Origin of the sequence: Micromonospora noduli (genome assembly GCF_003264365.1) — a bacterium.
Classification (GTDB): Bacteria; Actinomycetota; Actinomycetes; order Mycobacteriales; family Micromonosporaceae; genus Micromonospora; species Micromonospora noduli.
Map to the genome: position 1 here is coordinate 1 of NZ_PYAK01000016.1, position 115,343 is coordinate 115,343.

Below are 115,343 nucleotides of genomic sequence, written 5' to 3' on the forward strand. Positions count from 1 at the left end.
GGCGGCGAAGCGCGCGGCGCCGGCCAAGAGCGCGGCGGCCAAGCGCACGACGGCGAAGCGCGCGACGCCGGCCAAGAGCGCGCCGGCCAAGCGCACGACGGCGAAGCGCGCGACGCCGGCCAAGAGCGCGCCGGCGAAGCGCACCACAGCGAAGCGCACGGCACCGGCCAAGAGCGCGGCGGCCAAGCGCACGTTGACGCCGTCGACCGGTGGCGGGACGGCGGCCGGCGGGATCCGGACCGGACGGGGTACGGGTCGGTCGGTCCGCAGTTCGCAGGTGATCTCGTCGATCGCGGATCGGCCGGAGCGGCCGGGGCGGAGTTTGATCACGGCGAACCATGAGGTGATCCAGCGCTGGGCCCAGGAGCGCGGGGCGAAGCCGGCGACCATCGCGGGCACCGAGCGGGATGGCCGGGCGGGTGTGTTGACCTTCAACATTCCCGGATACCGGGAAAGCAGCCGGATTCGCGAGATCACCTGGGATGAGTGGTTCTACACCTTTGACCTGCGGCGGCTGAACCTGATTTATCAGGAACAGTTGCGGGACGGCCGGCAGAGCAACTTCTTCCGGACCGAGTCACCTGATCGGGAAGACGGTTGAGGTGTTTGCGGGAATGGCCGACGGGTACCCGGCTGTTGCCAACGGACGAGGCCGGAGCAGCGGATACTCGCCAGTTGTGACCGGCGAGACAGCCGTTCTGGGTTGAATCCAGAATCCGGGCGAACTAGCTTTATTGCACCGCGCCACGTTTGGAAACGTTCGGGGGAGCGGCGGATCGATCAGATCCGCGCACCAGACGAGGCGCGAGGGGACGGGTGGAATAACCGTTGGGGGACGGTTCCCACCTGTTTGGACCGGCGGCGTGAGCGGGCGATGCTTACGGGGGTGAGTGTTGCCCGCCGCCGCCGGCCCCGCCGGCGGGCGCCCACCACGACCTCAGGGACGTGGTGGGCGCTTTGCGTCGGTTATCCGGTCGGTACGCGGTCTGCGGGGGTTGCCGGCTCCGGGTCGACAGCCCGGCGCAGCGCGGCGACGTGCCGCTCCCGGGATGGTCCGGCGAGCAGGTGCCCGAGCGCGGCCAGCAGACCCAGCCCGCCCACGATCAGCCAGTGCCGGTCGCCGAGGTGCTGGAGACTCACCCCGCCGAGGGTGGGTGCGACGAACGCCGCGGCTGGGAACGTCAGGTAGAAGACCGACTGGTAACGCGCTCGTAGCTGCGGTGGCGCCAGGTCCGCGTTGATCTGCGCGTTGGGCGGGGCGGCGAGCATCGAGCCGACCGTCCAGACCACTGCGGCACCCAGGTAGATGGCCAGTTCGTCGGCGATAGCGAGCGCCCCGAAACCGAGCGCGAGCAGCGCCGTGGAGGCGGCCAGCACGACGTCCTTGCGGTGCCGGTCGATCAGCCGGGGCACGAACAACTGCCCGACCACGATCAGCGCGCCGCCGAGCGCCACCACCAGCCCGTACGCCGATGGGCCCAGGCCGTCCGCGCGCATGGCCAGCGGCATGATGGTCGACGTCTGCATGGTGAGTACGGCCAGCACGAAGGTGAGCCCGACGAACACCAGGAAGGTGCGGTCGGTGAGCGCGGTGTGCAGTCCCGGCCGACGGGTCCGGATGGATTTCGGTGCCGCTGTGGCGGGCGGTGGGTCGGCCGCTGGCCGGGCCAGCCGCAGGGTTTCGGGCACCTTCCAGGCGATCACGGCTGCGGCGGTCAGGGTGGCGCCCGCGTCGACCAGGAACAGTGCGGTGAAGCTCGCCTCGGCCAGGACTCCGGCGAGCAGAGAGGCGACCGCCATGCCCAGGTTGAACGCCCAGAACTGAAGGTTGAACGCCCGCGAGCGACGCTCGGCGGGCACCACGTCGACGATCGCCGCCACGAACGCCGGACTGGGCATCGAGTGGACCACGCCGATCAGCGCGGAGAGCACCGCGATCAGCAGCAGGGGTCGGGTGAAGGCGAGCGCCACCATCAGGCCGACAGTGGCCAGGTGCGCGGCGAGCAGGGTCGCCCGGCGTCCCCACCGGTCGGCGAGCACCCCGCCGAGCAGCACGCCGGCCGCCCCACCGGCCCCGTACGCGCCGACCACGGTGCCGGCCAGCCCTTCGCTCGCGCCGCGTACGTCGGTGAGGTAGAGCGAGAGGAACAGCATGGCGAACGCGCCGGCCCGGTTGATCAGCAGGCCGGCCCAGAGGTACCAGAAGGTGGCGGGTAGTCCGCCTGCGGTGTCGTGCCACCAGCGCCGCAGGGCGTGCACCCGACCTCCCGACAGTTCAGGTTGTTAACTGTTTCCACTGCACAGTAGGAACTCCGGCACGGCCGCGCCACTCATTACGCCTCGGCGGGCTGTGGGGCACGGGACGTGGTGGCCGGTGCCAGTGCGTCACCGGAGCGCCGCAGCGCGGCCGCACGCCGTTCCCGGGCCGGCCCCGACACCAGGTGGGCCACCGCGGTCAGGAGGCCGAGCGCGGCGCAGCCGTACCAGAGGGTGTCGTTGCCCGCGTGCTCGCGCACCAGGCCACCGAGGATCGGCGCGCTGGCCCCGGCGATCTGCCACGAGAGGGAGAACACGCCCTGGTAGCGACCGCGCAGCTCGGCAGGGGAGAGCTCGGCGATCAGCGTGGAGTTGGAGGGCGAGTTCAGCATCTCGCCGACCGTCCAGATCAGCACTGTCAGCCCGTAGAACCAGGGGGTGCCGGCGAACGCGGTCAGCCCGAACCCCACGCCCATCACCACGGACGCCAGCGCGAGCACGTGCGAGCGGCTCCGACCCCGGATCAGTCGGGGCACGAAGAGCTGGCCGACCACGATGAGGATGCCGTTGAGCGCGATCACCGAGCCGTAGGTGGCGGGGCTCAGACCGTCGTCGCCCATCGCGATCGGCAGCATCGAGATGTGCTGGAGGAACACCAGCGCGGCGAACAGGTTGAGTGCCACGAAGCCGAGGTAGACCCGGTCGGTGAGGATCGTGCGCAGCGCGCCGCGCGGAGCCGCTGCCGCCGTGGCGGCGGTGGCGGGGCCTGTCTGTCGGGTCTCCGGCACCTTGCTGAAGATGATCAGCGCGGTGATCAGCATGGTGGCCGCGTCGACCACGAACAGCAGCAGGTAGTCGGCCTGGGCGGCCAGGCCGGCGAGGACGGCCGCGCAGGCGAAGCCCAGGTTGATCGCCCAGTAGTTGAGCGAGAAGGCGCGCAGCCGGTCCTTGGCCGGCACCACGTCGATCATCATCGCCCCGAACGCGGGCCGGGCCGCCTCGGCGAACATGCCGAGCAGCAGCGCGCCCAGCGCCACCGCCCAGAGATCCCGGGCCAGCCCGAGACCGAGCATCATGGCCGCCGCGCCCACGTGGGCGGTGAGCAGCGTCGGCCGGCGGCCCCACCGGTCGGCCAGAGTGCCGCCGGCGGTCGTGCCGAACGCCCCGCCGACACCCCAGAGGCCGATCACCAGGCCGGCCTGCGAGGCCGAGAAGCCACGTTCCTGGGTCAGGTAGATGGCGAGGAAGACGAGGACGAACGAGCCGAGTCGGTTGATCAGGGTGCCGGACCACAGGTACCAGAAGGTGGTCGGTAGGCCGCCGGTGGTGTCCCGGAACCAACTCCGCATCGTCCGCATATGGCGCCCCGCTTGCAAGTAATGACCGATGTGACTGGCGTGCCTTACAACCCTAGTGGCGGCCGGATCTGCTGGTCATCAGCTTTTTCACGTGGTGGTCGTCACGACGGCTGCCCGCGTGTCCGTCGGGCGGTTGAGGCAGGATGATCCGCATGACTGCGAGCGAAGGGCCCACCGTCGGGACGCTGGTCCTGCTGCGACACGGTGAGAGCGACTGGAATGCCAAGAACCTCTTCACCGGCTGGGTGGACGTCGACCTGACGGAGAAGGGCGAGGGCGAGGCGCGGCGCGGCGGCGAGTTGATGCGCGAGCACAGCCTGCTGCCGGACGTCGTGCACACCAGCGTGATGCGCCGTGCGATCCGCACCGCCGAGCTGGCGCTCAACGCCGCCGACCGGCACTGGATCGCTGTGCGCCGGTCGTGGCGGCTCAACGAGCGTCACTACGGCGCCCTGCAGGGCAAGAACAAGAAGCAGACCCTCGACGAGTACGGCGAGGAGCAGTTCATGCTCTGGCGCCGGTCGTACGACACGCCACCGCCGCCCATCGACGACAACGACGAGTGGTCGCAGGTGGGTGACCCGCGCTACGCGCTGCTGCCGACCGAGCTGATGCCCCGCACCGAGTGCCTCAAGGACGTCGTCGACCGGATGCTGCCCTACTGGTACGACTCGATCGTGCCGGACATCCTGGCCGGCCGGACGGTGCTGGTGGCCGCGCACGGCAACTCGCTGCGCGCCCTCGTCAAGCACCTCGACCAGATCTCCGACGAGGCGATCGCCAAGCTGAACATCCCGACGGGCATCCCGCTGCGCTACGACCTCGACCCGCAACTGCGCCCGCTCACTCTGGGCGGCACCTACCTCGACCCGACCGCTGCGAAGGCAGCCGCCGCGGCGGTGGCCAACCAGGGGCGCTGAGCCACCAGAAGAGGGGCCCCTCGTCATCGCGAAGAGCGATGGCGAGGGGCCCCTTCCGTGTCGGTCAGTTACTGCTGGGCGCGCTCTCCCCGGTGATCAGGTAGATCACGTGCTCGCCGGCGTTGACCGCGTGGTCGGCGAAGCGCTCGTAGAAGCGGCCCAGCAGGGTGGCGTCGATCGCCGTCTCCACCCCGTACGGCCAGTCGTCGCCGAGCAGCACGGCGAACAGGTTCTTGTGCAGCTCGTCCATGGCGTCGTCGTCGCGGTCCAGTTCGCCGGCGAGGTCGGCGTCGGGCTTCGCCAGCACCGAACCGATCTTCACGGCCATCCGGTCGGCGATCTCGGACATCTCGGTGAAGACAGTCCGCAGCTCGGCCGGGACGGCGGGGGAGGGGTGCCGGCGCAGGGCGGTCTTCGCCACGTGCTCGGCGAGGTCGCCCATCCGCTCCAGATCAGCGGCCACGTGCAGCGCGGTGATCATCGCCCGGAGGTCGGAGGCGACCGGCGCCTGTCGGGCGAGCAGGTCACAGACCCGCTCCTCGACGTGCCGGTAGAGGTCGTCGATCTCGGCGTCCCGCTCGATGACCGTCTCGGCGGCCTGCCGGTCGGCGGTGAGCAGGGCCCGGGTGGCCTGGCGCATGGCGGCGCGGACGCCCTCCGCCATGTCCACCAGCAGTTGGCTGACGATCTGGAGGTCGGCCCGGAACTCGTCGCGCATCATCACGTCCTGTGGTCGGTCGCCGCCGACGGGTGCCGGCGCAGGGGGTTGAGCAGGTGCGACGCCAACGGTAGGGCGCGTGGACGGATCCCGGATGAACCACGGTGAACGACGCCAGACGTGGGGGTGAACACTTCCGTAAGTGAGGGTAGTTCGTCCCGTTCTGTGTGGTAGCCAGGTTAACAATGACCCTACGATCGCCGGGTGGAGTGGGCGGTGGCGGTCGTGGTGGCTCTGGCGTTGGTGGCCGGGATGGCCGCCGGTCTGCTGCTGCCCCGGTTCCTGCCGAGGCGGGACGGTCACTCCACGTCGACGGGGAGCGTCAGCTTCCGCTGGAGCAGGGGGAGGCCCGCGATAGCCGACGAGCAGCAGGCCGGGCTCGGCCGCCGGACGATCGACTCACTCCGGGCCGGTGTCGTGGTTCTGGACAACGACGACGTCCCCGTGTTGATCAACCCGGCCGCCCGCGCGATGGGGCTGCTGCGTACCGGCAGCACTCCGGGCTCAATCGCCGCGCACCCGCTGATCCGTACCCTCGCCGGCCAGGTGCGACGCACCGGCGTGCGACGCGAGATCGAGCTGGACCTGCCCCGAGGTCGCGACAGCGCGGGGGAGAACCCGCTCGGCGTGCACCTGCGGGCGATGGGTCTGGGCAACGGCTTCGTCGCGGTCGAGGCGGTCGACGTGACCGAGTCGCACCGGCTGACCCGGGTACGACGAGACTTCGTGGCCAACGTGAGCCACGAGCTGAAGACCCCGATCGGTGCCCTGCAACTGCTCGCCGAGGCGTTGCTGGACGCGACCGAGCCGGCCGACGCCGCGGTACCCGACCTCTCCGAGGACCTGGTGGCCGCCCGCCGGTTCGCCGAACGGATCCAGCACGAGTCGACCCGGCTGGGTCGACTGGTGCAGGAGTTGCTGGAGCTGACCCGCCTGCAGGGGGCTGAGCCGCAACCGCCACCGGAGCCGGTAGCGCTGGACTGGGTGATCGCCGAGGTGGTCGACCGGACCCGCACCACGGCCTCCGCCCGGGGTGTCGCGGTGACCGTGGACGGGGCGCGTGGTCTCACCGCTTACGGCAGCGACTCCCAACTCGCCACGGCGGTGGCGAATCTGGTGGAGAACGCCATCAACTACTCGGGCGAGGACACCACGGTGCGGGTGACCCTCCGCGGCGACGACGAGCACGTCGAGGTCGCCGTCGCTGACCAGGGCATCGGTATCGCCCCCACCGACGTCGACCGGATCTTCGAGCGGTTCTACCGGGCCGACCAGGCCCGCTCGCGTGCCACCGGCGGCACCGGGCTCGGTCTGGCGATCGTGAAACACATTGCGAGCAACCATGGCGGACGGGTCGAGGTGTCGAGCACTCTTGGTGGTGGATCGACGTTCACCCTCCGGCTGCCCGCCAGTCCACCGGATGACCTCCTGGCGACACTGCCGCCGGTTGGGATCGAGTCCGGTCCGACTGGGCTACGGCAGGTCTGACAGCAAATGGAAAGGAAATCCCCGTTGAGCCGCGTTCTCGTGGTCGAGGACGAGGAGTCGTTCTCCGACGCCTTGTCGTACATGCTCCGTAAGGAGGGCTTTGAGGTTTCGGTCGCCGCGACCGGCACCGACGCCCTCACCGAGTTCGACCGGACCGGCGCCGACATCGTGCTGCTCGACCTGATGTTGCCCGAGATGTCGGGGACCGAGGTCTGCCGGCAGTTGCGGCAGCGCTCCGCCGTACCGATCATCATGGTCACCGCCCGGGACAGCGAGATCGACAAGGTGGTCGGGTTGGAGATCGGCGCCGACGACTACGTCACGAAGCCGTACTCGCCGCGGGAACTGGTCGCCCGGATCCGGGCGGTGCTGCGCCGGCAGAGCCCGGAGGTGGCCGAGGCGGGTGCGCCGACGCTGGCCGCCGGGCCGGTGCGGATGGACATCGAGCGGCACGTGGTGACCGTCGACGGCGGGGCCGTACAGCTGCCGCTGAAGGAATTCGAGCTGCTGGAGCTGCTGCTGCGCAACGCGGGCCGGGTGCTCACCCGCGGCCAGCTCATCGACCGGGTCTGGGGCGCCGACTACGTCGGTGACACCAAGACGCTGGACGTGCACGTCAAGCGGCTGCGCTCCAAGATCGAGCCGGAGCCGTCCGCGCCGCGCTTCATCGTGACCGTGCGGGGTCTGGGCTACAAGTTCGAGCCGTGATCGGCGTACCCGAAGGGGGTCTGCGCTCGACGCAGGCCCCCTTCGGCCTGTCGGCCCTTGAGCGGCGGGCCAGCTCCGAGAGCTGAGCCGTCTGTGCGGCGGGGGCGAGTCCGTTGATGCGGCCCCTTTGGAGCTGATGTCACAGACGAGTCATCCGCCGACGTCGTGGAGCCGACGTCGTGGAGCCGGTGTCGTGGAGCCGGTGCCGGTGCCGATGTCGTAAACGAGTCAGCTCCAAAGGCGTTTCACCCGACGCACCGGCTCCTTGTCCGCGGCTAGACCTCGTCGGCCGGGTGCGGGGCGATCATGCCCTGCTTCGTCCTGGTCGCGCACAGCTCGGCCAGCCGCTCGTAGGCGGCAGCGCCGATCAGCGCGGTCAGCTCCGGGGAGTACGACAGGTACATCGGCTCGGTGCCGACGTGCGCGTCCGTCGAGGAGGTGCACCACCAGTCCAGGTCGTGCCCGCCGGCTCCCCAGCCCCGCCGGTCGAACTCGGACAGGGTGGAGACCAGCACCTTGCTGTTGTCCGGTCGCTTCACCCAGTCCTGATCGCGGCGGATCGGCAGCTGCCAACAGACGTCCGGCTTGTATTCCAACGGGTGCACCCCGTCGCGTAGCGCCTGGGCGTGCAGGGCGCAACCGCCCCCGCCGGCGAAGTCGGCGTCGTTGAGGAACACGCACGGACCGTCGGCCCCCTGGGTGGCGGTGCGGCGGGCCGGGTTCTTGCCGTCGATGGTGTCCTCGTCGGTCCAGTTCTTGAACCCGCGCCGGAAATGCTGCCAGGTCGACGGGGTGAGTCGCCGGACGGCGTTGCGAACCCGCTTCTCGTCGTCCGAGTCGGTGAAGAACGCCCCGTGCGAGCAGCAACCGTCGGCGGCCCGGCCGGCGATGATGCCGTGGCAGCCCTTGCCGAAGATGCAGGTCCAGCGGGAGAGCAACCAGGTCAGGTCGGCCCGGATCACGTGCGTCTCGTCGGCTGGGTCGGTGAACTCGATCCACTCCCGAGGGAAGTCCAGGGGCACCTCGCGACTGCGCGGGTCACCCGGGTCGTCCACCAGCACACGGAGCTCCATCGTCACTCGGCCCAGCGTACGCGCGGTCACGTCCGCAGGCCGGTGAGCCGCGCAAACGTGTTGCGCCTAGGGTCTTCACCATGCGACTGGGTGTCCTCGACGTCGGATCCAACACGGTGCATCTCCTTGTGGTGGACGCGCACCACGGCGCGCACCCGTGGCCGGCGCACTCCGAGAAGGTGGTGCTCCGGCTGGCCGAGCAGATCGGCCCAGACGGCGCTCTGACCGAGGCGGGCGCGGACGGCCTGGTCAAGGCGGTGGGCATGGCCAAGGCGGCGGCCACCGGGTTGGCGGCCGACGACCTGATCGCTTTCGCCACGTCCGCGGTGCGCGACGCCACCAACGCCGCCGAGGTGCTGGCCCGGGTCCGGGACGAGACCGGCGTACGCCTGGCGGTGCTCTCCGGGGCGGACGAGGCGCGGATGACGTTCCTGGCGGTACGGCGGTGGTTCGGCTGGTCGGCGGGCCGCCTGCTGGTGCTTGACATCGGTGGCGGCTCGTTGGAGATCGCCGCCGGCATCGACGAGGACCCGGACGTCGCGGTCTCCCTGCCACTCGGGGCCGGTCGGCTGACCCGCGAGCGTCTGCGGGTCGATCCGGCCAGTGCGGCCCCGCCTTCGGCGGAGGCCGTCGACAAGCTCCGCGAGTACGTGGACGGCCGGCTGGACAAGGTCGTCGACCAGATGACGGAGGTGGGCTGGGGCCGCGCGGTGGCCACCTCGAAGACGTTCCGCACCCTGGCCCGACTGGCCGGGGCGGCCCCGTCCGGTTCCGGGCTGTGGGTGCGACGCAGCCTGACCCGGGCCGGCTTGCGGCAGGTCATCGGTTTCATCCGGCACATCCCACCGGCGCAGTTGATGGAGCTGGAGGGGGTCAGCGCGGGTCGGGCCCACCAGTTGCTGGCCGGTGCCGTGGTCGCCGAGGCGGTGATGCGCCGCCTGGATCTGGACTCGCTGGACATCTGCCCGTGGGCGCTGCGGGAGGGTGTCATCCTCCGCCGCCTCGATCAACTGGAGCCGATCTGATCCGGCGGCCGTTTTCGGTCGATTTGCCGGCGCTCGTCACGATGCCCCCGGCGCTGCCGGGCTACGCTGGCTGATGTGACTTCCCGCGTTCCAGTGCTCCTGTCCAGCTCGTCGGTCTTTCCCGAGCCGACCGCGGCGGCGTTCCAACTGGCCGCGGCGCTCGGCTACGACGGCGTCGAGGTGATGGTCTGGACCGACGTGGTCAGCCAGGACGCGGGCGCTCTGCGCGGCCTCTCCACGCACTACGACGTGCCGGTGCTCTCGGTGCACGCGCCCTGCCTGCTGGTTACCCAGCGCGTGTGGAGCCCGGACCCGTGGGAGCGCCTGCGCAAGGCCGCCGAGCTGGCCGAGACGCTGGGCGCGCCGACTGTCGTGGTGCACCCACCGTTCACCTGGCAGCGCGACTACGCGCGCAACTTCGCCGAGGGTCTGGCCACCGTCGCGGACCGGTTCAGCGGGCTGCGCTTCGCTGTGGAGAACATGTACCCGGTGCGGATGGCGGGCCGGCAGTTCGTCCCGTATGTGCCCGGCTGGGATCCGACCGACGCCGGCTACCCGTCGTACACCCTGGATCTGTCGCACTGCGCGGCGTCGCACAGCGACCCCCTGGAGATGGCCGACCGGATGGGCGCCGGGCTGGCGCACGTACACCTCGGCGACGGCACGGGCGAGGGCCGCGACGAGCACCTGGTGCCCGGGCGCGGCACCCAGCCCTGCGGGGAGCTGCTCTCCTCGCTGGCCGGCCGGGGTTTCACCGGGGCGGTGGCGGTGGAGGTCGCCACCCGGGGCGCGAAGAGCCGCGCGGTGCGCGAGGCGGACCTGCGCGCCGCGCTGGAGTTCGCCCGCCAGCACCTGACCGCGTCGTCACCGGTCGACGCCTGACCCGTCCGCCCACGATCGGGCGGCAACGGTGTCAGCTGACCGGTGAGAGGGAATCGGCGGCGGAGGTCGGCTGCGGGGCGACAGTGACCTGCTCGCCGACCGCCGCCCGCTTGCGGGCCCGGTGCGCGGCGACGTGCGAGCGGGTGGCGCAGCGCTCCGAGCAGAACCGCCGGCAGCAGTTGGACGACGTGTCCAGGTAGACGTTGCCGCACCGCTCGTCGGCGCAGACCCCGAACCGGGCGCTGCCGTACTCGCAGAGCCAGACCGACAGCCCCCAGACCGCGCCGGCCAGATATTCGGCACTGACCGAGGCGCCCCGACTGGTCACGTGCATGTGCCAGTCGCTGGAGTCGTGCCCGGAGATGCGCGGCTGCACCGGGAACGCCTCGAGCAGCGCGTTCAGCTCGGTGACCGCCTGGGCGTCCCGCCCCGAGGTGCCGTACTCGAAGACGTCGCGCAACCGTTTCTGCGCCCGGCGGAAAATCGCCACGTCCCGGTCCGCGACCTCGTCGCGCATCCAGGCGTTCTCGTCGGGGAAGAGGGCCCGCAGGTCGTCGAGGTCGTCCAGGCGGGCGTTGACCAGGTCAACGCCGGTCCGGGCGTACGCGTCGAAGTTCACGCCCCCAACGGTAGACGACTCAGCGGGTGCGCGGCGCGTCGATGTAGTGCGGCAGGAAGCGCGCGTAGCCGTCGGTGATCAGACTCGCGCTCTCCCGCACACCCACGCCGGCCGATTCGCCGTCGACGATCCAGCTGCCCAGCACCATCCGGTTGCCGGCGAACTGCGGCAACGCCCGGAACTCCTGGTAGCACCAGCCCTCGTCGCCGTAGATCCCCGGGTTGGTGATCTCCTCATCGGCGGTGACGATGCGCACCGATCCGCCCTCGCGGCCGAGCAGCGGCTTGGCGACGTACTCCCGCATGCCGCGCGGCGAGTCGAGGTACGCCGGGAGCAGGTACTCGTGGCCGGGGTACAGCTCCCAGAGGACCGCGAGCAGCGCCTTGTTGGAGAGCAGCAGCTTCCAGGCCGGCTCGATCCAGGTGGTCGGGGTGCCCGGGGCCAGGGCCGCCGGCCCGTACGGCTCGGCCAGCATCCACTCCCACGGGTAGAGCTTGAAGCAGGTGGTCACCGGGTTGTCGTCGGCGTCGACGAAGCGTCGGCCGTCCCAGCCGATCTCCTGGATGGGTTGGAGTTCGACGCTCAGGCCGGCCTGTCGGGCGGTCTCGGCGAGGTACCCGGCGGTCATGTGGTCCTCGCCGGACTCCTCCTCGTTCGACCAGAGCACGTGCACCCGGGGGTCGTGCAGCCCCGCCCCGATCTTGGCCCAGGCGCCGACCAGCCGCTCGTGCAGGCTGTTCCACTGGTCCAGCTCCGGCCGGGTCTGCTCCAGCCAGTACCACTGGATGATGCTCGCCTCGACCAACGCGGTGGGGGTGTCCGCGTTGTACTCCAACATCTTCGGAGGCCAGGTGCCGTCGTACGCGAGGTCGAAGCGCCCGTACAGGGTCGGTGGGGCCTCCCGCAGCGACCGGGCCACCGCCTCGGCCGCCCACTCCGGGATGCCGAACTCGGCGTACCGGCGCTGCGCCACCACGTGCTCGGCGGCGGCCACCGACATCCGATGCAGCTCCTCGGTGGCCTCCTCCAGCCGCAGCACCTCGTCCAGGTCGAAGGCGTACGCGGCGGTCTCGTCCCAGTACGACATGATCCCGCCGTCGGGCAGCTCGGTGTCGACGTAGACCAGCCCCTGCGACCGGATGGTGGCGTCCCAGTCGGGGCGCGGCGTGACCGTCTCGCGGCGCACGTCAGCCGCCGCAGGCGGCGAGGTGGGTGCCGAATCCACCGCGTTCGGGCAGGGCGGCGGTGGTCGGCTCCGGGGCGGTGCGACCGGCGGCCGGGTCGGTGACGCGCATCGCGAGCGCGACGGTGTCGCCGCCGCCGACCGGCCCGAGGGCGCAGTCGTCGTCATCGTCGTCGTCCGAGGTCATGTTGCAGCCGGAGAGGGCGAGCGCGAGAGCGGTGAGCGCGCCGAGCTGCACGGAGGCCGAGCGGAGTCGGCGGCGGGGGCGTTGGTCCACGGCATCGTTGTAGCCGATCGACGCCACCGCCGCCGCCCCGCCCCCGGGCCGAGGTGCCCCGGCCGCCCCTCGGCGGGGCCCCTGGCAGGGGCGTTACGCTCGGCTCATGCTCCGTTCCGTCATCCTCGCCGCCTCCCGGTCATCCCAGGTCGAGCGGCTCGTCGCGACTGCCCCGTACACCCGGGACGTCGTCCGCCGGTTCGTCGCCGGCGCCGCCACCGACGACGCGTTGCGCGCGACCCGCGGGCTCGTCGACGACGGCCTCGCGGTCACCCTCGACCACCTTGGTGAGGACACCGTCCGCCCCGAGCAGGCCACCGCCACCCGGGACGAATACCTGAAACTGCTGAAGATGCTCGGCGCCGCTGGGCTCACCCCGGCCGCCGAGGTGAGCGTGAAGCTCTCCGCCCTCGGCCAGATGTTCGACGAGCAGTTGGCGTACGACAACGCACGGGCGATCTGCGCGGCGGCCGACGCGGCGGGCACCACCGTCACCCTGGACATGGAGGACCACACCACCACCGACTCGACGTTGGAGGTGCTGAGCCGGCTGCGCAAGGACTTCCCGTCGACCGGCGCGGTGCTCCAGGCGTACCTGCGGCGGACCGAGTCGGACTGCCGGGAGCTCTCCTCGGCCGGGTCGCGGGTGCGGCTGTGCAAGGGCGCCTACAAGGAGCCGGAGTCGGTGGCGTACCAGTCGGCCCGTGAGGTGGACAAGTCGTACGTGCGCTGCATGAACATCCTGATGTCCGGCGACGGTTACCCGATGCTGGCCACCCACGACCCGCGGATGATCGCCATCGGTGAGGACCGGGCCCGGTGGTTCGACAGGGGTCCCGAGCGTTTCGAGTTCCAGATGCTCTACGGCATCCGCCCCGAGGAGCAGGCCCGGTTGGCCGGGGACGGCTACACCGTGCGCACCTACGTCCCGTACGGCGACGAGTGGTACGGCTACCTGATGCGCCGGCTCGCCGAGCGCCCCGCCAACCTGGTCTTCTTCGGCCGTGCCCTGATCTCCAAGAAGTAGTTCCTCCGGTTCGGCGAAACGGGCCGGCGGCGACCCCTCGGGTCACCGCCGGCCCGTTTCCGGTATCCGGCTTGCCAACGTTGGCTAAGTGGCTTAGCTTTAAGGCTATGACAACTAGCCAGGTGCGGCGGGACGGCGGACACATCGCGTACGAGGTGCAGGGCGAGGGGCCGTTGGTGGTCCTCGCGCACGGCATGGGCGAGAACAGGGCGAGCTTCCGGCACCTCGTGCCGCTACTGGTGGCCGCCGGTCACCGGGTCGCCTCGGTCGACGTCCGGGGCCACGGCGAGTCCAGCGCCGGCTGGTCCACGTACGCCCCGGCGGAGGTCGGCGCGGACCTGTTGGCCGTGGTCCGCGACCTCGATGCCGGCCCGGCCGTGCTGGTCGGCAGCTCGTCCGCCGCTGCGGCGGTGGTCTTCGCCGCCACCGACGTGCCCGAGCTGGTCACCGGCATCGTGCAGATCGGCGCGTTCGTCGGTCAGCCGAAGCTCAACCCGCTGCTGCGGATGGCGATGTGGTCAGTGCTGCACAGCCCTCGACTGTTCGGGATGTTCCACAACACACTGTTCCCGGTGCACCGACCCGCCGACGACGCCGCGTACCGCCGCTCGATGGTCGCCAACCTGCGCGAGCCCGGTCGGATGGCCGCGACGCGCGGCGTGATCGCACCGGCCGAGCCGCACTGGACCGCCCGCGCCCCGCAGGTGCGGCAACCGGTGCTGGTGCTGATGGGGTCCAAGGACCCGGACTTCCCCGACCCGGGAGCCGAGGCGCGGGCCGCCCGGCGGCTCTTCGGCACCGCCGAGGCCCGGATGATCGAGGAGTCCGGCCACTACCCGCACGCCGACCGGCCGCAGCGCACCGCCGAGGAACTGCTCGGCTTCCTGGCGGTGTGCGCCGGTGCCTAGGGTCGGCCTGAACCAGCAGACCGTCGTACGGGAGGCGGCCCGGCTGGCCGACGAGGTCGGCTTCCAGCAGCTCACCCTCGCCGCGCTCGCCAGCCGGCTCGGGGTGGCGCTGCCCAGCCTCTACAAGCACGTGCGCGGGGCGGACGCGTTGGCCCAGAAACTGGCCGTCCTGGCCACCGCTGAGCTGGCCACCGAGATGACCACCGCCGCCGTCGGCCGCTCCGGTGGCGACGCGCTCCGGGCCCTGGCGGACGCCTACCGTGACTACGCCCTCCGGCACCCCGGCCGCTACCCGGCGACGCAGCGGGTGCCCGACCCGGCCGACCCGGAACACGTCGAGGCGGGCGAACGCGCCGTGGGTGCCATCTTCGCGGTGCTGCGCGGGTACGGGCTGACCGGTGACGACGCGGTGGACGCGACCCGGGCGCTGCGCAGCGCCCTGCACGGCTTCGTGACCCTGGAGGCCGCGGGTGGCTTCGGTCTGCCCCGCGATATCGACCGCTCGTACCACCAGTTGGTCGCGAGCATGGACATCTCGTTCCGCTCCTGGCCGCGCACCGGCGGGTGAGCGAGCGGCCGGGCCGATCGGCCCGGGGCGGCCTCGTCGCATCCAGGTAGTGGTCGTACCCTTCGGCGGGTGATTGACGAGGTGCAGCAGCCAGCACCACGGCGGCTCTGGCCGCTGTGGACGGTGCTCGTGGTGGTCCTCCTGCTGCTGGGCTGCGGCCTGCCGGCGGCGCTCGTCGTCGGAGTGATCCGGGAGACAGGCTCGCGCCCCACTGTCAGCCGGGTCGGCTCCTCGGCGGCCGACGACCCGGCCACCGCCGTGGCCCGCGGGCTGTCCGACCGGATCACCGCCCAGCTCCACCGGCAGTCCGCGGCACTCCTCGGCGGCGACCGCGCCGGCTTCCTCGCCGTCGCCGATCCCGCCGCCCACAACGATCTGCGCCGACGCTTCGCCGCGTTACGCGAGCTCAAGGTGACCGGCTGGCGGGCCGAGCCGAGTGGCCTGCCCGTGCCGATCATCGGCAAGCCCGGCGAGTGGCGGCTGCTGGTGCGCTTCCAGTACTGCTTCGTCACGCCGAACTGCCGGCCCAGCCCGGTGCTGATCGGCACCCGGTGGCGGGAGAACGGCGACCAGCCCCGGATGGTCGCCATGGAGGAATCCAAGTCGGTGGAGACCGGCACGCGACCGTGGGAGATCAGCGACCTGGCGGTCGCCATCGGCGCGCGGACCATCGTCGCCACCACCCCGGCGCTGCGCGGCAAGCTGCCCGGCCTGCTCGCCCAGGCCGAGGCGGCGGCGAAGGTCGCTGACGGGTACGCGGTGACCGGCTCCCCGCCGGACCGATACCGGGTCTTCTACGCCGGGCGCACCGAGTGGCAGCGTTGGTACGGCGGGGAGCGCCCGGAATGGACCGGCGGTTACGCGGTCACAGTGGGTGGCGGCCACCACGAGGTGGTGCTCAACGCCGAAGGGCTCTCCAACAGCGGCACCGACGACCTGCTGCGGCACGAGCTGACCCACGCGGCGTCGTTGCCGGAGCGCGGCTACCCGGGCAAGCTCACCTGGTGGTTGGTCGAGGGCCTGGCCGAGTTCGCCGGTGCCGGCGGCCAGGCGGTCGACCGGTACGAGGGGATCGCCGACGTGCGCAAGATGGTCCGGGGCGGCTGGGACGGCAAGTTGGAGGGCGTCAACCCCGCCGACGATGCCTCCGCCGAACGGGTGGCCGCCAGCTACGGCATCGGCTACCTGGCCGTCCGGCACCTCGTCGACCGGTACGGGCCGCTGCGGCTGCTCACCTTCTTCAAGACCGTGGTGCACGACGGCAGGACCATCGACGCGGCCTCCGAGAAGGCGTTCGGTGAGCAGTGGTCGACGCTGCACGACGAGTGCGTGGCGTACGTCCGCGCCACCGCCGCCTGACGCAGCTCCGAGGCGGTGCGGCGGTGCGCCGTACCATCGATGGGTGCGCCGTCCTCAGTCGTCACGGCCCGCCAGCACCATGCGGCCCCGCCTGCTCATCGCCCTGACCGCCGTCGTCGTCCTCACCGCCACCACCGCCGCCTCCTGCGGCGACGAAGGGCCCGATCTCGCGCTGGCGTCGGCCGCCCGCAACCCGGTCACCGAGGTGATCGACGCACCCGCCACGGTGACCGCCCGCGCCGCCGCCACCCTCACCGCTCCCGCCGACGGCACCCTGTCCGGCCTGCGCGTCCAACCCGGACAACGGGTCAAGCGCGGTCAGGTGCTGGCGGTGGTCGACTCACCGAGCGCGCAACAGCGTCTCCGCCAGGCCAAGGAGGCGCTGGCCGCCGCGAAGCGCGCCGGCCGGGGCGTCGGAGCGGGCAGCCTGACCAGCAGCCGGCGTGGCACCGACAAGGCCGCCGACGAGGCGTTCGACGCGGCCCGGAAGGCCGCCGAGAAGATCGCCGACCCGCAACTGCGCGACGCGCTACTCACCCAGGTGACGTCCGCGCAACGCCAGTACGCGGCCGCCGCGCGCAGCGCCGACCAGGCGGTCCGCGCGGTGCAGCGGGGGATCAACGGCTTGAGTTCCGCCGTCGGCGCGCTCTCCGCGGCGCAGCGGCTCCAGGCCCAGCAGGCGTACGACCTGGCGAAGGCGACAGTCGACGCGCTGACCCTGCGTGCCCCGATCGCCGGGGTGGTGCAGCCCGGCGGCACCCGGGCCGGCGGAGGCGCGAATGCCGGTCTGGCCGGGCTGCTGGAGCAGGCCGGTGGCGCGCAGGCGGCCGGGCTCGACCCGTCCGTGCTGGCCCCCAGCCAGGGTGGGCCGCCGGCCGGCGTGGACGACGCGGTCGCGGTCGGTGGTCAGGTCACCGCCGGTACACCGGTGCTGACCGTGGTGGACACCGGGCAGTTGGGTCTGCTCGCCGAGGTGGACGAGACCGACGTGCTGCTGGTCAAGGCCGGCGTGCCGGCCACTGTCGAGTTGGACGCCGTTACCGGCGCCAGCTATGACGCCACCGTCCGCTCGGTCGACGTGCTGCCCACCAGCTCCGCGCAGGGCGGGGTCACCTACCGGGTCCGCCTCGCGCTGGGCGCCGGGAAGCTGGCCGAGGACGAGCCGGCCCCGACGCCCCGCCCCGGCATGAACGCGATCGTGCACCTGCGGGTACGTGAGGCCGTCGACGCGGTGACCGTCCCCGCGTCGGCGGTGTTCTCCGCCGACGGCCGGGACGCGGTCTGGGTGGTCCGTGACGGCAAGGCGGGCCGGGCGCCGGTGACCGTGGGCGTCCAGGGGTCCGACCTCGTGCAGATCCTCAACGGCGTGCAGCCCGGCGACCGGATCGTGGTGCGCGGTGCCGACCAGGTCCGCGACGGCCAGGAAGTCCAGTGACCGAACCCGCCGTCGCAGATCGGCCGGCAGGGGAGCGAATTCCGGCCATCGAGGCGGTGGACGTGTCCCGGACGTACCAGCTCGACGGGGTGTCGGTGGAGGCGCTGCGCGGGGTGTCGCTCACCGTGCAGCCGGGGGACTACGTGGCCCTGGTCGGTCCGTCCGGCTCGGGCAAGTCCACCCTCATGCACCTCCTCGGCGGGCTGGACCGGCCCACCGGTGGCCGCCTGGTGATCGGCGGGCGGGACGTCAACGCCCTCGCCCCACCGGAGATGGCGACCCTGCGCAACGAGACGATCGGCTTCGTCTTCCAGGCGTTCCACCTGTTGCCGCGTACCTCGGCGGTGGAGAACGTTGCGTTGCCCCTGGTCTACCGGGGGGTGTCGGCCCGGCAGCGGCGGGAGCGGGCGGCGGCGATGCTGGGCCGGGTCGGCCTCGGGCACCGGCTGGATCACCGGCCCAACCAGATGTCCGGCGGTGAGCAGCAGCGGGTGGCGATCGCCCGCGCGCTGGTCACCGAGCCGACGGTGCTGCTGGCCGACGAACCCACCGGCAACCTGGACAGCGTCACCGGCGCCGCCGTGCTGGAGCTGTTGGAGCAACTCAACGCGGAGTCGGGGGTGGCGCTGGTGATGGTCACCCACGACCAGGAGGTGGCGGCCCGCGCTCACCGCCGGATCACCATGCGCGACGGGGTGGTCGTGGCGGACAGCGCCGACCCGCGCTCCGCTCATGATCGACCGCCGTCCGTTGATCACGGTCGACCTGCGACACTGGTCCCCGCTCCCAGCGCGGAGCCCCGGTCCGCGTCCGGAAGCGGTCCGGGGCACCCGTCCGGTGGCTCCGGTGGCGCCGCCGGAGCCACCGGGCGCCTTCCGCGCGAGGTCGAGCGGCCCGGAGGTACGGGGTGAGAGTCGCCGAGGCGTGGCGGGTGGCGCTGGACGCCCTGCGGGCCAACCGGCTGCGTAGCGCGCTGACCATGCTCGGGGTGATCATCGGGGTGGCCTCGGTGGTGCTGCTGGTGGCCATCGGCACCGGCACCAAACAGAAGGTCGAGCAGCAGGTCGAGGGCCTCGGCTCCAACCTGCTGCTGGTCGTCCCCGGCCGGATCGAGGTGGGCAACGCGCCGGTCGTCTCGCCGCTGACCCTCAAGGACGTGGACGCCGTCACCCGGGTGGTCGGCGACCCCGACCGGGTGGCGGTCACCGTCGCCTCCGGGGCTACCGCGCGGGCCGGTGCCCGTTCCGACTTCACCACAGTGCAGGGCGTCCTGGAGACGACCCCGGCGGTGTTCACGCGCTCGCTGGCGCGGGGACGCTACCTCACCGGCACGGACGTGGACACCAGCCGACGGGTGGCGGTGCTCGGTGACTCGGTCGCCCGTGCGCTCTTCCCCGACCGGGACCCGCTCGGTCAGCAGGTGGCGCTGGCCGGGGTGCGGTTCCGGGTGATCGGAGTCTTCGCGCCCCTCGGCCAGAGCCTCGGCGTCGACCGGGACGACGAGGTGCACGTGCCGGTGACCGCCGCGCAACGACTCTGGGGCACCCAGCGGGTCGACGGCATCGCGGTGAAGGCGCCGGACCGGGAGCGGATCGACGAGCTGGGCGAACGGATCGTCGCCGAGCTGAACCGCCGCCACCCGGACACCGAGTTCAGCGCGGTCACCCAGCAGCAGATCCTCGGCGTGCTCGGCGACATCCTCGGTGTCCTCACCGGCGTGCTGGCGGCCATCGCCGGCATCTCGCTGCTCGTCGGCGGCGTCGGCGTCTCCAACATCATGCTGGTCAGCGTCCGGGAGCGGACCCGGGAGATCGGGCTGCGCAAGGCCGTCGGCGCGCGTCCCCGCGACATCGGCGTGCAGTTCCTGCTGGAGGCGGTGCTGCTCACCACGATCGGCGGGCTCACCGGGATGGCGCTGGGCGTGGGAACCGCACTGCTGGTCGACGCGCTGTCGCCAATTCCGGCGGCGATCACCTGGTGGTCGTTGGCGCTCGCCTTCGGCGTTTCGGCGGTGGTGGGCATCGTCTTCGGGGTGGTCCCCGCGCAGCGCGCCGGCCGCCTCGACCCGGTGGTCGCGCTGCGCACCGAATGAGCACCCGGACCAACCGGACGACGGACGCGCACGGGCGGATACCAGGAGCACGGATCGGGTGAACAGGCCACCGAAGCATGATCAGTTGCAGGAAGGGATCGCGCCGGTCACAACCGCCCCGCTACCGTACTGGTAACACGCGCGTCGTCGGCCCGGCCCGGAGCATCCGTCGGGTTGGCACGCGCCGGGCATGGGATGGGTCGGTGAGCCATGGCCGGGTCACAGTCCGACGGACGGCTGTCGGAGGTCAAGTTCCTGACCGTCGCGGAGGTGGCGACGGTCATGCGGGTGTCAAAGATGACTGTCTATCGCCTGGTGCACAGCGGTGAGCTCACCGCCGTCCGGGTCGGCCGGTCATTCCGGGTGCCCGAGCATGCGGTGCACGAATATCTCCGGGGTGCCTTTCAGGAGACCGCCTGAGCCACCGCCCCGCCCTCCGATCGCCAGTTGACCGGCATCGGTGGGCGTAAGGAGTGAGCTTGCGGGCCGCGCTGTCGCGAACCAGAGGCGGCCGCGACGGGGGCGCGTTGGTCCGGCTGACGCCCTCCGGCTACCCTGGAGCCCGACCGAGACCCCACCGGTGCGCCCCGCCGCCCAGACTGGTCCGGTCCGTTGTCCGCAAGCGGTCGCCGTCGCCACCTGCGTGGTGTCATCCGGTCCGCCCCGCACGTTGTATCGAAAGGCTGTCGTATGGGCTCGGTGGTCAAGAAGCGCCGTAAGCGCATGGCTAAGAAGAAGCACCGCAAGCTGCTGCGCAAGACCCGCGTCCAGCGTCGCCGTCTCGGCAAGTGATCGCCGCCGGGCTGTCGGCCCGGCGTTCGGCGTCACTTGCCAAACTGTCGACCTCCGGAGGCTCAGGTGATCAGGCCGTGGTCGTCCCGGCTCGGTCCATCCTGCCGGCGTAGGTGCGTCAGATGACCCCCGGTGGCACCTCAGGTGCTCCGGGGGTCGTCGTCGTCACCGGAGTGGGCCGTTACCTGGGCGCCCACGTGGCGGCCCGACTGGCCGCCGACCCGCGCATCGAGCGGGTCATCGGGGTCGACGCACCGGACTCCGGCACCGAGTTCACCGACCTGCTGGACCGGGTCGAACGCATCCGCGTCGACAGCGGCTCCCTCGGTGGCCTCCTCGCCGACCTGGACGTCGACGCGGTGGTGCACCTCGCGCTGGTCACCTCACCCGATCCGGCGCATGGCGGCCGGTCCGCGATGAAGGACCAGAACGTCATCGGCAGCATGCAGATGCTCGCCGCCTGCCAGCGGGCACCTCGACTGCGCAAGCTCGTGGTCCGCTCGTCGACCGCCGCGTACGGGGTGTCGTTCCGGGATCCGGCGGTCTTCACCGAGGAGACCGAACCCCGCGAGGTGCCGCGCGGCGGTTTCGGCCGCGACATCCTCGACCTTGAGGGGTACGTGCGCGGCTTCCGCCGCCGCCGACCCGACGTCACCGCCACGGTGCTGCGCTTCGCCCCGTTCATCGGCTCGACCGCCGACACCACGTTGACCCGCTACTTCTCGCAGCCCTTCGTGCCGACCGTCTTCGGCCGTGACCCCCGCCTGCAGTTCCTGCACTTCGACGACGCGTTGGAGGTGCTGCACCGGTCGATCGTGGAGGACCATCCCGGCACGTACAACGTCGCCGGCCCCGGGGTGCTGTCGCTGTCCCAGGCGATCCGACGTGCCGGGCGGGTCGCCGTCCCGGTGCTGGAGCCGGGTCTGTCCGGGGCCGCCGCGCTGGCCCGCACCATGGGCTTCGGCCGCTACGGCCTGGACCAGGTCGACCTCTTCGTGCACGGCCGGGTGGTCGACACCAGCCGGCTTGAGCAGGAGTACGGCTTCACGCCCCGGTCGACCGCCGAGGCGTTCGAGGACTTCATCCGGGCCCATCACGGTGGGGTGGTGGTCACCCGGGGTCAGCTGGCCGCCGCCGAGCAACTCGTCCTGGACGGCATCCGGCAGGTCCGTTCAGCGGTCCGGGAGCGGTCATCGTGAGCGCGAGGAGTGAGCCGGTCTTGCGAGCCCCGCAGTCGCGAACCGAGGCGGCATCATGAGTGGGCCGGAGGAGGGGCGCGACCCGCAGTCGGTCGGGCGTTTCGACGTACCGCAGCAGGTGCCCGCGCCGGACGCGGAGCCGGCGCGGCGCAACGGACATCGACCGGCCGCGCAGGCCGCGCCGATCCCGACGGAACCGCCGGCCTCGACCACGCCGCCGGCCTCAGCCCCGACCCCGACCTCAGCCCCGACCTCGACCTCGACCCCTTCCGACGAGGTCGACGCCGGGTTGACCGGCGGCACCGAGCCTGCGGTGTCGGACCGGCCCGGGGACCACTGGGACCGCAAGGTCGCGAACGGGTTGGCGTTCCTGCGCCGGCGGCTCTCCGGTGACTACGAGGTCGACGAGTTCGGTTTCGACTCGGAGTTGACCGACGCGGTCTTCCACCCGCTGCTGCGGCTGCTCTACCGGGACTGGTTCCGCACCGAGGTCAGTGGGGTGGAGCACGTCCCCGTGGACGGGCCCGCCCTGGTGGTCGGCAACCACTCCGGGACTGTGGCACTGGACGCCCTGATCCTCTCGGCGGCGCTGCACGACAAGCACCCCGCCCACCGCTACCTGCGGCTGCTCGGCGCCGACCTGGTCTTCCGGATGCCGGTGGTCTCCGAGTTGGCCCGCAAGACCGGCGGCACTGTGGCCTGCAACCCGGACGCCGAGCGGCTGCTCGGCGGCGGCGACCTGGTCGGTGTGTTCCCCGAGGGCTTCAAGGGCATCGGCAAGCTCTACGCCGACCGTTACAAACTGCAACGCTTCGGGCGGGGCGGGTTCGTCTCGGCGGCGCTGCGCACCGGCACCCCGATCGTGCCCGTCGCCATCGTCGGCGGCGAGGAGATCTACCCGATGCTCGCCGACATCAAGCCCCTGGCGCGGCTGCTGAAGCTGCCCTACTTCCCGGTCACGCCGACGTTCCCGCTGCTCGGCCCGCTGGGCATGGTGCCGCTGCCCAGCAAGTGGCTGATCGAGTTCTGCCCGCCGATCCCCACCGCCCACCTGACCGACTCGGCGGACGACCCGCTGGTGGTCTTCAACCTCGCCGACCAGGTGCGGGAGACCATCCAACAGACCCTGCACACCCTGCTGGAACGACGGCCCGACCCGTTCGGCCCCTAGGGTCTCTCAGCTGGCGCGGCGGCGGCGCTGTAGGGCCAGGCCGGCGGTGACCGCGCCCGCGACCAGCCCGGCGGCCGCGGTCGACGGTACGGCGATCTTGACCGCTCGGCGGCCGGTGCGGAAGTCCCGCACCTCCCAGCCGTGCTGGCGGGCCTGCCGCAGCAGGGCGCCGTCCGGGTTGACCGCCACCGCCCGGCCCACCGCGCAGAGCAGCGGCAGGTCGTTCGCCGAATCGCTGTAAGCCGCGCAGCGGAACAGGTCGAGCCCTTCCACGGCGGCGAGCTGGGTGACCGCCTCAGCCTTGGCCGGCCCGTGCATCAGGTCACCCACCAACCGCCCGGTGTACGCCCCGTCCAGCACCTCGGCCACCGTGCCGATGGCACCGGTCAGGCCGAGCCGGGCGGCGATCACCCGGCCGATCTCGACGGGGGCGGCGCTGACCAGCCAGACCCGCTGACCGGCGTCCAGGTGACGCTGAGCGAGCTGGTGGGTGCCGGCCCAGATCCGGGGGGCCATCATCTCGTCGAAGATCTCCTCGGCGAGGTGTTCGACCTCGTTGACCCGCCAGCCCTGAACGAAGGCCAGCGCCGCCTCCTTGGCCACTGACATGTCACCGGCGTGCTCCCGGGCCAGCAGCCGGAAGCGGAGCTGTTGCCAGGCGAATCGGGCCAGGTCGACGGTTGTCACGTAGTTTCGGGAGGCGAGACCACGGGCGAACCAGTAGATCGACGCGCCCTGCATCATCGTGTTGTCCACGTCGAAGAACGCCGCGGCGGTCGGGTCGGGTGCGCTGACCGGGGCCAGGTCGGTCTCCGCCCAGGCTGCGGTGTGCCCCTCGGCGTCGGTGCTGACCGTCACCTTACGGCTACGCGCCACGCGAATCCCTTCCTCACCGGTACGACGGATGCTCCCCCGCGAGGGTATCCGCCGCAGACGGGTGACCGGCCGGGCACACAGCGAACTGTGGCGCGGCCGGTCGGACGTGCGGTATGGGGACGCGGGTCAGCGGGCCCCGGGGCAGGTGCTCGGGTTCGGCCCGAGGGCGTCGCTGACGGTCGGTGCGGGCAGGCCGCAGGCGATCGCCGCGCGCAGGTCGTCCGAGCGTTCCCGGATGCTGTCCAGCAGAACCAGCGACCGCTGGGTCCGTTCCCGGTCGACCCGGGTGCTCCCGTCGAGCAGACCGCGTACGGCCCGGCGCTGGCTCGACACGAAGGTGTTGAGAGTGTCCAGGCTGCCCGGCTCGGCCCGCTGCACAGCGGCCGAGGTCAGCAGGCGTACGCCCTGCCGACTGTCGGCGTCCATGTCGTCGAGGACCGCGCTGTAGCCGATCCGGTCACCGCGCAGCTTCGCGGCTTCGCCGACTCTGGTCCGGGCGAAGTCCAGGAAGAGCTGGCCCCTGCTGATGTCGGAGCTGGCCAGAGCGAGCTGTGCCCGTTCGGTGGAGCGCTTCATGCCGTACAGCGCGTCACCGGGCACCGCGTTCTCGCTGGCGGCGGAGATCCCGGAGACGGCGATGGCCCCGGCGGCGATGCCGACCAGGATCGCGCCCCGGGCTCGGGCCCGCCGTGCGGTGACCGCCGGCAGTAGCCGCCCGCGGGTGGTCGTGGCGGCCGGTTCGCTGACCGCCGCTGGTGCGCTGCCCAGCCCTTCCCGCTCGGCGGTTGCGAGCAGCATCGCCCGCAGGCCGGTACGGAAGTCCTGGTCCACCTCGACAGCCGGGGGGTCGACGCTGAGCCGCTGACCCACTGCGACGAGCGGCGCCAGTTGGCCGTCCACCCGGGATCGCACGTGGTGTCGTCGAGCGCCGTTGGCCTCGTCGAGAAGCTGCGCGAAACGCTCCGCGCGCCGGCGGGAGAAGAGGGTGTTGTCCACCGCAGGCACCTCCTCTCGCTGGTCACGGCCGGTCGGCCGCCGTCGTTGCCAGCGACCGGGCGGCAGTGTGACACCACGGAGGTGAGGTGCCGCCGGCATGCCGGTCGGACCTCGGTGACCCGGGCCTGCCGGGACATCCACCGGTCGCACCCGGAGAAACGCGGCGGACCGGGCACGGGTTACGGGCCTGGCGGGCCGGAAATTACAGAAAGTGATGGTCATCACCGGGCGGGACCGACTTTGAGCTGCGCGGACGTTGATCGACGCCCGTCGGTCCCGCCGTAACAAACTACGGCTGGAAGCCGTCGGGCAGCAGCCGGGCCAGGGCGCGGACGGCGCGGTACTGGAGGGCCTTGATGGCTCCCTCGTTCTTGCCCATCGCGCGGGCCGTCTCGGCGACCGAGAAGCCCTGGAGGAAGCGGAGCACGATGCACTCCTGCTGCTCCGGGTTGAGCTGCTTCACAGCGGTGAGGAGCGCGACGTTGGTGATGTGCTCCACCACCGCCGCCTCCGGGCTGCCCTCCGGGCCCCGGTCCTCCCGGTCGGCGTCGAGCACGTCGCCGGTGGTGACCTCCAGCCGGTACCGGCCCGACTTGAAGTGGTCCGCGACGAGGTTGCGGGCGATCGTCACCAGCCAGGCGCCGAGGTCGCGGCCCTGCCAGGTGAAGCTGCCGATCCGCTTGAGCGCGCGCAGGAAGGTGTCCGAGGTGAGATCCTCGGCGAGTTGCCGGTTGCCGACCCGGAAGTAGACGAACCGGAAGACGGTGTCCACGTAGCGGTCGTAGATCAGGCCGAACGCCTCGGACTCGCCGGCCTGGGCCCGCTCGATCAGCGTCCAGACCTCGGTTGCCGGGTCGGACGGGTCCGGGCGGCTCGGGAAACCGGTCGGGGTGGTCGCGGTGGTCGCGGTGGTGGCCGGCACCGCCGGGATCACCGCTGTCTCACCCGCCGCCGGGTCGGTGGTGACCGCCGGTGTGTCGCTTACCCGACGACCCTGCACAGGCATTGTGGGTCGGGACGGTACGGCGACCCGGCCGCCGGCCGGCTTCGCGTTTCCACCGGGCACCGCGGGTCGCGGGGGTGGCTCGTTGTGGTGTGGCCGGCTGCGGATCCGCTGCGCCGCGCCGTCACCCCGCACGACGCCGCCGTGCTGTTCGTCCGATGGGGCACGGGCCGCTGGCCGCTCGTTGACGTGGGAGCGGGCGGGTTGACCGGTCAGGCCGACCGGGCGTTCCGCGTAACCGAAGGTGGTCACCGCGTTGCCCCCGTCCCGTCGGTCGCCGGGCGGGCCGGTCTAGCTCTCGTCGGGGCGAACCGACCGGGTGACCGGTCGGGCAGGACGGTCACGGGAGTTGCCGACGGGCGGCAATTCCCCTGGAGGTGCTGGTCCAATGCGCTCACAGGCACGGGGGCCTCCTCGGGCTGAGGGGTGTCGACTCACGGCAAATGGGGTGAGCCGACCCGAGTGATGATAGGGCCAACGTCACCCGCGCGTGGCAAGTCCGTTACACAAGGCGGAAGTATTTCCCGCTCCGTCGCACCGGTGGCGGACCGGTTGTCCGTCGTGTGCGATTGACTTTCCGTCGACCGGGTGTTCCAGGATGGATCCCCAGGTCGGAGGTGCGGGCCCGTTCGGCTGACAGGCCGCGCCGGCCGGCCGGACGGGGGCGGCCGAACTGCCGGTGGCCACCGTCGTGCGTCCCATCGACAGGACCTGATCGGATCGCCGGTGGCACACCGGACAGTCCCGTACATGGGACTGTCGCGGTGTCGTCCGCCGGGCGTGGCCCCAACCATCGGGCGTGGCCCGTCGCCGTCCGCTGTGCCAGACTCGATCACCGTGCAGGTCGCCTCGGAAAGCCCCGCGCCGAACCTCGCCGACCGGGTCCGCCGGGCGGCTCTCGACCGCGCCGACCGGCCCGCGCTGCACTGGCGTGAGCGCACGGTGAGCTGGTCCGAACTGGCCGCCGCGGTGGACGCCGCCGCCCGCGGCCTGGCCGCCGCCGCGCCACCCACCGACCCCGGCGGTACGCCACCACGCGTCGCGATCGCGCTGCCCAACACCCCGGACTTCGTGATCGCCTGGCTCGGTGCCCTCCGCGCCGGCCTGGTCACCGTGCCGGTCAACCCCGGCCTCACCGCCCCGGAGCTACGGCACGTGCTGGCCGACTCCGGCGCGTCGGTGCTCATCGCCACCGACCACGTCCGAGCTCTGGTCGCCGCCGTGGCCGCCGAGCTGCCCGCGCTCGCCTCGGTGCACGGCACGCCACCGACCGCCGAGGCGCCCGGACCGGCACCCCGCCCCCGACGCGGCGGCGCCGACCTGGCTGTACTGCTCTATACCTCCGGCACCGAGGGGCGACCCAAGGGAGCGATGCTCTCGCACCAGGCGCTGCTCGCCAACCAGGACCAGGTCGCGGGGATCGAGCCGCCGGTGGTCGGGCCGACCGACACTGTTCTCCTGGCGTTGCCGCTGTTCCACGCGTACGGGCTCAACTCGGGGCTCGGCGCGGTCGTGCACCACGGCGCGACCGGGGTGCTGCTCGACGAGCCGGGCCCGACGGCGGGGCTGGACGAGATCGCGCGGCACCGGGTCAGCGTGCTGGTCGGCGTACCGTCGATGTTCCTGACCTGGGCCGGTGCGGCCACGGCCCGCGCGGCGACCGCGTCGGTGCGGGTGGCGGTCTGCGGCGCGGCACCGCTCGAACCCGCTGTCGCGGCGGGCTTCACTGAGGTCACCGGGCATCAGGTGCACATCGGGTACGGCCTCACCGAGACCGCGCCGGTGCTCACCTCCACCCTGGTCGGCGGCGTGGCCAAGCCGGGTTCGATCGGCCGGCAGCTGCCCGGGGTGCGGCTACGCCTGGTCGGCGCCGACGGGGTGGACCTGTGGCGCGACGGGCTGGCCGTCCCCGACGACGACCCGGACGAGCTGGACATCTCCGACGTGGCGCCGGGCACCGACCCGGGGCAGATCGTGGTGTCCGGTCCGAACCTCTTCACCGGCTACTGGCCCGACGGTCGGGGCGGCCCGGACGCCGAGGGTTGGTGGGGCACCGGTGACATCGCGTACGCCGACGAGGACGGGGACCTCTTCCTGGTCGACCGGCTCGGCGAGTTGATCCTGGTCAACGGGTTCAACGTCTATCCGCACGAGGTCGAGCTGGTGCTCGCCGGGCACCCCGGGGTGGTCGAGTCGGCGGTACTGGGTGTGCCGCACCCGCGGACCGGCGAGACTGTGCGGGCGTACGTGGTGCCGGTGCAGGGCCGACCGGTGACCAGCGAGGAGTTGCTCGCCCACTGCGCACGGAACCTGGCCCGGTTCAAGTGCCCGACCGCTGTCGAGTTCGTCGACGCCCTGCCGCACTCGGCGATCGGCAAGGTACGCAAGACCCAACTCCGGTCGGCGACGCCGACCGACCGCACGGAGGTAACCGATGGCCAGTGACGCCCGACTCGCCCTGATCACCCGACCCGGCTGCCACCTGTGCGACGACGCCAAGGCGGCGCTCGACCGGGTGGTCGCGGTCACCGGCGACAAGTGGGTCGAGTGGGACGTCACCGGCGACGAGGGGCTGGAGCGGGAGTACGGGGACCGGCTGCCGGTGGTGATGCTCGACGGCAAGGAGCACGGCTACTGGCGGGTCGAGGAGGACCGGCTGCTGCGGGACCTGACCACGCCGCAGCTCTGACGGGTGCCTATGGTGCTCTGATGACCTCTGCGCCCCCGCACCTCGTCTGGGACTGGAACGGCACCCTGCTCAACGACCTCAGCCTGGTGGTGTCCGCCACCAACGTCGTGTTCGCGAGCCTTGGCGGGCCGACGGTCACCCCGGACGAGCACCGGGTGCGGTTCCGCAGGCCGATCGCCGAGTACTACGCCGAGGTGCTCGGGCAGGCGGTGGACGACGACGAGTTCGGCCGACTGGACAAGATCTTCCACGACGCGTACCGCACCGGGCTGACCACCTGCGAGCTGGCCGCCGACGCGCGCGCCGCCATGGCCGCCTGGCCGGGCAGCCAGAGCCTGCTCTCCATGTGGTTCCACGAGGAGCTGGTCCCGACCGTGCACACGTACGGGTTGACCGGCCACTTCACCCGCGTCGACGGGCTGCGGGCCACTGTCGGCGGCGGCCACAAGGCCGAGTCGCTCCAGCAGCACCTGGCCGAACTGGGCGTGGACGGCACCTCGGTGGTGCTGATCGGCGACTCCATCGACGACGCGGACGCGGCGCTCGCGGTGGGTGGCCGTGCAGTGCTCTACACCGGCGGCTTCACCGACCCGGCCCGGCTGCGCGCCTCCGGTCACCCGGTGGCGGACACCCTCACCGACGCGGTGGTCCTGGCCCGGGAGGTCAGTTCCGCAGATAGGTGAGGACGGCCAGCACCCGCCGGTGCTGTTCGGTGTCCGGCGGCAGGGTGAGCTTGGTGAAGATGTTGCGCACGTGCTTCTCCACCGCGCCGTCGCTGACCACCAGGGCGCGCGCGATGGCGGTGTTCGAACGCCCCTCGGCCATCAGGGCGAGCACCTCGCGCTCGCGGGGGGTCAGCTCGCGCAGCGGGTCGTCCCGGCGACGCCGCGCGAAGAGCTGACCGACCACCTCCGGGTCGAGCACCGTGCCGCCGCCCGCCACCCGCCGCAGCGCGTCCAGGAACTCGTCGATCGCGGCCACCCGGTCCTTGAGCAGGTAGCCGATCCCGCCGCCGGCGCCGCCGGTGGTGGCGAGCAGATCATCGGCGTACGACACCTCGACGTACTGGGAGAGCACCAGGATCGGGGTACGCGGCACCAGCCGGCGGGCCTCCACCGCAGCCCGCAACCCCTCGTCGGTGTGCGACGGCGGCATCCGGACGTCGACGATCGACACGTCGGGCCGGTGCTCGACCACCGCCTCGACCAGGGCGTCACCGTCCCCGACGGCGGCCACCACCTGGTGCCCGCTCTCGGTCAGCAGCCGGACCAGCCCTTCCCGGAGCAGGACGGCGTCGTCGGCGATCACGATGCGCATGGCTGTGTTGTCTACCACGTCCGGCCCGTCGTACGGGCTCGGCGCGGTGCGGGACCGCTCACAGCGGCAGCTCGGCGCGGATCTCGGTGGGGCCGCCGGTCGGGCTGACCACCACCAGTTCGCCACCGGCGGCCCGGACCCGGTCGGCGATGCCGGCGAGCCCGTGCCCCTTGGCCAGGTGCGCGCCGCCCTGCCCGTCGTCGCCCACCCGCACCCGCAGGTGGGTGCCCTTGCGGGCCACGGCCACTGTGGCCTCGGTGGCCCGGCTGTGCTTGGCGACGTTTGTCAGCGCCTCGGACACCACGAAGTACGCGGTGTTCTCCACCGCCGGGTCGAGCCGTCCGGCCGGGGTGCCGAGCTGCGGGTCCACCTGGAGCTCGATCGGGATCAGCCCGCGGCCGGCGATCGCGGCCAGCGCGCTGGGCAGGCCCCGGTCGACCAGGATCGGCGGCGCGATGCCCCGGGACAGCGCCCGCAGCTCAGCCAGCGTGTCGCGGGTCTGGGTGACCGCCTCGTCGATGGTGCGGCCGGCCGCCTCCGGGTCCGAGGCGAGCTGCATCCGGGCCCGGCTGAGGTCCATTGCCAGCCGGACCAGGCGCTGCTGGGGGCCGTCGTGGATGTCACGTTCCAACCGGCGTAGCGCGGAGGCCTCGGCGGACACGGCGGCCCGCTTCTGCTCCTCCAGCACCGTGATCCGGTCGCGCATCTCAGCCACCCCGGTCAGCATCGCCTTGGCGAAGCTGGCCTGGAGCAGCGCGCAGCCCCGCACCACGATCGGCAGGGTGATCAGGAAGAACACCCCGAGCGCGGTGTACAGGCCGATCCGGGCGGTGGTCGAGTCGCCCAGGCCGAGCAGCTGCGCCAGGTCCTGATCACCTTCGCCATCGGCCCGGGGCAGGGCCCAGTCGTACGCCCAGTAGAGCGAGCCGGCGATCGCCGCGGCCCACCAGGACACCGTCACCACGAAGGTGCCCACCGCCGCGATCAGCCGCAGGATGCCGTGCGCCAGGTCGAGCCAGGACTGGGCGTCCCGCATCGGCACGAAGATCCGCCGCCAGGCGTTCGCGCCCGCCTCGGGCAGCCGGTAGTGCGGACGGATCCGGGGCTGGTGGAGCACCGCGGGCAGCCGCAGCCGCTCGACGTCGGCCAGCCCACGGGCGGTGTACAGGGTGCCGCTGAGGATCGGCAGGCCGATCACAGTGACCACCAGGCCGATGCCGACCGCGAGGCCGACGATGAGGACGACGAAGCTGGCCAGCGCCAGGGGCAGGCCGAGCAGCACGTACCCGGAGTCGACGAAGAGCTGGCGGGGGATGCTCGGTGCCAGCGTCGGTCGGTCGCTGGTGGCGGCAACGGCGGTCATGCTCAAAGGCTAGGCATCTGGGCTCGGCGTCCCCATCCCGAAACCCCGCCTCTCCTCCGTAGTGCTGTCCCTACCAACGCCGGCACCGCCTCTACCACTGCCGTGACGACCCCGGCGCGGGATTGGTCAGAGAAGTCGGGATTGAGCAATAATCGCCCTGGCGGTGAGCGGACCAGGCCGTTCAATCGATCTTGTGGAATGGAGGGGCTGGTGAGGTCGCGCCACGCAGCGACAAGATCGCGATTTGTGCACGTCTTCACAAGCGCCTACGCTGTGACTCCGACGCGCCCTGCTAGCACAGCCGGCAACCTCGGTCGCCAGCGGGAGTCCACAAACGGCCGACCAGCGGAGTTGGCCGAGGATCGCACCGCACGGAGTCTCATGAGTCAGCACCGTCACCCAGGCGCGCCCGGCCGCGCCGGTGCCGTACCGGCGCTCCCGGATCTGCCCGAGGCGACCGTCGCTCGGCTCCCGGAGTACCTGCGCGCGCTGCACAATCTCGCCGACGCCGGGCACGAGACGGTCTCCAGCGAGGGCCTCTCCGCCGCCGCCGGGGTCAACTCCGCCAAGCTCCGCAAGGACCTCTCCCACCTCGGCTCGTACGGCACCAGGGGCGTCGGCTACGACGTCGCGCTGCTGATCGAGCAGATCGAGTATGTGCTCGGGCTCACCCAACGCCGGGCGGTTGCCCTGGTCGGCGTGGGTAATCTCGGTCACGCTCTGGCCGGCTACGACGGCTTCGCCAGCCGGGGCTTCCGGATCGCCGCACTGCTCGACGCCGATCCCTCCCGGGTCGGTGAGGAGATCAACGGCCTGGTAGTCCGGCATGTTGACGACCTGCCGACGGTCGCCGCGGAGGAATCCCTCGCGATCGGCGTGATCGCCACCCCGGCCGGCGCCGCCCAGCAGGTCGCCGACCAACTGGTCGCCGTCGGCGTGACGAGCATCCTCAACTTCGCGCCGTGCGTACTCTCGGTTCCGGAGGGGGTCGACGTGCGCAAGGTCGACCTCGCCATCGAGCTGCAGATTTTGTCCTTCCACGAGCACCGCAAGGCGTCGCTGACCGCGCTGCCCGCCACCGGCGGGACCGCTCTCACCGCCCTGCCGGGCGGGTTCGCGGCCACCGACACCCAGGAGGCGATAGGCACGTGAAACTGCTCGTCGTCGGCGCGTCCTACCGGACCGCCCCGGTCGCCACGCTGGAGCAGCTGGCAGTGCCCCCCGCCGACCTGACCCGAACACTGGACCGCCTGGTCGCCCAGCCGTACGTTTCCGAGGCGGTGATCGTCTCCACCTGCAACCGGGTGGAGGTCTACGCCGCCGTGTCCGGTTTCCACGGTGGGCTCGGCGACGTCTGCGCCGTGCTGGCCGAGCAGGCCGGCAGCTCGCCGACCGCGCTCGCCAGCCACCTGTACGTGCACTACGACACCGCGGCCGTCGATCACGTCTTCCGGGTCGCCACCGGTCTGGACTCGATGGTGGTGGGCGAGGCGCAGATCCTCGGCCAGTTGCGTGACGCGTACCACTGGGCCACCGGCGCCGACTCGGCCGGTCGGCTGCTGCACGAGCTGATGCAGCAGGCGCTGCGGGTCGGCAAGCGCGCCCACGCCGAGACCGGCATCGACCGGGCCGGCCAGAGCGTCGTCACCGCCGCCCTGGAGTTGGCCGCCGGGCACCTCGACGGCGACCTCGTCGGCCACCCGGCCCTGGTGGTCGGCGCCGGTGCGATGGGTTCGCTCGGGGTGGCCACGCTGTCCCGGCTGGGCGCCGGGCCCCTCACCGTCAGCAACCGGGGCGCCGACCGGGCCGTCCGGCTCGCCGAGTCGTACGGGGCGACTGCCGCGCCGATGACCGAGCTGGCCGACACCCTCTCCACAGTGGACATCGTAGTGGCCGCCACCGCGTCCACCGAACCGGTCCTCACCCGGGCGGTGGTCACCGCAGCGCTGGCCGAGCGCGACCCGTCCCGGGGCCCGCTGGTCCTGCTCGACCTGGCCGTACCGCGCGACGTCGAGGAGGGCGTCGCCGAGCTGCCCGGCGTCGAGGTGATCGACATCGACCGGATGGCGGCGCTGCTCGCCGACGGTCCGGCGGCTGCCGACGCCGCGGCCGTCGAACGCATCGTGCTCGGCGAGGTGGAGGGCTTCCTCACCTGGCTGCGCGGCGCAGACGTGGCACCCACAGTGGCCGCGCTGCGCGGCCGGGCCGACGACGTGGTCACCGCCGAGCTGCGCCGACTGGCCCAGCGTCGCCCCGACCTCGGCGACGACCTGCGGGCCGAGGTGGCCCGCACTGTGCACCGGGTCGTGCAGCGGCTGCTGCACCAGCCCACCGTCAAGGTCCGCCAGTTGGCCGCGGAGCCCGGCGGCGACCAGTACGCGGCACTGCTGCGCGAGCTGTTCGACCTTGAGGTGCCGCAGACCTCGCCGGTGGACACCGTCCCGGACGTGCTGACCCCCGACCTCGGCATGGCGCTCCCCGGCACCGACCCGGTGTCCGGAGCCGACGCCGCCGAGCCCACCCCACCCACCGGAGGTGCGCGATGACCGCCCCCCTGCGCCTCGGCACCCGGGGCAGCGCCCTGGCGATGGCCCAGTCCGGCCAGGTCGCCGAGGCGGTGACCGCCGCCACCGGCCGCCCCGTCGAGCTGGTCGAGGTGGTCACCGCGGGCGACCGCTCCAACGCGCCGGTGCACCGGCTGGGCGTCGGGGTGTTCGTCTCCGCCCTGCGTGACGCGCTGACCGCCGGGACGATCGACTTCGCGGTGCACTCGTACAAGGATCTGCCCACGGCCGCCGCCGGTGGGCTGCACATCGCGGCGGTACCGGCCCGGCAGGACCCGCGCGACGCGTTGGTGGCCCGCGACGGCCGGACGCTCGCCGAGCTGCCGCCCGGGGCCACCGTGGGCACCGGAGCGCTGCGTCGGATCGCCCAGTTGCACGCCCTCGGCCTGCAACTGGAGGTCACCCCGATCCGCGGCAACGTCGACACCCGCCTGGGGCGGGTGCTCGGTCCCGAGGCCGACCTCGACGCCGTCGTCCTGGCCCGGGCCGGTCTGGCCCGACTCGGCCGGCTCGACGTGATCACCGAGTCGCTGGACCCGATGCTCATGCTGCCCGCTCCCGCTCAGGGCGCGTTGGCAGTGGAGTGCCGGGTCGACGACCAGGACCTGGTCGAGCTGCTCGCCGTGCTCGACCACGCACCGTCGCGTGCCGCGGTCACCGCGGAACGTGCGTTTCTGGCAACCCTGGAGGCCGGGTGCAGCGCACCCGTCGCCGCCTATGCCGAACTCGCCGAAGGCGAGACCGGCGATGAGATCTACCTGCGCGGGGCGGTGATCAGCCCGGACGGCACTCGTGACCTCCGGCTGTCCCGCACCGGAACGCCCGCCGACGCGGCGGAGATCGGTAAGGCACTCGCCGCCGAACTCCTCGACCTCGGCGCCGACTCGATCCTCGGCCACGAAGGACACACCGGCCCGGGGACCCAGCAATTTGGGAGCACAGAATGACCCGCACCCGTAAGCCCGTCGGCCGTATCGCGTTCGTCGGGGCTGGCCCCGGTGACCCGGGCCTGCTGACCCGTCGGGCCCACGACGCCCTGGTCGACGCCGACCAGGTGATCTACGACCGGGGAGTCCCGGAGTCGTTGCTCACCGTCGTTCGCGCCGAGGCCAGGGACGATGCCGAGTTCACCCCGGCCGAGGGCGCGCCGGGGGACGTGGCGAAGGTGCTGATCTCCGCGGCCCGCTCCGGGCTCAACGCGGTGCACCTCGTCGCCGGCGACCCGTTCGGGCACGACTCGGTGGTCAAGGAGGTGCAGGCGGTGGCCCGCACCGCCGCCCACTTCGAGGTGGTGCCGGGCGTCGGCCAGGCCGAGGGTGTGGCCACCTACGCCGGGGTCCCGCTGCCGGGTGTCCGTACGGCCGCCGACGTCGAGGACGTCAGCGCGCTGGACTTCGAGGCGTTGGCCACGGCTGTCGGCCGGGGTTCGCTCGCGCTCGCCGTGGACGCCGGTGACCTCGCCGCCGTCCGCGACGGGCTGCTCGCCGCCGGGGTCGACGGCACCACCGGCGTCGGGGTGACCGGCGACGGCACCGGCGAGACCCAGTACACGACCACGTCGACAGTGGACAGCTTCGTGGCCGCCGCGCTCGGCTTCACCGGCCGGGTGGTGCTCACCGTCGGTGTCGGCGTGGGGCAGCGCGACAAGCTGAGCTGGTGGGAGAACCGCCCGCTGTACGGCTGGAAGGTGCTCGTACCTCGCACCAAGGAGCAGGCCGGCGCGATGAGCGCCCGGCTGCGCGCGTACGGGGCGATCCCCTGCGAGGTGCCGACCATCGCGGTCGAGCCGCCGCGTACCCCGGCGCAGATGGAGCGGGCCGTCAAGGGCCTGGTCGACGGCCGGTACGCCTGGGTGATCTTCACGTCGGTGAACGCGGTCCGCGCGGTCTGGGAGAAGTTCGCCGAGCACGGCCTCGACGCCCGGCACTTCGGCGGCGTCAAGATCGCCTGCATCGGTGAGGCCACCGCGGACGCGGTCCGCGCGTTCGGCATCCAGCCGGAGCTGATCCCCGCCGGGGAGCAGTCCTCGGAGGGCCTGCTGGCCGAGTTCTCGCCGCACGACGAGATCCTCGACCCGGTGGGCCGGGTGCTGCTGCCGCGCGCCGACATCGCCACCGAGACGCTCGCCGCCGGGCTCACCGAGCGCGGCTGGGAGGTCGACGACGTGACCGCGTACCGGACGGTGCGGGCCGCTCCGCCGCCCGCCGAGATCCGCGACGCGATCAAGTCGGGCGGGTTCGACGCGGTGCTCTTCACCTCGTCCTCCACCGTGCGCAACCTGGTCGGCATCGCCGGGAAGCCGCACGCCCGGACGGTTGTTGCCGTCATTGGGCCCAAGACGGCGGAGACCGCGACGGAGTTCGGCCTGCGCGTCGACGTCCAGCCGCCGCACGCCTCGGTGCCCGACCTGGTGGAGGCGCTCGCCGCCTACGCCGTCGAGCTGCGGGAGAAGCTGGCCGCCATGCCGGCAAAGCAGCGCCGTGGCTCGAAGGTGCAGGGCCCGACCGCTCTGCGCTTCCGGTAGTCGTTCGAGGAGGGCCTGCCATGTCGTACCCCGAGATCCGGCCCCGCCGGCTGCGCCGCAACCCGGCGGTCCGCCGGCTGGTGTCCGAGACCCGGGTCGACCCGGCCGAGCTGGTCGTGCCGATGTTCGTCAAGGAGGGGCTGACCGAGCCCCGCGCCATCGGGTCGCTCCCGGGGGTGCTCCAGCACTCCCGGGACTCGCTGCGCAAGGCGGCGGCCGAGGCGGTCCAGGCCGGTGTCGGTGGGATCATGCTCTTCGGCGTGCCGGAGCAGCGGGACCCGACCGCCTCCGGCGGCATCGACCCGAACGGCATCCTCAACGTCGCCATCCGCGACGTGGTGGCCGAGGTGGGCGACGCCACTGTGGTGATGAGCGACCTGTGCCTCGACGAGTTCACCTCGCACGGGCACTGTGGGCTGCTCACCCCCGACGGTGAGGTCGACAACGACTCCACCCTGGCCGCGTACGCCGAGATGGCGGTGGCCCAGGCCGCCGCCGGGGTCGGCATGGTCGGGCCGTCCGGGATGATGGACGGCCAGGTCGGCGTGGTACGCCGGGCCCTCGACGCTGCCGGCTACCAGGACGTCTCCGTGCTGGCGTACGCAGTGAAGTACGCCTCCGCCTTCTACGGCCCGTTCCGGGAGGCGGTGGAGTCGGCGCTGGAGGGCGACCGGCGCACCTACCAGCAGGACCCGGCCAATCTGCGTGAGTCGCTGCGCGAGGTCGCGTTGGACGTCGCCGAGGGCGCCGATCTGGTGATGGTCAAGCCGGCGCTGCCCTACCTCGACGTGGTGTCGGCGGTGCGGGCCGCGGTCGACGTCCCGGTCGCCGCCTACCAGGTCTCCGGGGAGTACGCGATGGTCGAGGCGGCCGCCGCGAACGGCTGGATCGACCGCGAGCGGGTGATGCTGGAGACGCTCACCTCGATCAAGCGGGCCGGTGCGCAGGTCATCCTCACCTACTGGGCCGTCGAGGCCGCCAACCTGCTCCGTCAGCGCTACTGAGCGGCCCCACCCGCACGCGGGCCCGACGATTCGATCGCGCTGAAACAAGGAAATAGTGGCCTCGTCCTCAGGGGAGGCCACTATTTCCAGGATCGAGCGCGATCATCGCCGGGCCCTGACGATCAGGGCAGTTGCCCCGGGCGGTCGACGACCGCCATCTGGGTGATGGCAGTGCTCGTGTACGGCGACTCCTTGCCATCCCGCACGATAAGACGGCGGGTGCCGAGGTAGGCGTGGGTCTCCCGGTCGAAGATCAGGTCGATGTGTGCACCGAACACGCCCGGCGTCCGCAGTGCCACCCCCCGCCGGCCGGCCGCGTCCCGAATTTCGCCGGGCAACACTGTGGCCCCGGGCACCTGGGCCATGGCCTGGAACAGTGCACCGAGCGACTGCGGCGGCACGTACCCCTCAAGCATCCACATTCCGTCGCCGAAGATCGTCGCAGGGTCGTTGCGGATGGCCTCCAGGTCCGCACCGGCGGGCAGATCCACTGGGATCGGGTGATCCCGCAGGTACTGCGCCATCTGCTCCGGCTCGGTGGGCAGGCCCTGGAAGTAGCCGGGCGGCGGCGCCAGGTGCGAGACGTTGTCGGTCCGCCACTCGTCGGGGCGGCTCTCCAGCCTCCGCCGCTGCTGCCAGGTGGGGTCGTCGCCGACCGGCACCCAGCGCTGGAGCCGCTCCTGGGTGTACGGGCCGGCATCCGGCCGATCCCGCGAGGTGAGTCGCAGTTCGATGAAGAGGAACTGGCCGGGGCGGGCCACCAGGTCGGGCTGCTGCCGGGCCGTATCCGCGGCCTCGGTCAGGATCTCGGCCGCGCTCGCCGTCGGTGGCGCGTCGTCCACCGTCTGCACCACCAACCCGCCGATGGTCAGCAGGGCGGCCAGCCCACCGACCCCGGCCAGGCGCCAGCCCGGCGTCCGCCACCGTGGGCCTCGGCGGGCTGCACGAACGGGAGGCGCGGTCGGCGCCGGGTCGGAGGTCTGGTTCGTGACGTGGTCCCGCAACTCGCCGAGGAGTCGTTCCTCGAAGTTGCCCAGTGGGGTGTGGGTCATGGTGATCATCCCTCCGATCAGACGAGTGCGGATTCGGACTGTGCGAGCGCGAGGCGTACCGCGCGGCGTGCCCGGTGCACGCGGACCCGGGCTGCGACCGGGGAGATGCCGAGCGCGTCGGCGGCGTCCGCCACGGACAGGCCGTCGACGGCGACGAGTTCCAACAGGGTGCGGGTGCGCTCCGGTAGGCCGCGCAGCGCCTGGTAGGTGCGGCGGGCCAGCGCCTCGGCGTCGATGCGTTCCTCGATCCGGGCGATGTCGTCGGCATCGAGCAGCCGTCGTCCCGCTATGCGACCGCTGGCCCGCAGGAGTCGGGTCGCGCGCCGATGTTCGGCCGCGATGACGTTGCGAGCCACGCCGAAGAGCCAGCCCAACTCGCTGCCCCGCTCCGGCCGGTAACTGGCCGCACTGTCAATCACCGCGAGGAACACCTCGGCCGTGAGATCGGCGGCAGTGTGGGGGTCGTCAACACGACGGGCGACGAACCGGCTGATCGTCTCGACGTGCCGCCGGTAGAACCGCTCGAACGCCTCGGGGTCCGCGCCGATGGCCGCCAGGCCGTCCCCGCCTGGTCTCGGGATAGTCACAGGCCGTCCTCTCGTTGGCCGTCCTTACACCCCTTCATTGGCTCGGCGGCGGCACTGTGTTACGTCCCAGGGCAAGGTCATGCCGAAACGCGGATGTAGTGGCCTCCTGGTCCGCGGAGGCCACTACATCCTGGATCGAGCGCGATCACGCGCGGCTGAGCGGAAACCCTCAGTCGTCGTTGGTGATCGTTCCGGTCGCGAGTGGATCAGCCAGCCGCAGGCCGGGCACGCCGGCCACCAGCAGCGTCAACTTCTCGTCCGCCTCCCGCTTGCGGTCACCGCGCACCGACACCGGGAACGCCACCGACGTCTGCCCGGCGGCCAACACCTTGCAGCCGGCGTACGGGTCGAAGTCCGAGCCCGCCTGCGCCGTGAGGCCGACGGTGGCGGCGCAGAGCAGCACCGACTGGGACAGCGGCCGGGACACGGTGGCGGTGAAGGTGAGCTGCCGGGTGCCCTGGTTGCCCTCGGCCACCGCCGTGTCGGCCACTGTCAACGACGCTCGGGACCGGAACCGGGCCACCTGCGGGTCGTGGTCACTGGAACCGCGCGACCCGTCACCGGCGAACTCCGCCGGCCAGTCGGCGTTGATGTGCGCTGCCCGCACCTGCACCAGGTCGCCGTAGAACGCGTCGTTGACGAACAGGTGGTCGAGTGTCTGCGCCTGCCCCTCGAAGCTGTACGAGTAGGCCGAGGCCGGCACGTCCGCGACGAGGTTGTCCCACAGGTTGTGCAGGCCCGCCTCGTAGAGCGGGGCGAGCTGGTCCGACGGCGTGGGCTGCTCGCCGGTGGCGATGGGATCGTCCGGGCGGGGGAACACGTTCAGGTCCCCGCCGTAGACCACCCGGGCGGTCTGGTCGGCCGCCTCGATCGCGGTCACGATCGCCGCGCCGTAACGCGCCTGCTCCCGCCGCTGCCCGACCCGGCTGTCCGGGCCGGAGGAGTAGTGGTTGCTGAGCGCGTACAGGGTGAACCGCTCGGTCGAGCCGGGCGCCGCGGCCACGCTGAACTTGCCCAACTGCGGGGCACGGGTGAAGACGTTGCTCCCGTCCCGACCGGTCGAGGTGTCCACATCCGCCGGCAACACCGCGTTGAGGGCCTTCGGGTTCTGCACGTCGGCGTTGGCCGGCAACCCCGCAGCCCGGTACTGAACGGTCGGTGCCGACCCCAGCAGGGGGTCCGCCGCCGTCGCGGCCGCCAGCGACACCCGGTCCGTGCGGTACAGGAAGGCCGCTGTGATACCGCGGGCGTCCGCGCCGGTCCGGTCATAGGCGGCGGCGTACGTGGGCCCACCGGCCGCCGCGACCGTCAGCGCCAACTCCTGGATGCTGTCCGGAGCACCATCGGCGTTGTTGGTGTCGCCGCAGCTCAGCGCCGCACCGGAGACCGTGCAGATGTCCTGGTCCTCGGCCTCCTGCACCAGGATCAGGTCCGGTGCGTGCAGGTCGGTGACGATCTGGTCGGCGAGCGCGGCCAGTTGCTCGCGGTACTCCGCCTCGCTGCCCGGGACGTAGTCGAACGGCGGGTCGACGCCCACGCAGCCGGCGTTACCGGCGAAGTCGCAGCCGTCGAACGGGTCGTCGCGGTAGTCGTACAGGTTCTCCACGTTGTAGGTGGCCACGGCCACCTCCTGCGACCGGTCGGCCGGCTTGGGCGGGTTGTTCTTCGACGGGTCGGCCCCGGCGGCGAACTCCGCCCGCTCGACCTGGACGCCGTACTTCTCGAACGAGTAGTAGACCCCGCCCACCGCGTCCGCCCGCAGCGTGTCGAAAGTGTGCGCCGGCGGGAGCAGCGCGGCGCTGTCCCCGGCGGTGGCCTTCACGCCCATGCTGCCGAGCAGCGTCCGCTGGCCGTTGCCGTCGTCGAAGCGGCGGGTCGGGTCGTTGTCCAGTGGGTGCGAATCACGGAAGACCCGCCGGGAGTACGCGTCGGCGCGGTCCAGCAGCGGGTCGTCGCGGTCGACCACCCACAGCTCCGCGTCGGCAGTGGAGGAGAAGACGTCCCGGCCGCTCACCGCGCCGCTGCCCGCGCGTACCCGGATCCGGGAACCCTCGTGCCGCTCCCAGAAGCGCTGCGCGTCGGTCAGCACGGCCGGCGGCACCGCGTCGGCCACCGCGACCGCGCTGTCCACGACCAGCCCACCGCCGACCCGGCGGACCAGCGACGCGCCGGAGAGCTGGGTGAAGTTGTAGTACTCAGACACCCGGGCCCGCAGCACCACCTCGTCGCCGACCGTCGGCACGTAACCGCCGATCAGCGAGGTGAACGTGCCCATGAACACGAAGATGCCGTCGGAGCTGGTCGGGTCGCCGTCGGTGTCACCAACGCGGCTCTGCAGGAAGAAGCCGTGCTGCTCCGCCCCGGCCGAGGTGCGGGCCAGGGTCAACTGGGTGATCACGCCGCGTACGTCGTACAGCGTGCTGCTCGTGCCGTTGCCGCTCGCCGGTGCGAGCGGTGACCGGTCGCTCGGACCGGACTCGGTGTCGGTGGTCGGACCCTGCACCTCGCCGACGGTCAGCTCCCGGGTCACCTGCACGGCCAGCGCGCAGCTCGCGGTGCCACCGCCCGCGTCGGTCGCGGTGAGGGTGACTGTGTACGCCCCGGCGGCGAGGTCGGCGCTCACGCCGACCGTGGCGCGGGCGGTGCCGCCCACCCCGTCGGTGGGGGTGAACGCGGTACGGGTGATCGAGCCGGAGGTCGGGCTCGGGCTGATCGCGGTCACCGCCAGGTCGACGATCGTGTCGTCGGGGTCGGCGGCGGTCACCTCGCGGCTCGCGGCCGTGCCGGCGGCGGTGACCAGCGGCCCGCCACAGGTCAGCGTGGCCGGCACGTCGACCGGGCCACCGCCGTCCACGGTGTGCGCGCCCAGCCCGTCGAACGTGTCGACGGGGAAACCGGCCCACTGCGTGGCGGGGTCGAACGCGTCCGACGGGTCGGTGTCACCGGCGGCCACGTTCGGCAGTCGACGCACTGTGTTGTCAGCGGTGCTGGTGACGCCGGCGCCCCACTCGGTGCCCGGGTCGACGCCCACCTGGCCGATCGAGTCGAGCACTGTGGTGCCCCGGCGCAGCACGATCGCGTCGTCACCGTTGAAGAGGCTCGCCCCGGTGGTCTGGTCGGCCTGGGCGAGGATGGCGGCCCCGGCCGAGGCGCTGGCGAACACGAACGCGTCTCCGGCCGCCACGCTGCCGGTCAGGGCGATCGTGGTGGCCGTGGTGGAGCCGTTGAAGTAGAGCTGCAACTGGTAGCCACCGGCCGCCAGGTCGACGGCGGCGCCCGTGCCGTTGAACAGCTCGATCGCCTTGTTGTTCGACGAACCCTCGACGTACTCCGAAATGAACAGGTCGGTGGGCGCGGCGCTGGCCGCGGTGGGTGCGACGCCGAGCGCCGTGACGGTCACGGCGGCGGTGGCGGTCGCGAGCGCGGCGATTGAGCGGCGCGGGCGCATAGGGCCTCCACGATGGGTGGATGGGGGTCAACGCACGTTAAGGTGCGCGACTGTCCACCGTCCATCCCCTAATGGACAGTTTCGTGAATTTCTCAGCGCGGCGGATCGAGGCGGTGCACCAGCTCAGCGACGTCGACGCTGTATTCGCACCAGTCCCGGTCGGGGCGGTAGCCCAGCTCCGCGTTGACCTTCAACATCGCCTCGTTGGCCTGCGCGTTCCAGGTCTGCACCTCGATCAGCTCCGGCTCGGCGGAGCGCAACTCCAGCAGCATCCGGGCCTTGATCGCCCGATCGATGCCGTAACCCCGGTGATCCTGCGCGACGATCGTGTCGTACTGGTCGGCGCGGGTCGGGTGCTGCGCCGGCACCACCACCTCGGTCAGGCCGGCCACCTCGCCGCTCTGCTCGTGCCGGGCGAGCACGATGTACGGCTTCATGCCCCGCCGGTGCAGCGTGTCGAGGCTGTCCCGCAGCCGCTCCGGGTCGTAGGAGCTGGGGCGCAGCTCACCGTCGTCGACGTCGCGCACCTCGGCCTTGGCCCGCGCGTACGCCTCGATCAGGTCGTCCGGCGGCCCGCCCGGAAAGAACTGCAGCTGGTAGCCCGCGCTGATGCCGGTGGCCATCTCGGCAAGCTCGGCCCAGTCCACCGCGGTCAGGTCGAGCACGCTGCGCGTCTCCACGTACTCCCGGTTGAAGCCGAGCGACTCGTAGAACCCGACCGCCGGCGTGTCGCCGACGACCTCGACCCCGATCGACCGGAAGCCCTCCTGATAGACCCGGCGTGCGGCGCGCAGCACCAGGTCACGGCCGAGGCCGGTGCGCCGGGCGGACGGGTGCACCAGCACCTCGAGCACGCCGATGTCACCCAGAAGGAGTACGTGCACCTGGCCGATCACCTCGCCCGTGTCGCCCGGGGCGGTCGGCTCGGCCTGGGCGATCCAGGAAATCCGCCGCTCGCCGGGCATCACCTCGGCGAGGTACTCCCGCAGCGAAGCCTCCCGCCAGGGCGGATCCTGCGGCAGATCGGCCGCCAGAACCGCGTTCAGCGTGGCCAACAGCGACGCGATCTCGGCGGACGACGCGGTCCTGGGGTCCCACTCGCGCACCATCACCCGTCTAGCTTGCCGCTAACAGAGGCCCGGGGGAAGTGTCCAGTTCTCCAACGTATCGAGACGATCACTTCACGACCGACTGGCCCGTCCGTACCGGTTCGCGGTGTCGTAGACGTCCTGGGCGTACCGCCGGACGTCGTTGTAGGAGAGGATCGCGTTCCACCAGTCGCCCGCGATGCTCAGGTTTCGACCACCCTTGCAGAGGTAATTGCCCGCTGCCAGGGCGGCGTCGTCCAGGTCGTGCGGGTCCTTGCGGCCGTCGTTGTCCGCGTCCGCGCCGATCTCCTGCCAGGTGGTCGGGATGAACTGCATCGGGCCGATGGCGCGGTCGAGGGTCGCGTCCCCGTCGAGCGCCCCACGGTCGGTGTCGATGATCCGCATCCGACCCTCCTTCCCGTCCAGCGGCAGCCCGAAGATGTTGGGCACCGCCTTGCCGTCCTGCCCCAACCGCGCCCCGTTGGTCGAGCCGTGATCCGATTCGACCTTTCCGATCGCGGCCAGCGTGGTCCAGCTCAGCGCACAGCTGCGGTTGGACTGGGCGAGCACCAGCTCGGCGTAGCCGTACGCCTGCATGGCGACCGCCGGGACGCCGACCTTGGCACCGACCTGCTGCGCCCAGCCGGCCAGGGCGTCCGACGGTCGGCCACCGATCACCGACCCGGTCGGCAGCCCGTTGCCGGGCAACCCGCCGGTGGGCAGCGGCAGGGTCGGCAGCGGCCCGGTGGGCAGCGGGCTGGCGGGCAGGCCGGACGGCATTCCCGGCGCCGCTACCCCGCTCGGCGTGGCCGAGGCGTCGACAGCGACCGGGCGGGGTGAGCGGATCGCGGCCGGTACGAGCAGCGCTCCCGCCGCGCCGGTCGCGGCCACCAGCGCCAGCAGGAAGACGCCGGGCAGGGTCAGCCGACCACTCGGCCGGCGTGCCCAGGCGCGGGTCGCCTGTGCCGCGGCGGCCGCTGCCCGGCGTGGCGGCAGACGTACCGCGTGGGCGAACTGCACCCGCCGCCGACGGGCCGGGTCGGACGCCGGCACGACCGGGACCTCATCCACAGTGGTCTTCGCCGGGTCCGCGGCACCGGTCTTCGCGTCATCGGCTGACGTGTCGGCGCTCGACGCGCCGGCCGCCTTCGACGCGGACGAGCCGCTGGCGCTGCCGTCCGCCTTCGAGGCGTCGGCTTTCGCATCCTCGGCTTTCGGGGCGTCGGCCTTGGGGGCGTCGGCCTTCGCGTCCTCGGCCCTGAGGGTGTCGGTCTTCTGGTCCTCGGGTTTTGCAGCGTCGGCCTTGAGGTCCTCGGCTTTACCAATCTCGGCCTTCGCGGCCTCGGCCTTGGGTGCCGCGGCCTGGGGGGCGGCTGCTGGGCTTGCGACCGCCGGGACGGGTTCGGCCGGAACCTTCGTGCCGGTGGCGCTCGCGTCCGGTTCGGACCCGGCGGAGTCGGACGCGGTGGGCTTGGCCACTGGCGGAGCCGGCGTGGTGGCCGGCGGCGTGGTCGGCGCGGACGCGGAACGCCCGCTCAGCCAGGGGCGGCGGGGGCGGGGCACCTTGCGCACCGGGTCGGGCGCGGCCCCTGAGCCTTCGAGCGGCCCGTCCAGCGGCGCGGCCGGTCGTAACGGTTGCACATGCGTGTCGTCCTCGCCGTCCACCACCTGTCGAGTATCACCCATGCTCCGCGAACCGCCAGATCCACGTACCCTGGGTGCCATGCCCCGGTACGAGTTCCGCTGCCGCGCCTGCGGCGACACCTTCGAGGTCAACCGTTCGATGGCGGCGGCCGGTGAGCCGGCCAGCTGCCCACAGGGACACGCCGACACGGTCAAGCTTCTTTCCGCGGTCGCGGTCACCGGCCGCAGTGGTGCCCCGGCACCCGCTGGTGGTGGCTGCTGCGGCGGCGCCTGCGGCTGCTGATCGGGCCAATTCGGCGCCGCCTGGTGGGCCGGCCTTGCCGGGAGCGGGTCCGAGTGGCACGTTGAGGCGGCACTTGCCCGGCCGTTCTCACGATGTGTGATCGTTCGGATTCAGGCAGCATGAACCCGACGTCACGGGCGGAGGTTCCTCGCATGTCGCCACGGATCCAGCTCCCGAGCGGTTGGGTGACCTTCGTATTTACCGATATCGAGGGCTCGACCCGGCTGGCTCAGCTGCTCGGCCCGGACTACCGCCCGGTGCTCGCCGAGCATCGACGGCTGCTGCGCCGCACGCTGGCCAGCACGGGTGGCGCGGAGCTGCTGACCGAGGGCGACTCGTTCTTCCTGGCCTTCGAGGAAGCGACCGCGGCGATGACCGCGTGCCTGACCGCCCAGCGGGCACTGTCCAGCCACGACTGGCCCACCTCCGAGGCCGCGCCCCGGGTGCGGATGGGCCTGCACACCGGCTATGCCGAGCCACGCGACGGCGAGTACGCCAGCCCCGAGGTGCACCGGGCTGCCCGGGTGGCGGCCGCCGCGCACGGCGGGCAGGTGCTCTGCACCGCGTCCACCGCACGGCGGGCCGAGCCGATGCCGCCGGGTGCGACCCTGCTCGACCTGGGCCTGCACCGACTGCGCGGCTTCGACGACCGGGAACGACTGTTCCAACTGGTCGCCCCGGGTCTGGAGCGGCAGTTCCCCCGGCCCCGCACCGCCGACGCGGTGGCGCACAACCTGCCCACCCAGGTGACCTCGTTCGTCGGCCGGCAGGCCGAGCGCATCGAGTTGGGCCTGCTGGTGCGTCAACACCGCCTGGTCACCGTGCTGGGCGCCGGCGGCGCGGGCAAGACCCGGCTCGCGGTGGAGCTGGCCAGCGGAGTTGTCGAGGCGTACCCGGACGGGGTCTGGTTCGTCGACATCGCCTCGGTGACCGACCCGGGGCTGGTGGCGTTCGCCATCGCCGCCGTGCTCGGCCTGCGTCCCGAGCCGGGCCGGCCGATGCTGGACACCCTCGTCGAGTACGCGGCCGGCCGCCGGATGCTTGTCGTACTGGACACCTGCGACACCCAACCGGCCGCCTGCGCAGAGGTGATCGCGCGTCTGCTGTCCGGCGGGGGCGGCGTACGGGTGCTGGCCACCAGTCGTGAGTCGTTCAGCCTGCCCGGCGAGGTGGTGTGGCGGATTCCGCCGCTCTCGGTCGACCCGCGCGCGGACGGTGCGGAGAGCGACGCGGTGGCGCTGCTGCTGGACCGTACGGCGGCGGCGCGCGGTGGTCGGCAGCCCGACCCGGCCGAGTCCGCCGACCTGCGCCGGGTCGTGCAGCGGTTGGACGGTCTGCCTCTCGCCATCGAGTTGGCCGCCGCCCGGCTGCGGGTGCTCTCCGTCGGCCAGCTCGCCGAGCGGCTGGACGACGTCCTCGGCACCCTGGACGCCGGCCGGGAGGACCCGGATCCGCCGCCGGTGGAGCGGGGCTGGTCCGGCAACCAGCAGGACACCGTGGACCTGGTCGCGGCGGCGGCCGGGGCGTCACCGCCCACGCCGGCGAGCCGAGCGGTGCAGCGCTCGGCCACCGAACGACATATGACCATGCAGGCCACCGTCACCTGGTCCTACCGGACGCTGGGGCCCCGGGCCGCCCGCCTGCTGCGGTGGCTGGCGGTCTTCGCCGGCCCGGTGGATCTGGCGACTGTGGAGTGGTTGCTGGGTGACGATCCGCTGGATCCGCTCTCGGTCCTGGTCGACAAGTCGATGGTGCTGGCCGAGCCGCGTGCCGCCGGCAGCACCTACCGGATGCTCGACCCCATCCGGGCGTACGCGGCGCGGCGGTTGGCCGAGGCGGGTGAGGAGCAGGCCGCTCGGGACCGGCACGTGGCCTGGTCGGCGCACGCGTTGGACCGGGCCCATCTGGGCCAGGACGGCCGACCGGTGACGCTGTCGTTGTATGCCCTCGATCCACTGGCCGGGGAGTTGCGCGCCGCGCTGCGGTGGTGCGCCACCGGCGGGAGCGCGCGTGCCGGTCTCGGTCTGGCGGGTGGGCTGGACCAGTGGTGGCTGGAGCGGGGCCTGGCCCGCGAGGGGCGGCTGTGGCTGTTCCGGCTGTACGGACGAATTGCGGAGACGGGGGAGCGGATCCCGGAGGCGGAGATGGCGGCGGCCTACCACATGCATTCGCTGCATGCCAGCGCCGACGGCGAGTTCGCCGAGGAGCTGCGCTACTCCCAGCGGGCGGAGGCGGCGGCGCGGCAGGCCGGCGACGCCGGGTTGCTGGCCCGGGTGCTCGCCGGCAGGGCCGCGCCCCTGGTCGACATGGGGCAGTTCGTCGAGGCCGAGCGGGTGTGCCGGGAGGTCATCGACTGGGCGCACGGGCAGGACGTGGTCGGCGAGGCGCTGTTCGCGGTCTTCAGCCTGGCCGAGCTGCTCTGGCGGCGGGGCGCCCTGGAGGAGGCGGCGGAACTGCTGGGCGCGGTCCGTCCGGTGGAGGCGGCCCGGCCCGTGGAGCGGGGCAGGCGTTCGGTGGACATGCTGCTCGGCATGGTCGCGCTGGCCCGCGGCGACGTGATCGCCGCACACGAGCATCTGCTGGTGGCGTTGCGCTCCCGGATGGGCCACGGCTACCACGGGCGGGCGTGCGACACCTTGAACGCGGTCGCGGTGCGCTGCGCGATCGGCGGGGAGCGGTTGACCGCCGCCCGCCTGTTCGGGGCCGCGCAGGCCACCCGGGCGAGCATGCGTGCCACCCCCGGCATCTTCGGCGGTTACTGGGCCGAGCAGCAGGGGGAGTTGCGCGCGGTGCTGGGCGACGCGGCCTTCGACGACGCGTACGGCGAGGGTGCGGAGCTGGGGCTGGACGAGGCCGCGGCGCTGGCACTCGACGTGGAACACCCGGACCTGGCGGCGGACTCGACCCGCTTCAGCACCGGCCTGTCCCAACCAACCCCCCGCCGTCCCGCCGACCCCGACCGCCATCCAGCCACCCGAACCGAACGCGCCTAACCCACCCCACCCTGCCCTCCCCACCCTGCCCTCCCCACCCCCACCCTTGTTGATCAAGAGGTTTGCGTCAGGAAACGCGCTCCCGATGACCGAAACCTCTTGATCAACGCGGGCGGTGGGGGGTGGGGGGGGTGGGGGGGAGGGTGGAGTTAGTGGGGTGGGGTTAGTGGGTTGCTGCGGCTTTGGCTTCGGCTTGGGCCTTCATTCGGGCTGCGCGGTCGATGTCGGCCTGCTGGACGGCCGCTACCGAACCGAAGATGCTGACCGCCTGGTAGTAGGTCCAGGCCAGGCTGTAGCAGGCCGGCCGTACGACCGAGTTGTACGTGGTGCAGACGCGCTTCAGGTCCTCGTAGAAGGCGCTGTCGAGGCGGGACTTGTTGGCGGAGAACTGGCCGACCGCCTTGTAGTTGCGGTAGCCGAAGTCGTGCCGGTAGCAGCCCAGGTTGAAGGTGAAGCCGAGCGGGTTGTCCGGGCTGGACGAGCAGTAGTCGGTGGACCAGTTGAAGTTGTACTCGGCCCAGGGTGCCCGGTTGACCCGGGCGCTGTTCCACGAGTTGTAGCTGGACGCGCTGGTCTGGGTCCAGCTGGACAGCACGGAGAGCCGTTGGGCGGGGGTGACGGCGGCGGCGGGGGAGGCGATGGCGAGGGTGGCGAGCAGCGCTAACGCGCCCGAGGCGATCAGGGTGGCGAGACGTCGGGGCACGGGTTACCTCCGCGGGGGTGAGCGGGTGGGACGGAAGTTACCGGCGGGTTACCGGATGTCGATGAGTGTCGATCAGCTGATCAACTGGGCGGTATGCGCGTCGTCAACTATTGGTGACATACGTTGAAACAGACGAATGCCGGCGGGCTGGCGGGGCTCTCGTTGGCGGACCGGTCCAGGGCGGTCAGCTGGTAGGTGTAGCGCCGACCGGGCTCGGCCGAGGTGTCCACCCAGGACTGGGTGCCACCGGGCGTGGCCCGGACGGTGGCGACCAGGTGCGCGGCGTCGGTAGTGGCGCACCGGCCGGGCAGCGTGGTGCCGTCGAAGCGGTAGATCGCGTACGAAGTGGCGGTGCCGAGCGGGCCGACGCCGTCGGCGGGCTGGCGCCAGGTGAGCCGGACCCCGTCGGCCTGCCGGGTCGCCTTGCTGACCACCGGGAAGAGCAGCGGCCGGGCCGGCAGGTGGGGCATGGCCGGCACCAGCGCCGGGCGGGAGTAGTGCTCGCCCGCGTAGATGTCGGTGGCGCCGAGGCGGTTGGCCCGCACCTGCACCGCGGAGAAGTGCACGTTGCCCTGCACCTCCGGGTACGACCGGTTGAGCGTCAGGTGGTCGGAGAGCTCACGCGGGTTCTGCCAGTACGGCCCGTACGCCGGATCGCCGCTCTTGTAGTCGGCCTGGCCGATGTAGAGCTGCACGCGGGTGCCGCGCACCGTCTCGGCCCACCACGGCACGAGGCGCGCGTAGTCGGCGGCCGGGTACTGGCCGATGTACCAGTAGAGCTGCGGCACCACGTAGTCGATCCACTCCTGCTTGATCCACTTGCGGGTGTCGGCGGAGATGATGTCGTACGACTGGCTGCCGGTGGTGTCCGAACCGAGCGGGTCGGCGGTCTTGTTGCGCCAGATGCCGAACGGGCTGACGCCGAACTTCACCCACGGCTTCGCCGCTTTGATCTTGCCGTTCATCTCCTGGATCAGCAGGTTGATGTTGTCCCGCCGCCAGTCGGCCCGGTCGGTGAAGCCCCGGTTGTGGGTCGCGAAGGCCGCGTCGTCCGGCACCTGGTGGGTGCCGCTGGGGTAGGGGTAGAAGTAGTCGTCGAAGTGGACGCCGTCGATGTCGTACCGCTTGACGGCGTCCATCATGGCGGTCTGGACGAACTCGCGGACCTCGGGAATTCCGGGGTTGTAGTAGAGCCGGCTACCGGCCACGCCGGCCGGCGGGTAGGCGAAGGTCCAGTCGGGGTGCTGCTGGGCCGGGTGGCCGGGGGCGAGCTGGGCGAGGTCGGCGCCGGCGCCGCCGGGGGCCGGCATGGAGACGCGGTACGGGTTGAACCAGGCGTGGAACTCCAGGTTCCGCTTGTGCGACTCGTCGACCAGGAAGGCCAGTGGGTCCCAGCCCGGATCCTGGCCGCGTACCCCGGTCAGATATTCCGACCAGGGCTCGTACGGCGAGGGCCAGAGCGCGTCGGCGGTGGGCCGGACCTGCACCACGACGGCGTTGTGGTGCAGTCGCCCGGCGAGGTCGAGCAGCTCGCGGTACTCGGCCTGCTGGGCCGCGATCCGATCCGGGCTGGTCTGGGATGCCTTGCTGGGCCAGTCGATGTTGACCACCGAGGAGATCCACATGGCCCGGAACTGCCGTTTCGGGGTGGCGGGGTCGGTGGCGCAGGTGGCGGTGGTGGTGTCGGCCGCGCTGGGTGCGGCGCTCGCGGGGGTGGCGCTGACGAACGTGCCGAGCAGGGCTGCGACCAGCCCGGCGACTCCGATTCGGGTGGCTTTCATGCGGTGTGTCCCTTCGTTGGGGCTCCCGGATGCTTCGCGCGGTGCGCGGCAAGATTCGCCGTCGATGTCCGCGTTGCTGGTAGGAAATTTTCACAATCTGGCCATCGCCGCAAGAGTTCGTGGTTGACCAATCGCGCCGGTGGGTAGCAACGGCGGTCACCGGCCGCCACGAAGGTGGTCGCACGGTGGGAGGGGTGACCGGGTGTCCGTGCTGCGCACAAAACCAATCAAGGACGTGATAGCCCAGGGTGAGGCGGACGGCAGCGACGGCCAGCTGGGGCTGAAGAGGCGGCTCGGCGCGGTCGACCTCACCGGCTTCGGCATCGGCATCGTGATCGGCACCGGCATCTTCACTCTCACCGGGATCGAGGCCCGGGACAGCGCCGGGCCGGGCGTGGTGATCTCCTTCGCCATCGCCGGCGTGGTGGCCCTGCTCGCCGCCCTCTGTTACGCCGAGCTGGCCTCCAGCGTGCCGACCGCCGGCAGCGCCTACACCTACGCGTACGCCACGATGGGCGAGATCGTCGCCTGGATCATCGGCTGGGACCTGCTGCTGGAGTTCGCGCTCGGCGCCGCCGTTGTGGCCCGAGGCTGGTCCGGCTACCTCGCCGAACTGCTCGACCTGCCGACCCGCTGGTTTGGTGAGGAGGGCAGCACTGTCAACGTGGGCGCCATCGCCATCGTGCTGATCCTCGGCATCGTGGCGATCGTCGGCATCCGGGAATCCGCCCGGATCACCAACCTGCTGGTGCTGGTCAAGGTGGCCATCTGCGTCTTCGTGGTGGTAGCCGGGCTGTTCTTCGTCAAGGCCGCCAACCTCACCCCGTTCATCCCGCCGGCCGAGCCCGCAGGGAGCGGCGACGACGGCATCAAGCAGCCGGTCACGCAGGCGCTCTTCGGGCTGGAGCCGTCGGTCTTCGGCTTCGTCGGGGTGCTCAGCGCCGCCGCCGTGGTCTTCTTCGCTTACACCGGCTTCGAGGCCGTGGCCAACCTGGGCGAGGAGACCCGGAAGCCCAAGCGGGACCTCACCCTGGGTCTGCTCGGCACGCTGCTGATCTCCACAGTGCTCTACATCGGCGTCTCGCTGGTGGTGGTCGGGATGGTGCCGTACACCGAGATCGACCGGGGCGCCCCGATCGCGTCGGCGTTCGAGTCGGTCGGCGCGGGCTGGGCGGCCGTGCTGGTCTCCATCGCCGCGGTCGCCGGCCTGACCAGTGTCATCCTGGTCGACCTGGTGGCGATGGGCCGGATCGGCTTCGCCATCGCCCGGGACGGGTTGATCCCGCCCTCGATCGCGAAGGTGCACCCGCGCTGGGGCACCCCGTACCGGATCTCGGCGATCATGACGGTGGCCGTCGCGCTGCTGGCCGGCTTCCTGCCGCTGTCCGCGCTGGCCGACCTGGTCAGCATCGGCGCGCTCTGCGCGTTCGTCCTCGTGTCGGTGGCGGTGCCGATCCTGCGCCGCAAGCGGCCGGACCTGGAGCGGCCGTTCCGGGTGCCGTTCTCACCGGTGCTGCCGATCGTCTCGGCGCTGGCCTGCTTCTACCTGATGCTCAACCTGTCGGTGGAGACCTGGCTGCGGTTCCTGGCCTGGATGCTGCTCGGCGCGGTGATCTACTTCGGCTACGGCCACCGCCGCAACCGGCTGGCCCAGCACGAGCCGGCGGTTGCCCCGGCCCCTCGCGAGCCGACCGCCTGACCGAGGCATGCGGGAGGGCACCAGCTTCGGGGCCCTCCCGCACGACAGCTCAGGGCCGCGGCTGCGGCGTGGCCGTCGGACCCTTGACGACGGGCTTGCCGTCGACCCAGGTCACCTCGTCGAGCCACACCTGCCGACCCGGGTCGGTGCTGCCCTCCTGGCCCGGCGGCCAGGCGTGGTACAGCAGCCAGGTCCGCCCGTCCTTGACCACCATCGACGCGTGGCCGGGGCCCGAGGCGGCCTCGTTGCCCTTCAGGATCGGGTTCTCGACGGCCTTCACACACGGGCCGGTCGGGCTCTCGCAGACCGCGTAGCCCTCGGCGTACTCCGCCCGGTCGTACGCGTTGGCGGCGAAGAAGAGCAGCAGCCGACCGTCCTGACGGTGGAAGAACGGCCCCTCGATCAGGGTGCCCTCCCACGGCTCGGTCTGCTTGAGCAGCTTGGTCGGCTCGCCGATGAGGGTCAGGCCGTCGTCGGCGAGGCGCTGTGACCAGAGCCAGGTGTCCACCCCGATCGCGTTGCCGTCGTTCTTCCACAGCAGCCACAGGCTGCCGTCGGTGTCCCGGTACGGGCTGGCGTCGATCGCCCCGCCCAGGTCGGCTTGACAGATCAGCGGGCCGGCCGCGTCGTCGGAGTACGGCCCCTGCGGCGCGCTGGCCACCGCACGCCCGACGCACTGCCGCCCCGACTCCCGGCCGGCGACCGTGTAGTAGAGCAGGAACCTGTCCGGGGCGAGCTGGATCGCCTCCGGCGCCCAGGTCTTGCCGGCGTCCGCCCAGTCCGGCAGCGTCGGCAGGGCGTCCCCGGCCTCGGCCCAGTCGACCAGATCGGTCGAGGTGAGCACGGGGACGTTGCGGCCGCCGGAGTTGGTGTGGAACAGGTACCAGGTGGCGCCCACCTGGATCGCCTGCGGGTCTGGGGCGTCGGTCTTCACGACCGGGTTGATGAACACGCTGGGGTCGCTCCCGCTGCTCGTGGTAGGGGTGGGTTCGGTGCCGTCGGAGCAGCCCGCAACGAGCAACGCGGCGGCGAGAATGATCGCCGCCGCGCCACGTCGCCGGGCGGTCGTACGCGTCATCCCTTCAGACCGCTGCGGGAGACACCCTGAATGATGTGCCGCTGGGCCAGCACGAAGAGGATCAGCACCGGCAGGCTGGCCAGCACCGCGCCCGCCATGATCACCGGGTAGTCGGTGACGTACGAGCCCTGGAGCAGGCCCAGGCCCGGCGGCAGGGTGAGCTTCTCCGGGCTGAACAGCACGAAGATCGGCCAGAGGAAATCGTTCCAATTGGTGAGGAACGACAGCACGGCCAGGGTGGCCAGCGCCGGCCTGGACAGCGGCAGCACCACCTTGTAGAAGATCTGCCACTGGTTGGCGCCGTCCAGCGTGGCGGCCTCCTCCAGCTCGTTCGGCAGGGACAGGAAGAACTGCCGCAGGAAGAACACCCCGAACGCGCTGGCCGCGCCCGGCACCACGACCACAGCGAGGGTGTCGATCCAGTTGAGCTGGTCGACGATCAGGAAGTTCGGGATGATCAGCGAGGTCGGCGGGATGAACAGCGTCCCGACGATCAGTGCGAAGGTCACCCCGCGACCGCGGAACTTCAGCCGGGCCAGGGAGTACGCGGCCATCGAGGCGGTCACGAGCACCAGCGCCGAGTGCAGCGTGGCGGCCAGCATGCTGTTGAGGAACCAGCGCAGCACCGGGTTCGCCGAGTTGTTGAGGATCTGCTCGTAGCCGTAACCGGCGAGCGGGTTCGGCAGCCAGCTCGGCGGGATCTGCTGGGCGGCGGTGTAGGTCTTCAGCGAGGTGATGACCATCCACAGCAGGGGGACCAGGAAGATCAGGGCCAGGGCGACCAGGGTGGCGTAGAGCCCGACCCGGCGCAGCCCCGGTGTGGAGCCGTCGGTTGTCGGCGTGGGCGTCGTCATGGCGGTCCCCTCAGTCTTCCTTGTAGCGGAAGAGGCGGAAGTTGGCGATGCTCACGACCGCCAGCAGCAGGGCGAACACGATGCTCATCGCGGCGGCCCGACCGGCGTTGTTGTTTCGCAGGCCCTCCTCGACGATGAACCACACCACAGTGCGGGTCTCCGTGCCGGGCGTCCCCTGGGTGATCAGGAATGACTGGCCGAACATGTTCGCCGAGGCGAGCACGGTCGTCGTGATCACGAAGAGCAGCACCGGCCGCAGCCCGGGCAGTGTGACGTTGCGGAACCGCTGCCACGCGTTCGCGCCGTCCATCCGGGCCGCCTCGTACAGCTCCGGCGAGATGTCCTGGAGGCCGGCCAGGTAGATCACCGCGTTGAAGCCGGACGTCCACCAGACGGTCACCCCGACCAGGGAGATCCACGCCCACGGCATGTTCGTCACCCAGGGGGTGTCCGACGGCAACCCGACCACGCCGAGGAGCCGGTTGACCAGGCCCAGGTTGGCGTCGAGCAGGAACCGCCAGAGCAGGCCGATCACCGCGACACCCAGCACGTACGGCGCGAAGTAGATGGCCCGGAAAAACGTCCGGCCCGGGAAGGAGCGGTTGAGCAGCAGTGCCAACCCCAGCGGTACGACCACCAGCAGCGGCACCGACAGCACCGTGAAGATCGCCGTGGCCCGGACGCTCTGCCACCAGTCGCCGTAGACGGCGGAGTCGCTGGAGAAGAGCTGCTTGTAGTTGTCCAACCCGACGAACGGCCGGTTGGGCAGCTGGAAGTCCCACTGGTGCACGCTCAGCCAGACGCCGAGGACGATCGGCAGCAGGCCGAACACCCCGAACAGGACCAGGTAGGGAGCGAGGAACAGATATGGCGTCGCCCGTCTGGTCCGACCCGCCGAGGCGGACCGGCGGACTGCGTTGGCCGCCGGGGGCGGCGCGTCACCGCGCGCCGCCCCGACCTCGATCACGTCCGCCACGGGGTATCAGCTCCCGTACTTCTTGCGGTTGTCCTCGAGCTGCTTGTTGGCCTTCGCGACACCGTCGTCGAGCGCCTGCTTGGGCGACTTCTTGCCCAGCGCGGCCTCATTGAAGGAGTTGTAGAAGGTGGTCATGACCTCGCCGAGACCCGGGGCCGCCGGCGGGAACGCCGCGTACTCCAGCTCGGGGGCGAGCGACGAGATCTCCGGCAGCGCCTTGAACTCGGCGCCCTCGCGGACGGCCTTACGGGCCGGGACCTGGCCGCCCTTCGCCCAGTCCAGCGAGTGCTCGCTGAGCCAGTTGATGAAGACCTTGGCACCGGAGACCTTGTTGGCGTCGTTGGCCCGCTGTTTCACGATGGTGAAGTTGTGCGAGTTGGCCCAGGCCGCCGGCTTGCTGCCGATCTGGGGGAGCGGGGCGACGCCCCACTGCACGTCGGGGCTCTTCTTCAGATCGTTGATCTGCCAGATGCCGTTCCAGGTGAAGGCGTTCTTGCCGCTCTTGAACGACAGGTAGTCGGCGTCCTGACCGACGTTGGCCGGCGAGAAGCCCTGCTTGATCATGTCGACCAGCCAGGTGCACGCCTCGACCGCCGGGTCCGAGTTGAAGGTGGCCTTGGCCACGTCCGCGTCGAACAGGGTGGCACCCCACTGGTTGAGCAGCGAGTAGAAGGTCATGCCGCCGGTGAACTGGAACGGGCTGACCCAGAAGCCCTGGATGCCGGCCTTCTTCAGCTCGGTCAGCGCGGCGACGTAGTCGTCCTTCGTCGTCGGCGGCTTGTTCGGGTCCAGGCCGGCCTTCTGCATGACGGTCTTGTTGTAGTAGAAGCCCAGCGGGTGCATGTCCAGCGGAATGCCGTACCGCTTGTTGTTGTAGAGCCCGCCCTTCCACACCGTGGGGGCGAAGTCGCCCTCGGCGAGTTCCAGATTCTTGGCGACGTCGTCCAGCTCGGTGATCACGCCGCGGGCGGCGAAGGTGGCGAGCTGGTCCATGTGCATGACCGCGATGTCCGGGCCGTTGCCGCTGGAGGCCGCGCCGGGGAGCTTGTTGTAGTAGTCCTCCCACTGGTACGTGGCCACCGACACGGCGATGTTCTTGTGCTCGGTGTTGAACTGGTTCACCAGCGTCTTGAAGATCTCGCCGTCGCCGCCGGTGAAGCCGTTCCACAGCTTCAGGTCCACCTTGGGGCCGGTGTACTCCTTGCCCCCGTTGCCGGCGGCCGGCCCGGAGGCGCTGTCATCGCCGCCGCCGCAACCCGCGAGGGTCAGCGAGGCCGCGGCGCCGAGTCCGAGACCGAGGCCGAGCAGGCGACGCCGGCTCATGTCGTTCTGGATCATGCTTTATCTCTCCTTGAGGGGGAACGGAATGAATTGTGCCTGCTCAGAACCGGTGTGACACCTACGCGTTGGCCGGGCCGAAGCGGAGCACGCTCCAGGACACGGCGGGCAGGCGCACTGTGCACCGACCGCCGTCGGGGGTGGGGGTGGGCAGGTCCCGAGGCGTCACCCGGTCGGGCTCGGCCTCGGTGTTCGTCGCCGACGGGTCGGACCCGGCAGCGATGCTCTGGAACGACAGGCCGGACATACCCGGCAGGCCGCGCAGATCGATCTCCAGCGGGAGATCGGTGGAGTCCCGGTTGACCGCGAACACGGTCAGCTCGCCGGTCTCCTCGTCGTGCACGGCGACGGTGTCGAGCACCGGCACGTCCCCGTACTTCTTCGTGTCGTAGCGCGGCGACACCGGGTCGGTGCGCAGCACGGTGCCCCGGGCGTACCGGGCAGTCAGCGCGAACGGGTGGAAGATGCTCTGCCGCCAGGCCGGGCCGCCGTTGCGGGTACGGATCGGCGCGATCACGTTGGCCAGCTGGGCCTGCGCGGCCACCCCGACCCGGTCCGCGTGCCGAAGCAGGGTGATCAGCAGGTCGCCGACGACCACCGCGTCGACCGCTGTGAAGTCGTCCTCGATCAGCGCCGGGGCTTCGACCCAGCCGCGCCGGTCCAGGTCGGCCTGGAGGCGGGACTCGTACCAGACGTTCCACTCGTCGAAGGAGATCTTCAGCTTGCGCTTGTGCCGCTGCTTGGCGGCCACGTGGTCGGCGGTCGCGACGACCTCGGTGATGAAGTTGTCCATGTCGACGGCCGAGGCCAGGATGCTGGCCTGGTCGCCGTCGGACGGGTCGTAGTAGGTGTGCGCCGAGATGTAGTCGACGTGCTCGTAGGTGTGCTCCAGCACCGTCGCCTCCCAGGAGGCGAAGGTGGGCATCCGCCGGTTGGAGCTGCCGCAGGCGATCAGGCTGATCGACGGGTCGATCATCCTCATCGCTCGGGCGGCCTCGGCGGCGACGCGGCCGTACTCGTCAGCGGTCTTGTGGCCGACCTGCCATGGGCCGTCCATCTCGTTGCCCAGGCACCACAGCCGCACCCCGTACGGGTCCTCGGCGCCGTGCTTGCGCCGCAGGTCGGAGAGCTCGGTGCCGCCCGGGTGGTTGGCGTACTCCAGCAGGTCGAGTGCCTCCTGGACCCCGCGTGTGCCGAGGTTGACCGCCATCATCGGCTCGACGCCGGCCTCTGCGGCCCAGGTCATGAACTCGTCCAGCCCGAACGCGTTGGTCTCGATCGTCTTCCAGGCCAGGTCGAGCCGGCGGGGCCGGTTGTCGACCGGGCCGACCCCGTCCTCCCAGCGGTAGCCGGAAACGAAGTTGCCACCCGGGTAGCGGACCACTGAAACGCCCAGCTCGCGGGTCAGGTCCAGCACGTCGCCGCGCAGGCCCCGGGAGTCGGCGCTGGGGTGGCCGGGCTCGTAGATGCCGCCGTAGACGCACCGCCCCATGTGCTCGACGAATGAGCCGAAGAGGCGTCGGTCGGCCGGGCCGATGGAGAAGGCCGGGTCGATCGTCAGCTGCGCGGTCCGCAAGGGGGTGCCACCTTTCCTCGTGCCGATGCCCGGGTGAGGGCGGTCACTGTTCACCCGGTGTCCACCGTTTCTACAACGTTGTAGGCAACGTTGTAAAGAGCTGGTGACGAGGTATGGTGCGCTGGGTAACATCGGGGAGGTTGGGGAGTGCGACACAGGCTCAAGGACGTGGCTGAACGGGCCGGGGTGTCGGTGAAGACCGTCTCCAACGTCGTCAACGGCTACGTGCACGTGCGGCCGGACACTCGTGCCCGAGTCGAAGAGGCGATCGCCGAGCTCAACTATCGGCCCAACCTCTCGGCCCGCCACCTGCGTAAGGGCCGCACCGGCGTGATCGCGTTGGCCGTTCCGGAACTGGACATCCCGTACTTCGCCGAGCTGGCCCGCTACGTGGTCACCGCCGCCGCCGCCTACGGCTGGACGGTGCTGATCGACCAGACCGGCGGTCGGCGGGAGCAGGAACGGGTGGTCGCCTCCGGTATCACCGACCACCTGATCGACGGGCTCATCTTCAGTCCGTTGGCGCTCACGGCGGAGGACCTGGCCGGCCTGGACGGCACGCCCATGGTGCTGCTCGGCGAGCGGGTCGAACACGGCCCCGCCGATCGAGTGGTGATCGACAACGTGACCGCGGCCCGGGAGATCACCGCTCACCTGATCCAGCTCGGCCACCGCCGGATCGCGGCCATCGGCTCCCAGCGAACCGACGAGGGCGCCAGCGCCCGACTGCGCCTGGCCGGCTATACCGACGCGCTGCGCGCCGCCGGGCTCGACTACGACGAGACCCTGGTGGCGCCCGCGTCGGCCTGGCACCGCGCCGACGGTGCGGCCGCCATGCGGGGCCTGCTCACCTCCGGTGTACGCCCCGACGCAGTCTTCTGCTTCAACGACACCCTCGCCCTGGGTGCCCTCCGCGCCCTGCACGAGGCAGGGCTGCGGGTGCCCGAGGACGTGGCGGTGGTCGGCTTCGACGACATCGAGGACGGCCGGTTCTCCATCCCCACCCTGAGCACCGTCGCCCCGGACAAGGAGAAGATCGCCCAACTGGCGGTCGAACTCCTCGCCAACCGCCTGGACGGCGACCGCACCGCCCCGGCGAAGGAGCTGTCCGCCCCCTACCGCCTGGAACTTCGCGAATCCACCCAGGCCCCCTGACCCCCGGACCGGGTGGGGTCAGTCGAAGAAGCGGGCCAGGTGGGACTGGGGTGCCGGGTCGGCGTCCGGGGGGAGGGGCGTCAGGTCGGCGAAGATCGAGGCGCCGTCGCAGCCCGCGTGCAGTGGGTACCAGCGCGGCGTGCCCGGTGGCCGCAGCTGGCAGATCCCCTTGAACGTCTGCACGTCCATCAGCCGGACGTGGGTCGGGTCGGCCACCGCGTTCACATGCCCCCACCAGGGGCTCATCACGTGCAGCACCCCACCGGGGCGGAGCACCCGATGACACTCGTCGACCAGCGGCAGGAAGTCGATCAGGTGCTCCAGGATGTGCACCGCGAAGAGGACGTCCACCGAGTTGTCGGCGAGCGGCAGCGAGCCGGACAGGTCCGCCACGGCATCCACTCCGGGCGCCGGGTAGATGTCCAGCCCCAGGTTGCTCGACCACTGCTTGGTCGGCCCACAACCGAGGTCCACCACCACCGGCGCCCGCCCGCCGATGCCGACCCGGCACCAGACGCCGTAGACACCGGCCAGCCGTCCCACCAGCTCCCGCACCAGCCGTAGCTGGGCGGGATCGGCCACGTCGCCGCTCAGATGGGCCACCCCCCGGTCGAACCGCACCTCGACCGCCAGGTCCCGCAACCGATCATCGTGGCGGACCTGGTCCGCCCACGCCTGTGCGAGGGAATCGTCGATCGCCCGCAGCCGGTCGGCCGAGGGCGGAGTCTGTGCCAAAGCGACCATTCGGGCCACCTCCCGCCGCGCGATACCCGCAATCGCGCCCGGTATGCCCCGCTCGTCCACCAGGTCGGCGTGGCCCGCGCAACCGTGCGGTGGGCGTGTCGCAGCCCGCCGGCACCCCAGGCTCGGCCCGCGCCCGGGTCAGCCGGAGAGAGTGCGGCGGCCCCCACGCATCCGTTGGCGAGGCGGCGGGTCGGCGGGCTTCGGCCGCTTGAGGTGGTAGCGGTGCAGTTCGTGGTTGCCGGGCAGGGACGGGTCCTCGCTCATCGCGACCAACTCCCAGCCCTGGTCGCCGGCCCGGTTCAGGTGTGCCAGGGCGGTGTCGCCGTACGGCGTCACGTCGACCATCGAGCCGTCCGGGCCGTACCAGACGAAGACGACCTCCCAGCCGAGGTCGTTGGTCGCAGCCTGGCGGCGGCGGACCAGCAGGGCGTACTCCCACTTGAGCATGGAGTCATTCTCACCCCGCGCCGACCCGCTGGCACGGATCAATCCTCGGCGATCCGCCCGGCGTCGACCCGCAGTCGCCGGTTGGTCTCGATGGCGGCCAGCATCCGCCGGTCGTGGGTGACCAGCAGCAGCGTTCCGGGGTAGCTGGCCAGCGCCGATTCGAGCTGCTCGATGGCGGGCAGGTCCAGGTGGTTGGTGGGCTCGTCCAGCACCAGCAGGTTGACCCCACGGCCCTGGAGCAGGGCCAGCGCGGCCCGGGTCCGCTCACCGGGGGAGAGGGTGGCCGCCGGTCGGGGCACGTGCGCCGCCCGCAGGCCGAACTTGGCCAGCAGGGTCCGCGCGTCCGCCGGCGACAGGTGGGGTACGGCCGCCTCGAACGCGTCGATCAGCGGCACGTCGCCAAGGAACAACCCGCGGGCCTGGTCCACCTCGCCGACCACCACGCCGGGCCCGAGCGAGGCGGTGCCAGCGTCCAGCGGCAGCCGACCCAGCAGCGCGGCCAACAGGGTGGACTTGCCCGAGCCGTTCGCCCCGGTCACCGCGACCCGGTCCGCCCAGTCGATCTGGAGGTCGACCGGGCCGAGGGTGAAACCACCACGGCGTACCACGGCTCCGCGCAGCGTGGCCACGACGGCGCCGGCGCGGGGCGCGGCGGCGATCTCCATCCGCAGCTCCCACTCCTTGCGAGGCTCCTCGACCACGTCGAGCCGTTCAATCAGCCGTTCGGTCTGCTTGGCCTTGGCGGCCTGCTTCTCGCTCGACTCGCTGCGGAACTTGCGGCCGATCTTGTCGTTGTCGGTGGCCTTGCGGCGGGCGTTCCGCACGCCCTTCTCCATCCACCCACGCTGGGTGCGGGCCCGAGCCTCCAGCCCGGCCTTGGTGTCGGCGTACTCCTCGAAGTCCGCGCGGGCGTGCCGGCGGGCCACCTCGCGCTCCTCCAGGTAGGCCGCGTAGCCGCCGCCGTAGTGGTGCACCTGCTGCTGCGGCAGGTCCAGCTCCACGACCCGGGTCACCGTACGGGTGAGGAACTCCCGGTCGTGGCTGACCAGCACCGTGCCGGCCCGCAGCCCGGTGACGAACTCCTCCAGCCGCTCCAACCCGGCCAGGTCCAGGTCGTTGGTCGGCTCGTCGAGCAGGAACACGTCGTACCGGCTGAGCAACAGCGACGCGAGCCCGGCCCGGGCCGCCTGACCGCCGGAGAGCCCGGTCGTCGGGTGGTCCAGGTCGACCGCGAGCCCAAGGTCGGCACTCACCTGCTCGGCGCGCTCGTCGAGGTCCGCGCCGCCGAGGGCGAGCCAGCGCTCCAGCGCGTCGCCGTACGCGTCGTCGGCACCCGCCGCCCCGGCGGTCAGCGCCTCGGTCGCCGCGTCCAACGCCGCCTGCGCGGCGGTCACCCCGGTCCTGCGGGCCAGGAAGTCCCGTACCGTCTCGCCCGGCCGCCGTTCCGGTTCCTGTGGCAGGTGGCCGACGCTCGCGGTGGGTGGGCTGAGCCGCACGCTGCCGGCCTCGACCGGCAACAACCCGGCGAGGGTACGCAGCAGTGTCGACTTGCCGGCCCCGTTCGGCCCGACCAGCCCGACCACGTCGCCGGGGGCGACCACCAGGTCCAGTCCGGCGAAGAGCGGGCGGTCGCCGTGCCCGGCGGCCAGGTCCTTGACGATCATCGTGGCGCTCATCAGGACGGCAGCCTATCCGGCCGCCCGCATACGACCGGCCGGCAGCGGGCAGACTCAACGACGTGGTGACCACACTGGCGATCGACTGTGGCGGCGGGGGCATCAAGGCGTCCGTGCTCGACGAGGCGGGAACGATGCGGGCCCGGCCGTTGCGGGTGCCCACCCCGTACCCGTTGCCGCCCGCGCTGTTTGTCCGGACCCTGCTGGATCTCGGCGGGCGCCTGCCAACGGCGGACCGGGTCACTGTCGGGGTACCCGGGATGATCCGGCACGGAGTGGTAGTCAGCACCCCGCACTACGTGACCCGCAACGGCCCCCGCACCCGGGTCGACCCGGACCTGCTCGCCGAGTGGTCCGGCTGGGACGCGCGCGGCGCGCTGGCCGACGCGTTCGGGGTGCCGGCGCTGGTGCTCAACGACGCCGAGGTGCACGGCGCCGGAGTGGTCGCCGGCACCGGCTGCGAGCTGGTGTTGACCCTGGGGACGGGGCTGGGCAGCGCGCTCTTCGACGGCGGGGTGCTCGCACCGCACCTGGAGTTGTCGCACGCGCCGGTGCGCTGGGGCACGACCTACGACACGTACGTCGGCGAGCCGGAACGGCGGCGGCTCGGCGACGCCTTCTGGTCTCGTCGGATCCGCCAGGTGGTGGACGGGCTGCGCCCGGTGTTCCGCTGGGACCGGCTCTACCTGGGCGGGGGCAACTCCCGACTGATCCGGCCCGAGCAACTGACCCGGATGGGCGACGACGTGGTGGTGGTGCCGAACACCGCCGGAATCGTCGGCGGTGTCCGCGCCTGGGAACTTTCCGCCGGACGCCGGGACGCCCGTACCTGACCCTTCGGCGGCCGTCGGGGGCCGGAACTGACCTGATCTCGACCCCGGGAACAGTCGCCAAACTCCCGGTGTTGTGCCAGCGTCGGAACAGGTGACGGTGCGACCCGAGGAGGTGGCAGATGGATCTTCTGGCGGACTACCGGCGGGCGACCATGTTCTTCGAAACCGGTGACCCCAGTGGGGCAGCCCGACTGCTGGAGCCGATCATCGACGCCGAGCCCGGCAACGCGGCGGTCCGGCAACTGCTGGCCCGGGCGTACTTCCAGTCGGCCCAGCTCAACCGGGCCGAGGAGCATCTGCGCGAGCTGGTCGAGCGGGACCCGAGCGACCACTACGCGCACCACGTGCTCGGTCGGACGCTGGAGCGGCTGAACCGACACACCGACGCGCTGCGGCACCTGCGGATCGCCGCAGCGATGTACGCGGCCAACGACGACTACCGGACCGCGCTGGAGCGGGTGGAAACCCGACTGGGTGGCCGGCGCTGAGCCGGATCGGTGACGCGTGCGGGGCGGCCCTTCGGGGCCGCCCCTTCGTCGTCGTCAGGCGACCTGCCGGACGTGCCTAGGATGGCGGACATGGGACCTGACCGGCCGGGGGCTGCGGCATGAAGCTCAAGCTGGACCTGCACGAGATCTTCAACAAGGGCCAGGACATCGACCGGGCGTTGCGCGGGATCATGGACGAGGCGGTGGCGAAGAAGGCCACCCTCGTCGAGATCATCCCCGGCAAGGGGTCCGGCCAGCTCAAGAAGCGGGTGCTGCGGTTCCTCGACCAGAAGGACGTCAAGCAGCTCTACCACCGCGTGGAGAAGGACTCGAAGAACTTCGGCCGCCTCTTCGTCCACTTCCGCTGGAAGTAGGCCGCGCGTGTCGACGGTGAACCTGCGGCGATCGGCGCGTGCGGTCGTCGTCGATGAAGACGACCGGGTTCTGCTGCTACGACTCGCCATTCCCGATCCGGCTGGCACGATCGCCGTTTGGATCACTCCCGGGGGTGGCGTCGAAGACGGCGAGACGCCACTGGCCGCGCTGCGGCGAGAGCTGCGCGAAGAAGTCGGACTTGCTGTCGATGTCGACCCGCCTCAGGTCTGGCGCCAGGAGATAGTCGCCGCCGGGTTCGCACCCGGCCACGATGGCGTCATGAACGACTACTTCCTCGTTCGGACGGCATCGTTCACGCCGCGCGGTGCAATGAGCGATGAGGAACTCGCCGCCGAACACGTCATTGGCTGGCGTTGGTGGTCGCTGTCGGAGATCAGGGAACACCGCGGTCCGGAACTGTTCTCGCCACGGGACCTCGCCACGCCGTTGACCGCATTGATCGCTGACGGAGTGCCAACCCAACCCGTCCCGCTTGGCCTCTGAACCACACCCCTGCGGGGACCAACCGTATGGCCCGGCATGGCGATGTGCTGTTGAGCGGTATACCCCAGAGTCGTATTCATACCTCTGAGGTATAGCGCTCAATACCGCGTCCGCCCCGACGGAGGCGACTGACGGTCACCGCTGACCGCTGACCGCTGACCGCCGGCTGCGGCCACAGCCCCACTTCGTAGCCTGGACGCGCTGATGGGCAGCATAAGACGGTGGTCCGGCGGGAAAGACCGCTCCGCCGGACCACCGTGTCACCTCAGATGGGATAGGTGCGAGCGACCGCCAACATCTCCGAGCTGTGTGACCCGACGACGCCGACAGTCGGCGGCCGGGGCCGGAAGCCGGGCAGCGCGTCCAGCCCGTCACTGGCGTCCATGGCCCGAAGCGCGACCTGCCCGGCGATCGGGCGCACTGTCAACGTGACCTCGACGCCCTCCGCTGGCGGGGCGTGGAACACCAGCCCGAAGCCCCACTTCCCCGCGCGGGGCTCCACCGGCACCGACCGTCCCGCCACGTCGGCGCGCAGCACGGTGGCGGTCGACGTGTCGACGTGCAGGGTGGCGAGCCGGGCCGCCCGCTGCGGGGTGAGCCGCAGCCGCAGCGTGCGTTCGCCACCCGCAGTGGCATCGGCCACCACCTCCAGTTTCGGTGCCGGCAGGTTCGCCGACTGCGCCGGGCCGGCCCGCAGCTCGCCGTCGCCGAGCCCGGGGAAGTCGTCGCCGACGTCGGTGACCCCGTCGACGTAGCCGTCCGTCCACGGCTGCGGGTCGCTCTCGTGGCTGAGCCAACGGGCCTGGCCGGTGCCGGCGTCCATGGCGTACATCAGGTGGGTGGGAGCGGGATGGGCGGCGTCGAAGCGGTCGACACCCAGGCCGACCCCGGCGAGCACCACCGCCGCCACGGCGGCGGCGCCGGCCGGCAGCACCGCGAGCCGCCGGGCCCGCAGCGCGAGCAGACCACGCTGGCCGCCGGCCTGCGGGTGCAGCAGGTCGACCACCGGCAGGGCGACCAGGCCGAGCAGCACCGCGACCAGCGCGGCCACCCCGCCCATGGCCATGCCCAGCGCGGGGAAGAGCAGCACCACTGTGGGCAGCAGGATGACCACACCCACGGCCGCGGCGGCCGTCACGGCCACCACCGGCCACGGTCCGGTCTGCCGGGTACGCAGCGCGACCAGCCCGCCGAGGGCGCCGGCCAGCGCCGGCACTGTGGTGAGGTACGCCCCACCCGGCACCGCCACGGCGAGCAGCACCCCGAGCAGGGCCAGCCAGGCCAGTCCGCCGACGGCGAGCGCGGCCGGGCCGATCCGGCGGCGGGTCAGCGCGTACCAGGTGAACAGGATGGCGGTGGCGAGCGCCAGGACGGCCAGGCGGTACCAGATCGGCCGGTACGGGTCGAGCAGCTCCGCGTACCCCGGTCGGATCGTGGTGATGGCCAGCCAGAGCAGTTGGGCGGCGACCGGCGCGGCGACGATCGGCACCAGGGCCAGCGCGAAGCCGGCGGCCAGCCGGCCGGTGCTGGCCCGGCCGCTGCGGCGGGTCAGCCAGCCCAGGGCGGCAACCAGGGCCACCGCGAGCAGGGCCAGCGGCAGTGTGAGCCAGCCCGGGTAGCGGACCAGCCCGCCGGGGACGGGGAAGTAGGTGGCGTCGTGCCCGGAGCGCAGGTCGGTCAGGTCGGTGCCGCCAAACTCCCGGGCCAGGCCCAACGCGTTGTCCCCGTGCTGCTGGAGGCTGCCCCGGTCCATTGCGGCCGGGGTGTCAAGCGGCGTGTGGTAGATCGCGCCCCCGTCGATGTACGCCGAGTTCAGCCCGACGAACTTCTGATCGAGGAAGGCTGTGAAATCGGTGTCGTTGGGCAGCGCGCGGTAGATCTCCACAGCGAACGAGGTGCCGACCGGGTGTGGGGCGGCCCGGCCGAAGATGTCCACCAGCTTCGCGTTGTTCCGGGACGTCTCGAACATGATCACCGGCCCGGTGGAGCCCCGCGCCTCCAGGTTGAGCACCACACCGCCGTCGGCGGCCAGCGGGTGGCTGGCGGCGAACGCGGCAGCGCCGCAGAGGCACGCCTCCTCGGCGTCGGTCAGCACGAAGACGATGTCGTTGCGCGGCCGGGGGCCGGTGGTCAGCGCGCGGGCCACCTCCAGGATGGTCGACGTGCCGGCCGCATCGTCGTTGCCGCCCGGCCCGGTCTGTACCGAGTCGTAGTGGGAGACCAGGAAGACCCGACCCGTCGAGTTGGTGCCGGGCAGCCGGGCCACCACGTTGCGGACCCGGGCCAGTGTCGCCCCGCCCGCCGCCCCGCTGAGCTGACCGGCCTCCGGTGCCACAGTGTCCTGCACCTCGGTCTCCAGGCCCAGCCCCCGCAGCTGCTGCTCCAGGTGCGCGCGGACCTGTTCGTTGGCCGGGCTGCCGGCGACGTGCGACCGGGCGGCGATCACCTGGACGTCCTCGTACGCGCGGCCGGCGCTGAACTCGCCAGCTGGCGCGTCGGCCGACGTCGGGGCCGGGGTGCGCAGGTCGAGCAGACTGCCGGCGCCGACCGCGGCCAGCGCGACCAGCGCCGCCGCGGCGGCCACGAGCCGCCGACGCGGCCGGGTCAGCGCGCGGCTGGCAGGGTGTACGCCCGGAATCGGACGGGGCGGCGTGCCCGTCGTGGCCGGGGTGGTGGGTGCGCCCACGGGAACTCCTCGGGGGGTGGTGGGGCCTGGGGTGGGATCATCCTGCCCGTCGGGGGCTGCGGATGGGATGGCCGGTGGGTCCCGCGTCCATCAGCCGCCCGGTTTGTCCACGGCCGAGCAGTGATGCGCCCCATCCCCGGCCGCGCCGCAGGCGTCGTGTTGTGTGCGACCGTTGTCTAATACAGGATCAGCAGGGCACTCGGAAGGAGCCCGACATCACCAGCGAACTCCCGCGTCTGGCGGCGGTGACCCGGCCGCACCGGGGGGCCGGCTTGGCCGGTTCCCCAGTTGTGCCGTACCCGCACGGTGGCCTGGCGCGGCACGCCAACCTGCCGCCGGGTGAGCGGCTGCGGGTGCTGCTGGTGGAGGACGACGAGGGCGACGCCTTCCTGGTCGGTGAGCTGCTCGCCGAGACGAACTCGATGATCGACCTGCTGGTCGCCACCAGCCTCCGCGAGGCGCGGCAACGGATCAGCGACGTCGACTGCGTCCTGCTCGACCTGGGCCTGCCCGACGCGCAGGGGCTGGACGGGCTGCGCCAGGTGTTGGAGATGTCCAGCGGCGCCGCGGTCTGCGTGCTGACCGGCCGCTCGGACGAGCACCTGGGCGTCGTGGCGGTCGCCGAGGGTGCCCAGGACTACCTGGTCAAGGGCCAGGTCGACGGGGTGCTGCTGACCCGGGCGCTGCGCTACGCCGTGGAGCGTAAGCGCGCCGACGAGAACGCCCGCCGGTTGCGCGAGGTCGAGCTGCGCCAGGCCGAGTCGGCCCGACTCGAACGCGGCCTGCTGCCTCAACCGCTGATGACGACCGACCAGGTCGCGGTGCACACCTTCTACCGGCCGGGCCGGCACGCCGCGTTGATCGGCGGAGACTTCTTCGACGTGGTGCAGACCCACCCGGACCGCCTCGACCTGATCGTCGGCGACGTCTGTGGGCACGGGGTGGACGAGGCCGCGCTCGGGGTCGAGCTGCGGGTGGCCTGGCGCGCCCTGGTGCTCGCCCGGGTGCCGGACGACGAGGTGCTGCCCGCCCTGGAGCAGGTGCTGATGAGCGAGCGCCGCCTCCAGGAGATCTTCGCGACGGTGGCCACCATCAGACTGGACCTGGACGCCAACCGGGCCACCGTCCGACTGGCCGGGCACCCGCCACCGCTGCTGCTCTCCGGCGGCCGGGTCGCCCCGGTGCCCGCGCCCGGCGGCCTGCTGCTGGGCGTACGACCCCGCCGGCCGATCGCCTACGACCTGGAGTTCGACACCGATGACTGGTCCCTGTTGATGTACACCGACGGCCTGATTGAGGGGCGGGTGGGTGCCGGCAACGAACGGCTCGACGTGCCGGGCCTCAGTGGCTTGCTGGACGAGCCGGCCAACCGTTCGGTGTCGCTGCCCGAGCTGCCGGCGTGGCTGGTCGGGCGCGCCGAGCGGCTCAACGGTGGCCCGCTCGCCGACGACGTGGCCATGCTGCTGGTCAGCCGGGGCGGTGGCCGGTGAAGCCGGTGGTCGGCGGCTGGAGTCTCCGCCGCCGGGTGATCACCCTGCTCACCGTCGTGGGCTTCCTGTTGATCGGGCTGGCCAGCGCGGAAGCGGCGATGGCCGCCCGCAACCGCACCCAGATCGACGCGGTCCTGAACGAGACCGGCCCGTTGCGGGTGCAGTCCCAGGAACTGCTCAACGCGCTGCTCGACCAGGAGACGGCGATCCGCGGGTACGCGGTCAGCGGCGACCAGGACGACCTGAACCCCTACCGGGAAGGGCTCGCCCAGGAGCAGAGCGTCATCGTCTCGATGCGGACGCTGCTCGACGACTATCCAGAGATCAGCCAGGAGCTGCGGACCGTCGAGGAGCGTGTCACGCAGTGGCGACAGTCGGTCGCGGAGCCGGTGATCGCCACCACCGAGCAGAGCGGCACCACCGCCGGCCAGGCGTTGGTCACCGAAGCGGCCCGCCAACAGTTCGACGAGGTGCGCTCGGCGGTGAACGACCTCCAGGCGGAGGTCCTGGCCGCCCGGGAGCAGACCGCCACCAACGTGCGTACCAGCAGCAACGTGCTGGTCGTCCTGCTGATCGTGGCCGCCCTGGTGGTGGTCGTGGCCGGTGCGGTGCTGCTGCTCTCGCTGGACCGGATGGTGGTCCGGCCACTGACCGGCCTCGCCACCCAGGTCCGCGAGGTCGCCGAGGGCGACTACCAGCACCGCATCGCCACCGTCGGCCCGCCGGAGTTCATCCAGCTCGGCGAGGACGTGGACGCGATGCGGCAGAAGATCGCCGCCGACCTGGCCGAGGTCCGGGCCGCCCGCGAGCGCATCGAGTGGGTCAACAGCCAACTCCAGAAGCAGGCCGAGGAGCTGACCCGGTCCAACCGCGACCTGGAGCAGTTCGCGTACGTGGCCTCGCACGACCTGCAGGAGCCGCTGCGTAAGGTCGCCAGCTTCTGTCAGCTGCTTCAGCGCCGTTACGCCGGGCAGCTCGACGAGCGGGCCGACCAGTACATCGCGTTCGCGGTGGACGGCGCGCAACGAATGCAGCGCCTGATCAACGACCTGCTCGCGTTCTCCCGGATCGGGCGGCTCACCACCGGCTTTGTCGAGGTCGACCTCAACAAGGTGATGGGCGACGTGGCCGGCCAGACCGAGGCCGCCCGGCAGTACGCGGACGCCGAGTTGACTTGGGACGAGCTGCCGGTGATCTCGGGTGAGGAACCGCTGCTCACCAACCTGCTGGCCAACCTGGTCAGCAACTCGATCAAGTTCCGCCGCCCGGATGTGCCGTCGAAGGTGCACGTCTCGGCCAGGTTGGTGGGTGCCGAGTGGGAGATCACCTGCCAGGACAACGGCATCGGGATCGAGCCGGAGTTCGCCGACAAGATCTTCGTGATCTTCCAGCGGCTGCACTCGAAGGACGCGTACCCGGGCACCGGCATCGGGTTGGCGATCGTCAAGAAGATCGTCGAGTACCACGGCGGCCGCGTCTGGGTGGACACCGACGTGCCGGAGGGCACCGCGATCCGGTTCACGCTGCCGGCACTTCCCGAGGACGTCGCGGCAGTTGCCGACGCCGATTCCGAGGGGGAGCCGAACGCCCCGACCGTGGACGACGCGACGCCCTCGACCGAGGCTCCGGCAGCGCTGACGGAGCAGGCCGACGGGCCGGACCAGCCGGACCGGGCCGACGAGACGCTGGAAAGCGGTAGGACGGGTGACATGAGGGAGACGGTGGGATGACCGCGCCGGCGGATGGCAAGAGCCCGATCGAGGTCCTGCTCGTCGAGGACGACCCGGGTGACGTGCTGATGACCCAGGAGGCGTTCGAGGAGCACAAGCTGCGTAACCGGCTGACCGTCGTCTCCGACGGGGCCGAGGCGCTCGCCTACCTGCGCCGGGAGGGTCAGTACGCCGACGCGGTGGCACCCGACCTGATCCTGTTGGACCTCAACCTGCCCCGGCGCGACGGCCGGGAGGTGCTGGAAGAGATCAAGAAGGACCAGGAGCTTCGCCGGATCCCGGTGGTCGTGCTCACCACCTCGCAGGCCGACGAGGACATTCTGCGCAGCTACCAGCTGCACGCCAACGCCTACGTGACCAAGCCGGTGGACTTCGAGCGCTTCATCTCGGTGGTCCGTCAGATCGACGAGTTCTTCGTCAGCGTGGTCAAGCTGCCGCCGCGTGGCTGACACCCTGCTGGACGACGTCGGCGGCCTGCTCTGGGAGGCCGCCGACCAGGTCGTGCTGCCACTGTTCCGCAAGCTCGACGACGACGACGTGTCGGAGAAGGCGCCCGGCGAGGTGGTCACTGTCGCCGACCGCCGGGCCGAGGAGCTGCTCTCGGCGGGGCTGCGCCGGCTGCGGCCGGGTTCGATGGTGGTCGGCGAGGAGGGTGTCGCCGACGATCCGGGGCTGCTGCGGCACCTACGTGACGGCGGGGACGTCTGGCTGGTCGACCCGGTCGACGGGACCGCCAACTTCGCCGCCGGTCGCCGGCCGTTCGCCCTGATGGTGTCGCTGCTGACCGACGGGCGGCCGACCGCGGGCTGGATCCTGGACCCGCTCGCCGGCACTCTCGCCGCCGGCTCGGCGGACGAGGGCACCCTGCTCAACGGTCGGCCGGTGGACGGCACCGGCACGGTGCCGCCGCTCGGCGAGCTGCGCGGCGCGGCGATGACCAAGTTCCTGCCGCCGGAGACCCGCGACCGGGTCCGCGCCGGCGGTCGGCGGCTCGGTGAGCTGCTGCCCGGCCTGCACTGCGCCGGTCGGGAGTACCTGGACATCCTCACCGGCGAGCAGCAGTTCGCCCTGTTCTGGCGCACCCTGCCCTGGGACCACGCCCCGGGCACGGTGCTGGTCCGCGCCGCCGGGGGTGTCGCCCGCCGGTTCGACGGCGTCGACTACCACCCCGCCGACGACGGCCGCGGTCTGCTCGTCGCGGCCAACGAGCAGGTCTGGGCCGAGGTGCGTGACGCGCTCCTGAGCACCTGATCCGCGCGCTGCGCGACCACGTTGGGACGCTCCGTCGACATCCAGGCGGCCCGAGGGTCAGCGGGCTGGTCACCGGCCCACGATCCGGTATCGTGACCGGCGGTCTCCGCCAGCAGGCCGCCGACCGGCGCCGTAGTGCAGTGTTCATCGGGGGCCGGCGGTCGACGGAAGGACGCTTTCGTGCCCAGGACCAGGCTCAGCCCGCGGCTCGGTCGCCGCGCTCTGTTCGCCCTGCTCGCCGCCGTCGCGCTGGTGCTCGGCGGTGCCGCCGTGCCCGCGTACGCGGAGCCTGGCGAGGGCGGCAGCAAGAAGTTGCAGGACGCGCTGGAGCTGACCGCCAAGGGTCACATCGAGGCCAAGGCCAAGCTGGACAACTCCAAGCGTCGCCAGACGGCGCTGACCGGCGAGCTGGCGACGCTGGAGGGTCGGCTGGTCGGGCTCAGCAGCCAGGTGGGCGAGGTGGCCGCCCAGTCGTACCGGGTGGGTCGGCTGAGCGCTGTCTCGATGCTGCTCAACACCGCCACGCCGGAGGCGTTCCTGCAACGCGCGGGCGACCTCGACCTGATGGCCCAGCGGGACAGCAAGCGGCTGCGTGACCTCACCGAAGCCCGGCAGCAGGCGCAGCAGGCCAAGGTCGCCATCGACGCCGAGGTCCGCGAGCAGCAGAAGCAACTCGCCGTGATGGCGAAGAAGAAGAAGGAAGCCGAGGAGGCGCTCGCCGAGGTCAGCTCCGGCGGCAGCAACGGTTTCAGCGGTGGCAGCTCCGCCTCGGCGAAGCCGGCGCCGCGTAACTCCGACGGGTCGTGGCCACCGGAATCCTGCTCGGTGAAGGACCCGACCACCTCCGGGTGCATCACTCCGCGCACCCTCAACGCGCTCAAGCAGACCCAGGCGGCCGGCTACAAGCGGCACGTCTCCTGCAAGCGCAGCGGTGGCAGCGGCGAGCATCCGAAGGGCCGGGCCTGCGACTTCTCGGCCGCCACGAACGGCTTCGAGGACAAGAACGCGACCGGCGGCGACAAGGCGTACGGGGACAGCCTCGCCGCCTGGCACGTGCGCAACGCTGACCGGCTGGGCGTGCTCTACGTGATCTGGTACCGGCAGATCTGGCATCCCGGCACCGGTTGGCGCTCGTACAGTGGAAGCGGCTCTCCGGCGGCGTCCCACACGAACCATGTTCATCTCTCGATGTACTGACCCGAAGCACCAGCTTCGCTGCGTACCATCGCGACGATGAGCTCCCCACCGTCCGACGTAGCGGCCCTGCCGGCACCCCCGGCCCCGCCCGTGCCGGTCACCGGCCGGGCGCTGCCCAATGGCCTGGCCGCCTTCCTGGTCTTCTTCTCCAGTGGTGCCGTGCTGGTGCTGGAGACCGTCGCCCTGCGCCTGGTCGGCCCGTACGTCGGGGTGACCCTTCAGGTGACCAGCTCGGTGATCGGCATCGCGCTGGCCGCGATCGCGTACGGGGCGTGGTCCGGCGGTTGGCTGGCCGACCGGCGCAACCCGCGGGGCCTGCTGGCACCGGCGTTGGTGCTGGCCGGCATCGCCACCGCGATCACCCTGCCCGTCGTCCGGTACGCCGGTGAGGTGTTGCGCGGTGGTGCGGCCAGCGGCATCCTGCTGCTTGTCGCGTTGGCGGTGTTCGTGCCGGCCGCGCTGCTGGCCGCGGTCACCCCGCTGGTCGTGAAACTCCAGCTCGCCGACCTGCGACGCACCGGCCAGGTGGTCGGTCGACTCTCCGGGATCGGCACCCTGGGCGGCATCACCGCAACCCTGCTGACCGGGTTCGTGCTGGTCGCCGCGCTGCGCAGCACCGTCATCCTGCTGGCCCTGGCGCTCGCGCTCGGGCTGGTCGGCATCGGCCTCGGCTGGTACCTGCGCCGGCAGGAGCCCACCGAGCTGCCCGGTCCGGCCCGGGCCCGGGCCGCGCTGGCAGTGCTCGGCCTGGCCGGGGCGGGGCTGACCACCGTGGCGCCCAACCCGTGCGACATCGAGACGGCGTACCACTGCGCCCGGGTCACCGCGGACCCCGCCCGGCCCAGCGGGCGGACGCTGCTGCTCAACTCCGCCCAGCACTCGTACGTGGACCTCGCCGACCCGAAACACCTGGAGTACGCGTACACCAAGTGGATCGGCGCGGTCGGCGACGTCGCCGCGCCGGCCGGTCAGCGCCTGGACGCGCTGCATCTGGGCGGGGGTGGTTTCACAGTTCCGCGCTACCTGACCGCGACCCGACCGGGCACCGACAACCTGGTGTTCGAGATCGACGGCGGGCTGGTCGAGCTGGGTGAGCAGGAGTTGGGCGTACGGCCGGGGCCGGACCTGCGGGCGGTGGTGGGTGACGCCCGGATGCTGGTTGCCGGCGAGCCGACCGACAGTCGTGACCTGGTGGTCGGTGATGCGTTCGGGCACCTGGTGGTGCCCTGGCACCTGGCCACCCGCGAGATGGCGGCCGACGTCCGACGGGTGACCCGCCCCGGCGGCGTGTACGTGCAGAACGTCATCGACTACCCGCCGCTGCGGTTCATCCGTGCCGAGTTGGCCACGGTGGCCGCCGAGTTCGGGCACGTCGCGTTGATCGCGCCGCCGGAAGCGCTCGCACAGGAGCAGGGCTCCAACTTCCTCATCGTCGGCTCCGACGCGCCGTTGCCGCTGGAAGCTGTCCGGGCCCGGCTGGCCGAGGTGGACCCGAAGGTCAGCCTGTTGTCCGGTGCGGCGCTGACGGACTTCGTCGGCGGGGCGATGGTGTTGACCGACGATTACGCCCCGGTGGACCAACTGCTGGCCACCGCCTGATCGGGTGACAATCCTGACCGATTCCGATACTCCAGGTGTAGGCGGGCCGTTCCTGGGCAACATCGCTCACCATGGGTGGTGGGGACCGAAACGGCGCGCAACTGCTGGATGAGCGGTACCGGCTGATCGAGCAGCTCGGCGCGGGCGGCATGTCGGTGGTCTGGCGTGGCTACGACGAGGTGCTCGGCCGCCAGGTCGCGGTGAAGGTGTTGGCGTCACGGCTGGCCAGCGACCGGGCCTTCCGCCACCGCATCCGGATCGAGGCGCAGGCCGCCGCGCGGCTCTGCCACCCCAACATCACCAACGTGTACGACTACGGCGAGTCCGAGCAGGTCGGTCTGACCGTGCCGTACGTGGTGATGGAGCTGGTCGACGGCGCTTCGCTGGCCAGCCGGTTGGGTCGGGAGACCCAGCTGCCGTGGCGGGAGGCGGTGACCATCGGCGCCGAGGTCAGCTCGGCGCTGGCCACCGCGCACGCTCGTGGGGTGGTGCACCGCGACGTCACCCCGGGCAACGTCATGCTCACCTCGACCGGGGTCAAGGTGGTCGACTTCGGCATCTCCGCGCTCGTCGGGGAGAGCGAGAAGGGCCCCGACGGCGCGCTGTTGGGCACTCCCGCGTACCTCGCCCCGGAGCGGCTGGACAACGGCCAGGTCTCCCCGGCCACCGACGTGTACGCCGTCGGGCTGCTGCTCTACCGGATGCTCACCGGCCGACTGCCGTGGCTGGCCAGCACGACCACCCAGATGCTTCGCGCCCACATGTACAACGACCCGGAGCCGATGCCCACGGTCCCGGGGCTGCCCGACGGGGTGGCCGACCTGGTCGGACGTTGCCTGGCCAAGCGGCCCGCCGACCGGCCGGCCACCGCCGAGCTGACCCGGACGCTCGCCGAGGCGGCCGGCATGCTCGCGGCGGTGCCGGTCTCCCCGGCCGCCGGGCCGCTGGACGCGGCCATGCTCGGCAGTGCGCGTACCACGATCCTGCCCTGGTCGGCGGCGACCGACGCGTTGCCGCTGTCGCGGACCCGCAACCGGGACCGTCGGACGCAGCAGCGGGTGACCCGGCGTCGGCGGGTGGAGGCCGGAGTGGCCGCCGTCGGGCTGATCGCGGTCACCGGGGCCATGTGGGGGTTCACCTCGCGCAGCCCGGCCAGCGGCGGGGACCGGCCGACGACCGAGGCTCGGATGGGTCTGCCGGCGGCGGCGCCCTGCGAGGTGGCGTACGCCTTGCGGACCGACTCCGGCACCGAGTTCGCCGCCGAGCTGACTTTGACCAACACCGGTGGTCGTGAGCTGCGGGACTGGGCGATGAGCTTCACCTTCCCCGGGCAGCAGAAGGTGACGAAGGCGGAGCCCGCGCCGGTGCACCAGCAGGGGAGCACGGTGCTGATCCGACCGGCGGCCCAGCGCACCACGCTGGCCCCCGGTGCGGCCGAGAAGGTGACCCTCACGGGTAAGTACAGCGGGGCGAACCCCTTGCCGGTGGAGTTCCGGCTTGGCGAGGCGACCTGCGGGGTTCGGGTGTCCGGTGTCGCCGGCAGTGCGCCGTCGACGGCCCCGCCGAGCAAGGCCGCCACGACGAAGGCTCCGCCCAAGGCGGCGAAGGTGCCCAGCGGCTCCGGTTCGGGCGGCGGCGCGTCGAAGGCCAAGCCGCCGAAGCCTGCGAAGGCCCCGGCGAAGGCCGCCGGTGGTGGTAAGGGAAAAGCGGAAAGGTGACCAAGGGGCCGCGTGGTCACCGGAAGTGAGCAGGCCACATCGTGTCGCCACACTTCGGGGCCGTCAGACCAGTTGGTCCGACGGCCCCGATCGGTCTCGCCCTGGAGAGCAGGTCAGCGCATCCCCGCGAATTGCTGCACCTGGTCGATCCCACCCTCGACGATGAGCACCCCGCCCTGGGGGAGTGCCGTGTCGTCGGAGGTGTACCGGAAGCGTTCGCCCGGCAGCTTGGCGCCGACCACGCGTACCCCGAAGCGCTCCTCCGGTTTCAGGTCGAGCAGGGTGCGCCCGACCAGTGACTCCGGCACCCGGACAGTGGCGATGGCGAAGTCGTCGTCGAACTCGATGAAGTCGAGCAACCGGCTGACGATCAGGTGCGCGACCCGGTCCCCGGTCTCCGCCTCCGGAAAGATCACGTGGTGCGCGCCCACCGACGCCAGGATCTTGGCATGCTTCTGCGAGGTGGCCCGCGCCCAGATCTGGGGCACACCCAGCTCGACCAGCGCCAACACGGTGAGCACACTCGCCTCCACCGAGGCCCCGATGGCCACCACCGCCCGCCCGAAACTGGTGATCCCCAGCTGCCGCAGCGCCCCCTCCTCGGTCGCGTCGGCCTGAACCACCCGGTCGAGCTGCGCCGACCAGCGCTGCACCTTCGCCGGGCTGCGGTCGATGGCCAACACCTCGCGGTTCATCCGGCTCAGCGACCCGGCCAGGTGGCAACCGAATCGACCCAGCCCGATCACCACAATGCCGCCGCTGTCCGCGCGTCTAGCCGACACCTCGGACCTCCCTGCTTCCACGGGTGCGTCTCCGACGTGTGGGTCGGCCGACACTTCCGAAACACGCCCTAGCCGACAATGGGTTGCTCCTGGGGATAGCGGTAGAGCCGGCGTCGGGTGTTCAGGGCGATCGCCGACCCCAGGGTGAGCGTCCCGACCCGACCGATGAACATCAGCACGGTCAGCACCAGTTGGCCGCCGGCCGGCAGTTCGGCGGCCAGACCGATGGTCAGACCTGTGGTGCTGAACGCCGAGGTGATCTCGAACAGGGCCGCGACGAAGCGGACGCCCTCGGTGAGCAGCAGCAACAGCATGGTCCCGGCCGTCACCAACGCGACGCTGAGCAGCGCCACGGTGAGGGCCTGTCGCTGGCTGGCGGTCGCCACCCGCCGGTGCCCGATCGTCACGTCGGGTTCGCCCCGCAGCTCCGCCCAGATGGTGAACGCCAGCAGGAAGAACGTGGAGACCTTGATGCCACCGGCCGTGCTGGCGCTGCCGCCGCCGATGAACATCAGCACGATCAGCAGGGGATAGCTCTCCTCCTGGAGAGCGGCGATGTTCACGACGCTGTAGCCGCCGGTGCGGCTCAGCGCGATCTGGGTGAACGACGCGAGGACCTTCCCGGGTACGTCGTACTGGCCGATCGTGCTCGCGTTGGTCCACTCGGCGGCGAGCAGACCAGCGAAGCCGACCAGCAGCAGCACCGCGCTGCCCCAGATGGTCAACTTCGTCGCCACCGCCCAGCGGGTGGGCTGCCGCCACTCGCGGACCGCCTCGAAGAGCGCGGGAAACCCGAGACCGCCGATGATCGCGCCGATCGCCAGGGGCAGCGACACCCACGGGTCACGGCTGAAGGCCAGCAGGCCCTCGGTGTAGAGCGCGAAGCCACCGTTGTTGAACGCCTGCACGGCGTGGAAGACGCCCGACCAGAGGGCCTGCCCGAAGGGGTAGTCGTAGGTCAGCCAGAGCCGACCGGCGACGAGCACTGTCATCACCGCCTCGCAGGCGAAGACCGTCAGCGCGATCCGGCGGAGCAACCGACCCACGTCGCCGATGCCGAACTCCCCCGTCTCGGCCTGCACCAGCAACCGGTTACGCAGCCCGAGCTGACTGGAGACCACCAGGATGACCAATGCCGCGACGGTGAGGATGCCGAGGCCGCCGAGCTGGGTGAGCAGGGTGATCACCACCAGTCCAGCGCCGGACCAGTAGTTCGGCGTGTCGGTGATGGCCATGCCGGTGACCGACACGGCCGAGGTGGCGGTGAAGAGCGCCGTGACCACGGGTGGGCGTACGTGTTCGGTGGTCGCCCAGCGCGTCATGAGCAACCCGGTGCCAAGCAGGATCGGCACCAGGAACGCGAACGGCACCAGCCGCACGGGATTGCGGAAAAACCGGCGCACCAGACAATCTTCCTGTCCGCCCACAGTCCTGGAGTGGGAACGGGCATTCCGGAGATTCATCTGTCGGCCAGCCATCGACCAACTCCTGGCAAATCACGGGCGGTCTGCTTACCCGGACCATCGATGACAGGAGACGGCGTTGCGACGTACCCTTTCGACCCTCGGCGTGGCCAGCGCTCTGCTCGCCGCCGCCGTGGCCCTGCCGGCCGTGGCCGCGGCCGAACCAACGGCCAACGCGGACCGCTCCCGGGCCAACGACCGACCAATCGTGATCGGTCACCGTGGCGCCAGCGGCTACCGGCCGGAGCACACGCTAGAGGCGTACCGGTTGGCGATCCGGATGGGCGCCGACTACATCGAGCCGGACCTGGTCTCCACCTCCGACGGCGTGCTGGTCGCCCGGCACGAGAACGAGATCTCCGGCACCACCGACGTGTCGACCCACCCGGAGTTCGCGGCCCGCAAGGCGACGAAGACCATCGACGGTGTCGCGGTGACCGGGTGGTTCACCGAGGACTTCACCCTCGCCGAGCTGAAGACGCTGCGGGCCAAGGAGCGGCTGCCGCAGGTACGCGTGGCGAACACCGCCTTCGACGGCCGCTTCGAGGTGCCCACCCTCCAGGAAGTCATCGACCTTGCCCGGACCGAGGGGCGGGCACGGGGCCGCACCATCGGCATCTACCCGGAGACCAAGCACCCGAGCTACTTCGCCTCGATCAAACTGCCGTTGGAGGAGCCCCTGCTGCGGGTGCTGCGGCAGAACAAGTTGGACCGGAAGAACTCGCCGGTCTTCATCCAGTCGTTCGAGACGGCCAATCTGCGCCGCCTGAGCCGCCTGACCGACGTGAAGCTGGTCCAACTGCTCGACGCGACCGGCCGCCCGTACGACTTCACCGTCGCCGGCGACGCCCGCACCTACCAGGATCTGGTCACGCCGGCCGGGTTGAAGTGGATCGCCGGATACGCCGACGGCATCGGCGTGAACAAGAACCTGATCGTCCCCCGGAACGCCGCCGGCGCCCTGCTCGCCCCGACCACAGTGGTACGCGACGCGCACCGGGAGCACCTGCTCGTGCACTCCTGGACGTTCCGCGCCGAGAACCAGTTCCTCCCGGCGGACTTCCGGATCGGCGCCGACCCGAACGCGCGCGGCGACATCACCGCCGAGTACGAACTCTTCCTTGGCCTGGGCCTCGACGGTGTCTTCAGCGACCACCCGGACACTGCCGTCGCCGCCCTCGCCGGCCTCGCCACGCGCTGACACCCATCCGCGCTTCGGCGGGTGTCCCCGCCCCGGTTGACCTCGGCTAGGAGTTGATCCGCTCCGAGCCGACCGCTGGGCCGATCACGCCCGGCCCAGACGCTGGCCCGTCGTCCCCCACCCGGACGGCGGGCCAGCGGCACGTCCGACCTCGCCCTCCCGGGCACTCGGCGTTACCTAAACAGACGCTTTGGAGCTGATGCCGTAAACGAATCTGGCACCCACGCCCGCGTCGGGACGGCCTTGAGGCAGCAACTTCGGGGAAGTTGCTGCCTCGGTGCGAGTTGAGGCAGCAATATCAGGGATGTTGTGGCGATCTTCGACCGCCCCCGACGTGCGACCCGCACGATTTCCGCAGAGGTCCGGATCGGCCTGTCAGGGAGTGTTGGTGGCATGCGCCTATGCCGACGCAAGGCCAGCGGCATCGTAGACAGCGAAGATGGCGGGCCGACACGCCCCGCAACCCTTCCCATGCGTACGGTTGTTCGACAGTATTGGCCCGACGAGTAGAAGGAGGGCGCATGGCGGACAAAAGCGCCATCGAGTGGACGGAAGCAACCTGGAACCCCACCACCGGTTGTGACCGCATCTCGTCGGGCTGCGACAACTGCTATGCGATGACTCTGGCCAAGCGGCTCAAGGCGATGGGCTCGATCAAGTACCAGACGGACGGAGACCCCCGCACCTCCGGCCCGGGTTTCGGCGTCGCCCTGCACCCTGATGCCCTCGATGTTCCTCGTCGCTGGCGTGACCCACGGACCGTCTTCGTCAACTCCATGTCGGACCTGTTCCACGCTCGGGTTCCTCTCACCTATGTGCAACAGGTGTTCGCCGTCATGCGCGAGACCCCGAGGCACACCTTCCAGGTGCTCACCAAGCGCGCCTCAAGGCTGGCGAAGGTCGCCCATCAGATCGACTGGCCGGCGAACGTCTGGATGGGCGTGAGCGTCGAAGACCACACTCAGCGGGAGCGGGTCGCCCAGCTCCGCGAGGTGCCGGCTGCGGTACGTTTCATATCGGCTGAGCCGCTGCTGGGGCCACTGGCCGACTTGGATCTCGACGGCATCGACTGGCTGATCGCGGGGGGCGAGTCGGGGCAGGGCTGCCGCCCGATGGATCCGGCCTGGGCGCGCGACCTCCGGGATCAGTGCGCGGCTGCGGGTACCGCGTTCTTCTTCAAACAGTGGGGCGGGCGTACGCCGAAGGTTGGCGGCCGGCACCTCGACGGTCGGACCTGGGACGAGATGCCGGTCCCACGCCTACTCGTGCAGGCATAAGGCTGCCGCGAGTGGGGCGCCGGCTCAAGGTCGCCAGAGGACTTCCTTCCAGAAGTCACCCGTGCCGGGGCTGCTGATCCGGCCCTGCCGATGCAGCGACTTGACGGCCTGTCGTACATGTGGTGCCCAGGCATGCCCGAGCAACTCACCGTAGATCTCCGGCACGAGGTCGACGATCTTGATCGTAGAGTTTTGTTCGAGCAGCTTGACGATGTTCCGCTCGATCGCACCTGACCAGCGAGGGGCGTTCTCGGCCTTGTACTGCTCGGCGTCGAAGACGGGACCGTCGCCGAACAACGTCTCCGCCACGTGGTCGCCCCGGCGGATCTGTTCCCGGACCCACGCCTCCTCCCATTCGACGCCAGCCTTGCCGAGGGTGTCGGCGAAATGCCAGGCACCTTCGCCATGGGTGGTGAACAGGGCGAGGACGTACTTCGGGGCGAGACCAGGACGTGGGCGCACTGGCATCTGCACCGCCTGGTAGTCGGACCCCTGGGTGAGATCTCGGGCGTACCTGTCCGCAACCCGGAGTGCGACGTCCGTGGCACGCTGGTCATCGCCCGCGTCCGACACCTTGGCGAAATAGCTGCGCCACCAGCCGCCACCCAGGAACCGATCCAATCGTGCGGCGGTCCTCCGGTCGCTCTCCGACAGCCCACCCGATCGATGCTCGGCGACGTGGACGGCACGTCCCATCCGAGCCACGGTGGAGACGCTGAAATGCAGCAGTACTTCGGTCGGCGGCCAGCTCGGGCGCCCGAGCAGCCGTGTCCGGATCAGATCGAAGTCGAGAGCCGGACCGAAGGGATCGAGAAAGGCGAAGAGCGAGGCGCCCTTGGCTCGGGCCAGCACCTCGGGCAGGTGCTGGTCGAGGGTGCCCTGGCGAAGTTCACGCCGAACCGCCCCGCCCTTGTCACGGAGCACCTGCTCCAGGTTCGCGTAGTTGTCCGGATCCTGCTCGACGAAGAACGCGAGCACGTCGCGGAAGCCTTGGACGAACTCGGCGCACCGGGACAGCAGCAGTGGAGATCCGGGCTCTCCGCCTTCGTACTCGCCTCTGCCGGCGTAGCCGTCGAGGAAGACGATCGGGTTCCCCTGCCCTGTCTTGGAGGCGAACACCACGGGGTAGCGCTTGAGGATGCCGTGCTTCAGCACGGCCGCCGCCTTCTTCGACCGGAAAAATTCGTCGTTGTTGGACAACGGCCCTCCCCGCATCGCTCACTTCTGGTCATGAGAAGGTAGCGCTGCGTTGTCGGGCCTGCTGCCCGCAAGGACGCCATGCGGAGCGGATGTGAACATCGGAACCCCAGCGAGCAGCGCCGATGGCTGCCGGTGGTTCATTGCTGCGCAGCCCTCGGTCCATGATCTGACACCGGCGCAGCGCTGGGAGGATCTCGACGCGGTCGAGCCGTCGTGGTGGCGGGGCTCTACCGGCCGGGTCGTTCGGCCACGTAGGTGCCTCGGCGCGGCGGCGGTGACCGTCGGTGGTGGGCGCCGACACAGCGCTTGCCGGCGCGGTGGGGAGTTTGCCCATCCGGCACCCGGCCTTCACACAAACGACGCCATGGATTGGTACGGCGGACCATCCCTCTCTTGTTACTTGTGTGTTTCCGCCACATAGCTCGTGGGTGACGTCACTTCTAGCGTGAGCCGTCACGAAGAAGTTCTCTCCCTCTGAGTCCTCATGTGGAGTCGCAATGACGGTCCGGACGACGCGGCGGGCGTTCCTCTCCGCCGCCACGATGATGGCCGCGGCGCTGGCCGCCACGGCCTGTGGCAGCCCGCAGGACACCGCCACCGGCGGCGGCGACAGTGCCGCGCCGGTCAAGGTCGGCCTGGTGTACTCCCAGTCGGGAGCCCTGGCCAGCTATGGAAAGCAGTACATCGAGGGGTTCAAGGCGGGGTTGGACTTCGCCACCCAGGGCACCGGCAAGGTCGGTGACCGGAAGATCGAGCTGACCGAGGTCGACGACGCGGGCGACCCGGCCAAGGCGGTCTCCGCGGCGAAGGACCTGATCGGCAAGGGCACGAAGATCATTGCTGGCTCCACCGCCTCTGGTGTGGCGCTCCAGGTGGCGCCGATCGCGGCGCAGAACAAGGTGCTGTTCATCTCCGGCCCGGCCGCCACGGACGCGGTGACCGGCGCGAACAAGTACACCTTCCGCTCCGGTCGGCAGTCCTACCAGGATGTGGTGACCGCCAAGTCGTTCATCGGGGACCCCACCGGCAAGAAGGTAGTGGTCTTCGCCCAGGACGGTGCGTTCGGTGACGCCAACGAGGCGGCCGTCAAGGCCGTCATCGGCAGTGCGGGCGCGACAGTGAGCAGCGTGCGGGCCCCGGCCAGTGCCACCGAGTTCACCCCGTTCGCCAGCCAGATCAAGGCCGCCAAGCCGGACCTGCTCTTCGTGGCGTGGGCGGGCACTACCGCCCCGGCCATGTGGCAGACCCTCGACCAGCAGGGCGTTCTCTCGTCCACCACTGTCGTCACCGGCCTGGACATCCGCGCCTCGTGGCCGACCTTCGGTGCTGCCGGCGCGAAGATCTCCTTCCTGTCGCACTACTTCGACGGTGCCAGCGACACCGAGGCCAGCAAGGCGCTGAAGGCCAAGGTCAACACCATTGACCTGTTCCACCCGGACGGCTTCGCCGCCGCGCAGATGGTGGTCCGGGCCGCGCAGGAGGGTGGGGACGACGTCGACAAGATGGTCACCGCCCTGGAGGGCTGGAGCTTCGACGGGGTCAAGGGCAAGATGACCATCCGGGCCGCCGACCACGCGCTGCTCCAGCCGATGTTCCAGGCCAAGCTGACCGGCAGCGGCACTGCGTTCACCGCTACCGCGCAGAAGAGCCTCACCGGTGACGAGACCGCGCCGCCGGCCGTGGCCATGAAGGGCTGACCATGCTCGCCACCCGCGGTCTGACCTGGCGGATCGGTGAGGTCGCCATCGTCGACAGCGTCTACCTCGATCTGGCGCCCGGGGAGTTCCTGGGCGTCATCGGGCCCAACGGCGCCGGTAAGACCTCACTGTTCAACCTGATCACCGGTCTGCGCCGGGCCACCGAGGGCCGGATCGTTCTGGACGGGCAGGACATTGGCGCGCTTCCGCCGCACCGGCGGGCCCGCCTCGGTCTGGGCCGTACCTTCCAGGCGTCCTCGGTCTTCGGCTCGCTCAGCGTGCGGGAGAACGTCCGGCTCGCCGTGCAGGCGCACCGCGGGGGCTCGATGGCGCTGTGGCGGCGGGCGGCGGCCGACCGGGAGGTCGCCGCCGCCGCCGACGCGGCGCTCGACCGGGTCGGCCTCGCCCACCGGGGTACGGCCCTCGCCGGCACCCTGGCCCACGGCGAGAAGCGCAAACTGGAGATCGCCCTGCTGCTCGCCGGTGAACCGCGGGTGATGCTGCTGGACGAGCCGATGGCCGGGGTCAGCGCCGAGGACGTGCCGGAGCTGGTCGCCGTCATCAAGTCGTTGACCGGCGACAGCGGCCGGGCGGTGCTGATGGTCGAGCACCACATGGACGTCATCCTGGAACTGGCCGACCGCATCGCCGTCATGCACCACGGCGCGCTGCTGGCCTGCGACACCCCGGAGACGGTGATGGCCAACCCCACAGTGCAAGAGGCCTACCTGGGGGAGTCGCTCTGATGGAACCGATCCTCAGTGTGGAGGAGCTGTCGGTCCGGATCTCCGGGCTGCACATCCTCCAGGGGGTGTCCTTCACTGTCGCCCCGACCGGTGTGACAGTCCTGCTCGGTCGCAACGGTGTCGGCAAGACCACCACGCTGCGCGCGATCGTCGGCCTCACCCCGCCCGCCGGGGAGGTCCGCGGCACCATCCGGATGGGCGCGCAGAGCCTGCTGGCCCGGCCGACGCACCGGCTGGTCCGCGGTGGGCTCGGCTACGTGCCCGAGGACCGCTGCGTGTTCGCCGGGCTCACCGTCGCGGAGAACCTGCGGCTCGCCGAGCGGCGGGGCACCACCCCGGCGTACGACAAGGTCTTCGCGCTCTTTCCGGAGCTGGACCGGCGCGGACGGCAACGGGCCGGTTCGCTCTCCGGCGGGCAGCAGCAGATGCTCGCCATCGGTCGGGTGCTGCTCAACGACAACCGGCTGCTGCTCGTCGACGAGCCGACCAAGGGGTTGGCGCCGAAGGTGGTGACCGAGGTGGCCGAGGTGTTGGAACGGGTCGCGGAGTCGGTGCCGGTGCTGCTGGTCGAGCAGAACCTGGCCGTCGTACGCCGACTGGCCCGCGACGCGGTCGTGCTGGCAGCCGGCAAGGTGGCCTGGACCGGCGACGCCCACGAGTTGCTGTTGGAGACCGCGTTGACGAAGTCGCTGCTCGGTGTCGGCTCGGCGGAGGTGGCCACGCCGAGCGCGAGGAGTGAGCTTGCGAGCCCCGCAGCCGCGAGGGAGGACCAGCTCTGATGGGCACCGTGATCCTGTTGGCGTTGACCGGGCTCGGTCTGGCCGCGCTGTACTTCCTGGTCGCCTCCGGCCTGTCCCTGGTCTTCGGCCTGGCCGACGTGCTCAACTTCGCGCACGGGCTGTTCCTCGGCGTCGGCGCGTACGGCACCTGGTGGGCGGCGGGCAACCTGCCGGGCGCCGGCCCGGACGGGTTCGGCTTCGTGTTGGCTGTCGCCTTCGGGGTGGCCGCCGGCACGCTGGTCGCGATCCTGGTCGAGCTGGTGCTGATCCGCCCGCTGTACTCCCGCACCATCGAACAGGTGCTGGTCACCGTCGGGCTGTCGCTGGCCGGGGTGGCGTTGCTCCAGGCCACCTGGGGTGCGGACGCCCGGCCGTTCCCGCGTCCGGACTGGACCCGGCAGGTGACCGGGATCTTCGGCGCGCAGGTGCCGAACGGTGGCCTGCTGCTGATCATCGCGGCGGTGCTGGTGCTCGGCGCGATCCTGGCGTTCCTGCGGTGGACCCGGTACGGCCTGGTGATCCGGGCCGGGGTGGAGAACCGGGAGATGGTGACCGCGCTGGGCATCGACGTCCGCAAGGCGTTCACGCTGGTCTTCGCGATCGGTGGGGCGGCCGCCGCGCTCGCCGGCGCGCTCGGCGGGGTCTACTTCGGCACCGTCTCGCCCGGGCAGGGCGGCTCGCTGCTGATCTTCGCGTTCATCGTGGTGGTGATCGGCGGAATGGGCTCGGTGGTCGGCTCCGCGTACGCGGCGGTCGTGGTCGGGCTGGTGCAGCAGTTCGTCAACTACTACGGCACGTCCGGGCTGGGCGACATCTGCGTGGTCGGGCTGCTGGCTGTGGTGCTGCTGCTGCGCCCGCAGGGCATCGCCGGAAAGGTGGCAACGGCATGACGGTGATCGACGCGCCTCGCGCACAGGTGCCCGACGAACTGAGCCCGCAGCGGGGGCGGTGGCACCGGGTCCGCCCGTTCCTGCCGCTGGTCGCACTGGTCGTGCTGGCGATCCTGCCGTACTCGACGATCTCCCTGCCGGGGATCTTCGAGGGGCCGGTCAACTCACCCGGCACCCTGCAACTGCTCGCCATCTGCCTGATCTTCGGCGGGCTGGCGGCCGGGTACGACCTGCTCTTCGGCCGGACCGGGATGCTCTCCTTCGGGCACGCGCTGTACTTCGCCGCCGGTGTCTACGGCACCGACATCCTGGTCACCCGGGCGGGTCTGCCGCTGTGGCAGGCGGCGCTGCTGACCGTCACCGGCGGCACCATCCTCGCCGCGCTGCTCGGCGCGGTGGCGCTGCGGACGGTGGGCATCGCGTTCGCCATGGTCACGCTGGCCTTCGCCCAGGTGGGCGCGATCCTGGTGGCCCGGGACTTCGGCGGGCTCACCGGTGGCGAGGAGGGCCTGCCGCTGGACGTGTCGGGGCTGCCCGCCGGGCTGGTGGGGGTGACCAACACGGTCAACCTCTACTGGTTGGCGCTGGCGTACCTGACCCTGGTGGTCTTCGTGGTGCACCGGGTGAGCGGGTCACCGACCGGTCGGGTGCTCGCCGGGCTGCGCGACGACGAGCGGCGGATCGGTGTGCTCGGGTTGGACCCGTACCGCTACAAGCTGGTGGCGTTCACCCTGGCCGGCGGCTTGGCGTCGGCGGGCGGGGTGGTCTACGTCCTGATCGTCGGCGGCGCCTCACCGCACATCACGTCCTCCGAGCTGACCCTGTCGCTGCTGGTCATGGTGGTGCTCGGCGGGCCGGGCACCCGGTGGGGTCCGGTGCTCGGTGGTGTCCTCTACATGTACCTGGATCACCGGCTCACCGCCTTCGGCACGAGTGACGCGGTGGACAACCTGCCGGCCGTCCTCAGCCGTCCGCTGAGCCAGCCGCTGTTCGTCCTGGGCACGGTCTTCATCCTGGCCGTCTACTTCTTCCCCGGAGGCCTGACCAGCCTGGCCCCCCGCCTGACCCACCTGACCCGAGCCCTCCGCCCCCCACGACGCCGCTGACCGCGTTGATCAAGAGGTTTGCGTCGGAATCCGGCCGAATGATGACGCAAACCTCTTGATCAACAGGGGGATGACGGACGGCGCTGGTAGAAATGCCGGGTGGAGACAGCAGAGCGGGCAGCGGTACGGGAACGGGCCGAGGCGGTGCTGCGCCGGCTGGCCGGTGACCACGCCCGGCTGCGCGAGGATCAGTGGCGCGCCATTGAGGCGCTGGTCGTCGACCGGCGGCGGGTGCTCTGCGTCCAGCGCACCGGTTGGGGCAAGTCGGCTGTTTACTTCGTGGCCACCGCACTGCTCCGGGACCGCGAGCAGGGCCACCAGGCCGGGCCGACCGTCATCGTCTCGCCGCTGCTGGCGTTGATGCGCAACCAGGTCGAGGCCGCCGCGCGGGCCGGCATCCGGGCCCGCACGATCAACTCGGCGAACCTCGACGAGTGGGACGAGATCACCGCCGAGATCCAGACCGGCGCGGTGGACGTGCTGCTGATCAGCCCGGAACGCCTCAACAACCCGGATTTCCGCGACGGCGTCCTGCCGAAGTTGGCCGCCACCACCGGCCTGCTGGTGGTCGACGAGGCGCACTGCGTCTCCGACTGGGGGCACGACTTCCGACCGGACTACCGGCGGCTGCGGACGTTCCTCGCCGAGCTGCCCGAGCGCACCCCTGTGCTGGCGACCACCGCCACCGCCAACGCCCGGGTCACCCAGGATGTCGCCGAGCAGCTGGGCGATGCCCTCATCCTGCGCGGCACCCTGGACCGCGAGTCGCTGCGCCTCGGGGTGCTCGACCTGCCCAGCCCGGCGCACCGGCTGGCCTGGCTCGCCGACCACCTGGACCAGCTGCCCGGCTCGGGCATCGTCTACACGCTGACCGTGGCGGCAGCGGGGGAGACGGCCGAGTTCCTGCGCTCCCGGGGCTACCCGGTCGCCTCGTACAGCGGGCAGTCCGACGACGCCGACCGCCGGGCCGCCGAACAGGACCTGCTCGACAACAAGATCAAGGCATTGGTCGCCACCAGCGCCCTCGGCATGGGCTTCGACAAGCCCGACCTGGGCTTCGTCGTCCACCTCGGCGCGCCACCCTCGCCGATCGCGTACTACCAGCAGGTCGGCCGCGCGGGCCGCGCCGTCGAGCACGCCGAGGTGCTGCTGCTGCCCGGCGTCGAGGACGCCGCGATCTGGCGTTACTTCGCCTCGCTCGCGTTCCCACCGGAGCAGCAGGTCCGGGCCGTGCTGGCCGCCCTGCACACCGACCGCCCGCTCTCCACCCAGGCGCTCGAACCCCTCGTCGACCTGCGCCGGGCCCGGTTGGAGCTGATGCTCAAGGTGCTCGACGTGGACGGCGCGGTCCGCCGGGTGCGCGGTGGTTGGCTCGCCACCGGCGAGCCGTGGGTCTACGACGAGGCCCGGTTGCGCCGCGTCGCCGAGGCGCGCACCGTCGAGCAACAGGCCATGCGGGAGTACGCGACGACGTCCGACTGCCGGATGCGGTATCTACGGGAACGCCTGGACGACACCGAGGCGGCTGACTGCGGCCGATGCGACAGGTGCGCCGACCCACTCTTCGCCGCAGACGTGTCGACGGCCGCGCTCGCCGCCGCGCAGACCTTCCTGGGTCGACCCGGCGTGGAGATCGCGCCGAAGAAGCTCTGGCCGACCGGGCTCGACGCGGTGGGCGTACCCCTCAAGGGCCGGATCGCCCCCGCGGACCAGGCGCTGCCGGGTCGGGCCGTCGGGCGCCTCTCCGACCTGGGCTGGGGTGGCCGGCTGCGTGCTCTCGTCGGCCCGGAAGCGCCCGACGCGCCGGTGCCCGACGACGTCGCCGGCGCGGTCGTGGAGGTGCTGAAGGCGTGGGCGCACGGCGACGCCCCGTGGCCCCGTCGGCCGGTGGCGGTGGTCGCTGTCGGTTCCCGGCGGCGGCCCCGGCTGCTCGGCTCGCTGGCGGAGCGGATCGCCACAGTGGGCCGGCTGCCGCTGCTCGGCGAGGTCACCGCGGCCGGCCCCGACGGCCCGGCCGGGCCGCGCGGCAACAGCGCCCAACGGGTACGCGCGCTGCACGACGCCTTCACAGTGCCGACCGACCTGGCCGACGCCCTGGCCGGGCTGGACGGCCCGGTGCTGCTCGTCGACGACCTGATCGACTCGGGCTGGACGATGACGCTGGTGGCCCGGGCCCTACGCCGTGCCGGCGCGACCGACGTGCTCCCGCTCGCCCTCGCCGTGGCCGGCTGACCCGCTGCCGTCCGGTTGGGTGGGAAAGTTCCCGGGCGGTGTGGAATGCGACCGTCGCCACGCTGTCCGGGCGTCGGCCTGACGCGGCCGGACGCGGCGGTACCGTGGGCGGCATGACCGACCAGCAGCCCGTCCGCCGCGCGTGCGCCGGCACGGACCCGACCGCCGACGGCGAGGCCGGTCAGGCGCTGGGCGTCGGTCGTGACTGACCAGGGCCCCGCCGAGCCGGACCGGAGCACTATCAGGCTGGCGCTGGTGGTCGGCGGGCTGGTGCTGGCGGTGCTGCTCGGCTTCGGGCTCGGCCGGCTGAACGACAACGGTGCCGTCACCGGCAGCCCGTCGTTGGCCGCCGAGCACACCGACCCACCGGGCGTCGCGCCGCACAACCACGGCAGTGCCACCACCACCGATCAGGGCGCGGCCACCGAGCCGGGCGGTCTGGCGGTCAGCTCGGCCGGGTTCACAGTGGTGCCCCTGGCCACCGAGTTCGCGGCGGGTCGCCCCGGTCAGCTCCGCTTCCAGGTGCGCGACGCGCAGCGCCGGCCGGTGACCCGGTTCGCCATCGTGCACGACAAGCCGATGCACCTCATCGTCGTCCGGCGGGACCTGACCGGTTACCAGCATCTGCACCCGACCATGGCGGCGGACGGCACCTGGTCGGTGCCGTTGACCCTCGCACAGCCCGGCCTCTGGCGCGCGTACGCCGATTTCACAGTGGTCGCCGACAACGGCGCCCAGACCGCGGTCACCCTCGGCACGGACCTGGTAGCACCCGGCGACTATCGGCCCCGTCCACTGCCGGGGCCGACCACCTCGACGACCGTGGACGGCTTCACCGTCGGCTACGAGGGCACGCCGCAGGTCGGGGCGACAGTGCCGCTGACCTTCCGGGTCGACGGTGCTGGCGGCGCAGCCCCGCTGGAGCGCTATCTCGGGGCGTACGGGCACCTGGTGGCGTTGCGCGAGGGCGACCTCGGCTACCTGCACGTGCACCCGGAAACCGAGTTGGTGGACGGTCAGATCAGGTTCTGGTTGACCACCCCCGGCCCGGGCCGCTACCGCCTCTACCTCGACTTCCAGGTGAACGCCGAAGTCCGAACCGCCGAATTCACCCTGACCGTCCCCTAGGCGCACCGGCCCTCCGCCACCTTCCTTGCGTTGATCATGAAGTTATTGCCACTCGCCGCGGCGTGTCTTGGCAATAACTTCATGATCAACGGGAGCGGAGCGGGGGCGGGGATTTAGCCGGCTCGGCGGATGGGGCGGCGGGCCAGGTAGCGGAGCAGGTCGCGGATGTGGTGCTTCTCCTCGGCGGGGACCGTGGGGTCGGCCAGCCGGTCCAGGATGGCCCGGACGTCGGCCTCGACCGGGCCGTCGTCGTGGCGGCGGCGGGGCACGGGGCCGGCGTCGGGCAGCCCGAGCGCGCGGAACGCGGCGGCGACCGGCAGATCCAGCGCGGCGCAGAAGCCGCGCACCTTGGCCAACTCGGGATAGTCCTGCCAGTCACCGGCCAGCCAGCGGAAGACGGTGGAGCGACCCACGCCCGTGTGCGAGGCAAGATCAGTCACGGTCCAGCCACGTTCGTCGCGAGCGTCATCGATGGCGCGCCGGACGAAGCGGGCGAAGGCCATCTGCGGTGATACGTCGGCGGATCCCATCCCTGTGTGTCTTCCCCTCCCACCGGAGCACCGGGACGATGCGCCTTCCGAGGGTAGTACGCCAGGAGCCGGAAACAATTGACTGACCGCACAAACTGTCCCGTGGACGAGACTTTCTCCGGAAGCGTGTGTGCAGAACGAAAATTGCATCGAGCGATCTTCATCGTTCTTCTACTAGGCTCGGTGCCCGTCCCGACATCGCGTCTGTCGCCTGCCGCCTCCGACCGGACCACCGCCGAGGAGCACCATGGCCGAATCGAGCCGCCCCCAGCCGTACCAGCCCGGTGCGGTGAGCCTCTTCTTCGTCGCCAAGGCCGGCGTCTTCGCCGCCGCGTTCTGGATCTGGTTGCTGGTCCTGGTGCTCCGCACCGACTCCGCGACCGGTCTCCAGGTGCTGGCCGCCACCGGCACCATCACCACCACGCTCGTCGCGGTCCTGCTCGGCGCCCGGATGGCGTTGCAACAGAACGCCGCCATCCGGCACGCCGAAGTGAAGAGGCTACTGGTCGACATCTCCTGGAACGCCTTCGCGGCGGCTGGCAACGCCGAGACCGGGGGCAAGGTCGTACCATTCCCGACCGCACCGGGCGACGGTGAGTGGGCCACCCAGCGACCCGCCGTGGACCGGGTGTCGGTCCTCGACCGTGGTGCCAGCGAGCGCAACGGTGGCCGGGACCGCCGACGCCAGCCACCCAGGAGCTAGGGCCTGTTTCATAAGAACTGGCCGGCCTGCGGCAGGCCCGGACGACGACCGGCGGCGTTGCGGTTTCGTCCGGATACAACACCGGTATCCGGACGAAACCGCGCCTTGCCGGATCGCCGCCCGGACTCCGCCTCGGCTCGACCGCCCTTATGAAACGGGCCCTAGGACGCCTCTCCGGTGGCCAGCAGGGTCTCCAGCCGGGGAGTGACCTGCCACTGGTCCACCAGCTCGCGGTACTCCGCGAGCTGCGGCTCGGTTGCCTCGGCACCGGTGCGACGGGCGCGGATCAGCAGGTTACGCGGGGTGTGCTGCGAGTCCACGAACTCCACCACCTCGGTCCGGTACCCGTGCGCCCGCAGCAGCCCGGCGCGCAGCGCGTCGGTGAGCACGTCGGCGAAGCGCTCGCGCAGGATGCCCTGCCGGGTCAGCAGCTCGTACGGGGCCGGGGCGGGGTGGGCGCGGAGCTGCTTCGCCAGATCGTGGTGGCAGCACGGCGCGGCCAGCACCCAGCGGGCCTCCCAGCGCACCGCGCGGGCCAGCGCCTCGTCGGTGGCGGTGTCGCAGGCGTGCAGCGCCAGCACCAGGTCGGGGGCGGGGTCGACGACGGCGTCGGCGATCGTCCCGGCCACGAAGCTGATCTGCTCGGCCCAGCCCAGCCGCTGCGCCAGCTCGGTGTTGCGCCGCCGCTGGTCCTCCCGGACGTCCACGCCGACCAGCTGGACGTCGAGCCCCCGACTCGTCAGGTAGCGGTACGCGGCGAACGTCAGGTAGGCGTTGCCGCAGCCGAGGTCGACCACCCGCAGCGGACCGGTCAGGTCGTCGGGCAGGGTCGCGGCCAGGGCCCGCAGGAACGCGTCCACCTGGCGGCGCTTGGCCGCCGAGCCGCCGATCTCCGCGAAGATCGGGTCGCCGGGGTCGAGCAGGTATTCCTTCGTCCGGTCGTTTCCGGTGGGCGTCGCCGCCGGGCGGGACGCCGCGGCCCGGTGCACCTGCGCCTCGCCGGACTTGGTCACCCGCAGTTGGAGAGTCGCGTCGGCCGTCTCGACGTGCCAGTTGCCGAACGGCTCGGCGAGCAGTTCGTCGATCGCCGCAGCGGCCTCCGGACCGGAGGCGAGGTTGCGGGTGTAGGGGCGCGCACCGTCGGACGTGGTGATCTGCATCCGGGGCCCGGCCTTGAGCCGCACCGGCCGCAGCTCGGCCCGGTCAACGGTGGGGCGGCGACCGCGTCGACGTCCGGCGGCGACCGCCCGGGTCAGCGCGGGGTCGAGCAGCAGCGCCCGAACCTCGGTCAGGGCGGCGTCCAGTGGTTGCGGCATCGTTCCATCTTCGGCAGGTGGGGTGGGAGAAGGGAAATCCCCCGCGCCGCGCGAGGCGGTGCGGGGGATGTCAGGTGTGGCTGGTGGTCAGTCCGCGGTCGCCTCGGCCGGCGTGTCCGCACCGGAACCGCCACCACGGCGGCGGCGTCGGCGGCGCGGCTTGGACGCCTCCCCGTCGGACGCGGTGGCCGGCTCGGAGGGGCCGGCGTCGGCGGAGATCACTGCGGTCGCCTCGGCCGCGACCACCTCGCCGGCCCGGCGACGACGCCGGCGGCGGGGGGTACGGGTGCCTTCGTCGGCGGCGTCGGCCGCGGGTGCCTCGGCGACGGCCGGCGTGTCGGCGTCGGAGCGGTCGCGGCGGCCATCGCCCCGACCACGGCGCTCGCCGCGACCCTCACCACGGCTCTCGCCGCGTCGGGGGCCCCGACCACCACTGTCGCCCCGGCGGGAGCGGGTCGTCCCACCCAGATCCTCTTCGATCTCGGCGGACAGCCCGGCCCGGGTGCGCTCGGCCGTGGGCAGCGTGCCGCTGACCTCGGTGGAGATGTGCAGGTCGGTGTAGAGGTGCGGCGACGTGTGGTACGTCTCCGGCGGCTCCGGCATCTCCAGACCGAGGGTCTTGTCGATGATCCGCCAGCGCGGCATGTCGTCCCAGTCGACGAAGGTCACCGCGACACCGGTCGCGCCGGCCCGGCCGGTACGACCGATCCGGTGGGTGTAGGTGTCCTGGTCTTCCGGGCAGTCGTAGTTGATGACGTGGGTGACGCCGGTGACGTCCAGCCCACGGGCCGCCACGTCGGTGGCGACCAGGATGTCGATCTTGCCGGCCCGGAAGGCCCGCAGTGCCCGCTCGCGGGCGCCCTGGCCGAGGTCACCGTGCACCGCGGCGACCGCGAACCCGCGGAAGTCGAGGTCCTCGGCGACCCGGTCGGCGGCCCGCTTGGTACGCGTGAAGATCATGGTCAGCCCACGCCCCTCCGCCTGGAGGATGCGCGCCACCACCTCGACCTTGTTCATCGAGTGGGTGCGGTAGACCAACTGCTGCGTCTGCGGCGACGGGCCGGTCTCGGCGGTGTGCCCGGCGTGGATCGTCATCGGCTGGCGCAGGAAGCGCCGCGACAGGGTGACGATCGGGTCCGGCATGGTGGCCGAGAAGAGCATCGTCTGCCGGTCTTCCGGAAGCATCGCCAGGATCTTCTCGACGTCGTCGAGGAAGCCCAGGTCGAGCATCCGGTCGGCCTCGTCGAGGACGAGTGCGTGCACCCGGTCGAGCCGGAGGTGCTTCTGCTTCTGCAGGTCCATCAGTCGGCCAGGCGTGCCGACCAGAATCTCGACGCCCTTGCGCAGCGCGTCGATCTGCGGCTCGTAGGCCACGCCGCCGTAGATCGGCAGCACCCGGACGCCACGCGTCCGGCCGGCGGCGGCCAGGTCCTTGGCGACCTGGATGCCCAGCTCACGGGTGGGGACGACAACCAGCGCCTGGGGAACACCGTCGCTGCCCTCGCCCGGGGCGAAGACCCGGTCGAGCAGCGGTACGCCGAAGCCGAGGGTCTTGCCGGTGCCGGTGGGCGCCTGACCGATCAGGTCGACGCCGCGCAGCGCGATCGGGATCGCGTACTCCTGGATGGCGAAGGCGCGGGTGATGCCGGCCGAGGCCAGGGCCTCGACGGTCTCGGCGCGGGCGCCGAGTGCGGCGAACGTGGGGGCCTCCGGTCGAACCGGGGCGGTGGGGGCCAGTTCCTGGCCGTCCAGCAAATCTTGAGTCAGGTCGCTCATGTGGATGTGGGGGTGCCCTCTCGTGGGTGCGCCCGTCATGTCCTCAGGGCGCGTTCGGTATGACGCGGGCCACACGGTCGGCGGCAGATTGCCGAGCCGGACCGGGCCGCACGCGCGCCGCGGGCTGAGCTTCGATCAGATCGGCGCCCACGGCAACTGCTCCATGTTACCTGAACAGGCATGTCCCCGTCGCGATTCCCGGTCGGCCACTCGCCACGCGGGGCAAGTAAATGTGACCTACGCCACACTAATTACGCGCCGCCCATCCCGTCGACCTTGATCGTGAAGTTGCGCTGGGGTGCGCGGGACGCGCGCCAGGGCCGGTGCGCGATAGCCTGCCGCTCGTGTCCGGTTCCGCGTACGCCGACCTGCTGGGTCTGGTCGCCTTCGGTGAGCTGCTCGCCTTCGAGCGGATGGCGGGCGATGCCCGGCTCGCTCCTGACCTGCGCCGCCGGGCCGCACTGAACGAGATGGCCGCGGCCGAGATTGCCAACTACCGGCGCCTCGCCGACCGGCTCACCGCGCTGGGCGTACCGCCGGAGGTTGCGATGGCGCCCTATGTCGAGCCGTTGCAGGCGTACCACGATTCGACCGAGCCACGGGACTGGGCGGAAGTGGTCACCAAGGCGTACGTGGGCGACGCGATCACCGACGACTTCGTTCGCGAAATCGCCGATGCGCTGGAGGAACCGGACCGGGCGCTGGTGCTGGACGTCCTGCACGACTCCCGGTACGCGGATTTCGCCGCGGCGGAGATCCGGGTGGCCGTCGCCGACGACCCCCGGGTGGCTGGTCGACTCTCGATGTGGGCCCGCCGGCTGGTCGGCGAGGCGTTGTCCCAGGCCGGCCGCGTCGCCGCCGAGCGGGCCACCCTCACCGCGCTGATCGCGCGCGACGGCCGGGTCGACGTGCCAGGGCTGTTCGGCAGGCTCACCACGGCGCACACGGCGCGGATGGCCGCCGCCGGGCTGAACAACTGACCACCCGGGCGGGTCGGCCGGTGCCGGCCTGCGGCAGGTGGGCCGAGTGCCGACCTGCCGCGATGGCCGGACCGGTCAGCGGACGGTGAACCCGACCGCCCGGGACGACGCCTCGGCGATCTCGACGTAGGCGACCTTCTCGACCGGAACGATGACCCGCCGGCCCTTCTCGTCGGTCAGGGAGAGCGTGCCGCCGTTGCCGGCGAAGGCGTCGGTCACGATCTGCTCGATCTCGGCCGGCGACTGCGCGCTGTCCACTACCAGCTCGCGTGGCGCGTACTGCACGCCGATCTTGACCTCCACTGTGCCTCCTCAACTGGGGCGAAAGAACCGCCCTGCGAAGGCTATCCGATCACGGGGCCAGCGGTCAGGCTGACTCACCTTGCAGCGGGAAGCTCGCGATGCCCCGCCAGGACAGCGCGGCCACCAACGCCTCGGCCTCGGCCTTCGGCACCTGCCGGCCGCCGGCCAGCCAGAACTGCGCGGCCGTCTCCGCTGCGCCGACCAGCCCGGAGGCGAGCAGCTCGGCGTGCGCCCGGCTCACCCCGGTGTCGGAGATGATGGTGTCGGTGATCGCCGCGATGCACCCCTGCTCGACCCGCTCCACCCGCTGCCGCACGGCCGGGTCGTTGCGCAGATCCGACTCGAAGACGAGCCGGAACGCCTCGCTCTCGTGGTCGACGAAGTCGAAGTACGCCCGTACCGACGCGCTGACCCGCTCCTTGTTGTCGCTGGTACCGCGCATCGCGTCCTGCACCTGAGCGACGATGGCGTCACAGTGCGTGTCGAGCAGCGCCAGGTAGAGATCCATCTTTCCGGGAAAGTGTTGGTAGAGCACCGGCTTCGAGACCCCCGCCCGCTCGGCGATGTCGTCCATCGCGGCGGCGTGGTAGCCCTGCGCGACGAACACCTCCTGCGCCGCAGCGAGAAGCTGCTTACGACGCGCGGAGCGGGGCAGGCGGGTGGGCCGGCCAGCGGTCTGTGCACCGTTCCCCGCAGCGGTCATGGGATCCTCCGAGTTCTCCGTACGAGCCGGCATTTTCCCCCCAGACCGGGCGAGGCCCGTGACCTCGGTCGTGGAAATGGCCCGCCGCTGTAACTTATCGCCACTCTCGGCACACGGTAGCCTCAGCGGGGGCGACCAAGGAGCGCGCGGTGAGTGAAACAGGGCAACCCGGAGCCGCCACCCCGGGAGAGCACGGTGACGGAGCGGGTCAGCACGACGACCCGAGCCGTTCCGTCAGTGGGTGGGCGCCTCCGGCGGGTGGGTGGCCCCGAGCCGCCGACCGCGAGGACGCCCGGGATGAGGCGCCGCGCTGGCAGCCCGACCCCGCGTCGGGCTGGCGGACCTCCTCGACACGGCACGGCGATCTGCCATCGCCGCTGGTCGGACGGTCAGGCGACCCCGAGTCGCCGGCCCGCACCAACGGCCACCACGTCAACGGCGCGCACCACCCGGACGACGTCAACGGCGTCCACCACACCGGTCTCGAACCGCCTGCGGGACGCGCCACGCCGGTGAGCGCCCCGCCCGGGTTGCCCGCCGAGGGTCGCCCCGGGGTGGCCAGCGACCGGCTCGTGGTGCCCGCCCAACGTCCCGCACCGCCGACGGAGCAGGGTGCCGTCGAGCCCGACCCGGGCCCCGCCCCACACTCCACCGTCGATCCGGCTGCCACGCACCGTGCCCGCTGGGCCGAGCCCGGGTTGCCCACCTCGGCCCCACCGGCCGTCCAGGTGCCGCCCGTCGGCACCGCGGCGTCGGGTTTCGAGGTGCCGCCCGGTTTCCACGCGCCGACCGGCGAGCGGCTGGCCGCCGACGAGAGTCCGACCGCGCCACGCGACTGGCGGGACCCGCTCGCACCCGAGCCCGCGGCGGCCTCGGGGCGCACCCCGGGCCCGGCCGCGTCCGCCGACGAGGGCGAGCCCGGTCGCGCTGGCGAAGGCTCCCGGCCGGCAGAGGCGCATCGCTCCGGAGAGGCGCATCGCTCCGGAGAGGCGCATCGCACCGGGGACGCACACCGTCCCGGTGAAACGCACCGGGCCGGGGAGTCGTCGGCCATCGAGCCCGACTGGTCGGGGCCGAGCTGGAACCGCCCGAGCTGGGGTGGCGGGTGGGCCCCGCCCTGGTCCCGCCAGGACGACGAGCCGGCTGGCCCGACAGCACGGGACGAGCCGGCGCCGGACTGGGTCGGCGAACCCCACCAGCCGTACGAGCCGGTGCGCGCCGAGGTGCCCCGCCCGTACGAGCCGGTGAGCGTCGATCCGCCGCGGGCGTACGAACCCGGCCGGGGCGAGTCCGAGTCCACCCCGGAACGCCCCGCCGAACCGACCAGCGCACCACCGGCTGACCGGCCGTCCTGGGCGGGTGGTGCGACGCCGACCAGTGGTCCACCGGCTGACCGGCCGTCCTGGGCGGGTGGTGCGACGCCGACCAGTGGTCCGCCCGCTGACCGGCCGTCCTGGGCGGGGTCCGGGGCGACCGGCGGACCCCGGCCCGACCGTCCTTCCTGGGCTGGCGGGGCCGATCCCGACCCCACCAGCGCGTCGCCCGCGCGGCCCTCCTGGGCCGGGGGGTCCGATCCGACGCCGACCAGCGTGCCGCCGGTGCGGCCGTCCTGGGCCGGCGGGTCCGAGGCGGCGACCAGCGTGCCGCCGGTACGACCGTCCTGGGCTGGCGGGTCCGAACCGCCCGCGAGCAGCGCGGCGTCGACGCGACCGTCCTGGGCCGCTGGTGCCGATCCGGCACCGGCCAGCTCCCCGTCGACGCGACCCTCCTGGGCCTCCAGCCCCGCATCGGCCGACCCGCCCGCACCGGCCGAGGCGATACCTCCGGCACCCGCCGGCCCGCCTCCGGCTCCGGCCGGGCCACCTCCCACGCTGACCGACACGCCACCGGCTCCGGCAGGCCCGTCGCTGGTCGCCGAGCGCGCGTCCTGGACCGGTGGTTCGCCGACGGCGAGCAGTTCCCGGGCCGAGCGGCCGGACTGGTCCGAGGGTCGGCTCCCGGCCACCCCGGTCGAGCGCCCGTCGTGGCCGGCCAGCCGGTCGGCCAGCGCCGGTGGGGGCGACGGAGGCGAGACGCCCGGTCGGTCCCGGCCCGACGTCCGACCGACCGCACCGTTCCGGCTCCGGCCGGCGACACCCGAGCCCGGTCCGTCACCCGTCGAGCCGCCCCCACCGGCCGCGCCGGTCAACGGCTTGCCATCGACTGACGCCACCCCGTCCTCCACCGCGGCGGTCCCGCCCACCGCCACCAAGGGTTCCGGCCGCCGCGATCAGCCCGTACCGGCGTCCGCCTCCGCCTACGCGGCGCGCCGATCCGCACCCGACCCGACGTCGCCGGCCGACGATGGCCGGCCGTCGGCTGCGAGCGCGGCGGTGCTGCCGCAGCGCGTCCCCGCGGAACCGGACGTGCCCGTCGTGCCGGAGCCGCCAGCCGTGGAGCCACCCGCCGAAACTCCAGAACTCGCCCGCATCGCCACTCACCTGCGCCGGGACGACGAGCCGGCCCCCCTGCGCGAGCGCCCCGAGGGGTTCGATGTCAACGCCATCCTGGACGCCGTCCGGGAGGTGGCCGGTGTCCGCGACGCGGCCCTGCGCCGTACGCCGGCGGGAGCGCACAGTCTGCGACTGGACCTGGCCGACGGCGCCGATCCGGCCGAGGTGAGCCGGCAGGTGGCCCGGCTGCTCCAGGAGCGGATGGGGTTGGCCGCGGCCCCGCAGAACGTGCCCGGTCTGCCCAGCACGCCACCTCCACCGGTTCGCCGTCGCGCGGCTGAGGCCGCCGAGCGGCGTACCCCGGAGACTCGAAACGCGGCTTCGCGCGATGGCGGCGAGGTTCGGTCGGCCGAGTCGCCGACGGTCGTCCGTCCGTCCGGTGGTCGGGTCGAGTCCCCGCCGTCCGGCCCGGAGCAGCGGACCGGCACGGATCCGACGCGCCGCCGCCGGTCGAACGCTCCGCACCGGGGGCGCGCCACGGTGGAGGAACCCGGGTCGGTCTCGTCCGCGCCGACCGGCGCCGCGACCGGTAGCCCGGCGACGCTGGGCACGTCGTACTCCGGTGGTCAGGTGACCACGACGGAGTCGGCGCCGTCCCGGCCGCTGGAGACCGGCGGTACGCCGGGGCCCCGGGTGGTGATCGACCACGTGCAGGTCAGCACCTTCGGCCTGGACGCGAACGTGGAGGTCCGGCTGCTGGCCGGGGGCGACAGCGCCTCCGGGTACGCCACCGGGCCGGCGGTTGACGGCTACGTGTTGCGGCTCTGCGCGGTGGCGGCGGCGGCCGCGGTGGACGAGTTGCTGCGCGGTGCCGAGAACGCCGAGCGGGGGCGCTGTTTCGTCGAACACGCGGCAGTGGTGCCGTTCGGCAATTGCGAGGTGGCCACCGTGGTGGCGCTGCTGGTCTGTGAGGGCTGGGTCGAGCAGCTCGCCGGGTCGGCCCTGGTCGCGGGTGATCCGCGTCAGGCGGTGGTCCGGGCGACGCTGGCGGCGGTCAACCGTCGGCTGGAGGCGCTGCTGTCCTGAGTGGTTCGAGGCAGACTGGAGCGATGAGACGCGCCACCCTCTGGCCGGACCACCTGCTCCCCGACGACCGCGTTCCGCCGCCGTGGCCGGGCCGGGAAGTCCGCCTGGACGGCCGGGTCACGTACGTCCGGGACACCCCGGCCACCGCCGTTGGCGCGGAGCCGGCGCTGTACGTGCACGGGTTGGGCGGGTCGTCGCAGAACTGGACCGACCTGGCCGGGCTGCTCGCCGACCGGCTGGACGGTCAGGCCATCGACCTGCCCGGCTTCGGCCGTAGCGAGCCGGGCCCGAGCTACACGATTCCGGCCTTCGCGGATCTGGTCGTCCGCTGGATCAAGCAAACCGGTCGAGGGCCGGTGCACCTGTTCGGCAACTCGCTGGGTGGCGCGGTCGCGGTCCAGGTCGCCGGGCTCCGGCCGGATCTGGTCCGCACCCTCACCCTGATCTCCCCGGCGCTGCCGTTCCTGGATTTCCGGCGCTCGTTGCAGGGGCGGATGCTGCCGGTGCTCGCCATTCCCCGGGGTGAGCGGCTGGTCGCCCGGCACCTCACCCAGCTCGCTCCCGAGGTGATGGCCCAGCAGGTGCTGGAGGCGTGCGTCGCCGACCTCAGCCGGATCTGCGATCAGCGCCGGGCCGAGGCGCTGGAGGAGATCCGGGTGCGGTACGAGGCCGAGCACTACGCCGCCGCGTACGTCCGGACGTTCCGTGGGCTGGTCTCCAGCTTCCTGCGGGCGTACCTGCCGGGGCCGGGGTCGCTGTGGCGCCTCGCCGAGGCGGTACGCGCACCGACCCTGGTGGTGGGCGGTCTGCAGGACCGTCTGGTCGACGTGCGGGTCGCGCCGCAGACCGCCCGGGTCATTCCGGACAGCCGATTGATGATGCTCCAGGGCGTCGGCCATGTGGCGCAGTTGGAGGTTCCCCGGCTGGTTGCCCGCGCGGTGGTCGGCCTGCTCGCCGAAACGGAGGACGCCGCGGGGCGGTCTGATCTGGCAGGCTGACCTGGATGCCCAGCTCAGCCCGCCATCCTGCTCGCCGTCGGCGACGTTTCGCACTGTTCGCCCAACTGGTGGCGGTGGTGGTGGCCGTTGGCGCGGCGGTGACCGTGATCGCCGAGGGGCCGGGTGGGCATCCCGGTGCTGACCGGTTGGCCGCCGAGGAGATCGGTGCGCCGCCGCTGGTGGCCGGGCCGCTGCCGCCCGACCCCTCGCCGTCTGCCGCGGTTCCGTCCAGCCCGCCCCCGGTGTTGCGGGTGCCCGGCGCGGTTCCGAGCGCCGGCACGGGCGGGTTCGGCTACGACGCCCGTTCCGGCCCGGTGCTCGGTCGGGCGGGTGAGCTGCGGCGTTACCGGGTCGCGGTGGAGTCGGGCAGTGCTGAGGACGTCACCGAGTTCGCCCAGGCGGTTGAAGCGGCGCTCGCCGGGCCGGGCAGTTGGGTCGACAGCGGCAGGTTGCGGCTACAGCAGGTGCCGGGGGCTGCGCCTCGGGACTTCACCGTCTACCTGGCCACTGCCCGCACCGCGGGTCGGATGTGCGCGAAGGGTGGGGTGGACATCCGGATCAACGGTCGTCCGTACACGTCCTGTCGGGCGCCCGGCCAGGTGATCATCAACCTGGATCGGTGGCGATTGTCAGTGCCGCACTTCGTCTCGGCCGGTGTGCCGTTGGCGGTCTACCGGACGTACGTGGTCAACCACGAGGTGGGTCACCAGCTCGGGCATCGGCACGAGCGCTGCCCCGGTGCGGGCCGCCCGGCACCCGTGATGATGCAGCAGACGCTCTTCCTCAACGGTTGCCGGGTCAACCCGTGGCCGTACCTGAACGGGCGTCGATACACCGGTCCCGCCCTGTGAGTTGATCGGCCTGACACGCCGACCATTGACCCTCCATCAGGCGTCTTGCGGTAATAGCGATAAAAATGGAGAAATGCCCGAATAATCTGGCAGGCTTGATCCCATGACGCCGTCGTCCCCTTACGGCCCGCCCCGGCCGCCCGAGCCCCGGTCGGCGTTGCGGGGCGTGCGTCCCGCGTTCGTCCGGATGCACCGGCGTCGTCGTCGCAGCATGCTGCTCGGCCTGCTCGTGCTCGCGGCCGCCATCGGGGTGACGGTGAGCCGGGGCGGCGAGCCGTCGTCCGAGCCCCCGGCCACCACGCAGGGCGGGATGGGCCACGGAGGTGGGGTGGCCGCGCACCCGGCGCCCACCGGCTATCCGTCGGTCGGAGCGGGACGCTTCACGGCAGCCGACGGCGAGACGCCCGTGCACGGTGCGGACGGGCCGCTGCACCGATACCGGGTCGTCGTCGAACGAGGCGCCGGCCAGGACGCCGACGTGTTCGCCGCCAGTGTGGACGAGGTGCTGGCCGACCCGCGCAGTTGGATCGCGTCCGATGAGCTGCGGGTGCAACGGGTGGCCGACGCCGGGGCCGCCGACTTCACCATCTACCTGGCCACCCCGGTCACGTCCGAGCGGATGTGCGCCGAGGGCGGGTTGACCACCGAGCGCTACACCTCCTGTCGGCTGCCCGGTCAGGTCATCATCAACCTGGCCCGCTGGATGGAGGCGGTCCCCGACTACGGCGCTTCGCTGGACACCTACCGCACCTACGTCATCAATCACGAGGTGGGCCACGAGTTCGGTGAGGAGCACGAGGCGTGCCCCGGCCCGGGGGAGCCCGCCCCGGTGATGCAGCAGCAGACGTACGGGCTGCAGGGCTGCGTCGCCAACGCCTGGCCGTACCTCGACGGGCGTCGCTACGCGGGGGACATCGTCCCCTGATCTGCCGGCTCGTCGGTTATTCCCGCTCCCGCATACCGGACCACGTGTCGTCCCTCATGGCCGAGGAGGGCTCCCGCGAGCAACAATGGCGCGGTTCACACCGCCGATCCCGGGGAGTCCACCGTGTCGTTGCCCCCGCTCGTCGAGCCCGCCGCCGAGCTGACCGTAGACGAGATCCGCCGCTACTCACGTCACTTGATCATCCCGGACGTCGGGGTGACCGGCCAGAAGCGGCTGAAGAACGCCCGGGTGCTCTGCGTCGGCGCCGGTGGCCTCGGGTCGCCCGCCCTGTTGTACCTCGCCGCGGCCGGGGTCGGCACGCTCGGCATCATCGACTTCGACACCGTCGACGAGTCGAACCTCCAGCGCCAGGTCATCCACGGCGTCTCCGACATCGGCCGTTCCAAGGCCGAGTCCGCCGCCGCGTCGATCCGCGAGATCAACCCTCTGGTCAACGTGGAGATCCACAACACCGCGCTGGACCGCGAGAACGTCCGCGAGATCTTCGCCCAGTACGACCTGATCGTCGACGGCACCGACAACTTCGCCACCCGCTACATGGTGAACGACGCGGCGGTGCTGCTGGGTAAGCCGTACGTCTGGGGCTCGATCTACCGCTTCGACGGCCAGGCGTCGGTGTTCTGGGCCGAGCACGGCCCCTGCTACCGCTGCCTCTACCCGGAGCCGCCGCCGCCCGGCATGGTCCCCTCCTGCGCCGAGGGTGGCGTGCTCGGGGTGCTCTGCGCGTCGATCGGGTCGATCCAGGTGAACGAGGCGATCAAGCTGCTCACCGGCATCGGTGAGCCGCTGGTCGGTCGCCTGATGGTCTACGACGCCCTGGAGATGGAATACCGCAAGATCAAGGTCCGCAAGGACCCGAACTGCGCGCTCTGCGGCGACAACCCGACGGTCACCGACCTGCTGGAAGACTACGAGGACTTCTGCGGCGCGGTCTCCGAGGAGGCCCAGGAGGCGACGCTCGACTCGACCATCACCGCCCTGGAGCTCAAGGAGTGGCAGGACGCCGGCAAGGACATCTTCCTCGTCGACGTACGCGAGCCGGCCGAGTACGAGATCGTCCAGATCCCCGGCGCCACCCTGATCCCCAAGGGCGACATCATCTCCGGTGAGGCCCTCGCGAAGCTGCCGCAGGACCGGCAGATCGTGCTGCACTGCAAGTCCGGCGTCCGCTCGGCGGAGGCGCTCGCCGCGCTCAAGGCAGCCGGATTCAAGGATGCCGTGCACGTGCAGGGCGGCGTGCTCTCCTGGATCAAGCAGATCGACCCGTCGCTGCCCGCGTACTGACGATCGAGCCGGGGCGGCCGCGTAGCCGCCCCGGCAAATCGACGCAGATGACGCCGAGCGGCCGTCCGGCCGGAGCGACGCAGCCATTCCGGGCTGGCCGATTCTCTGAGGCGGCATCGCGTCTGCGCAGGTAGCGTCTCCGCCGTGGTCGACTTGGAAGCCGCGATCGGGTTCGTCGTGGCGCATGGGGATGCGGTGGAACGCGCCCGCCTCTCCTGGCTCCGCAACGGCACCGCCGTGCCCGCCGAGTTGCTGGAGACGGCCGAGGTCGGCCAGTCACCAGACGGCGGTTGGCCGGCCACCTGGGGCGGCGAGGTCGCCTCGATCGACGCCACCTGCTTCCGGCTCGTGGAGTTGGACGACCTGGGCGGGCTCGGCCGTCCCGCCGCCCGCCGCGCCCTGGACTGGCTGGCGTCCCGGCAGCAGGCCGACGGCGGTTGGGAAGAGGACGCGTCGCTGGCCGACTCGGCACCGGAGTGGGCCCGTCCCGGCGACCCGGAGGCCGGGTTCCTCGTGTCGGCCAACGCCGGCTTCTGGCTCACCGTCGCTGGCCTGGACGCCCGGGCCTCGGGTCCGCTCGACCATCGGGTCGGTGGGGCGTACGCCGGGGTGGTGCAGGCGGCGGCCCACTCGCTCGCCGCGCGGCTGCGCCCGGACGGTAGCTGGCCGTCCTACCTCGCCGCCGGCTGGCTGAGCGCGGCCGTGCTGCACCGGCAGGAGATGTTCCAGGAGTCCGCCCGGATCCAGGTGGTGCTCGCCGAGCGGATGCCGAAGATGTCCCCCGGGGACGTGGCGTGGCTGGCCGCCACGTTGCGCCGCGCCGGCGTCGACCCACAGGACTGGATCATGGTGCGGGCGCTGCGCCGGCTGACCGAGACCCAGCGCAGCGACGGCGGCTGGGAGAGCGACGACGGCCACCAGTTCGACGTGCACGCCACGCTGGCCGCGATCCGGGCGGCCCGGCCCGCGCCGCCCGGCTGAGCCGCCCCGCCGCTAGCGCACGTGCCCGTCGCCGGTGACGACGTACTTGGTGCTGGTCAGCTCGGGCAGGCCCATCGGACCGCGAGCGTGCAGCTTCTGGGTGGAGATGCCGATCTCCGCACCGAAGCCGAACTCGCCCCCGTCGGTGAACCGGGTCGACGCGTTCACCATCACCGCCGCTGCATCCACCCTCGCGACGAAGTCGCGGGCCGCGCTCGCCGAGTCGGTGACTATCGCCTCGGTGTGCCCGGTGCCGAAGCGGCGGATGTGCGCGACCGCCGCGTCCAGCGAGTCGACCACCGCCACCGAGATGTCGGCGGACAGGTACTCGGTGGCGTAGTCCTCCTCCGTCGCCGGAACCACGGCGGCGGAGTGGGCGGCCACCTCGGGCGAGCCGTGCACCGTCACCCCCGCCTCGGCGAACGCGGCCAGCACCGGCGGCAGGAACGCGTCGGCGATGCCCGCGTGCACCAGCAGCGACTCGGCCGTGTTGCAGGTGGACAGGCGTTGCGTCTTGGCGTTCAGCGTCACCGCGACGGCCTTCGCCAGGTCGGCGGCGGCGTCGACGTAGACGTGGCAGTTGCCCACCCCGGTCTCGATCACCGGCACTGTCGACTCCTCGACCACGGTACGGATCAGCGACGCGCCACCGCGCGGAATGAGCACGTCGACGAGACCCCGGGCGCGCATCAGCTCCTTGACCGAGTCGCGGGAGCTGGCATCGAGCAACTGCACCGCGTCGGCGGGCAGACCCGCCCCGGCGACCGCGTCGCGCAGCACCGCTACCAGCGCGGCGTTCGAGTGCGCGGCCGACGACGACCCGCGCAGCAGCGCCGCGTTGCCGGACTTCAGGCAGATCCCGGCGGCATCCACCGTCACGTTGGGCCGCGCCTCGTAGATGATGCCGACCACCCCGAACGGCACCCGGATCTGGCGTAGCTCCAGGCCGTTGGGCAGGGTGGACCCGCGGACCACCTCGCCGACCGGGTCGGGCAACGCGGCCATCTCACGCAACGCGTCGGCGATGCCGGCCACCCGACCCGCGTCGAGCGCGAGCCGGTCCAGCACGGCCGCGCTCAGCCCGGCCTCACGGCCGGCCGCCAGGTCCGTCTCGTTCGCGGTCAGGATCTCCGGTGTACGCGCCACCAGCGCGTCGGCCATCGCCACCAGCGCGGCGTCCTTGACCGTACGCGTGGCCACGGCCAACTCCGCGGCGGCGTCCCTCGCCCGTCGCGCCTGCTCGGTCACGCTCATGCCGGCACTCCGCTGCGCTCCGTGCCACCCTGAGGCAGCCAAGCCCTGAGCCGATGATTCGCTCGCTGGACGCTCACTCATTGTTGACTCCTTAGAGCAGCACCAGGTCGTCGCGGTGGACGACCTCTCGTTCGTACGCCGGGCCGAGCGCCGCGGCGAGTTCGGACGTGGAGCGGCCGAGCAGCCCGGGTAGCTCCACCGCGTCGTAGTTGACCAGCCCTCGGGCGACCGGTGCGCCGGCGCTGTCCACCAGGTCCACCGGGTCGCCGGCCGTGAACGTGCCGTCCACGGCGGTGATGCCGGCCGGGAGCAGCGACTTGCGCCGCCCGACGACGGCGGCGACAGCGCCCGGGTCGAGGTGCAGCCGCCCCCGGGGCGAGGTGGCGTGGGCCAGCCAGAACAGCCGGGCCGTCGGCCGTCGCCGCTGCGGGTGGAAGAGCGTGCCGACCGGTTCGCCGGCCAGCGCCGGCGTGGCCAGGTCGGCGGCGGTGAGCACCACCGGGATGCCGAAGCCGGTGGCGATCCGGGCGGCCTCGACCTTGGTCACCATGCCACCGGTGCCGACGCCGGACCGACCGGCCCCGCCGATGGTGATGCCGGCGAGGTCCGCGTCGTCGCGCACCTCGGCGATCCGCGTCGAGCGTGGGTTGGTGGGGTCGCCGGTCCAGAGCGCGTCCACGTCGGAGAGGAGCACCAGCAGGTCGGCGTGCACCAGCGCGGCCACCAGGGCGGCCAGCCGATCGTTGTCGCCGAACCGGATCTCCTGGGTGGCCACCGTGTCGTTCTCGTTGACGATCGGCACCGCCCGCAGGTCGAGCAGCTTGCGCAGCGTCCGGTACGCGTTGCGGTAGTGCGCTCGCCGGGTCACGTCGTCGACGGTGAGCAGCACCTGCCCGACGGTGCGGCCGTGCCGGGCGAAGCTGGCCGCGTACCGGCCGATCAGTAGCCCCTGCCCGACGCTGGCGGCGGCCTGCTGGGTGGCCAGGTCGCGCGGGCGGCGGGACAGCCCGAGCGGGGCGAGCCCGGCGGCGATGGCGCCGGAGGAGACCAGCACCACCTCGCGCCCTTCGGCGGTGAGTCGACCGAGGGTGTCGACCAGCGTGTCGACGCGCTCGTCGGCCAACCCGCCGGTGGCGGTGGTCAACGAGGAGGATCCGATCTTGACGACGACCCGCCGGGCCGTCGTGACTGCGTCGCGCACCCGACCATTCTGCGTGGTCACTGCCGCACCGCCCGGCGGCGTTCCCATATGGTGGCGGATTGTGACTCCAGACGAGTACGTCGAGGCGGTGCTCGACCTGGTCGAGCGGATCCCGGAGGGCCGGGTCATGTCGTACGGCGGGGTGGCCGACGCGCTGTCCGAGCGCTCGGGGCGTGCCTCGGCCCGGTTGGTCGGCAACATCATGGCCCGGCACGGGGGCTCGGTGCCCTGGCATCGGGTGGTGACCGCGAGTGGGCGACTGCCGCCGGGGCACGAGCGGGAGGCGCGGGCCCGACTGCGGGCCGAGGGAGTGCCGCTGCGCGGCGAGGGAGTGGACATCGCGGCGGCGGGCTGGTCGCCGGACGAGGTTCGGTGACCATCGCCGAGCGGGTGCGGTCGGTGGCGCGGATCGCGAGCGGTGCGGTGCCCCTTCCGGGTTAGGGACGGGGCACCGCGAGGTGGATTAGAGCTTGAACGGGAGATCGACGCTGTTGTCGTCCCTTTTCAGATCGGGCCACTCGCGGTCCTGGGCGTCGTGGTGGGCGACCCAGAATCCGCGGATGTGCGCGTCGGGCCCGGGCTCACCCGGCACCAGTTGCACGAACGTGTAGCGCCGCGACCCACCGGCCGGTACTCCGGGTAGCAGGCACGACCGGTTGGCAGTCTCGGCCGCGTGCTTCGGGTCGCACTTCGACCAGTCCCCGCCCGCCGCCTCGAAGCCGAAGCCACGGATAGAGATTTGGGGCGCGTCGAGCGGCCCGGCGTTGGTGACCGTGAGGACGGTGGTGAGTTTGCGCCGGGTGTCGGTACCGGGGACGTCGACCAGTTCGTGGGTCATGCGCAACCTCAGGTCGGTGAGTCGGGGGTCCTTGCCGAATGCCGTGGGGCCGTCGGTCTGACCGAATCGGTTCCCGTCCCACTGGTACGTCCGCACCTGCTCTCGGCGCAGGTAGACCGGTGTGCCACAGCACGGCACGATGTCGGCCACGCGCACCTCGACCGACCCGTTCCGGTGGACTTCCACGGCGCGAATGTCGTCGAACCCGTCACCGGTCCGGACCACCCTGCCGACAGTCACGATTCGACCGTCCAGATCCCGGTCGAAGGCCACCACCTGCTTTGCCGACGCCTCGCCGTACCGGCAGGCGACGACGGCGAGGGTCTCGACGGCGCCGTCGTCGTCCAGGTCGCCGTAACTGAACGGGGCGTCCGCCAACATCGACACGAAGGTGTCCGTCGTGTTGGTCTTGAGCCGAACCTTCGAGGTGGTGCAGCCGCCCTCCGCCATCCCCGACGGCCAACTCGGTAGGTCGACCCGGGTGGCGAGCAGTTGGGCCCGACTGATCCGCCCGTCCGGGGCGTTCGGAGTGCTCGTGGTCGCCGACGGCGACGTGGGCGGTGTGGGCGTCGGTGCCGAGGTCGACGGGGCGGTGGGTTGGACGGACTCCGCCGGCACCGGCCTGTTCTGGTCACCGCGCAGTGCGGCGTTGGCGACGACGGGGGCCACCACCAGAATGACCGCCGCGGCGGCCACGGCCACGGCTGTCATCCGCCGGCGTCGGCGCAGGAGGTGTCGGGCCTGGTCGGGGCCGGGGCCGGCGATCTGGGTGACCACATCATTGCGGTACGCGGTGAGCCGCTCGCGCAGTCGCGGGTCGAGGTCAGACATCGCACACCCCCTCGGTGTTCTCGTCGAGCAGCCCGGCCAGGGCCGTCCGGCCTCGGTGCAACCAGGACTTCACGGTGCCCTCGGCCACCCCTTCCTGAGCGGCGATCTGACTGACGGAGAGGTCGGCGAGGTAGTGCAGGATGACCGCTCGGCGATGGTTGGCGGGTAACTGCGCCAGCGCCGCGTCGATCGCCACCCGGTCGGGGGTCGGGCCGGCCACCTCCGCCTCGGTGCGTCGTTGCCGCAGCAGATGGTTGCGGGCGGTACGCAAGCGTCGCCAGCGGCTCCGGGCCAGGTTCCAGGCGACCTGCCGGACCCAGGCCACCGGGTCGTCGTACCGGACCAGGCGGTCCCAGCGGGCCAACGCTCGGTAGAACGCCTCCTGGGCGAGGTCCTGCGCGTGCCCCAGATCCCCGGTGTACGCGCACAACTGAGCGGTCACGCTGCTGAAATGCGCGTAGTAGAAGTCGTCGAAGGTGATCGTCGCCGCGACCACTCCGCCGGCCGGCCGTGCCGCCGGTGGCTCATTGGCGCGGGCTCCCATCGTTGCTGTCACTGCCCCTCCCCGTTACCGCCAGGCTGGTCAGCCCTGGGCACCGGTAACACTCCGACACGGTGACGGCGGTTGCGGGCCTGTACTGCCGTCAACCTGACTGTTCGGCTGTGCGTACCAGGGCCGGCAGGTTGGTCAGCCCTCGAAATAACGTGAGTAACATTCGGGCCCATGAAAACGCCGCCGGGCGCCGGCTCGTCAGCCACCGGCTCGCTGCCCCGGTCGGTGCACGCCGGCTACGCGCTCGGTTCACTGGCGACCGGAGCGTTCGGCACCGTGCCCGGTCTGCTGCTGCTGCCGTACCTGACCGACACCCTGGGCGTGGCCGCCGGGCTGGCCGCCCTGCTGGTGTTGCTGCCGAAAGCCTGGGACGTGCTGGTCAACCCGGTCGCCGGGCGGATCTCCGACCGCACCCGGTCACGGTGGGGGGCTCGCCGGCCGTACCTGCTCGTCGCCGGCCTCGCGCTCGCCGTCCTGTTCGCGTCGATCTTCGCCGCGCCCTTCGGTAACGGTCCGGCCGCCGTGGCGTATGTGGCGTTCGCGTTCCTCGCCACCGCCACCGCGTTCGCCTTCTTCCAGGTGCCGTACGTGGCGATGCCGGCGGAGCTGACCGGCGACTACGCCGAGCGCACCCGGCTGATGACCTGGCGGATCGCGGTGCTGGCGCTGGCCATCCTGGTCTCCGGAGCGGTCGCGCCGCTGGTGGTGAGCGCCGGTGGTGACGGCGTGGCCGGGCACCGCTGGATGGGCCTGTTCGTGGCGGTGCTGATCGCCCTCGGCGCCCTCGGCGCGTTCCTGGGCACCCGGTCCGCGCCGACCGGAACGGTGGGCGCGAGCGAGCCGACGCTGCGCGCCCAACTCGCCGTGGCCGGTGCCAACCGCCCGTTCCGGGCACTGCTGATCTGCTTCGTGGTGCAGTCCGCCGGGGTGGCGACGATCCTGGCCGGGGTCAACTACTTCGCCGGGCAGATCCTGCGCGACGAGGAGAGCGGGCCGACCCTGCTCTTCGTCTGCTTCGTCGGGCCGGCGCTGCTGGTGATGCCGATCTGGAGCCGGATCGGCGCCCGGCTGGGCAAGCGCACCGCGCTGGTCGTCGCCTCACTCATCCTCGCCGTCGGCGCGTTCGCCCTGGTCGCCGCCCCGGTGCTGCCGGCGGTGGCCGTCTATCTCGTGGTCGCGCTGATCGGCGTGGGGTACGCCGGGCAGCAGGTCTTCGCGCTGGCCATGTTGCCGGACTGCATCGCGCACGAGACGGCGCGCACCGGTCGACGGCAGGCGGGCGTCTTCACCGGGCTGTGGACCGCCGGGGAGACCTTCGGCCTGGCGCTCGGCCCGGGCATCTACGGACTGGTGCTCCAGCTCTCCGGCTACGTGTCCTCCGACACCGGCTCGGCGGCGGCCCAGTCCGACACGGCGAGGCTGGGTGTCCTCCTCGGCTTCACGCTGATCCCGGCCCTGCTGATCGCCCCTCCGATCCTTCTGCTCCGCCAGTACACCCTCACCGCCCACAGCGACCTGGCGGATCGTGGGGTTGTGCTGGGGGACGAACGTCGTTGACCGTCACGAGAAGGGCACCGTAACTCCATGATCGACGAGAACAGGGTTGAGGCTGGGGCGCTTTCCGCTACCGGGGTTCCGGCGGAACGGGTTCTGGAAGAGGTGCGGGAGCTGCGGGCGAGTGACGCGCCCACCCACGGGGGACGGCTGTTCGCGTACGTCTACGACCCGGCGGTGCCCGGCCTGGACGAGCTGGCCGCCGCCGCCCACCGGGAGAGCGCGCACGTCAACGGGTTGGACCCGACCGCGTTCCCGTCCCTGCTGGCCATGGAGAACGCGCTCGTCGGCGCCGCCGGCCGGGTGCTTGGCGCCGGCCCGGGCACCACCGCCCCGGACGTCGTCGGCAGCGTCACCAGCGGCGGCACCGAGTCGCTGATCCTCGCCGTCAAGACAGCCCGGGACGCGCACCCGGAGATCGCCGCACCCCGGATCGTGGTGCCGTCCAGCGCGCACGCGGCGTTCGCCAAGGCGGCGCACTACCTGCGGGTGGCGCTGGACGTCGTGCCCGTCTCCCCGGAGACGCTGCGTCCCGACCCGGCCGCGATGGCAGCCGCGATCCGCCCGGAGACGGTGCTGGTCGCCTGCTCCGCGCCGTCGTACGCCCACGGGGTGGTGGACCCGGTCGCGGAGATCGCGGCCGCCGCGGCCGAGGCTGGGGTGCGCTGCCACGTGGACGCCTGCTTCGGCGGCTGGACCCTGCCGTACCTGCGCCGGCTCGGGGAGCCGGTGCCGCCGTTCGACTTCGCGGTGCCCGGGGTCACCTCCATCTCGGTCGACCTGCACAAGTACGCGTACGCGCCGAAGGGGGTGTCCGTGCTGCTGCACCGCGACGCCACGCTGCGCGCCCCGCAGTACTTCGCGTACGCCGACTGGCCCGGCTACACCATGATCAATCCGGTGATCGCGTCCACCCGCTCGGGCGGCCCGATCGCCGCCGCGTACGCCACGTTGCGGCACCTCGGAGACGAGGGCTACCTGCGGCTGACCGCCACCACCCGGGACGCGGTAACCGGGCTGGCCGACGCGGTCCGCGCCGTCGACGGGCTACGGCTGATGGCCGAGCCGGAGTCGACAGTCGTCTGCTTCACCGCCACCGAGGGTGGCCCCGACCTGTTCGTCCTGGTCGACGAGCTGACCGCGCGCGGCTGGCACACCCAACCCCAACTGTCGTACGACGGCCTGCCCGCCAGCGTGCACCTCACGGTGACCGCCGCGGTCGCGCCCCGGGTCGCCGAGTTCGGACCGGACCTGACCGACGCGGTGGCCGCAGCCCAGGCGGCCGGTCCGGTCGCCCTTCCGCCTGAACTGACGGCGCTGGCGACGTCGCTGACCCCGGACGCGCTGACCCCGGAGCTGGTCGCCGGCCTGGCCGCTGGGCTGGGCATGGGCGGCGAGCCCGATGGTGCGCCGCTGCCGGAGCGGATGGCGGTGGTGAACACGCTGCTCGACGCCGCGCCGCCGGCCCTGCGGGAGCGGCTGCTGGTCGAGTTCGTCGGGCTGCTGCAACGTCCCACCTGGTGACCGGAGCGCCGGCCGCTACGTACGCCCCCGTGGCGTACGTAGCAGCCGGCGACCGGATGCTCAGCGGTAGGTCATCCGCACCTGGTTGTCGGCGTCGTTGACGTCCAACAGGAAGTCGAATCCGGCGTCCATCGCCCAGACCCGCACGTCGGCCTTTCCGGTGCCCAGCGCGACCCCCTTGGCCACCCGGAAACTGAGGTCCAGCCGCACCTCCGCCCCCGCCGCCAGCCGACCGAGGGTGCAGGTCACCGGCTCGCTGGTGTCCTGGGGCTCGCCCCCGCACGGGGCCCATCCGTCGACGTCCGGCCGCACCGCCGCGGGTACGCCCAGCCGCAGGTCCACGTGGGCGACCGGCTTGGTGCCCCGGTTGCGAACCCGCACGGTGGCCGTACCGGTTCGGGAGCCGTCGTCCGCCGTGGTCAGCACGAGGTCGGTGGCGGTGACCGAGACGTCCGCCGAGTGCGGATTCTGACCGAAGGCCGTCGGCCCGGAGACCTGGGCGAAGCCGTCGCCGTTCCAGCGGTAGCCCCGCCACTGCCGCTGTGACCACTCGGCGGGCCAACCGCCCCCGGGAGCGATGTCACCGACCTGCACGCGGACCGTGCCGTCGCCCACGACGTCCAGCGCGAACAGCCACTGCGGCTTGTCGATGGTGGTCGCGACCACCCGGCCGACCGTCGTCACCTTTCCTTCCTTGTCGCGGTCGAAGGCGACCACCTGCATCGGCCCGCGGGTGCCGAGCACACACTGCACGAGCGCCACCGTCTCCACCGCGCCGTCGCCGTCGAGGTCGCCGTGGTCGATCGCCAAGAGCCAGTTCGCGTCCTCCCTGGCATCGGCGGTGAGCCGCGTCTGCGACGTCGGGCAGCCTGGTCCGGCCCGCCATGCCGGCAGGGTCACCGGCACCCCCAGCAGCTGGGCCCGGCTGAACCGGCCGTCCGGCACGGTTGTGGCCGGGCTGGCACTGGTCCCGGCAGGGCTGGGGGTCGGACTCGTCGGCATCGGCGTCGGCGTCGGTGACTCCGAGATGTTCGGCGTCGGGTCGACCGGACCGGGCCGGTGGTCCGGGCCGCTCAACGCCGCGTATCCGACGGCAGACCCGCCGAACAGGGCGAGCGCCGTCGTGGCGCTGGCAGCCAGCCGGCGTCGGCCGCGGCCTCGTACGGTCCGTCGAACGGCGGCGGGTCCCGGCGCCTCGACCTCCGCCAGCGCGGTACGGCGGTAACGGGCGAACTCTTCGGCGAGGTCAAGGGTCTCCTGCTCAGACATCCCGCACCTCCTCATTGGTGTCGCGTAGGTGGGTGGCGAGTGCGGTGCGGCCCCGGTGCAGCCAGGACTTGACAGTCCCTTCGGCGACCTGTTCCTGGGCGGCGATCTCCGCGACCGTCAGGTCGGCGAGGTAGTGCAGTACGACGGCCCGCCGCTGCTTCGGCGGCAACTTCGCCAACGCGGCGTCGAGGGCGACCCGGTCCGGGCTCGGCTCCGCAACGTGTGTCTCCCGCTGCCGCAGCAGCCACAGCTGGGCGGTCCGCAGCCGCCGCCAACGGTTGTGGCCGAGGTTCCAGGCGACCCGACGGACCCAGGCCAGGGGGTCCTGGTACGCGGCGAGCCGGTCCCAGCGGGCGTACGCCCGACAGAACGCCTCCTGAACCAGTTCCTGCGCCTGCCCCCGGTCGCCCGTGTACGCGGTCAACTGCACCACCAGGCCGCGGAAGTGGGCGTGGTAGAAGTCGTCGAAGACCAGCTCTGTCGACGCGGAGGTTGCGATTCCCGGTGGGTCCGGTGGGCGTCCACCCACCCGCACATCTCGT

The 115,343-nt window shown here is 71.8% G+C and carries 100 protein-coding genes and 2 pseudogenes (1 of these 102 running past the window's edge); 60 read left to right on the top strand and 42 right to left on the bottom strand.

All coding sequences use genetic code 11. From position 1 onward, the window contains the following. Nucleotides 1-601: pseudogene (locus GUI43_RS34595) on the top strand (hypothetical protein); the annotation flags it as partial. Nucleotides 602-966: 365 nt separating this feature from the next. Here GUI43_RS34595 and GUI43_RS14845 read toward each other — a convergent pair. Next, entirely contained in the window at nt 967-2,259 is a 1,293-nt protein-coding gene (locus GUI43_RS14845) for an MFS transporter (protein ID WP_112699071.1), read from the bottom strand. 74 nt (nt 2,260-2,333) lie between these two features. After that, nucleotides 2,334-3,614: an MDR family MFS transporter gene (locus tag GUI43_RS14850; RefSeq protein WP_112699072.1), complete on the bottom strand. Its 1,281-nt coding sequence runs from the start codon at nt 3,612-3,614 to the stop codon at nt 2,334-2,336. 152 nt (nt 3,615-3,766) lie between these two features. Here GUI43_RS14850 and GUI43_RS14855 point away from each other — a divergent pair, with 152 nt between their 5' ends. Further along, entirely contained in the window at nt 3,767-4,534 is a 768-nt protein-coding gene (locus GUI43_RS14855; protein ID WP_091403562.1) for a phosphoglyceromutase, read from the top strand. Nucleotides 4,535-4,598: 64 nt separating this feature from the next. Here GUI43_RS14855 and phoU read toward each other — a convergent pair whose 3' ends face one another. Next, complete coding sequence (gene phoU, locus GUI43_RS14860) at nt 4,599-5,252, bottom strand: phosphate signaling complex protein PhoU (RefSeq protein WP_091403559.1); 654 nt, start codon at nt 5,250-5,252, stop codon at nt 4,599-4,601. Between the two features lie 204 nt (nt 5,253-5,456). On the opposite strand from phoU, the gene GUI43_RS14865 reads away from it, so the two are divergent. Continuing rightward, nucleotides 5,457-6,740 (top strand): sensor histidine kinase, encoded by a 1,284-nt coding sequence (locus tag GUI43_RS14865; RefSeq protein ID WP_112584227.1) that lies wholly within the window; start codon nt 5,457-5,459, stop codon nt 6,738-6,740. Nucleotides 6,741-6,764: 24 nt separating this feature from the next. Next, on the top strand, nt 6,765-7,448 hold the full coding sequence (locus GUI43_RS14870) for a response regulator (RefSeq protein ID WP_030329696.1): 684 nt from the start codon (nt 6,765-6,767) through the stop codon (nt 7,446-7,448). 275 nt (nt 7,449-7,723) lie between these two features. Here GUI43_RS14870 and GUI43_RS14875 read toward each other — a convergent pair whose 3' ends face one another. Next, a complete protein-coding gene (locus tag GUI43_RS14875) occupies nt 7,724-8,521 on the bottom strand; it encodes a DUF3109 family protein (RefSeq protein ID WP_112584228.1) in 798 nt (265 codons plus the stop codon). Nucleotides 8,522-8,601: 80 nt separating this feature from the next. Here GUI43_RS14875 and GUI43_RS14880 point away from each other — a divergent pair, with 80 nt between their 5' ends. Together GUI43_RS14880 and GUI43_RS14885 are read left to right on the top strand one after the other, a co-directional pair. After that, entirely contained in the window at nt 8,602-9,546 is a 945-nt protein-coding gene (locus GUI43_RS14880; protein WP_112584229.1) for a Ppx/GppA phosphatase family protein, read from the top strand. Between the two features lie 75 nt (nt 9,547-9,621). Then, a complete protein-coding gene (locus GUI43_RS14885) occupies nt 9,622-10,428 on the top strand; it encodes a sugar phosphate isomerase/epimerase family protein (protein WP_112584230.1) in 807 nt (268 codons plus the stop codon). A 31-nt stretch (nt 10,429-10,459) separates the two neighbouring features. Here GUI43_RS14885 and GUI43_RS14890 read toward each other — a convergent pair whose 3' ends face one another. From GUI43_RS14890 to GUI43_RS14900, 3 genes are read right to left on the bottom strand one after another with little or no spacing between them, the layout of a single operon-like run. After that, the gene (locus tag GUI43_RS14890; protein WP_091402753.1) at nt 10,460-11,047 is read right to left on the bottom strand and encodes a CGNR zinc finger domain-containing protein; all 588 of its coding nucleotides are present in this window, start codon (nt 11,045-11,047) and stop codon (nt 10,460-10,462) included. Between the two features lie 19 nt (nt 11,048-11,066). Continuing rightward, the gene (locus GUI43_RS14895; RefSeq protein WP_112584231.1) at nt 11,067-12,233 is read right to left on the bottom strand and encodes a glutathionylspermidine synthase family protein; all 1,167 of its coding nucleotides are present in this window, start codon (nt 12,231-12,233) and stop codon (nt 11,067-11,069) included. A gap of 1 nt (nt 12,234) precedes the next feature. Next, the gene (locus GUI43_RS14900) at nt 12,235-12,507 is read right to left on the bottom strand and encodes a hypothetical protein (protein ID WP_225855034.1); all 273 of its coding nucleotides are present in this window, start codon (nt 12,505-12,507) and stop codon (nt 12,235-12,237) included. Nucleotides 12,508-12,613: 106 nt separating this feature from the next. Between GUI43_RS14900 and GUI43_RS14905 the strand changes: the two genes are divergently transcribed. The 11 genes from GUI43_RS14905 (at nt 12,614) to GUI43_RS14960 (ending at nt 23,058) form a co-directional block, all read left to right on the top strand. Then, complete coding sequence (locus GUI43_RS14905) at nt 12,614-13,534, top strand: proline dehydrogenase family protein (protein ID WP_112584232.1); 921 nt, start codon at nt 12,614-12,616, stop codon at nt 13,532-13,534. Nucleotides 13,535-13,641: 107 nt separating this feature from the next. Then, the gene (locus GUI43_RS14910; RefSeq protein ID WP_112584233.1) at nt 13,642-14,442 is read left to right on the top strand and encodes an alpha/beta fold hydrolase; all 801 of its coding nucleotides are present in this window, start codon (nt 13,642-13,644) and stop codon (nt 14,440-14,442) included. Beyond that, entirely contained in the window at nt 14,435-15,010 is a 576-nt protein-coding gene (locus tag GUI43_RS14915; protein ID WP_112584234.1) for a TetR/AcrR family transcriptional regulator, read from the top strand. The genes GUI43_RS14910 and GUI43_RS14915 overlap by 8 nt, the downstream gene beginning before the upstream one ends. Nucleotides 15,011-15,079: 69 nt before the next feature. Next, complete coding sequence (locus GUI43_RS14920) at nt 15,080-16,369, top strand: hypothetical protein (protein WP_112699073.1); 1,290 nt, start codon at nt 15,080-15,082, stop codon at nt 16,367-16,369. A gap of 79 nt (nt 16,370-16,448) precedes the next feature. Next, nucleotides 16,449-17,804, top strand: a complete 1,356-nt coding sequence (locus GUI43_RS14925; protein ID WP_112584236.1) for an efflux RND transporter periplasmic adaptor subunit — start codon at nt 16,449-16,451, stop codon at nt 17,802-17,804. Continuing rightward, entirely contained in the window at nt 17,801-18,715 is a 915-nt protein-coding gene (locus tag GUI43_RS14930) for an ABC transporter ATP-binding protein (protein ID WP_249037759.1), read from the top strand. Before GUI43_RS14925 ends, GUI43_RS14930 begins: the two co-directional genes overlap by 4 nt. Then, nucleotides 18,712-19,896 (top strand): ABC transporter permease, encoded by a 1,185-nt coding sequence (locus tag GUI43_RS14935; RefSeq protein WP_091402733.1) that lies wholly within the window; start codon nt 18,712-18,714, stop codon nt 19,894-19,896. The genes GUI43_RS14930 and GUI43_RS14935 overlap by 4 nt, the downstream gene beginning before the upstream one ends. Nucleotides 19,897-20,106: 210 nt before the next feature. After that, the gene (locus GUI43_RS14940) at nt 20,107-20,316 is read left to right on the top strand and encodes a helix-turn-helix domain-containing protein (protein WP_007465625.1); all 210 of its coding nucleotides are present in this window, start codon (nt 20,107-20,109) and stop codon (nt 20,314-20,316) included. A 270-nt stretch (nt 20,317-20,586) separates the two neighbouring features. Beyond that, nucleotides 20,587-20,688, top strand: coding sequence for a 30S ribosomal protein bS22 (locus GUI43_RS14945; protein ID WP_007465623.1), 102 nt, complete (start codon nt 20,587-20,589; stop codon nt 20,686-20,688). A 122-nt stretch (nt 20,689-20,810) separates the two neighbouring features. Next, a complete protein-coding gene (locus tag GUI43_RS14950) occupies nt 20,811-21,887 on the top strand; it encodes an NAD-dependent epimerase/dehydratase family protein (protein WP_112699074.1) in 1,077 nt (358 codons plus the stop codon). A gap of 289 nt (nt 21,888-22,176) precedes the next feature. Next, nucleotides 22,177-23,058 (top strand): lysophospholipid acyltransferase family protein, encoded by an 882-nt coding sequence (locus GUI43_RS14960; RefSeq protein WP_112584240.1) that lies wholly within the window; start codon nt 22,177-22,179, stop codon nt 23,056-23,058. Nucleotides 23,059-23,064: 6 nt separating this feature from the next. Here GUI43_RS14960 and GUI43_RS14965 read toward each other — a convergent pair whose 3' ends face one another. The 3 genes from GUI43_RS14965 to GUI43_RS14975 form a co-directional block, all read right to left on the bottom strand. After that, nucleotides 23,065-23,934 (bottom strand): HAD family hydrolase, encoded by an 870-nt coding sequence (locus tag GUI43_RS14965; RefSeq protein WP_112699076.1) that lies wholly within the window; start codon nt 23,932-23,934, stop codon nt 23,065-23,067. A gap of 126 nt (nt 23,935-24,060) precedes the next feature. After that, nucleotides 24,061-24,930: a DUF5667 domain-containing protein gene (locus GUI43_RS14970; RefSeq protein ID WP_112699077.1), complete on the bottom strand. Its 870-nt coding sequence runs from the start codon at nt 24,928-24,930 to the stop codon at nt 24,061-24,063. A gap of 289 nt (nt 24,931-25,219) precedes the next feature. After that, complete coding sequence (locus GUI43_RS14975) at nt 25,220-26,185, bottom strand: ECF subfamily RNA polymerase sigma factor, BldN family (protein ID WP_112584243.1); 966 nt, start codon at nt 26,183-26,185, stop codon at nt 25,220-25,222. A 498-nt stretch (nt 26,186-26,683) separates the two neighbouring features. Between GUI43_RS14975 and GUI43_RS14980 the strand changes: the two genes are divergently transcribed. The 3 genes from GUI43_RS14980 to GUI43_RS14990 are packed head-to-tail and all read left to right on the top strand — an operon-like array spanning nt 26,684 to nt 29,305. Next, a complete protein-coding gene (locus GUI43_RS14980) occupies nt 26,684-28,378 on the top strand; it encodes an AMP-binding protein (RefSeq protein ID WP_112699078.1) in 1,695 nt (564 codons plus the stop codon). Next, entirely contained in the window at nt 28,368-28,622 is a 255-nt protein-coding gene (locus GUI43_RS14985) for a glutaredoxin family protein (RefSeq protein ID WP_030490173.1), read from the top strand. Before GUI43_RS14980 ends, GUI43_RS14985 begins: the two co-directional genes overlap by 11 nt. A 20-nt stretch (nt 28,623-28,642) precedes the next feature. Beyond that, nucleotides 28,643-29,305 (top strand): HAD family hydrolase, encoded by a 663-nt coding sequence (locus tag GUI43_RS14990; RefSeq protein ID WP_112699079.1) that lies wholly within the window; start codon nt 28,643-28,645, stop codon nt 29,303-29,305. Here the strand turns inward: GUI43_RS14990 and GUI43_RS14995 are convergent. Then, nucleotides 29,286-29,939: a response regulator transcription factor gene (locus tag GUI43_RS14995; protein WP_030329744.1), complete on the bottom strand. Its 654-nt coding sequence runs from the start codon at nt 29,937-29,939 to the stop codon at nt 29,286-29,288. The two genes, GUI43_RS14990 and GUI43_RS14995, sit on opposite strands and share 20 nt — an antisense overlap. A 58-nt stretch (nt 29,940-29,997) precedes the next feature. Then, entirely contained in the window at nt 29,998-31,302 is a 1,305-nt protein-coding gene (locus GUI43_RS15000) for a sensor histidine kinase (RefSeq protein ID WP_112699080.1), read from the bottom strand. Between the two features lie 381 nt (nt 31,303-31,683). Here GUI43_RS15000 and GUI43_RS15005 point away from each other — a divergent pair, with 381 nt between their 5' ends. From GUI43_RS15005 to hemB, 5 genes are read left to right on the top strand one after another with little or no spacing between them, the layout of a single operon-like run. Next, entirely contained in the window at nt 31,684-32,454 is a 771-nt protein-coding gene (locus tag GUI43_RS15005) for a redox-sensing transcriptional repressor Rex (RefSeq protein WP_112699081.1), read from the top strand. Next, nucleotides 32,451-33,848, top strand: coding sequence for a glutamyl-tRNA reductase (locus GUI43_RS15010; protein ID WP_112584247.1), 1,398 nt, complete (start codon nt 32,451-32,453; stop codon nt 33,846-33,848). The genes GUI43_RS15005 and GUI43_RS15010 overlap by 4 nt, the downstream gene beginning before the upstream one ends. Beyond that, complete coding sequence (gene hemC / locus GUI43_RS15015; RefSeq protein ID WP_112605225.1) at nt 33,845-34,813, top strand: hydroxymethylbilane synthase; 969 nt, start codon at nt 33,845-33,847, stop codon at nt 34,811-34,813. The genes GUI43_RS15010 and hemC overlap by 4 nt, the downstream gene beginning before the upstream one ends. After that, nucleotides 34,810-36,390, top strand: a complete 1,581-nt coding sequence (locus tag GUI43_RS15020; RefSeq protein WP_112584249.1) for a bifunctional uroporphyrinogen-III C-methyltransferase/uroporphyrinogen-III synthase — start codon at nt 34,810-34,812, stop codon at nt 36,388-36,390. Before hemC ends, GUI43_RS15020 begins: the two co-directional genes overlap by 4 nt. 20 nt (nt 36,391-36,410) lie before the next feature. Then, nucleotides 36,411-37,394, top strand: a complete 984-nt coding sequence (gene hemB, locus GUI43_RS15025; RefSeq protein ID WP_112699082.1) for a porphobilinogen synthase — start codon at nt 36,411-36,413, stop codon at nt 37,392-37,394. A gap of 122 nt (nt 37,395-37,516) precedes the next feature. Here hemB and GUI43_RS15030 read toward each other — a convergent pair whose 3' ends face one another. From GUI43_RS15030 to GUI43_RS15050, 5 genes are all read right to left on the bottom strand, one after another. Next, the gene (locus tag GUI43_RS15030; protein ID WP_146758796.1) at nt 37,517-38,446 is read right to left on the bottom strand and encodes a CU044_5270 family protein; all 930 of its coding nucleotides are present in this window, start codon (nt 38,444-38,446) and stop codon (nt 37,517-37,519) included. A 17-nt stretch (nt 38,447-38,463) separates the two neighbouring features. Beyond that, complete coding sequence (locus tag GUI43_RS15035; protein WP_112699083.1) at nt 38,464-39,033, bottom strand: RNA polymerase sigma factor; 570 nt, start codon at nt 39,031-39,033, stop codon at nt 38,464-38,466. 169 nt (nt 39,034-39,202) lie between these two features. Further along, nucleotides 39,203-42,481: a lamin tail domain-containing protein gene (locus GUI43_RS15040; protein ID WP_112699084.1), complete on the bottom strand. Its 3,279-nt coding sequence runs from the start codon at nt 42,479-42,481 to the stop codon at nt 39,203-39,205. A 92-nt stretch (nt 42,482-42,573) separates the two neighbouring features. Further along, nucleotides 42,574-43,590 carry a GNAT family N-acetyltransferase gene (locus GUI43_RS15045; protein WP_112584254.1) on the bottom strand — a complete coding sequence of 339 codons (1,017 nt, stop codon included), beginning with the start codon at nt 43,588-43,590 and terminating at the stop codon, nt 42,574-42,576. A 72-nt stretch (nt 43,591-43,662) separates the two neighbouring features. Continuing rightward, nucleotides 43,663-45,255 carry a lytic transglycosylase domain-containing protein gene (locus GUI43_RS15050; RefSeq protein WP_112699085.1) on the bottom strand — a complete coding sequence of 531 codons (1,593 nt, stop codon included), beginning with the start codon at nt 45,253-45,255 and terminating at the stop codon, nt 43,663-43,665. A gap of 37 nt (nt 45,256-45,292) precedes the next feature. Between GUI43_RS15050 and GUI43_RS15055 the strand changes: the two genes are divergently transcribed. Beyond that, nucleotides 45,293-45,496, top strand: a complete 204-nt coding sequence (locus tag GUI43_RS15055; protein ID WP_112584256.1) for an FmdB family zinc ribbon protein — start codon at nt 45,293-45,295, stop codon at nt 45,494-45,496. 152 nt (nt 45,497-45,648) lie between these two features. Further along, nucleotides 45,649-48,489 (top strand): ATP-binding protein, encoded by a 2,841-nt coding sequence (locus GUI43_RS15060; protein WP_112584257.1) that lies wholly within the window; start codon nt 45,649-45,651, stop codon nt 48,487-48,489. A 163-nt stretch (nt 48,490-48,652) separates the two neighbouring features. Here the strand turns inward: GUI43_RS15060 and GUI43_RS15065 are convergent, their stop codons facing one another. Both GUI43_RS15065 and GUI43_RS15070 read right to left on the bottom strand, forming a co-directional pair. Then, nucleotides 48,653-49,192, bottom strand: a complete 540-nt coding sequence (locus GUI43_RS15065; protein WP_112589318.1) for a phospholipase — start codon at nt 49,190-49,192, stop codon at nt 48,653-48,655. A gap of 107 nt (nt 49,193-49,299) precedes the next feature. Then, nucleotides 49,300-50,973 carry a glycoside hydrolase family 10-like protein gene (locus GUI43_RS15070; RefSeq protein WP_112699086.1) on the bottom strand — a complete coding sequence of 558 codons (1,674 nt, stop codon included), beginning with the start codon at nt 50,971-50,973 and terminating at the stop codon, nt 49,300-49,302. Between the two features lie 202 nt (nt 50,974-51,175). Between GUI43_RS15070 and GUI43_RS15075 the strand changes: the two genes are divergently transcribed. Then, the gene (locus tag GUI43_RS15075; RefSeq protein ID WP_112584712.1) at nt 51,176-52,672 is read left to right on the top strand and encodes an amino acid permease; all 1,497 of its coding nucleotides are present in this window, start codon (nt 51,176-51,178) and stop codon (nt 52,670-52,672) included. Nucleotides 52,673-52,721: 49 nt separating this feature from the next. On the opposite strand, the gene GUI43_RS15080 is transcribed toward GUI43_RS15075, so the two are convergent. The 5 genes from GUI43_RS15080 to arfA all read right to left on the bottom strand — a co-directional run bounded on the left by GUI43_RS15080 (nt 52,722) and on the right by arfA (nt 58,494). Beyond that, the gene (locus tag GUI43_RS15080; RefSeq protein ID WP_112699087.1) at nt 52,722-53,750 is read right to left on the bottom strand and encodes a glycoside hydrolase family 43 protein; all 1,029 of its coding nucleotides are present in this window, start codon (nt 53,748-53,750) and stop codon (nt 52,722-52,724) included. Then, complete coding sequence (locus GUI43_RS15085) at nt 53,747-54,604, bottom strand: carbohydrate ABC transporter permease (RefSeq protein ID WP_181518614.1); 858 nt, start codon at nt 54,602-54,604, stop codon at nt 53,747-53,749. The genes GUI43_RS15080 and GUI43_RS15085 overlap by 4 nt, the downstream gene beginning before the upstream one ends. 10 nt (nt 54,605-54,614) lie before the next feature. After that, complete coding sequence (locus tag GUI43_RS15090) at nt 54,615-55,580, bottom strand: carbohydrate ABC transporter permease (protein WP_112584714.1); 966 nt, start codon at nt 55,578-55,580, stop codon at nt 54,615-54,617. A gap of 6 nt (nt 55,581-55,586) precedes the next feature. Then, complete coding sequence (locus GUI43_RS15095) at nt 55,587-56,918, bottom strand: ABC transporter substrate-binding protein (RefSeq protein WP_091402679.1); 1,332 nt, start codon at nt 56,916-56,918, stop codon at nt 55,587-55,589. 61 nt (nt 56,919-56,979) lie between these two features. Beyond that, entirely contained in the window at nt 56,980-58,494 is a 1,515-nt protein-coding gene (gene arfA / locus GUI43_RS15100; protein ID WP_112699088.1) for an arabinosylfuranosidase ArfA, read from the bottom strand. A gap of 147 nt (nt 58,495-58,641) precedes the next feature. Here arfA and GUI43_RS15105 point away from each other — a divergent pair, with 147 nt between their 5' ends. Then, complete coding sequence (locus GUI43_RS15105; protein WP_112699089.1) at nt 58,642-59,649, top strand: LacI family DNA-binding transcriptional regulator; 1,008 nt, start codon at nt 58,642-58,644, stop codon at nt 59,647-59,649. A gap of 18 nt (nt 59,650-59,667) precedes the next feature. Here the strand turns inward: GUI43_RS15105 and GUI43_RS15110 are convergent, their stop codons facing one another. The 3 genes from GUI43_RS15110 to GUI43_RS15120 all read right to left on the bottom strand — a co-directional run bounded on the left by GUI43_RS15110 (nt 59,668) and on the right by GUI43_RS15120 (nt 62,516). Next, on the bottom strand, nt 59,668-60,393 hold the full coding sequence (locus GUI43_RS15110; protein WP_112584718.1) for a methyltransferase domain-containing protein: 726 nt from the start codon (nt 60,391-60,393) through the stop codon (nt 59,668-59,670). 138 nt (nt 60,394-60,531) lie between these two features. After that, nucleotides 60,532-60,840 carry a hypothetical protein gene (locus GUI43_RS15115; protein WP_112699090.1) on the bottom strand — a complete coding sequence of 103 codons (309 nt, stop codon included), beginning with the start codon at nt 60,838-60,840 and terminating at the stop codon, nt 60,532-60,534. 38 nt (nt 60,841-60,878) lie between these two features. Then, the gene (locus GUI43_RS15120; RefSeq protein ID WP_112699091.1) at nt 60,879-62,516 is read right to left on the bottom strand and encodes an ABC-F family ATP-binding cassette domain-containing protein; all 1,638 of its coding nucleotides are present in this window, start codon (nt 62,514-62,516) and stop codon (nt 60,879-60,881) included. Nucleotides 62,517-62,578: 62 nt separating this feature from the next. Between GUI43_RS15120 and GUI43_RS15125 the strand changes: the two genes are divergently transcribed. From GUI43_RS15125 to GUI43_RS15140, 4 genes are all read left to right on the top strand, one after another. Continuing rightward, complete coding sequence (locus tag GUI43_RS15125) at nt 62,579-63,349, top strand: ROK family protein (protein ID WP_112699092.1); 771 nt, start codon at nt 62,579-62,581, stop codon at nt 63,347-63,349. Nucleotides 63,350-63,468: 119 nt separating this feature from the next. Further along, nucleotides 63,469-63,837, top strand: a complete 369-nt coding sequence (locus GUI43_RS15130; RefSeq protein ID WP_112584722.1) for a tetratricopeptide repeat protein — start codon at nt 63,469-63,471, stop codon at nt 63,835-63,837. A gap of 119 nt (nt 63,838-63,956) precedes the next feature. Further along, the gene (locus GUI43_RS15135; protein ID WP_007465523.1) at nt 63,957-64,211 is read left to right on the top strand and encodes a Smr/MutS family protein; all 255 of its coding nucleotides are present in this window, start codon (nt 63,957-63,959) and stop codon (nt 64,209-64,211) included. A gap of 7 nt (nt 64,212-64,218) precedes the next feature. Further along, nucleotides 64,219-64,716, top strand: coding sequence for an NUDIX hydrolase (locus GUI43_RS15140; RefSeq protein WP_112604037.1), 498 nt, complete (start codon nt 64,219-64,221; stop codon nt 64,714-64,716). A 265-nt stretch (nt 64,717-64,981) separates the two neighbouring features. Here GUI43_RS15140 and GUI43_RS15145 read toward each other — a convergent pair whose 3' ends face one another. Continuing rightward, nucleotides 64,982-67,402, bottom strand: a complete 2,421-nt coding sequence (locus GUI43_RS15145) for a M28 family peptidase (protein ID WP_428842213.1) — start codon at nt 67,400-67,402, stop codon at nt 64,982-64,984. 290 nt (nt 67,403-67,692) lie between these two features. On the opposite strand from GUI43_RS15145, the gene GUI43_RS15150 reads away from it, so the two are divergent. The 7 genes from GUI43_RS15150 (at nt 67,693) to GUI43_RS15180 (ending at nt 76,387) form a co-directional block, all read left to right on the top strand. Further along, the gene (locus GUI43_RS15150) at nt 67,693-68,892 is read left to right on the top strand and encodes a PP2C family protein-serine/threonine phosphatase (protein WP_112584724.1); all 1,200 of its coding nucleotides are present in this window, start codon (nt 67,693-67,695) and stop codon (nt 68,890-68,892) included. Beyond that, on the top strand, nt 68,889-70,622 hold the full coding sequence (locus GUI43_RS15155; protein ID WP_112584725.1) for a sensor histidine kinase: 1,734 nt from the start codon (nt 68,889-68,891) through the stop codon (nt 70,620-70,622). The genes GUI43_RS15150 and GUI43_RS15155 overlap by 4 nt, the downstream gene beginning before the upstream one ends. Beyond that, nucleotides 70,619-71,071, top strand: coding sequence for a response regulator (locus tag GUI43_RS15160; protein WP_088987503.1), 453 nt, complete (start codon nt 70,619-70,621; stop codon nt 71,069-71,071). The genes GUI43_RS15155 and GUI43_RS15160 overlap by 4 nt, the downstream gene beginning before the upstream one ends. Then, a complete protein-coding gene (locus GUI43_RS15165) occupies nt 71,064-71,873 on the top strand; it encodes an inositol monophosphatase family protein (protein WP_112584726.1) in 810 nt (269 codons plus the stop codon). The genes GUI43_RS15160 and GUI43_RS15165 overlap by 8 nt, the downstream gene beginning before the upstream one ends. A 180-nt stretch (nt 71,874-72,053) precedes the next feature. Further along, a complete protein-coding gene (locus GUI43_RS15170; protein ID WP_112584727.1) occupies nt 72,054-73,070 on the top strand; it encodes a coiled-coil domain-containing protein in 1,017 nt (338 codons plus the stop codon). 36 nt (nt 73,071-73,106) lie between these two features. Further along, nucleotides 73,107-74,669 carry a fused MFS/spermidine synthase gene (locus GUI43_RS15175; protein ID WP_249037760.1) on the top strand — a complete coding sequence of 521 codons (1,563 nt, stop codon included), beginning with the start codon at nt 73,107-73,109 and terminating at the stop codon, nt 74,667-74,669. 71 nt (nt 74,670-74,740) lie between these two features. Next, a complete protein-coding gene (locus tag GUI43_RS15180) occupies nt 74,741-76,387 on the top strand; it encodes a serine/threonine-protein kinase (RefSeq protein ID WP_112699093.1) in 1,647 nt (548 codons plus the stop codon). A gap of 113 nt (nt 76,388-76,500) precedes the next feature. On the opposite strand, the gene GUI43_RS15185 is transcribed toward GUI43_RS15180, so the two are convergent. Beyond that, nucleotides 76,501-77,169 carry a potassium channel family protein gene (locus GUI43_RS15185; RefSeq protein ID WP_112584729.1) on the bottom strand — a complete coding sequence of 223 codons (669 nt, stop codon included), beginning with the start codon at nt 77,167-77,169 and terminating at the stop codon, nt 76,501-76,503. Between the two features lie 68 nt (nt 77,170-77,237). Then, complete coding sequence (locus GUI43_RS15190; protein ID WP_112699094.1) at nt 77,238-78,572, bottom strand: TrkH family potassium uptake protein; 1,335 nt, start codon at nt 78,570-78,572, stop codon at nt 77,238-77,240. 139 nt (nt 78,573-78,711) lie between these two features. Here GUI43_RS15190 and GUI43_RS15195 point away from each other — a divergent pair, with 139 nt between their 5' ends. Both GUI43_RS15195 and GUI43_RS15200 read left to right on the top strand, forming a co-directional pair. Next, on the top strand, nt 78,712-79,833 hold the full coding sequence (locus GUI43_RS15195; RefSeq protein ID WP_112699095.1) for a glycerophosphodiester phosphodiesterase: 1,122 nt from the start codon (nt 78,712-78,714) through the stop codon (nt 79,831-79,833). 521 nt (nt 79,834-80,354) lie between these two features. Next, a complete protein-coding gene (locus tag GUI43_RS15200; protein ID WP_112699096.1) occupies nt 80,355-81,110 on the top strand; it encodes a DUF5131 family protein in 756 nt (251 codons plus the stop codon). 24 nt (nt 81,111-81,134) lie between these two features. Here GUI43_RS15200 and tcmP read toward each other — a convergent pair whose 3' ends face one another. Then, the gene (gene tcmP / locus GUI43_RS15205; protein WP_112699097.1) at nt 81,135-82,310 is read right to left on the bottom strand and encodes a three-Cys-motif partner protein TcmP; all 1,176 of its coding nucleotides are present in this window, start codon (nt 82,308-82,310) and stop codon (nt 81,135-81,137) included. A 497-nt stretch (nt 82,311-82,807) separates the two neighbouring features. On the opposite strand from tcmP, the gene GUI43_RS15210 reads away from it, so the two are divergent. The 7 genes from GUI43_RS15210 (at nt 82,808) to GUI43_RS15240 (ending at nt 90,888) form a co-directional block, all read left to right on the top strand. Continuing rightward, nucleotides 82,808-84,007: a substrate-binding domain-containing protein gene (locus GUI43_RS15210; RefSeq protein ID WP_112699098.1), complete on the top strand. Its 1,200-nt coding sequence runs from the start codon at nt 82,808-82,810 to the stop codon at nt 84,005-84,007. Nucleotides 84,008-84,009: 2 nt separating this feature from the next. Beyond that, nucleotides 84,010-84,753, top strand: coding sequence for an ABC transporter ATP-binding protein (locus GUI43_RS15215; protein ID WP_112584733.1), 744 nt, complete (start codon nt 84,010-84,012; stop codon nt 84,751-84,753). Further along, nucleotides 84,753-85,532, top strand: coding sequence for an ABC transporter ATP-binding protein (locus GUI43_RS15220; RefSeq protein WP_181518617.1), 780 nt, complete (start codon nt 84,753-84,755; stop codon nt 85,530-85,532). Before GUI43_RS15215 ends, GUI43_RS15220 begins: the two co-directional genes overlap by 1 nt. Then, nucleotides 85,532-86,422, top strand: a complete 891-nt coding sequence (locus GUI43_RS15225; protein ID WP_112584735.1) for a branched-chain amino acid ABC transporter permease — start codon at nt 85,532-85,534, stop codon at nt 86,420-86,422. Before GUI43_RS15220 ends, GUI43_RS15225 begins: the two co-directional genes overlap by 1 nt. Beyond that, nucleotides 86,419-87,528, top strand: a complete 1,110-nt coding sequence (locus GUI43_RS15230; RefSeq protein WP_112604044.1) for a branched-chain amino acid ABC transporter permease — start codon at nt 86,419-86,421, stop codon at nt 87,526-87,528. Before GUI43_RS15225 ends, GUI43_RS15230 begins: the two co-directional genes overlap by 4 nt. Before the next feature lie 99 nt (nt 87,529-87,627). Further along, nucleotides 87,628-89,760, top strand: coding sequence for a DEAD/DEAH box helicase (locus GUI43_RS15235; protein ID WP_112699099.1), 2,133 nt, complete (start codon nt 87,628-87,630; stop codon nt 89,758-89,760). Nucleotides 89,761-89,961: 201 nt separating this feature from the next. Continuing rightward, nucleotides 89,962-90,888: a DUF8832 domain-containing protein gene (locus tag GUI43_RS15240; protein WP_112699100.1), complete on the top strand. Its 927-nt coding sequence runs from the start codon at nt 89,962-89,964 to the stop codon at nt 90,886-90,888. Between the two features lie 113 nt (nt 90,889-91,001). Here GUI43_RS15240 and GUI43_RS15245 read toward each other — a convergent pair whose 3' ends face one another. After that, nucleotides 91,002-91,418, bottom strand: a complete 417-nt coding sequence (locus tag GUI43_RS15245; protein ID WP_112699101.1) for a helix-turn-helix domain-containing protein — start codon at nt 91,416-91,418, stop codon at nt 91,002-91,004. 247 nt (nt 91,419-91,665) lie between these two features. Between GUI43_RS15245 and GUI43_RS15250 the strand changes: the two genes are divergently transcribed. Further along, a complete protein-coding gene (locus GUI43_RS15250; protein WP_112699102.1) occupies nt 91,666-92,121 on the top strand; it encodes a hypothetical protein in 456 nt (151 codons plus the stop codon). A 161-nt stretch (nt 92,122-92,282) separates the two neighbouring features. Here GUI43_RS15250 and GUI43_RS15255 read toward each other — a convergent pair whose 3' ends face one another. Together GUI43_RS15255 and GUI43_RS15260 are read right to left on the bottom strand one after the other, a co-directional pair. Next, nucleotides 92,283-93,437: a class I SAM-dependent methyltransferase gene (locus GUI43_RS15255; protein WP_112584740.1), complete on the bottom strand. Its 1,155-nt coding sequence runs from the start codon at nt 93,435-93,437 to the stop codon at nt 92,283-92,285. A gap of 87 nt (nt 93,438-93,524) precedes the next feature. After that, nucleotides 93,525-95,213, bottom strand: coding sequence for a DEAD/DEAH box helicase (locus GUI43_RS15260; protein ID WP_112584741.1), 1,689 nt, complete (start codon nt 95,211-95,213; stop codon nt 93,525-93,527). Between the two features lie 344 nt (nt 95,214-95,557). Here GUI43_RS15260 and GUI43_RS15265 point away from each other — a divergent pair, with 344 nt between their 5' ends. Then, a complete protein-coding gene (locus tag GUI43_RS15265) occupies nt 95,558-96,193 on the top strand; it encodes a ferritin-like fold-containing protein (protein ID WP_225855318.1) in 636 nt (211 codons plus the stop codon). Nucleotides 96,194-96,268: 75 nt separating this feature from the next. On the opposite strand, the gene GUI43_RS15270 is transcribed toward GUI43_RS15265, so the two are convergent. Together GUI43_RS15270 and GUI43_RS15275 are read right to left on the bottom strand one after the other, a co-directional pair. Next, nucleotides 96,269-96,496: a DUF3107 domain-containing protein gene (locus tag GUI43_RS15270; RefSeq protein WP_088950288.1), complete on the bottom strand. Its 228-nt coding sequence runs from the start codon at nt 96,494-96,496 to the stop codon at nt 96,269-96,271. 64 nt (nt 96,497-96,560) lie between these two features. Then, entirely contained in the window at nt 96,561-97,199 is a 639-nt protein-coding gene (locus GUI43_RS15275) for a TetR/AcrR family transcriptional regulator (protein WP_030489514.1), read from the bottom strand. A gap of 1,805 nt (nt 97,200-99,004) precedes the next feature. Between GUI43_RS15275 and GUI43_RS15280 the strand changes: the two are divergent. From GUI43_RS15280 to GUI43_RS15305, 6 genes and pseudogenes are all read left to right on the top strand, one after another. After that, nucleotides 99,005-100,717 (top strand): annotated as a pseudogene (locus GUI43_RS15280) (hypothetical protein); the annotation flags it as partial. A gap of 23 nt (nt 100,718-100,740) precedes the next feature. Beyond that, on the top strand, nt 100,741-101,715 hold the full coding sequence (locus tag GUI43_RS15285; protein ID WP_112584745.1) for an alpha/beta fold hydrolase: 975 nt from the start codon (nt 100,741-100,743) through the stop codon (nt 101,713-101,715). Between the two features lie 5 nt (nt 101,716-101,720). Continuing rightward, nucleotides 101,721-102,566 (top strand): DUF3152 domain-containing protein, encoded by an 846-nt coding sequence (locus tag GUI43_RS15290; protein ID WP_112584746.1) that lies wholly within the window; start codon nt 101,721-101,723, stop codon nt 102,564-102,566. Between the two features lie 103 nt (nt 102,567-102,669). Then, on the top strand, nt 102,670-103,491 hold the full coding sequence (locus tag GUI43_RS15295; protein WP_112584747.1) for a DUF3152 domain-containing protein: 822 nt from the start codon (nt 102,670-102,672) through the stop codon (nt 103,489-103,491). Nucleotides 103,492-103,614: 123 nt separating this feature from the next. Next, nucleotides 103,615-104,796, top strand: a complete 1,182-nt coding sequence (moeZ, locus tag GUI43_RS15300; RefSeq protein ID WP_112584748.1) for an adenylyltransferase/sulfurtransferase MoeZ — start codon at nt 103,615-103,617, stop codon at nt 104,794-104,796. Nucleotides 104,797-104,889: 93 nt separating this feature from the next. Beyond that, complete coding sequence (locus GUI43_RS15305) at nt 104,890-105,777, top strand: prenyltransferase/squalene oxidase repeat-containing protein (protein WP_112584749.1); 888 nt, start codon at nt 104,890-104,892, stop codon at nt 105,775-105,777. A 12-nt stretch (nt 105,778-105,789) separates the two neighbouring features. Here GUI43_RS15305 and GUI43_RS15310 read toward each other — a convergent pair whose 3' ends face one another. Together GUI43_RS15310 and proB are read right to left on the bottom strand one after the other, a co-directional pair. After that, nucleotides 105,790-107,031: a glutamate-5-semialdehyde dehydrogenase gene (locus GUI43_RS15310; RefSeq protein ID WP_091402551.1), complete on the bottom strand. Its 1,242-nt coding sequence runs from the start codon at nt 107,029-107,031 to the stop codon at nt 105,790-105,792. Between the two features lie 91 nt (nt 107,032-107,122). Beyond that, on the bottom strand, nt 107,123-108,280 hold the full coding sequence (gene proB / locus GUI43_RS15315) for a glutamate 5-kinase (RefSeq protein WP_112699103.1): 1,158 nt from the start codon (nt 108,278-108,280) through the stop codon (nt 107,123-107,125). Nucleotides 108,281-108,293: 13 nt separating this feature from the next. On the opposite strand from proB, the gene GUI43_RS15320 reads away from it, so the two are divergent. Further along, complete coding sequence (locus GUI43_RS15320; RefSeq protein WP_112699104.1) at nt 108,294-108,608, top strand: MGMT family protein; 315 nt, start codon at nt 108,294-108,296, stop codon at nt 108,606-108,608. Nucleotides 108,609-108,695: 87 nt separating this feature from the next. Here GUI43_RS15320 and GUI43_RS33875 read toward each other — a convergent pair whose 3' ends face one another. Both GUI43_RS33875 and GUI43_RS15330 read right to left on the bottom strand, forming a co-directional pair. Then, nucleotides 108,696-109,901, bottom strand: coding sequence for a hypothetical protein (locus GUI43_RS33875; RefSeq protein ID WP_112735427.1), 1,206 nt, complete (start codon nt 109,899-109,901; stop codon nt 108,696-108,698). Next, complete coding sequence (locus tag GUI43_RS15330) at nt 109,894-110,457, bottom strand: SigE family RNA polymerase sigma factor (RefSeq protein ID WP_112584755.1); 564 nt, start codon at nt 110,455-110,457, stop codon at nt 109,894-109,896. Before GUI43_RS15330 ends, GUI43_RS33875 begins: the two co-directional genes overlap by 8 nt. Nucleotides 110,458-110,625: 168 nt before the next feature. Between GUI43_RS15330 and GUI43_RS15335 the strand changes: the two genes are divergently transcribed. Further along, nucleotides 110,626-112,011 (top strand): MFS transporter, encoded by a 1,386-nt coding sequence (locus tag GUI43_RS15335; protein WP_112699105.1) that lies wholly within the window; start codon nt 110,626-110,628, stop codon nt 112,009-112,011. Between the two features lie 27 nt (nt 112,012-112,038). Further along, on the top strand, nt 112,039-113,532 hold the full coding sequence (locus GUI43_RS15340) for a pyridoxal phosphate-dependent decarboxylase family protein (protein WP_112584759.1): 1,494 nt from the start codon (nt 112,039-112,041) through the stop codon (nt 113,530-113,532). Nucleotides 113,533-113,592: 60 nt separating this feature from the next. On the opposite strand, the gene GUI43_RS15345 is transcribed toward GUI43_RS15340, so the two are convergent. Further along, on the bottom strand, nt 113,593-114,801 hold the full coding sequence (locus tag GUI43_RS15345) for a hypothetical protein (RefSeq protein ID WP_112604062.1): 1,209 nt from the start codon (nt 114,799-114,801) through the stop codon (nt 113,593-113,595). Beyond that, on the bottom strand, nt 114,794-115,343 hold the 3' portion of the coding sequence (locus GUI43_RS15350; protein WP_112584763.1) for a SigE family RNA polymerase sigma factor. It continues 11 nt past the right edge of the window; only the last 550 of its 561 coding nucleotides appear in the window; its start codon lies off the right edge, out of view; its stop codon occupies nt 114,794-114,796. Before GUI43_RS15350 ends, GUI43_RS15345 begins: the two co-directional genes overlap by 8 nt.

What these genes read in the sequence shown, in the direction of transcription:
- GUI43_RS15130 (WP_112584722.1), top strand. Translation starts at nt 63,469, where the DNA reads ATGGATCTTCTGGCGGACTACCGGCGGGCGACCATGTTCTTCGAAACC.
- GUI43_RS15050 (WP_112699085.1), bottom strand. Translation starts at nt 45,255, where the DNA reads ATGGGTGATACTCGACAGGTGGTGGACGGCGAGGACGACACGCATGTG.
- GUI43_RS15080 (WP_112699087.1), bottom strand. Translation starts at nt 53,750, where the DNA reads ATGACGCGTACGACCGCCCGGCGACGTGGCGCGGCGGCGATCATTCTC.
- GUI43_RS15340 (WP_112584759.1), top strand. Translation starts at nt 112,039, where the DNA reads ATGATCGACGAGAACAGGGTTGAGGCTGGGGCGCTTTCCGCTACCGGG.
- GUI43_RS15045 (WP_112584254.1), bottom strand. Translation starts at nt 43,590, where the DNA reads ATGGTGCGCGAGTGGGACCCCAGGACCGCGTCGTCCGCCGAGATCGCG.
- GUI43_RS15070 (WP_112699086.1), bottom strand. Translation starts at nt 50,973, where the DNA reads ATGAAAGCCACCCGAATCGGAGTCGCCGGGCTGGTCGCAGCCCTGCTC.
- GUI43_RS15345 (WP_112604062.1), bottom strand. Translation starts at nt 114,801, where the DNA reads ATGTCTGAGCAGGAGACCCTTGACCTCGCCGAAGAGTTCGCCCGTTAC.
- GUI43_RS15085 (WP_181518614.1), bottom strand. Translation starts at nt 54,604, where the DNA reads ATGACGACGCCCACGCCGACAACCGACGGCTCCACACCGGGGCTGCGC.
- GUI43_RS15005 (WP_112699081.1), top strand. Translation starts at nt 31,684, where the DNA reads ATGAGTCAGCACCGTCACCCAGGCGCGCCCGGCCGCGCCGGTGCCGTA.
- GUI43_RS15230 (WP_112604044.1), top strand. Translation starts at nt 86,419, where the DNA reads ATGACGGTGATCGACGCGCCTCGCGCACAGGTGCCCGACGAACTGAGC.
- GUI43_RS15060 (WP_112584257.1), top strand. Translation starts at nt 45,649, where the DNA reads ATGTCGCCACGGATCCAGCTCCCGAGCGGTTGGGTGACCTTCGTATTT.
- GUI43_RS15295 (WP_112584747.1), top strand. Translation starts at nt 102,670, where the DNA reads ATGACGCCGTCGTCCCCTTACGGCCCGCCCCGGCCGCCCGAGCCCCGG.
- GUI43_RS14905 (WP_112584232.1), top strand. Translation starts at nt 12,614, where the DNA reads ATGCTCCGTTCCGTCATCCTCGCCGCCTCCCGGTCATCCCAGGTCGAG.
- GUI43_RS15290 (WP_112584746.1), top strand. Translation starts at nt 101,721, where the DNA reads ATGCCCAGCTCAGCCCGCCATCCTGCTCGCCGTCGGCGACGTTTCGCA.
- GUI43_RS15275 (WP_030489514.1), bottom strand. Translation starts at nt 97,199, where the DNA reads ATGACCGCTGCGGGGAACGGTGCACAGACCGCTGGCCGGCCCACCCGC.
- GUI43_RS15255 (WP_112584740.1), bottom strand. Translation starts at nt 93,437, where the DNA reads ATGCCGCAACCACTGGACGCCGCCCTGACCGAGGTTCGGGCGCTGCTG.
- GUI43_RS33875 (WP_112735427.1), bottom strand. Translation starts at nt 109,901, where the DNA reads ATGTCTGACCTCGACCCGCGACTGCGCGAGCGGCTCACCGCGTACCGC.
- GUI43_RS15285 (WP_112584745.1), top strand. Translation starts at nt 100,741, where the DNA reads ATGAGACGCGCCACCCTCTGGCCGGACCACCTGCTCCCCGACGACCGC.
- GUI43_RS14980 (WP_112699078.1), top strand. Translation starts at nt 26,684, where the DNA reads ATGGGACTGTCGCGGTGTCGTCCGCCGGGCGTGGCCCCAACCATCGGG.
- GUI43_RS15110 (WP_112584718.1), bottom strand. Translation starts at nt 60,393, where the DNA reads ATGGTCGCTTTGGCACAGACTCCGCCCTCGGCCGACCGGCTGCGGGCG.
- GUI43_RS15055 (WP_112584256.1), top strand. Translation starts at nt 45,293, where the DNA reads ATGCCCCGGTACGAGTTCCGCTGCCGCGCCTGCGGCGACACCTTCGAG.
- GUI43_RS14880 (WP_112584229.1), top strand. Translation starts at nt 8,602, where the DNA reads ATGCGACTGGGTGTCCTCGACGTCGGATCCAACACGGTGCATCTCCTT.
- GUI43_RS15040 (WP_112699084.1), bottom strand. Translation starts at nt 42,481, where the DNA reads ATGCGCCCGCGCCGCTCAATCGCCGCGCTCGCGACCGCCACCGCCGCC.
- GUI43_RS14925 (WP_112584236.1), top strand. Translation starts at nt 16,449, where the DNA reads ATGCGGCCCCGCCTGCTCATCGCCCTGACCGCCGTCGTCGTCCTCACC.
- GUI43_RS14945 (WP_007465623.1), top strand. Translation starts at nt 20,587, where the DNA reads ATGGGCTCGGTGGTCAAGAAGCGCCGTAAGCGCATGGCTAAGAAGAAG.
- GUI43_RS15115 (WP_112699090.1), bottom strand. Translation starts at nt 60,840, where the DNA reads ATGCTCAAGTGGGAGTACGCCCTGCTGGTCCGCCGCCGCCAGGCTGCG.
- GUI43_RS15120 (WP_112699091.1), bottom strand. Translation starts at nt 62,516, where the DNA reads ATGAGCGCCACGATGATCGTCAAGGACCTGGCCGCCGGGCACGGCGAC.
- GUI43_RS14985 (WP_030490173.1), top strand. Translation starts at nt 28,368, where the DNA reads ATGGCCAGTGACGCCCGACTCGCCCTGATCACCCGACCCGGCTGCCAC.
- GUI43_RS15220 (WP_181518617.1), top strand. Translation starts at nt 84,753, where the DNA reads ATGGAACCGATCCTCAGTGTGGAGGAGCTGTCGGTCCGGATCTCCGGG.
- proB (WP_112699103.1), bottom strand. Translation starts at nt 108,280, where the DNA reads ATGGGAACGCCGCCGGGCGGTGCGGCAGTGACCACGCAGAATGGTCGG.
- GUI43_RS15095 (WP_091402679.1), bottom strand. Translation starts at nt 56,918, where the DNA reads ATGATCCAGAACGACATGAGCCGGCGTCGCCTGCTCGGCCTCGGTCTC.
- GUI43_RS15260 (WP_112584741.1), bottom strand. Translation starts at nt 95,213, where the DNA reads ATGAGCGACCTGACTCAAGATTTGCTGGACGGCCAGGAACTGGCCCCC.
- GUI43_RS15210 (WP_112699098.1), top strand. Translation starts at nt 82,808, where the DNA reads ATGACGGTCCGGACGACGCGGCGGGCGTTCCTCTCCGCCGCCACGATG.
- GUI43_RS14910 (WP_112584233.1), top strand. Translation starts at nt 13,642, where the DNA reads ATGACAACTAGCCAGGTGCGGCGGGACGGCGGACACATCGCGTACGAG.
- GUI43_RS15200 (WP_112699096.1), top strand. Translation starts at nt 80,355, where the DNA reads ATGGCGGACAAAAGCGCCATCGAGTGGACGGAAGCAACCTGGAACCCC.
- GUI43_RS14940 (WP_007465625.1), top strand. Translation starts at nt 20,107, where the DNA reads ATGGCCGGGTCACAGTCCGACGGACGGCTGTCGGAGGTCAAGTTCCTG.
- GUI43_RS15000 (WP_112699080.1), bottom strand. Translation starts at nt 31,302, where the DNA reads ATGACCGCCGTTGCCGCCACCAGCGACCGACCGACGCTGGCACCGAGC.
- GUI43_RS15020 (WP_112584249.1), top strand. Translation starts at nt 34,810, where the DNA reads ATGACCCGCACCCGTAAGCCCGTCGGCCGTATCGCGTTCGTCGGGGCT.
- GUI43_RS14950 (WP_112699074.1), top strand. Translation starts at nt 20,811, where the DNA reads ATGACCCCCGGTGGCACCTCAGGTGCTCCGGGGGTCGTCGTCGTCACC.
- GUI43_RS15225 (WP_112584735.1), top strand. Translation starts at nt 85,532, where the DNA reads ATGGGCACCGTGATCCTGTTGGCGTTGACCGGGCTCGGTCTGGCCGCG.
- GUI43_RS15310 (WP_091402551.1), bottom strand. Translation starts at nt 107,031, where the DNA reads ATGAGCGTGACCGAGCAGGCGCGACGGGCGAGGGACGCCGCCGCGGAG.
- GUI43_RS14855 (WP_091403562.1), top strand. Translation starts at nt 3,767, where the DNA reads ATGACTGCGAGCGAAGGGCCCACCGTCGGGACGCTGGTCCTGCTGCGA.
- GUI43_RS15180 (WP_112699093.1), top strand. Translation starts at nt 74,741, where the DNA reads ATGGGTGGTGGGGACCGAAACGGCGCGCAACTGCTGGATGAGCGGTAC.
- hemC (WP_112605225.1), top strand. Translation starts at nt 33,845, where the DNA reads ATGACCGCCCCCCTGCGCCTCGGCACCCGGGGCAGCGCCCTGGCGATG.
- GUI43_RS14875 (WP_112584228.1), bottom strand. Translation starts at nt 8,521, where the DNA reads ATGGAGCTCCGTGTGCTGGTGGACGACCCGGGTGACCCGCGCAGTCGC.
- GUI43_RS15135 (WP_007465523.1), top strand. Translation starts at nt 63,957, where the DNA reads ATGAAGCTCAAGCTGGACCTGCACGAGATCTTCAACAAGGGCCAGGAC.
- GUI43_RS15160 (WP_088987503.1), top strand. Translation starts at nt 70,619, where the DNA reads ATGACCGCGCCGGCGGATGGCAAGAGCCCGATCGAGGTCCTGCTCGTC.
- GUI43_RS14995 (WP_030329744.1), bottom strand. Translation starts at nt 29,939, where the DNA reads ATGCGCATCGTGATCGCCGACGACGCCGTCCTGCTCCGGGAAGGGCTG.
- GUI43_RS14990 (WP_112699079.1), top strand. Translation starts at nt 28,643, where the DNA reads ATGACCTCTGCGCCCCCGCACCTCGTCTGGGACTGGAACGGCACCCTG.
- phoU (WP_091403559.1), bottom strand. Translation starts at nt 5,252, where the DNA reads ATGCGCGACGAGTTCCGGGCCGACCTCCAGATCGTCAGCCAACTGCTG.
- GUI43_RS15245 (WP_112699101.1), bottom strand. Translation starts at nt 91,418, where the DNA reads ATGGGATCCGCCGACGTATCACCGCAGATGGCCTTCGCCCGCTTCGTC.
- GUI43_RS15335 (WP_112699105.1), top strand. Translation starts at nt 110,626, where the DNA reads ATGAAAACGCCGCCGGGCGCCGGCTCGTCAGCCACCGGCTCGCTGCCC.
- hemB (WP_112699082.1), top strand. Translation starts at nt 36,411, where the DNA reads ATGTCGTACCCCGAGATCCGGCCCCGCCGGCTGCGCCGCAACCCGGCG.
- GUI43_RS15215 (WP_112584733.1), top strand. Translation starts at nt 84,010, where the DNA reads ATGCTCGCCACCCGCGGTCTGACCTGGCGGATCGGTGAGGTCGCCATC.
- GUI43_RS15175 (WP_249037760.1), top strand. Translation starts at nt 73,107, where the DNA reads ATGAGCTCCCCACCGTCCGACGTAGCGGCCCTGCCGGCACCCCCGGCC.
- GUI43_RS15250 (WP_112699102.1), top strand. Translation starts at nt 91,666, where the DNA reads ATGGCCGAATCGAGCCGCCCCCAGCCGTACCAGCCCGGTGCGGTGAGC.
- GUI43_RS15030 (WP_146758796.1), bottom strand. Translation starts at nt 38,446, where the DNA reads ATGACCCACACCCCACTGGGCAACTTCGAGGAACGACTCCTCGGCGAG.
- GUI43_RS14850 (WP_112699072.1), bottom strand. Translation starts at nt 3,614, where the DNA reads ATGCGGACGATGCGGAGTTGGTTCCGGGACACCACCGGCGGCCTACCG.